At 35.8% G+C, this 115,343-nt stretch carries 81 protein-coding genes, 1 tRNA gene and 3 pseudogenes (1 of these 85 running past the window's edge); 51 read left to right on the forward strand and 34 right to left on the reverse strand.

Going from position 1 to position 115,343, the window contains the following annotated elements; genetic code table 11:
* Positions 1-678 precede the first annotated feature (678 nt).
* Both M0M44_RS11315 and M0M44_RS11320 read left to right on the forward strand, forming a co-directional pair.
* Positions 679-986 (forward strand): annotated as a pseudogene (locus M0M44_RS11315) (IS1595 family transposase); the annotation flags it as partial.
* A gap of 114 nt (positions 987-1,100) precedes the next feature.
* A complete protein-coding gene (locus M0M44_RS11320; RefSeq protein WP_248729853.1) occupies positions 1,101-1,307 on the forward strand; it encodes a hypothetical protein in 207 nt (68 codons plus the stop codon).
* Positions 1,308-2,345: 1,038 nt separating this feature from the next.
* Here M0M44_RS11320 and M0M44_RS23830 read toward each other — a convergent pair.
* The gene (locus tag M0M44_RS23830) at positions 2,346-2,453 is read right to left on the reverse strand and encodes a hypothetical protein (RefSeq protein WP_275981823.1); all 108 of its coding nucleotides are present in this window, start codon (positions 2,451-2,453) and stop codon (positions 2,346-2,348) included.
* Between the two features lie 137 nt (positions 2,454-2,590).
* Here M0M44_RS23830 and M0M44_RS23900 point away from each other — a divergent pair, with 137 nt between their 5' ends.
* From M0M44_RS23900 to M0M44_RS11340, 4 genes are all read left to right on the forward strand, one after another.
* Positions 2,591-2,983, forward strand: a complete 393-nt coding sequence (locus M0M44_RS23900) for an FISUMP domain-containing protein (RefSeq protein WP_420842767.1) — start codon at positions 2,591-2,593, stop codon at positions 2,981-2,983.
* Between the two features lie 1,103 nt (positions 2,984-4,086).
* Positions 4,087-4,350 (forward strand): DUF6515 family protein, encoded by a 264-nt coding sequence (locus M0M44_RS11330; protein WP_256469818.1) that lies wholly within the window; start codon positions 4,087-4,089, stop codon positions 4,348-4,350.
* Positions 4,351-5,114: 764 nt separating this feature from the next.
* On the forward strand, positions 5,115-7,163 hold the full coding sequence (locus M0M44_RS11335; RefSeq protein ID WP_248729854.1) for an FISUMP domain-containing protein: 2,049 nt from the start codon (positions 5,115-5,117) through the stop codon (positions 7,161-7,163).
* Between the two features lie 145 nt (positions 7,164-7,308).
* Complete coding sequence (locus M0M44_RS11340) at positions 7,309-7,773, forward strand: hypothetical protein (protein WP_248729855.1); 465 nt, start codon at positions 7,309-7,311, stop codon at positions 7,771-7,773.
* Between the two features lie 191 nt (positions 7,774-7,964).
* Here M0M44_RS11340 and M0M44_RS11345 read toward each other — a convergent pair whose 3' ends face one another.
* The 7 genes from M0M44_RS11345 to M0M44_RS11375 all read right to left on the reverse strand — a co-directional run bounded on the left by M0M44_RS11345 (position 7,965) and on the right by M0M44_RS11375 (position 13,353).
* Entirely contained in the window at positions 7,965-8,258 is a 294-nt protein-coding gene (locus M0M44_RS11345; RefSeq protein WP_248729856.1) for a hypothetical protein, read from the reverse strand.
* Between the two features lie 1,069 nt (positions 8,259-9,327).
* Positions 9,328-9,498, reverse strand: coding sequence for an SDR family oxidoreductase (locus tag M0M44_RS23905; RefSeq protein WP_420842783.1), 171 nt, complete (start codon positions 9,496-9,498; stop codon positions 9,328-9,330).
* 56 nt (positions 9,499-9,554) lie between these two features.
* A complete protein-coding gene (locus M0M44_RS11355; RefSeq protein WP_248729857.1) occupies positions 9,555-10,280 on the reverse strand; it encodes a DUF6577 family protein in 726 nt (241 codons plus the stop codon).
* Positions 10,281-10,830: 550 nt separating this feature from the next.
* Complete coding sequence (locus tag M0M44_RS11360; RefSeq protein ID WP_248729858.1) at positions 10,831-12,135, reverse strand: PcfJ domain-containing protein; 1,305 nt, start codon at positions 12,133-12,135, stop codon at positions 10,831-10,833.
* The gene (locus M0M44_RS11365; protein ID WP_248729859.1) at positions 12,132-12,542 is read right to left on the reverse strand and encodes a Cas9 inhibitor AcrIIA9 family protein; all 411 of its coding nucleotides are present in this window, start codon (positions 12,540-12,542) and stop codon (positions 12,132-12,134) included. Before M0M44_RS11365 ends, M0M44_RS11360 begins: the two co-directional genes overlap by 4 nt.
* A 26-nt stretch (positions 12,543-12,568) precedes the next feature.
* On the reverse strand, positions 12,569-12,928 hold the full coding sequence (locus M0M44_RS11370) for a DUF7222 domain-containing protein (RefSeq protein WP_248729860.1): 360 nt from the start codon (positions 12,926-12,928) through the stop codon (positions 12,569-12,571).
* A gap of 35 nt (positions 12,929-12,963) precedes the next feature.
* Positions 12,964-13,353 (reverse strand): single-stranded DNA-binding protein, encoded by a 390-nt coding sequence (locus M0M44_RS11375; RefSeq protein ID WP_248729861.1) that lies wholly within the window; start codon positions 13,351-13,353, stop codon positions 12,964-12,966.
* A 394-nt stretch (positions 13,354-13,747) separates the two neighbouring features.
* Here M0M44_RS11375 and M0M44_RS11380 point away from each other — a divergent pair, with 394 nt between their 5' ends.
* Positions 13,748-13,993 (forward strand): hypothetical protein, encoded by a 246-nt coding sequence (locus tag M0M44_RS11380; protein ID WP_248730000.1) that lies wholly within the window; start codon positions 13,748-13,750, stop codon positions 13,991-13,993.
* 140 nt (positions 13,994-14,133) lie between these two features.
* Here M0M44_RS11380 and M0M44_RS11385 read toward each other — a convergent pair whose 3' ends face one another.
* Genes M0M44_RS11385 through M0M44_RS11400 form a run of 4 tightly spaced genes read right to left on the reverse strand, consistent with a single transcriptional unit; the run spans position 14,134 to position 18,135 of the window.
* Positions 14,134-14,427: a DUF6965 family protein gene (locus M0M44_RS11385; protein ID WP_248729862.1), complete on the reverse strand. Its 294-nt coding sequence runs from the start codon at positions 14,425-14,427 to the stop codon at positions 14,134-14,136.
* Positions 14,428-14,486: 59 nt separating this feature from the next.
* Positions 14,487-16,475, reverse strand: coding sequence for a conjugal transfer protein MobC (gene mobC / locus M0M44_RS11390; protein ID WP_248729863.1), 1,989 nt, complete (start codon positions 16,473-16,475; stop codon positions 14,487-14,489).
* Between the two features lie 17 nt (positions 16,476-16,492).
* The gene (locus tag M0M44_RS11395; RefSeq protein ID WP_248729864.1) at positions 16,493-17,755 is read right to left on the reverse strand and encodes a relaxase/mobilization nuclease domain-containing protein; all 1,263 of its coding nucleotides are present in this window, start codon (positions 17,753-17,755) and stop codon (positions 16,493-16,495) included.
* Positions 17,740-18,135, reverse strand: coding sequence for a plasmid mobilization protein (locus M0M44_RS11400; RefSeq protein ID WP_248729865.1), 396 nt, complete (start codon positions 18,133-18,135; stop codon positions 17,740-17,742). The genes M0M44_RS11395 and M0M44_RS11400 overlap by 16 nt, the downstream gene beginning before the upstream one ends.
* Positions 18,136-18,422: 287 nt before the next feature.
* Between M0M44_RS11400 and M0M44_RS11405 the strand changes: the two genes are divergently transcribed.
* From M0M44_RS11405 to M0M44_RS11420, 4 genes are all read left to right on the forward strand, one after another.
* The gene (locus M0M44_RS11405; RefSeq protein ID WP_248729866.1) at positions 18,423-18,719 is read left to right on the forward strand and encodes a hypothetical protein; all 297 of its coding nucleotides are present in this window, start codon (positions 18,423-18,425) and stop codon (positions 18,717-18,719) included.
* A 125-nt stretch (positions 18,720-18,844) separates the two neighbouring features.
* Positions 18,845-19,300 (forward strand): MauE/DoxX family redox-associated membrane protein, encoded by a 456-nt coding sequence (locus M0M44_RS11410; protein ID WP_248729867.1) that lies wholly within the window; start codon positions 18,845-18,847, stop codon positions 19,298-19,300.
* Complete coding sequence (locus tag M0M44_RS11415) at positions 19,297-20,397, forward strand: hypothetical protein (protein ID WP_248729868.1); 1,101 nt, start codon at positions 19,297-19,299, stop codon at positions 20,395-20,397. The genes M0M44_RS11410 and M0M44_RS11415 overlap by 4 nt, the downstream gene beginning before the upstream one ends.
* A 49-nt stretch (positions 20,398-20,446) precedes the next feature.
* Positions 20,447-20,725 carry a hypothetical protein gene (locus M0M44_RS11420; protein ID WP_248729869.1) on the forward strand — a complete coding sequence of 93 codons (279 nt, stop codon included), beginning with the start codon at positions 20,447-20,449 and terminating at the stop codon, positions 20,723-20,725.
* A 32-nt stretch (positions 20,726-20,757) separates the two neighbouring features.
* On the opposite strand, the gene M0M44_RS11425 is transcribed toward M0M44_RS11420, so the two are convergent.
* The 3 genes from M0M44_RS11425 to M0M44_RS11435 are packed head-to-tail and all read right to left on the reverse strand — an operon-like array spanning position 20,758 to position 27,756.
* Complete coding sequence (locus M0M44_RS11425; protein WP_248729870.1) at positions 20,758-23,325, reverse strand: S9 family peptidase; 2,568 nt, start codon at positions 23,323-23,325, stop codon at positions 20,758-20,760.
* 16 nt (positions 23,326-23,341) lie between these two features.
* A complete protein-coding gene (locus M0M44_RS11430) occupies positions 23,342-24,742 on the reverse strand; it encodes a RagB/SusD family nutrient uptake outer membrane protein (protein WP_248729871.1) in 1,401 nt (466 codons plus the stop codon).
* Between the two features lie 11 nt (positions 24,743-24,753).
* Positions 24,754-27,756, reverse strand: coding sequence for a SusC/RagA family TonB-linked outer membrane protein (locus tag M0M44_RS11435; protein WP_248729872.1), 3,003 nt, complete (start codon positions 27,754-27,756; stop codon positions 24,754-24,756).
* Between the two features lie 1,154 nt (positions 27,757-28,910).
* On the opposite strand from M0M44_RS11435, the gene M0M44_RS11440 reads away from it, so the two are divergent.
* The 4 genes from M0M44_RS11440 to M0M44_RS11455 are packed head-to-tail and all read left to right on the forward strand — an operon-like array spanning position 28,911 to position 34,236.
* A complete protein-coding gene (locus tag M0M44_RS11440) occupies positions 28,911-30,347 on the forward strand; it encodes a class I SAM-dependent DNA methyltransferase (RefSeq protein WP_248729873.1) in 1,437 nt (478 codons plus the stop codon).
* The gene (locus tag M0M44_RS11445) at positions 30,344-31,891 is read left to right on the forward strand and encodes a restriction endonuclease subunit S (protein WP_248729874.1); all 1,548 of its coding nucleotides are present in this window, start codon (positions 30,344-30,346) and stop codon (positions 31,889-31,891) included. Before M0M44_RS11440 ends, M0M44_RS11445 begins: the two co-directional genes overlap by 4 nt.
* Positions 31,881-33,446: an ATP-binding protein gene (locus M0M44_RS11450; RefSeq protein WP_248729875.1), complete on the forward strand. Its 1,566-nt coding sequence runs from the start codon at positions 31,881-31,883 to the stop codon at positions 33,444-33,446. The genes M0M44_RS11445 and M0M44_RS11450 overlap by 11 nt, the downstream gene beginning before the upstream one ends.
* Positions 33,433-34,236 (forward strand): HNH endonuclease family protein, encoded by an 804-nt coding sequence (locus M0M44_RS11455; RefSeq protein WP_248729876.1) that lies wholly within the window; start codon positions 33,433-33,435, stop codon positions 34,234-34,236. The genes M0M44_RS11450 and M0M44_RS11455 overlap by 14 nt, the downstream gene beginning before the upstream one ends.
* Before the next feature lie 36 nt (positions 34,237-34,272).
* Here M0M44_RS11455 and M0M44_RS11460 read toward each other — a convergent pair whose 3' ends face one another.
* The gene (locus tag M0M44_RS11460) at positions 34,273-35,916 is read right to left on the reverse strand and encodes an AraC family transcriptional regulator (protein ID WP_248729877.1); all 1,644 of its coding nucleotides are present in this window, start codon (positions 35,914-35,916) and stop codon (positions 34,273-34,275) included.
* 20 nt (positions 35,917-35,936) lie between these two features.
* Between M0M44_RS11460 and M0M44_RS11465 the strand changes: the two genes are divergently transcribed.
* From M0M44_RS11465 to M0M44_RS11475, 3 genes are read left to right on the forward strand one after another with little or no spacing between them, the layout of a single operon-like run.
* Complete coding sequence (locus tag M0M44_RS11465; RefSeq protein WP_248729878.1) at positions 35,937-36,908, forward strand: hypothetical protein; 972 nt, start codon at positions 35,937-35,939, stop codon at positions 36,906-36,908.
* 8 nt (positions 36,909-36,916) lie between these two features.
* Positions 36,917-37,702 carry a helix-turn-helix domain-containing protein gene (locus tag M0M44_RS11470; protein ID WP_248729879.1) on the forward strand — a complete coding sequence of 262 codons (786 nt, stop codon included), beginning with the start codon at positions 36,917-36,919 and terminating at the stop codon, positions 37,700-37,702.
* Positions 37,699-38,892, forward strand: a complete 1,194-nt coding sequence (locus tag M0M44_RS11475; RefSeq protein ID WP_248729880.1) for a hypothetical protein — start codon at positions 37,699-37,701, stop codon at positions 38,890-38,892. The genes M0M44_RS11470 and M0M44_RS11475 overlap by 4 nt, the downstream gene beginning before the upstream one ends.
* A 168-nt stretch (positions 38,893-39,060) precedes the next feature.
* Here M0M44_RS11475 and M0M44_RS11480 read toward each other — a convergent pair whose 3' ends face one another.
* On the reverse strand, positions 39,061-39,756 hold the full coding sequence (locus M0M44_RS11480) for a hypothetical protein (protein WP_248729881.1): 696 nt from the start codon (positions 39,754-39,756) through the stop codon (positions 39,061-39,063).
* 251 nt (positions 39,757-40,007) lie between these two features.
* A complete protein-coding gene (locus tag M0M44_RS11485) occupies positions 40,008-40,502 on the reverse strand; it encodes a hypothetical protein (RefSeq protein WP_248729882.1) in 495 nt (164 codons plus the stop codon).
* Between the two features lie 230 nt (positions 40,503-40,732).
* On the opposite strand from M0M44_RS11485, the gene M0M44_RS11490 reads away from it, so the two are divergent.
* The 17 genes and pseudogenes from M0M44_RS11490 to M0M44_RS11575 all read left to right on the forward strand — a co-directional run bounded on the left by M0M44_RS11490 (position 40,733) and on the right by M0M44_RS11575 (position 54,380).
* Positions 40,733-41,218 (forward strand): hypothetical protein, encoded by a 486-nt coding sequence (locus M0M44_RS11490; protein WP_248729883.1) that lies wholly within the window; start codon positions 40,733-40,735, stop codon positions 41,216-41,218.
* 125 nt (positions 41,219-41,343) lie between these two features.
* On the forward strand, positions 41,344-41,682 hold the full coding sequence (locus tag M0M44_RS11495) for a DUF4134 domain-containing protein (protein WP_248730001.1): 339 nt from the start codon (positions 41,344-41,346) through the stop codon (positions 41,680-41,682).
* 12 nt (positions 41,683-41,694) lie between these two features.
* Entirely contained in the window at positions 41,695-42,003 is a 309-nt protein-coding gene (locus M0M44_RS11500) for a DUF4133 domain-containing protein (protein WP_248729884.1), read from the forward strand.
* Positions 42,004-42,034: 31 nt separating this feature from the next.
* On the forward strand, positions 42,035-42,685 hold the full coding sequence (locus tag M0M44_RS11505; RefSeq protein WP_248729885.1) for a DNA cytosine methyltransferase: 651 nt from the start codon (positions 42,035-42,037) through the stop codon (positions 42,683-42,685).
* Complete coding sequence (locus M0M44_RS11510) at positions 42,666-45,134, forward strand: TraG family conjugative transposon ATPase (RefSeq protein WP_248729886.1); 2,469 nt, start codon at positions 42,666-42,668, stop codon at positions 45,132-45,134. The genes M0M44_RS11505 and M0M44_RS11510 overlap by 20 nt, the downstream gene beginning before the upstream one ends.
* 12 nt (positions 45,135-45,146) lie before the next feature.
* On the forward strand, positions 45,147-45,836 hold the full coding sequence (locus M0M44_RS11515) for a conjugal transfer protein TraI (protein ID WP_248729887.1): 690 nt from the start codon (positions 45,147-45,149) through the stop codon (positions 45,834-45,836).
* Positions 45,837-45,851: 15 nt separating this feature from the next.
* On the forward strand, positions 45,852-46,478 hold the full coding sequence (locus M0M44_RS11520; RefSeq protein ID WP_248729888.1) for a hypothetical protein: 627 nt from the start codon (positions 45,852-45,854) through the stop codon (positions 46,476-46,478).
* 2 nt (positions 46,479-46,480) lie between these two features.
* Entirely contained in the window at positions 46,481-47,116 is a 636-nt protein-coding gene (locus M0M44_RS11525) for a TerB family tellurite resistance protein (RefSeq protein WP_248729889.1), read from the forward strand.
* A 10-nt stretch (positions 47,117-47,126) separates the two neighbouring features.
* Positions 47,127-48,320: pseudogene (gene traJ, locus M0M44_RS11535) on the forward strand (conjugative transposon protein TraJ).
* A gap of 12 nt (positions 48,321-48,332) precedes the next feature.
* A complete protein-coding gene (traK, locus tag M0M44_RS11540; RefSeq protein ID WP_248729892.1) occupies positions 48,333-48,956 on the forward strand; it encodes a conjugative transposon protein TraK in 624 nt (207 codons plus the stop codon).
* Positions 48,957-49,410: 454 nt separating this feature from the next.
* On the forward strand, positions 49,411-50,700 hold the full coding sequence (gene traM / locus M0M44_RS11545; RefSeq protein ID WP_248729893.1) for a conjugative transposon protein TraM: 1,290 nt from the start codon (positions 49,411-49,413) through the stop codon (positions 50,698-50,700).
* A gap of 16 nt (positions 50,701-50,716) precedes the next feature.
* Positions 50,717-51,547, forward strand: a complete 831-nt coding sequence (traN, locus tag M0M44_RS11550) for a conjugative transposon protein TraN (protein WP_248729894.1) — start codon at positions 50,717-50,719, stop codon at positions 51,545-51,547.
* A 28-nt stretch (positions 51,548-51,575) separates the two neighbouring features.
* Entirely contained in the window at positions 51,576-52,376 is an 801-nt protein-coding gene (locus M0M44_RS11555; protein ID WP_248729895.1) for a hypothetical protein, read from the forward strand.
* A gap of 123 nt (positions 52,377-52,499) precedes the next feature.
* Positions 52,500-53,438: a hypothetical protein gene (locus tag M0M44_RS11560; protein ID WP_248729896.1), complete on the forward strand. Its 939-nt coding sequence runs from the start codon at positions 52,500-52,502 to the stop codon at positions 53,436-53,438.
* A 22-nt stretch (positions 53,439-53,460) separates the two neighbouring features.
* Positions 53,461-53,748 carry a hypothetical protein gene (locus M0M44_RS11565; RefSeq protein WP_248729897.1) on the forward strand — a complete coding sequence of 96 codons (288 nt, stop codon included), beginning with the start codon at positions 53,461-53,463 and terminating at the stop codon, positions 53,746-53,748.
* Between the two features lie 49 nt (positions 53,749-53,797).
* A complete protein-coding gene (locus M0M44_RS11570; protein ID WP_248729898.1) occupies positions 53,798-54,073 on the forward strand; it encodes a helix-turn-helix domain-containing protein in 276 nt (91 codons plus the stop codon).
* On the forward strand, positions 54,060-54,380 hold the full coding sequence (locus tag M0M44_RS11575) for a hypothetical protein (protein ID WP_248729899.1): 321 nt from the start codon (positions 54,060-54,062) through the stop codon (positions 54,378-54,380). Before M0M44_RS11570 ends, M0M44_RS11575 begins: the two co-directional genes overlap by 14 nt.
* Before the next feature lie 41 nt (positions 54,381-54,421).
* Here the strand turns inward: M0M44_RS11575 and M0M44_RS11580 are convergent, their stop codons facing one another.
* From M0M44_RS11580 to M0M44_RS11600, 5 genes are all read right to left on the reverse strand, one after another.
* Entirely contained in the window at positions 54,422-55,729 is a 1,308-nt protein-coding gene (locus M0M44_RS11580; RefSeq protein WP_248729900.1) for a site-specific integrase, read from the reverse strand.
* An 897-nt stretch (positions 55,730-56,626) separates the two neighbouring features.
* The gene (locus M0M44_RS11585) at positions 56,627-57,346 is read right to left on the reverse strand and encodes a polysaccharide deacetylase family protein (RefSeq protein ID WP_248729901.1); all 720 of its coding nucleotides are present in this window, start codon (positions 57,344-57,346) and stop codon (positions 56,627-56,629) included.
* A gap of 137 nt (positions 57,347-57,483) precedes the next feature.
* The gene (locus M0M44_RS11590; protein ID WP_248729902.1) at positions 57,484-58,233 is read right to left on the reverse strand and encodes a glycosyltransferase family 2 protein; all 750 of its coding nucleotides are present in this window, start codon (positions 58,231-58,233) and stop codon (positions 57,484-57,486) included.
* A gap of 1,120 nt (positions 58,234-59,353) precedes the next feature.
* Positions 59,354-59,434, reverse strand: a tRNA-OTHER gene (locus M0M44_RS11595).
* 277 nt (positions 59,435-59,711) lie between these two features.
* Positions 59,712-61,013: a site-specific integrase gene (locus M0M44_RS11600; RefSeq protein WP_248729903.1), complete on the reverse strand. Its 1,302-nt coding sequence runs from the start codon at positions 61,011-61,013 to the stop codon at positions 59,712-59,714.
* 1,378 nt (positions 61,014-62,391) lie between these two features.
* Between M0M44_RS11600 and M0M44_RS23910 the strand changes: the two are divergent.
* A pseudogene (locus M0M44_RS23910) lies at positions 62,392-62,496 on the forward strand (hypothetical protein); the annotation flags it as partial.
* Between the two features lie 1,163 nt (positions 62,497-63,659).
* On the opposite strand, the gene M0M44_RS23915 reads toward M0M44_RS23910, so the two are convergent.
* The gene (locus tag M0M44_RS23915; protein WP_420842768.1) at positions 63,660-63,800 is read right to left on the reverse strand and encodes a DUF4372 domain-containing protein; all 141 of its coding nucleotides are present in this window, start codon (positions 63,798-63,800) and stop codon (positions 63,660-63,662) included.
* 433 nt (positions 63,801-64,233) lie between these two features.
* Between M0M44_RS23915 and M0M44_RS11605 the strand changes: the two genes are divergently transcribed.
* From M0M44_RS11605 to M0M44_RS11630, 6 genes are all read left to right on the forward strand, one after another.
* Positions 64,234-77,292, forward strand: a complete 13,059-nt coding sequence (locus M0M44_RS11605; protein ID WP_248729904.1) for a PKD domain-containing protein — start codon at positions 64,234-64,236, stop codon at positions 77,290-77,292.
* A 68-nt stretch (positions 77,293-77,360) separates the two neighbouring features.
* Entirely contained in the window at positions 77,361-78,266 is a 906-nt protein-coding gene (locus tag M0M44_RS11610; RefSeq protein WP_248729905.1) for a PorP/SprF family type IX secretion system membrane protein, read from the forward strand.
* Positions 78,267-78,280: 14 nt separating this feature from the next.
* Entirely contained in the window at positions 78,281-79,864 is a 1,584-nt protein-coding gene (locus tag M0M44_RS11615; protein WP_248729906.1) for an OmpA family protein, read from the forward strand.
* 1,179 nt (positions 79,865-81,043) lie between these two features.
* A complete protein-coding gene (locus tag M0M44_RS11620; RefSeq protein WP_248729907.1) occupies positions 81,044-89,440 on the forward strand; it encodes a T9SS type B sorting domain-containing protein in 8,397 nt (2,798 codons plus the stop codon).
* A 42-nt stretch (positions 89,441-89,482) separates the two neighbouring features.
* Entirely contained in the window at positions 89,483-90,394 is a 912-nt protein-coding gene (locus M0M44_RS11625) for a PorP/SprF family type IX secretion system membrane protein (protein ID WP_248729908.1), read from the forward strand.
* A gap of 172 nt (positions 90,395-90,566) precedes the next feature.
* On the forward strand, positions 90,567-92,546 hold the full coding sequence (locus tag M0M44_RS11630) for an OmpA family protein (protein ID WP_248729909.1): 1,980 nt from the start codon (positions 90,567-90,569) through the stop codon (positions 92,544-92,546).
* 167 nt (positions 92,547-92,713) lie between these two features.
* Here M0M44_RS11630 and M0M44_RS11635 read toward each other — a convergent pair whose 3' ends face one another.
* Complete coding sequence (locus M0M44_RS11635) at positions 92,714-92,902, reverse strand: IS3 family transposase (protein WP_248729910.1); 189 nt, start codon at positions 92,900-92,902, stop codon at positions 92,714-92,716.
* A 1,633-nt stretch (positions 92,903-94,535) separates the two neighbouring features.
* On the opposite strand from M0M44_RS11635, the gene M0M44_RS11640 reads away from it, so the two are divergent.
* Positions 94,536-95,756, forward strand: a complete 1,221-nt coding sequence (locus M0M44_RS11640) for a hypothetical protein (protein WP_248729911.1) — start codon at positions 94,536-94,538, stop codon at positions 95,754-95,756.
* Between the two features lie 741 nt (positions 95,757-96,497).
* Here the strand turns inward: M0M44_RS11640 and M0M44_RS11645 are convergent.
* Positions 96,498-96,701 carry a hypothetical protein gene (locus tag M0M44_RS11645; protein ID WP_248729912.1) on the reverse strand — a complete coding sequence of 68 codons (204 nt, stop codon included), beginning with the start codon at positions 96,699-96,701 and terminating at the stop codon, positions 96,498-96,500.
* A gap of 325 nt (positions 96,702-97,026) precedes the next feature.
* The gene (locus M0M44_RS11650; RefSeq protein ID WP_248729913.1) at positions 97,027-97,185 is read right to left on the reverse strand and encodes a hypothetical protein; all 159 of its coding nucleotides are present in this window, start codon (positions 97,183-97,185) and stop codon (positions 97,027-97,029) included.
* An 821-nt stretch (positions 97,186-98,006) separates the two neighbouring features.
* Between M0M44_RS11650 and M0M44_RS11655 the strand changes: the two genes are divergently transcribed.
* The 4 genes from M0M44_RS11655 to M0M44_RS11670 all read left to right on the forward strand — a co-directional run bounded on the left by M0M44_RS11655 (position 98,007) and on the right by M0M44_RS11670 (position 104,861).
* Positions 98,007-99,311, forward strand: coding sequence for an AAA family ATPase (locus tag M0M44_RS11655; RefSeq protein WP_248729914.1), 1,305 nt, complete (start codon positions 98,007-98,009; stop codon positions 99,309-99,311).
* Between the two features lie 3 nt (positions 99,312-99,314).
* Positions 99,315-100,214: an RloB family protein gene (locus tag M0M44_RS11660; RefSeq protein ID WP_248729915.1), complete on the forward strand. Its 900-nt coding sequence runs from the start codon at positions 99,315-99,317 to the stop codon at positions 100,212-100,214.
* 1,867 nt (positions 100,215-102,081) lie between these two features.
* The gene (locus M0M44_RS11665; protein WP_248729916.1) at positions 102,082-102,834 is read left to right on the forward strand and encodes a hypothetical protein; all 753 of its coding nucleotides are present in this window, start codon (positions 102,082-102,084) and stop codon (positions 102,832-102,834) included.
* On the forward strand, positions 102,831-104,861 hold the full coding sequence (locus M0M44_RS11670; protein WP_248729917.1) for a DEAD/DEAH box helicase: 2,031 nt from the start codon (positions 102,831-102,833) through the stop codon (positions 104,859-104,861). Before M0M44_RS11665 ends, M0M44_RS11670 begins: the two co-directional genes overlap by 4 nt.
* A 363-nt stretch (positions 104,862-105,224) precedes the next feature.
* Here the strand turns inward: M0M44_RS11670 and M0M44_RS11675 are convergent, their stop codons facing one another.
* Genes M0M44_RS11675 through M0M44_RS11690 form a run of 5 tightly spaced genes read right to left on the reverse strand, consistent with a single transcriptional unit; the run spans position 105,225 to position 107,632 of the window.
* Entirely contained in the window at positions 105,225-105,464 is a 240-nt protein-coding gene (locus M0M44_RS11675; RefSeq protein ID WP_248729918.1) for a DUF2188 domain-containing protein, read from the reverse strand.
* Positions 105,465-105,508: 44 nt separating this feature from the next.
* Complete coding sequence (locus tag M0M44_RS23920; RefSeq protein ID WP_420842769.1) at positions 105,509-105,811, reverse strand: ubiquitination-like system serine protease family protein; 303 nt, start codon at positions 105,809-105,811, stop codon at positions 105,509-105,511.
* Positions 105,789-106,526, reverse strand: a complete 738-nt coding sequence (locus tag M0M44_RS11680) for a ThiF family adenylyltransferase (RefSeq protein ID WP_248729919.1) — start codon at positions 106,524-106,526, stop codon at positions 105,789-105,791. Before M0M44_RS11680 ends, M0M44_RS23920 begins: the two co-directional genes overlap by 23 nt.
* Complete coding sequence (locus tag M0M44_RS11685) at positions 106,519-106,974, reverse strand: DUF6791 domain-containing protein (RefSeq protein WP_248729920.1); 456 nt, start codon at positions 106,972-106,974, stop codon at positions 106,519-106,521. Before M0M44_RS11685 ends, M0M44_RS11680 begins: the two co-directional genes overlap by 8 nt.
* A complete protein-coding gene (locus M0M44_RS11690; RefSeq protein ID WP_248729921.1) occupies positions 106,949-107,632 on the reverse strand; it encodes a multiubiquitin domain-containing protein in 684 nt (227 codons plus the stop codon). The genes M0M44_RS11685 and M0M44_RS11690 overlap by 26 nt, the downstream gene beginning before the upstream one ends.
* Positions 107,633-108,014: 382 nt before the next feature.
* On the opposite strand from M0M44_RS11690, the gene M0M44_RS11695 reads away from it, so the two are divergent.
* From M0M44_RS11695 to M0M44_RS11710, 4 genes are read left to right on the forward strand one after another with little or no spacing between them, the layout of a single operon-like run.
* Complete coding sequence (locus M0M44_RS11695) at positions 108,015-108,371, forward strand: helix-turn-helix transcriptional regulator (protein ID WP_248729922.1); 357 nt, start codon at positions 108,015-108,017, stop codon at positions 108,369-108,371.
* 3 nt (positions 108,372-108,374) lie between these two features.
* A complete protein-coding gene (locus M0M44_RS11700; protein ID WP_248729923.1) occupies positions 108,375-108,884 on the forward strand; it encodes an ImmA/IrrE family metallo-endopeptidase in 510 nt (169 codons plus the stop codon).
* A 20-nt stretch (positions 108,885-108,904) separates the two neighbouring features.
* A complete protein-coding gene (locus M0M44_RS11705; RefSeq protein WP_248729924.1) occupies positions 108,905-109,954 on the forward strand; it encodes a 3'-5' exonuclease in 1,050 nt (349 codons plus the stop codon).
* 5 nt (positions 109,955-109,959) lie between these two features.
* Positions 109,960-111,882 carry a hypothetical protein gene (locus tag M0M44_RS11710; protein WP_248729925.1) on the forward strand — a complete coding sequence of 641 codons (1,923 nt, stop codon included), beginning with the start codon at positions 109,960-109,962 and terminating at the stop codon, positions 111,880-111,882.
* 94 nt (positions 111,883-111,976) lie between these two features.
* On the opposite strand, the gene M0M44_RS11715 is transcribed toward M0M44_RS11710, so the two are convergent.
* Both M0M44_RS11715 and M0M44_RS23925 read right to left on the reverse strand, forming a co-directional pair.
* Positions 111,977-114,643, reverse strand: a complete 2,667-nt coding sequence (locus M0M44_RS11715) for a UvrD-helicase domain-containing protein (protein ID WP_248729926.1) — start codon at positions 114,641-114,643, stop codon at positions 111,977-111,979.
* 545 nt (positions 114,644-115,188) lie between these two features.
* Positions 115,189-115,343, reverse strand: partial view of an IS3 family transposase gene (locus M0M44_RS23925; RefSeq protein WP_420842770.1) — the 3' portion only. 151 nt of this gene lie beyond the right edge of the window; only the last 155 of its 306 coding nucleotides appear in the window; its start codon lies beyond the right edge, outside the window; its stop codon occupies positions 115,189-115,191.

Here is a 115,343-nt window from a genome sequence, read left to right on the forward strand (position 1 = left end):
AGATTAAATAAAAAGAAGTCTATATTTCTCACTTCGCTAAATGCTTTTATTTTTGCGTTGAAAGATTCAGCCGAAGCATTTCTGCTTCTGTTGTCAAAATAGTTTAAGGGGGAATTGGAATTAAAAGTTAGGGTTTTGAGTAATAAAACATTAAAAATTTTAAAGCTTACCCTCAATATTCCCGTACCAATGTGTTTTGTTATTGTAAACTCGTCGAAGTTGTTGATTTAGATTTATATGCTGTTTTTGTATCGGGATAATGCAAACTGCATTTATGCTCTTCCCTCTTTTATGCTGGGGCCGTTTTTTCACAAGATTGTGTAGCAGTTACTTACTTCTTGGTCGTAGCTGTTTAATAGATTTTCCGTTGGATAAAAGCTTAGGGATATTGTTTTGTTTTCTCTTTTTCCTGTAATATCAAGTGATTATCAGTATTCATAGCTTCCAATCGATGTTTGATTCTCATCTCTTGCAAGGTTTCCGGCGCTAACTTTTGACCATTTGCAATCCTGACGGCATTTGTACACCAAGATAGCTGTATTCCTGGTTCCTTGGATAATTGTGCTGTAGTTTAATTGGTTTAGCATATAAGCTTTTTTACTATCTTTCATTATTTATAGTTAAATATTATTTTAGGCATGTACGGTTTTTCCTGTATTTATTAAAAGAATATTATTTATGGAATCATTCAAAGGAGAAAGCATTATTGTTTTTTTGATATATTCAAAACAGATTTAGATTGTTTAAAAAATTTAGCGACGATAAAATGGAAAGGAGATTTTCGATGTTCAAAATGTTATCACAATAAATTTACGATTCGTAAACTAAATTTTGCTAGAAATTGTAATTTATGCCATCATGTTGAAAGTCCAACGGTTAATACTATTTTTTTACAAAGTAAAATTTGGCATTCGAAAAGCTTTTGGAATCGTCTTTGAAATGACTGCACTACAAAAAGCTTATCTTCATCTTCTTCACAAATGGCAAACGCTATTCGGAACTTGAAGCTAAATTGAAGTTATTGGAAAAACAAAAAACATTTCTGGAAGCAGGCGTATGTTGCTGATAAAAAAGCTATTATTTTCGATATGATGATTGATATGGCTGAAAAAGAATATCAAATTGACATCCGAAAAAAACTCACCACCCAAACAATCGACCATTTTAAAAAAGAACATCAACAAACAATAATGTTTGCCTGTGCTTTGTTTTGGAATAGACAGACAGGTTTATTATCGAAGAATAAAAAGAGCCAGCTCCAAACAGCGTGTGGCCTCAGAAGTTGTCGGCCTGGTTTTGAAAATTAGAAATGCAATGCCGAGAATTGGAGCAAAAAAAATTGTATTATCTTTTAAATGGGGAATTGAGTGAGCTTAAAATCGGCAGAGATAAATTTATCGACATACTTAGGGAAAATCTCATCTATTGATAATGCCAAAACGTTCTTATCACATAACAACAAACTCTCATCATAGGTTTAGAAAACACCAAAATCAAATGCTAGAACTGCGTATCCGCAGGCCGGATCATGTCTGGGTTATCTGACATAACCTATATTTGAAAAAGAGACAATCCATGCTACTTAAACCTAATAACAGAGGCCTGCTCTAAAAGGGTAATGGGTTTTAATGTAGCAGATAATATGAATCGCAGGTTTTAGGAAATTTCTAAATCTTCCGCTAATCCAGATTTTTTTCTATGATGGTAGATTTGGAGATTTCCGAAGCTTATTTGATTAGGGAATGTGTAATCATTTATAAAAGAAAGTAGTTAATTTATCTTATCAATTGCAAAAGCCTTATGCTTAAACTTGGATATATTATTTCGTATTAAAAATAAAGTACTTTATATTATCTAAACTAAAAGCTAATTGGCACGTGTTCTCTTTTTACTGATAAAGCAAAAAATGTGTTATCAAGGTTACTTTTCTTTTTTCAAAATCAGAGATGCAAGTGCTGTATTTTTGATGATCCTTTCCGGCTCACTTTGGATTATTTCCTGAATCTCAATTTTAATCCGCAGATAATTTTTCTGGACGATAACATTATCAATGCTTTGAATCATGGGGATTTCGTTATAAGCTGCTGTTTTTTTTTTATTCTTTCATGGTCGTTGATGATCTCGCAGTGATAGGTTTTAAGTTCCATGCGACAGTCTGGGTTATCGGCTGTCATGCCAGAAAATTTCCCTGAACTCAGCGTAGAAATCTTGGATGGCGGCACCGCGGATTCCAGTTGTCTTGAACGGCTGATTGAGGTGTCGTTGCTATTAATGGACAGGCTTTCGGGGTTCTGCATTATCTTTCCGAAACGCTCGGAGAGCTGTTTGGCCGTATCCCCGCTGACCTATCCTGATACAGTATTTTCAACAATGTTGACAATCACGTCAGCCTGCTCGAGGCCGTAGTCTTTAAGTAGCTGGCTGAAGTTCTGAATCTCCAGACAGGTGCTCACTCTGTTGCTTCTTGCCGTTGCAATAAGACGGTCATAAAGTTATTTAGAGTGTCTTGAAATTGACAGGCTCAAGACAAGCGATTCTGGAAATTATGATGTTGTGATCAGTGGTGATGCCATCTCTTCCATAATTTTGGTTGCAGTGCAGGTGCAGCGATTATTACAACAGTGCCGTAGGCGAACCTACAGCCAACGAAGGCCTATTGTGCCATTGGTCGGCGGCAATAAACGGCAGTACGGCAGCACGCGCTCAGGGAGTCTGCCTTTCAGGCTGGCATGTTCCTTCGGACTGCGAGTGGATGTTTTTGGAAAATACCTTGGGTATGACAGTAGCCAATCAAATAGCTACAGGAGAAAGATATTCTGGCTGCGTCAGAACAGATCTAAAAATTGGTGGTTCTTCCGGGGTTTCGGGTTTGAGGTCTGGAAATGGCAATTTTGTGCCGGCTTTCTTCGATCGTGGCAGTGTCGGTATCTTTTGGCCACCGTCGGTTCGTGGCTCTTATACGTTATATCGCTACTTGCCCTAGCCTGTTACTTCTGTTAATCGTTGCGCTTATGTCAAGGCGCTCAGTTTTTCTATTTGCTGTCTTAAAGATTGATTTATTTAGTTGTCATGTAGGATGGTAAGGCCGTCTGAATGAAAGTTGCTTCTTTATATATTATTAGTTCATTATAAAAAGAGAGCATGCCGTTTATCTGCAAATAAGTTTGGCTTGTCGAAACATTTGATCTAGTGAAAATTTTACTAGAATATTCAAGGTAATTTGTAGATGCATATTATAATGCTTAAAATAATAAGAATCTATTTATTAAGTATCGTTTTTTTTTTCTTTTTTGTTTTTCCGGTACTTATATGGCGCTGTTCGAGCTCTTTAGTGTCTATAATATTATTTAATTTTAATCTTTATAAATGCCTAAACTCTTTAGTGTCACAAATAGTATATTGACACGTCAACAGTTGATATGCTAATTCTGATTTTATAATACTTATAAGAGTTAGTTTGTTACGACAATATTTTTAGATTTATCAAATAGAAATTTGGTAAAAGATAAAATAAATAGCTTATTAATTCTGGATTTTGGGATTGAAATTTAATTATTGTGTTAGAGTTTCATGAAACATAATAAAAAATAAATTGTTGGATGTATTTCTGTATAGATTGTTTATTAGTGATTAGTATTACTGATTTTCTAAATTTATAGTAAATTAAATCAATTACCCTGTTATTTAATAATGAATAATAATAAATGTATAAAATATTGAAAATGAAAAATATAAGTTTTTTTTGAAAAAACATCGTTAATGTGCTTAAGGGGGGCATTTTTTTTGATTTCAATTGATAGCATAGTGCTGCACAGAGGAGTCTTTGGCGTACAGACAAGGCCAGCCAGATGTGCAACTCAATCAAGACCGTAAATAATAACAGAAACGCACCTACTTTAGCAGTAACAGCAATTGTAGTTAGTGTTGAAAGCACGCAATATCATTACGGCCAAGGGGTTGGTATACCGAAACAAGCGGAGGTTATAGAGCAGTACCTGCGCTGGTTGGAGGAACAGTAAATAATTATTTCTAAGTGGTGTTGAAACTATTAATACAGGAAGCGTTAATGATTATTATTACCGAGGAATCTATTATGAAAAAGATGGAAGGGCTTATAAAGCAGTCGCTCCGACCGCTGGAACTTTAGTAGATAAGCTGCCAGAAGGAGGTGAAGAAGTTACTAGAGGTGACGCCAAATACGTAAAACGTGGAGAAACGTACTGCCAATCTGTTCAAGTTACGGTAAAGACAAATACGAGGCTGTTGACATTGGGAAAGATAGTTGAAATTATGAAACGGTCTCCGCTTATGTGGGACCTAGAGGTTTATTTGTCTGTAAGTGGAACCTGATTTTCAAGCCCTGGAAGGTGTTTTTAATATTTTTAACAACGATAATTCTCAATCAAATAAGGATAGAATTTTTCAATTAGCTAAAATCGATAGTGTTTAGAATTAGTTATATTAGATTTCAAATTATTAAGATGTTGAAATACAATTAATATTAAAATAAGAAAGATGACTAGTAATGTTCATCTTTCTTATTTTAATATTACTTTGAAAGAAATAAAATGAATAAAAAGGCTACCTAGCATTCCAGAGTTAGTGATAATATCAATTGTCAAAGATGTAAAGATAAAAAGGCTATTAAAATGGGAGGACGAAAAACAACAAACAATAGTGCTATTGCAAAATCTGTTTTTACCGTTTTATAGAAAATTATACATGTCAAACCTATAAAACCAGATTAAATGGAGGGAATGTTTTTTTTGCGCCGCAATTCGGCAGTCGTAGGTTAAGTGACTGTTTTTGGTCATCTTCTAGCTCTTATTGGCAAGTTTTCTTTCGTCGCTTAAATGGTTTTGGGACTGCTGATATTTCTGTTTACCGACTTAGTGTTGGCAAAGCATACAGTTTTACTGTTCGTTGTCTTAAGGATTAATTTTTTTGACTATCTATATTAGCTGCAAACTGTATCGTTTGACCGGCATTATAGTTTGATTACTAAAAAAAGGATGTTTTGTTATTTTAAGAAAGTAATTGTTTTCTGTTGATATTATTGGCTTTTTTAACTCCATTAAAACCTATATAAAATAAAAAAAAGCATAATTATTTTTATGAGCCTGTTTTCTGTTTTTTGCTATTCTCAAAGTAGCGGTATTGGAACCCAAACGCCTGATGCATCTGCTGTTTTTGAAATTAAGTCTACTGTGGGGGGGGTTTTGCCTCCACGACTAACAGAGACACAACGAGATGCCATTGTTGCACCAGCGCCCGGTTTGATAATTTATAATAGTACTGTGAATTGTCTTGAATTTTGGAGCGGTACTGAATGGTTCAATACTTGTGTTGATGGAAAATTGGAACCTTCCACCAATGGTACTGCCAAAGCCAGTACTTATAATTGTGGAGGCAGTAGTACAGGTAATTTAAATGCTGGTATTACGGCTGTTGCAACACAGGATATACTTCTTACCGTGACCAAAAAAGGTTCTTATAATATAAGTACTAATGCTGTAAACGGCATTATTTTTACAGATTCAGGTTTTTTTAATGCTCCTGGTGATTATGTAGTTACATTAACGGCTTATGGCACTCCAGTTAGTGTTGGATCATTTACTTATACATTGAATACCACACCAGATTGTAGTTTTACAAAAAATGTTGCAAATGCTTCATTGATAACTATCAGTAGCCAGCCTGCTGCTCCTGCAGCAGGCTGTTCGGGTACAGGAATTGTCAACTTGTCGGTAACGGCTTCTGGCACAAGTGGGATAACTTATGTATGGAGACGTAATGGTACTGCACTAGTTAATGATGCTGTTATATCCGGAGCAACGAGCAATATTCTAAAATTGACAAATCCCAGAAGTGCAGATTCTGGAGATTATGATGTTGTAATAAGCGGTAATGCCACGATTCCTGTTACTTCTGTGGCTGTTTCTGTTGTGGTTTATTCAACTCCTACGGTGGTGACTGCTGAGCAAAAAATTTGTTCTCCTGCCACAGCGGATCTTACTTTGGCTGGTGTAACAGCTGGAAGTACATCAGGTTTAACTTATAGTTATTTTACAGATGCTGCAGGGACTATTCCTTATGCCACTCCAAGTGCTGCAGCTATAGGAACCTATTATATTAAAGGAACAAATAGCAATGGATGTTTTGCTATTGCACCTGTGGCAGTTAGTACAAGTAGTGTTGTTGTTGCAGGCATAGCAGGAGGAGCCTCCTCTGTTACAGTAGGTAATACCACGCCTGCTTTTACTGATAGTACGCCTGGTGGTACTTGGTCTATACAGAATGGCACTGGTAGTGCCACAATTGATGGTTCTGGTTTGGTTACGGGGGTGTCTGCTGGTACTGTAACGGTTGTTTATACAATAACTAATGCTGGTTGCATTAGCACAGCCACTAAATCATTGACTGTTGATAATGGCGGTGTTATTTCTGGGAACACGCTTTGCGCTTCAAAGGTCATTTCAAAAACAATTTGCAGCAGTGTGGTTGGCGCAATACGCAATGATGATGCTGCTACTGCAGATGGTGTTGAGTATGATTGGAGTACAGCAACAAGTAGTGTTTTAGGTGTTGGATTTGGAGCGACCACCGGGACTCGTGCATTGGTTGAAATTGGAGGACAATGTTGGGCGCGTTACAATATGGATGTGGTCAACAGTAATGACAAACCAGCAGTTAATGATGGTGTTGATAGAGGTTCTAGTGATTATTATAATAGTGCCGCAAGCGAGCTTGCCCCTAATGAAGGATTATTGTACCAGTGGTCAGGTGCTATGAATGGTGCTACAGCTGAGCGTTCTCAGGGTGTTTGTCCTGTAGGTTGGCATATTCCCTCAGATTGTGAATGGATGTATTTAGAGAATGCTTTAGGGATGACCATTGCAGATCAGGTTTTAACTGGCGATAGATTATCAGGTACTGTTGGCGCGAAATTGAGGACTGGCGGAAGCTCCGGATTTAATGGCTTGATTGGAGGTTATGGTTATAATGCACCAGTATTTCAAAATCGAGGCAGTTTTGGATATTTTTGGTCATCATCGCTCTCAAGTTCTAATGGGATCAATAGGTACTTGCCTGCTGCGGGTACGTATCTTGGTCGCTATCCTAATAAAGCAATTAGCGTTTCTGTTCGCTGTCTCAAGAATTAGTTTTGTTTTGGTTGCTATGTATATTCGCCGTAAGCGTTATGCTTGCGGCGGTATCATAATTTGGTCAGTAAAAAAGTTGCTTTTTTGTTTTGGGACGGTGAAAGCTTTCTGTTTATATTCTTAGTTTTTTTTACTCATAAAACTCATGGAAAATGAAAAAAAACATTATTATTTTAATGATCCTGTTTTCTTTTTTTCTTATTCTCAAAGCTCAGGCATTGGAACTTTAACGCCTGACACATCTGCCGTTTTTGAAATTAAGCCTACTGTTGGTGGGTTTTTGGCGCCAAGTCTTGCAGAGGTAAAGCGCGATGCTATTGATGCACCAGCACCTGGTTTGATGATTTATAATAGTACTGAGAATTGTCTTGAATTTTGGAACGCTATCGGATGGTTCAATACTTGTGTGGATGGAAAATTGGAACTTTCCGCCAATGGTACCGCCAAAGCCAGTACTTATAATTGTGGAGGCAGTGGTACAGGTCCTTTGAGTGCCGGCATCGATGCTGTTGCAGCACAGGATATATTTGTTACCGTGACCAAAAAGGCACTTATAACATACGTGCCATGCTGTAAACGGCATTGTTTTTACAGATTCTGTTTTTTTTAACGGGCGGCCTGGTATGAGCCATAGCCAATCAGGGCAATTATAAAAAGCCCTACGATGAGTTTATTCCTCACGGAAAACTCAATTATTTTAGTAAGCATAAGTTTGTTTTGTTAATCGTCGTTATAAAAAAATAAGGAATAGCAAAAACACGCGCCATTAGACGTGCAGGTTTTTAAGCGGATAAAAAACGATTAACAGTTCCTGGGCGGCTGCCAGATAGAGGAAAGGGAAATTGACGAATAGGAAAAAGTATAGGTATATAAATTTTGCTTTTTATACGTAAAACTCACTTTTTGTATTGTTTTGTATTCTTGTATTAAAGGATAGAATACAACAGAACTGATATTGGTGTGTGATTTAAAAGGCAGTTTCATATCCTTATCATAATCATCATATACATCTGGTCCCTGATAGTGAATGCAAAGAAACTCAAGAATAGTTAAGCCAGGATTTTGTTCTTTATGTTCCGCATAATGTTCTGCCATTATAGGCAGCTTTATGAGTTCGCCCAACTGAGTTATAGACAGCAGGTAAACCGATAAAAATAATATGGGAAAGTGTTTTTTCACAATTCAAATATAACTAATATTCTTATGATATTTTCAGCTAAATGGTTGTTTAGAAATGTTGTAAATAGTAAGTGCTGTCAGAATGGGCTTTAAATTTTTACCTGCAGAGAGATAAAAGGCCATTAAAAAGCAAAGGCTGGAGAAAGATACTGCTGGAAGTTTTTTCCTACTGAGCCGGATGGTTCTAAATGTTACATTTTATTGTTTTTTTTCTCCAATTCATGCTAAATTAGCCATTAAATAAAAGTATCTGTTAAAAAAACACTTTTTCATTTCTCTATCAGCCGTTAAATAGGATGCATCCCCCGATTGCAGATCACTTCCAATAAACTGTCTTATATAATGTAATTAGAAATATTATCGATGTATACTATAAATACGCATATGGCCATTTTAAATACAATTTAGATTCAAAAAAGTTAATTGTAAATATTAAATGGTTTAGACTTGATGCGTTAAGCAGTTTAAATTTACAGGCGCTTTCTTTTAATAAATCGGATCTTGAACTATATAAGGGTTTTATAGATAAAAAAACAGCATAATTTTCCCGATTCTGCTTTTGGAAATACACCAATTTTTTGCGTCAGTCGAGCAACAATTATATTAAAAAAATTAAGAGCAAGAAATTGAAATATTAAGAAATTTTAAATCATTTTACTTTTGCAATCGTACAGCCAGGTTTCAGAAGGTGCTTTTTCTGCTAAATTAAGTTATATTCTAGCTAGTGATGGTTCAATAATTAATTTGGGGTACGAGCCGCTTGTAGTGATAGGGTCATAAAGATATTTTTATCAACCCTCTAAATTGTATTGTTTAGATAATTTCGATCTTTAAGTTCAATTTTAAAACTATTTCAGAATTTGCCTTTTAAACAAGAAAATAAATGACACTTTTTTGATTTCTATTTTTTTTGGGGACGTAGTCTGGTTCTGTCGCATTATTAGAAGTCAATTTCGAGGAAAACTCGAAATTGACTTCTAAATTTTTACAAACAACGAATAGTTCCTCCGTCTACCCTCAACACCGCACCGCTGACATAATCTGCATATGTACTGCACAGATATAAAACTGCGCCGGCGATCTCTTCTGGATTTCCAAATCGTCCAGTATCATTTGGTATAAATTCCTGAACAGCCTTATACTTGATTTCTTCCAGATTATTGCCCCACCCGTTTCTTTATCTATCATAATTAATGTTTGGCAAAAAATAGGCTATTTTGCCGAAATTAAATTTAAAATCTTCGTGATTTCTTTTGCTCTATTTCGTCTTAGAGCATATCGTTTCATTTTTAAAATATTTACAGTGTATTTCTCTAAAGCGTTGAAAAAAATATCTTCCAATTCTCCCTGTTGAGCAGCAAAAATATCTTTGTCGATTATCATGTCAACTAATAATTTTTCAAGACTAGAAATTACAATCTTTTTTTGATACTCAACAGGAGCTTCTGATATGAGAGGTTTTATTATTATAACATCTTCGCTATTATATATGTAGTAGTTGAAGATGTTTGTATCAGGGTTCACGTAAACATTTTTAAACGCTTCGCTTATGGTATTAAAGGTTTGACTAATAGCATCTTTTTCTACCTCAATAATTAGATATTGTCTAAATGGTTGATGTCGCATGAGACTGTTTAACCAGCTTGTATCCCAAACGCAATAATTAATGTAAGGATATTCTCTATGGACTCTGTTGTACAATTTCTTTAACTTCAATGTAATTTCTGGATGGAATCCCTTTTTAATTTTTAATGTATATAAACCACGAGATGGACTTCTAAGCTTTCCTGTTTTTTTTAATTTTGAAATATAAACGGTAATCGTACTTTGTGTCCAAGAAGGATAGTCTTTCTTGATGGCGCAGATAAGTTCTACTCTAGTTATGGTAGGTTTATTTTCAAAGTATTTGCCTAGTTTATATTCAAGTTCTGTATTCACAACATTTAGTATTAATATTGTGAAGATAACAATAATTTACAAAAAATTAAACTTTGGCAAAAAAAATATCTTTTTGCCGAAAATTAATAAAAATGATGTCATTTGAAATTAAACAAAATTTCATTTCAAAATATTGCCAGTTTTAGCAAGCAATTTCAGAGAGTTTTAAATTGTTTACATGTTAAAAATATAATGCCGTTTATGATATTTTATTAAAGAACTAAATTTAAGTGAATGTAATTAAAAGAAAATAAAGTTTAATAGGTAAAATTACCTGTTTAATGTTGAAAATATAAAATGTAAAAAAAGATTCAATTAATTTGAATCAGAGTTGCCTGCGGATACAATGGCTCCGCGTAGATAATTGATTAAAGCGTATAATTTTTAAGTTATATTAATTTTCATTTTCAAAAAGTGTACTCTGATTCTAAGTGTGAATAGCTTTTTTTTTGAAATCTCCATGAAAAGCTTGTATTCCGAAAAGACTTACTGGCCTATAAGTGTCTGCTCCGCCAAAAAAAAGCCGGCTTATAGCCGGCTTTCAAAAGAACTAATTAACTGTCCTTTTCTTTACCCTTTCCTTAATTTTATACAAGTTTCTGTTCATAAGACTGATTATCTGCTTATGGTGTTTGGAAGCATTATTTTTAAAACCTCTGCATTGTATGATTTCCATGTTTTTAAGCGACAGCTCAATAGTTTCAACCGACTGGCTGTCTACTTTAGCCGATAATATAAGCGAGTTTTTCTTCTTGTAATACTCATTGGTAAACACGCAGTGGTGCAGGTTATCGCCTTCTTCCATGAAATCCTGTACATTTTCAATTACCGAGACGGTCAGGTTTTTTTCAGAGAAACAAAGCCCGAAAAAGTCCTTTTTTTCCTCGGCATAAACATTCTGAGCCTCGAGTATTTCCGAGCGCATCTCTATTAGATATTTTCTGCGCTGAATGACTCTTTTTTTAACGACAAGCCTGTCATGTGCTTCGCGCAGGTTGTCGGGACAGACGTAGAGAGGACAGCTGAGGTCTTTTTTAAACCATCGTAAAAGGTCTATGTAATCCTCCCAAATCTTGTAATCAGAAATAATATAGCTGTTTTTAAGGCAGGTTTTAACAGCCTGCCAATTCTGTTTCAGATGCTGCTCATGAGAAGTCAGGTAGTAGGTCAGCATAGAAATCTGTGAAGATTTCAAAAGGGTTTCAGCAAGTGAATCTCGCAATAATGCTGTAAAAAGCATCTGCGGTGCGATATTATGCAGTGACGTTTTAAACCCATTTCGTTTAAGGGAGCTGAGAACTTTCACTTTCGGATAGACCCTGTAAGGGGCAATGCGGTACTTTGGCGAGTTCTGAAAATCTTTTGGTCTAACTTCAAGGGGAGAATAATATTTCCATTGGTCGTAGGACTGAGAAAAAACATTAACTGAAAGCGACATTGTGCGCACTTCTCCTTTGGGATTAATCCAATGCTGCATAACCTCTTTATGAAAATAGGTCGGCGCAAAGCCTTTTTTCATCTGCTTGTGGGAGCAGATAATGCGCACCACCTGAAAATCTCCTGCCGTCTCCAAAAAGGCAGAGTATTCTATTTCCTTGAACTGCGTTTTGTTGCAGGGCTGCATTTTAAGTTTTCCCCTGCATCCTGCGCATTTAATGTAGTTCTGGCATTCAGCTTTGCTGCTGTCGGGTTTCCAAGCGTGAGAACAGTCAAGACAGTGAAATTTTCCCCTTGACAGCACGCCCCACTTTAAGAAAATGGATTTTTCCGCCCATGCCGTAACTGCAGGAGAAACAGTTGCTAGTGATGCACTCATGGCAGTAATCTTTTTTTCGATGATTGTTTTAGGTTTCATAGGTCAAAAAGTGTTAAGGCGGTCTGTATTTGTTTTTGGGGCTGCTGTAACGGGATTTCTTTTGCAGCAACAGCAGCGGCGGGAATTTTCTGCACGGCGTTTTCTGTATTAGCAGCGGGAGCGGAGAACAAATCAGCCTCTTTAGGCTGATTTGTCGTTACTCTGCATTTGATGTCGGGGAGGTTTCCGATAGTATCATCGGTATAATAGGCAACAGCCATATCAAAAATCTCGCTGTCGTCAAAAGCGCATTCGCCAGTTTTCTTTACTTCAGAGATGATGTATTTAAGGCAGCTGTCCACATTCTTTGAAGCCTTTTCAAGCATAGGGGCAAAAGCACAGTCCGACAGGGATTTCTCTTTTAGGAAATCCTCTATCCTTGTTTTGAATTTTTCTGATGGTTTCATAACGGAGTGGTTTAAGATTAAAGGCATTACTCAAAAGCGCTTCTGTAGATGTCAAAGCAGTACTCTTCGAAACAGAGCCAGCACATAAAAGTGTAGTGGGGCAGGCGGTGGCGGTTCTTTACAGCCTCTCCGAGAGACTGCTCGATTTCTTCGCGTATATTTTCCAAATCATCAAGATGGGCGATGTAGAACTTTTTACAGTCGGCATGGTAGATAAAATCGCCAATCATTCCGCTGATGCATCCCATTCTCTGCAAGTCTTCCAAAAAAGATCTAAGCTGTTCTTTTTTAGTCCCGTCATAAGATTCTATTTCTGAGAGAATCATTTTATTGAATACCCTGCTTACAGGGTACTGGGCATATATTGATTTTTCTAAGGCTTTCATAATTTATTTTTTAGGCTTATACAATTGATTTAATCTTAAAAAGGCAGGCCGTCGGGTTCTTTTCTGCTCTTTTGAGCATCCGCATCTGTGTTTTTTTCCGTCTCTGCACTATCATTGACAAAGGCAATAATTTTGATGTTTGAAGTGTGAAAGGTCAGGCTTCCATGCGCCTGCGAATCATTTCCGATATAGACATTCAGCCCGATTCGTCCGAAAAGCTCCACGGCAGTGCCTTTTTTAAGGTACTGTGCCACGCCTGTGGATAGCCAGTAGGAGCAGTCGATATAGGTTACAATTCGTTTAATCTCTGTGCTGTTTTTGGGTCTGTAGCTGTCATTTACGGCGATTGAGAAATTAACCACCTGTCTCTCAGCGCTGGCTTTAGCCACAACGGCGTCTCTTGTAAGTCTTCCAATGATTTCCATGATTTTAAAATTTAAGTGAGTACTGTTTTTTTAAGTTTCCTTTCCATTTCTCCCAAAAATTGTTTCCAAAAGAAAAAACGGGAAAAAAGAAAGCAAGAATAAAGTGTCAGGAAAGGAGACGGAGTGCTATAAGTCCCGAAGGGCGGTGAGGGACACCGAGCCGTTATGCGCATGCAGGGTCCGGCGGACACTATCTTGGCTGCCCTTTTACCCCGTTTTGAATTGGAAAAATCCTCTTAAAAATTATAATTACAGGACTGCAGCCCGCACAAAGCACTTAGGATTCTGAAAAGGAAGAGACGTCAGAATTTTAACAGTTCAAAGTGCGCAGGAAAAAGATTAAGCATTAAATTTGGGAAAGAAAAATAAAGCATCGACAAACAAATCTTTCACAATGCAAAAAGCTATACAATTAAAAGTGAGAAAAGATTTGGACCCCCGCCAGCATCTCACTGTCATTAAGTTAAAAGGAAGCCTGATATCGAAAGGATTTACTGAGATTATCCATATTTCAGACCATGATGAGGAATTTCATATCAACACTTTTGAAACTGATCCCGAAAGGAGAAATGATGTCCAGCAGTATATAGCGGCATTTATAAATTCTGAGAACCTTTCCGATACAGTCACAATAAAATAATCCGCGAATAATTTGCGCCGCTTTTTTGGAAAGGGAATATCGGAGCTGCCGTTTTTTGGGGATAATGAAAATGCCCCAAAAAAGTGAGACACTATCTGGGGCATTTTTTATCTTCCTTGCAGATTGCAGATGGACTGCAGTCAGACCGCTTCTTCTGTTTCCGAACCAGCCTGAAGGCCGGTTTCTTCAGAGGGCGCCTGCTGGCCAGTATGACCGTCAGATGGCTGCTGGGCCGTTTTTTTCATCAGGATGTAAAAATCCCTCAGATGCCACCATGCCGGACAGCGGTCCATAGTTCCGTTAAAGTTTCTTATCGTGGTATGGCAGCTCTTTAGGAATGCCTGGGTATCGGCAATCTTTGCCCAAGGAGTCCACTGCACTTCCTTGGGCGGAGGATGGTTCTCAAAATGCCGTTTTATGTCTTCGTAATTCATGCTGCAAAATTAAATAAAAAGCCGGTGCAGGCCAAGGAAAGATTAAGCGTATGAAGTTATTATTTCTTTTTTTCTATAACTAAATGAGAGAGTGCGGGATTATGCAGAAGGCGTTCCATTTCTGAATTTACAATCTCTGAAATGTCGTCTTTAATCTGCATATAATTGCGTTCCACCATCGAGCTGCTAATAGTCCGTACTGGATTTATCTGCTGATACGATTCTTGCTCTTTCTTAAGAGCTTCATGGTTATTAAGTATGGCAGAATGAAAAGTTTTAAGCTGTATCTTGCAGTCGGGATTGTCTGAAACAATACCTACAAATTCACCTGAACTAAGGGAAGAAATTTTTGATACCGGCACTGCATATTCCAGCTGTTTGGAACGGCTTACTGAAGTATCGGAACTGTTTATGGATAGGCTTTCACGGTCCTGCATAATTTTTCCGAAACGTTCAGAGAGCTGTTTGGCAGTGTCCCCATTCACTTGGCCGCTTATTATATTTCCGGTGATATTAAGTATGACTTCAGCCTGTTCGCGTCCGTAATCCTTCCGCAGCTGGCTGAAATCCTGAATCCCCAGGCATGTGCTTACCTTATTGCTTCTTGCAGTAGCTATAAGACTGTCTACATTGTTGAGAAATATGGTTGGAAATTCATCGAAAATAAGGCTGCTTTTTAATTTTCCTTTCTGATTCACCTGTTTTATAAGTCTGCTTATATAGAGCGAAAGCACAGCGCCATAGGTCTGTATTTTCAGAGGATTGTTTCCCATGCAGATTATTTTTGGATCATCAGGATTATTAAGGTCAAGAGTAAAGTCATTTCCTGACAGCACATAATAAAGCTGCGCGCTGGAGAGCCTGGCCATGGAAATCTTTGCGGAAGCTACCTGTCCCTCAAGCTGCTCCATGACATCTTGGAGGTAGGCACTGACAAATGGGTTGATCAAAACCTCTATTTCTTTTTCAGTTCTCAGCAGCGTGAAAAGGCTGTCGTAATCCATCTGCATGAGTTCAATTACGTGGGGAAGCGTGCAGAATTCCCCATCATTGTATTTGCGGAGATACCATATAACGGCGGTTAAAAAGTTTATCGGGGATTCCACAAAGAAATCACCCTGTTTTTTAATCCATTCCCTGTTTAAGCCCAGCAGTATGGTGCGCGCGGATTCTGCAGCATCGGTAATATCGTTCATGGATTTTGGGTCTAGAGGATTGCATCTGTGGGTGCGGCTGAGATCATCAAAATTGATTATAAAAAATTTAGGCTCCACAGTGTAAAGATGCTTATGCTTAAGCCAGGTATTCCAAGCTATGATGGTTAAGTCATAGAATTTGAAATCATAGACAAACATGGTGAACTGTTTACGAATGTGCTGGGTAATTACATGACGGATTACAAAGTAGGATTTGCCTGCTCCGGGTGTTCCGGGAACCAGAATTCCCCTGAATGGGTTTATGATATTTATCCAGCTTTTCCTGAACTTATTCTTCAGCTGGTACTGCGCCGGAAGGTTTACCGAGTATTCATTTTCAAGGAGCCTTTCTTCCTGCGGGAATGTTTCATTTTCGGTGTTGAAAATATCTTTGGAACTTAAATTTCTGCGTATGATTCTAGTAAGCATTGTGCCCCCCGAAAGCAGGAGCAGATACCCCAGAATAGTAAACAATATATAAAGAACCAGTTTTTTTTCCGGCGCAGTTAGAGCGATTAGAAAAAAGCAACCCAGAAAATAAAAAGAAAATCCTGCTGAAATATAATAAAGCGCTGTTCTGCATTTCAGCTTTTCGTTTTTTCTGCCTTTTGCTCCGAGCAGTGAGATGCATAGAAATCCTAAAGCAAACAGCTTGGATGTATGGAAATAATCAAAAATCCCTGTGCGGAAAATGTTCTGCATTAATTTATCCCCAAAACCGTTTGTTAGCCCCCACAGTTTAAAAACATGATAGCCATAATAATAGAAATGGAGGCAGAGCAGCATCATGCTGATAAGCCTTGTCATATCGAGAATTTTTCTAAGTGCCTGTTCATTTTCCCCCGTCTGCATTGTCTTAGCTTTTTAAATTAATAGCCGTTCTGGCCTTTTCTTCTTCTTTTATTTTTTCTTTTAAACTCTTTTGAAATGTAATCAGCAGCAAATTCAGGCTGCAGCACCGAATCAAATATTTTCTGAAGTTCGCTTCCAGTACTAAAAGATGGATGCTGCGTTTTGTTTTCAATGCTGTAACCATCAATTTTTCTAACTGCAGCTGCGCTGCTATTGAATCTTTTTAAGCCACATCTCTCTTCTATGCCTGAAGCGGCATACGGCTTTCCTAAACTGCTTCCGTTAAAGACACATTTGGTTTTATGATCGACATACGTTACGCCATAAAGAATTCCCTTTTCATTTCTTCGCTCGACAGCCTTTATTGCGTCATGCATAAGAATTTTATCAAGATCGGAAAGACACTTTATTCTGCTGTGCGTGAAGGCCAGGTCCACGGCATTTTTTATTCTTTTTAAATGAGCATTACGGGCTGATTTATTTGCCGTAAATAATATTTCAAGATTTTTTAAAGTGGGTTTAAAATAGAAGCTGCTGGCTTTGATTGGAACGCCGATTGGCTGCTTTTTATCATTAAGAATCTGGTAAGCCATGCCTTTATGAAGAAACATTCTCGAATCTTTTCCTCCCTGAACAGCGGTGACATTATAAAGGTTCAGCACAGCATTCAATTCTCCCACTGTGGTATATTTGTAATGGGGCACTACTGCGTTCAGCACACCGGCTATTGCTTTTTTAGTTTCAGCCGCGCCATATTCAACAACAATATTTTTTATTGGCTTTATATTGATTATGGTTTCTTTTTTCCGGCCCTGTGCAGGAACTAAATCAAATGACTTTTCAATTTCCCTGCGCGCGCTTTCGGACTGGTTTCTCCCGATGTTCTGCATGTCAATTCTTTTTCCGTCAGGCTTCACTTTGACCGTTACGATGTGGATATGCGGATGTCCTGCATCATGGTGCTGATAGACCAGATAAGGCTGGGAACCGAAGCCGATTTTCTGCATATATGCATTGGCGATTTCCATTAGTTTTTCTTTTGAAAGGCTATTTTCAGAAGGATCAAAATTGAGCGAGATATGTACGCTTCCGCGCTTTACATTTGCATTTAATTCGAGCTGTTTCAAGAGAAGTTTCAGCCTGAAGCCTCTGGAAAGTTCAGAGGCATCTGCAGGATAATTCCCTTCTCCGATCAGTTCTGCTTTATGCGCTTGTACTTTATTTTCATTGTAAATGAAAATGCTTCTGACTGATGATCCCGTATTTATGACTGCAACCATTTCTCGGCAAGATTCCGGATTATTATGTTAATTTCTCCAATAGAATTGAACAGCATTTTTTTATCTGTTTCGAAACTCAGAATCCATACTTTGAATTCAGAAACCTGAGACTGGGAATGCAGTTTTTTTACTACCTGATTGAAATTATTTCCAATAGAATTCAGCTCTGTCCTGAGTTTAATTAATTCAGCCATTAAATCATCAAGGGATGTATTGCGGTATTTCAAAACAAGCGGTTTTTTCAGCAGATTCAGTCGGGCAAAATCGCTGAGTCTTGGAGACAATGATTCTTCAAAATATTTCTGCAGAATTTTAAATTCTTCTTCGCTGAGACGCAGATGAAGCCATCTGTTTCTGTTTTTTTTCTCTTCTTTCATCATTTTTTCCTTTTCATTCAACATTATAAATCTTCCATTTTCACTGCCAGCGAGTTCCGAGCAGAGGGGCAGCAAGATAGCGGTTGTGATACAACCGGACATCTTGCAGATTGCAGCAAGGCGTGGCAATCTTAAAGAGTCTGAAAAAACTCAGGCCTCTTTCAAATATTCAGACGAAATTATGCAGTAAAATCCAATGCATCCCATCATAGGTAAATTTTGCTTATGATGGCTTGAGTCTGTATAACTATCTTTATCCCCTAATTTATTAATTTAAAAACACTAGATGTATGATGACAAACAATGAAGTGGCCCAGGTGTTTGATACGGTTCTCAGCAGTCCGGGCATGAATGAGCAGGTGAGGGTCGACGCAAGGATTTCGAGGAAAGCAATCCTTCTGCTGCACCAGATTATCGATGGCGGATCTGCCGGCAAAGACGTGCAGGAGGGAATGCCTTTCTCAGGACTTGTCTCTTATGCTACCCAGGAAGAACTTAAAGTTCTAGCAGCAGACTGCCTAAAGAAAGCAGGTCTTGAAGAGATAAACGAAAAGCTGCTCAAGCTGAGTGAGGCAGCAAAAAAATGACTTTAAAAGGATGCCTGAGGGCATCCTTTATTTTATCCTTTTTGTAAAGTTTCTGCACCTTTTTAAAAAGCCTTAGACGATATCAACTTACTAATTTAGCATTAACCAACTAATGCATTTTTTTAATGAAAATTTCAGCTAAAGTTTTATCGGTTGCAGAGGAGGCCATTTGTTTCAGCCTGATTGTACTTTTTGTATATGCTTCTTTGAGCAAGCTCCTTGATTATGAAAATTTCAGAACAGAGCTGGGGCAGTCCCCGGTGTTCACTGCATACGCAGGGGCTGCAGCTCCAACAGTTCTAACATTGGAACTTTTAACTGCTCTATTTCTGGGGTGGAAACCAGCCAGAAAATGGGCGCTGCTCTCATCATTTATTCTTATGGTAATGTTTACCGCCTATATATATATCATTTTGAATTTCAGTGATTATATTCCCTGTTCATGCGGAGGGGTGCTGCAGCGTTTGGGCTGGCGGGATCATATTATTTTTAATATAATATTTGTGATTATAGCCGGCGCAGGATTTTATATCGTCAGGTACAAAGAATACGAAGATTTCACTAAAACCTATAACTTATGAAGCCGAGATACATTTTACTTTGTCTTCTGGGAGCCTTTTTTGGGAGCGCTGGAATTGTCGTGATGCTTTTTTTATTTTCAGAAGCAGCTATGCAGAAGGATAATCCCTTTACAAGGAGGTTTATTCCAATGTCGGCAGAGATTTCAGCGGAATATAAACTTGATGGCTACGGTTATTATTTTGCAGGGTCCTATAAAGATAAAATATATCTGGCAAACCACAGAATGCCACTTTATGTAACAGAAATTGATACTTCCCTGCGTAAAATTTTGAAGCATAAGATTTCCCTTGACAGATATGATTATCCATTCCAGTCTGTAGAAGTCCGAATAGAATATCCGTATTTTTTCCTGTATGACGGAATGGTGCCAGTAATCTTTCGGGGCAAGGTCTCTGATTTTGCTGCCAGAGTTTTAATGGATAAGAAAATCTATTTTACAGATGCAGCGGTTATAGACAGCAGCAAGTTTGTAATAAGAGGGCAGAAGCCCCCAAGAGGTGAGCATTTAGCAGGACTGCTTCAGATGGATAAAGGAAATGAAGTGTTTTTTTTTCCGGATTTACTGATAAAACAGCAGGATGGCATCTTCGACACGGATGGGCAGTTTACTTTCGATAAAGCAGCAGGAAAAGTCATTTATGCCTACTATTACAGGAATGAGTTTGTCGTTGCTGACAGTATGATGAAGCTTACACTAAGAGGCAGGACAATCGATACGGTCTCGAAGGCAAAACTCAAGATTGTTACGATAAAAAGTTCGGGAGATACTAAGCTTGCAGCACCTCCTCTTATGGTTAACAGAAAGATAGAGGCAGAAGGCGGATTGCTTTTTGTACAGTCTATGCTGCGGGGCCAGCATGAATCCAAAAATGTGTGGGAGACAGCCAGTGCTGTTGATGTGTATGACTTAAAAAGCGGCCATTACCTGTCCAGCTTTTATGTGTATCATTCAAATAAAGAGCATCTAAAAGAGTTTACACTTACCAAGACCGCTTTTTACGGCATTTTGGGAAATACGATACAAAAATACAGCCTTGGAAAGCCTGTTAAAAAACACTTTAAAAATAAAGAAATTACCGGCCGGTATCAGGAGTAAGATCGAAAACCTGCAACAGAGTAGATCACTAATTTTAAATCCATATATTATGAAAACAACTGTGAAAATGCTTGCATTTCCAATGATTGGATTTGCATTAGCCAGTGCTGGGGCTGTAAGCACCAATACTGCAGAAAGAAGCAGAACGGCTTTACCGCTTATTACTGCTTATATCCACACTCTTGATGATCCTTGTGAGCCAGTACAGGTCGAGTGCAACAGAACCAATGGCGCTACCTGTACCTACGGGATTAATGAAGATAGAGCATGGGACAAAGACTCCCCAGATGCTCCTTGTAATGTCCCTCTTTTTAAGGATCAAAACTAATTTAAAAATGCAGCCTAAAGGCTGCATTTCTTTTACATGTTTTCTTTAATCCATCTTTCCGGCTTGGTCCCTTTGAGATAATGATCGAACCAATGTTTTACTCTCAAACAGAGGTCTCTCTGGGCTTCTTTTCTTGTAAGATTATGGTCTTCATCTTTATACTGAAGCAGCACTGCATTTTTTTTCAGTCTCCGCATCGCATAATATAATGCAACACTTTGGGAAGCAGGGACAGTAGCATCATCCTTACCGCACCAGATAAGGAGTGGAGTGTTTATTGTTTCCGCATGAAAAATGGGAGAGTTTTCATAGTAAGATTCTTTTGCATCATAAAATGAATTTCTCATACGCCACTGCTGGCCTTCAAAGCGCCATGCCTGACTGCCTTTGTATACGTTGTCTGTACTAAAATAACGCCCTGTCAGATCGCTGACTCCCGCTCCCGATACCCCTGCAGCAAAAGAAGAGGAGCGCGTCATAATGAAATTGACCTCATAGCCACCGAAAGAATGTCCAATCAGGCCGATCCGCCTTTCATCAACAATTCCCATCTGCTTAATTTTATTCACGGCAGCTTCGACAGATTCAGCCGCTGAGATGCCTGTCCTCCCGTAAACATACCCAATATCAGGCAACAGAACAAGATAGCCGTCAAGTGTATAGTTTACAGGATTGAATCCTGTTTCTTCATTTACAGAGGGTATCATGTACTCATGCTTTTGATAGGATAGTGACTGATATATTTTAATTATCATAGGATATTTTTTAGAGTGGTCATATCCTGCTGGATAAAGCACCGCCGCTTTTAAAAATCTGCCATCAGGTACTCTGTAGGTTATCAGTTCTGACCTGCCCCACCTGTATGATGAGTGCTGGGGATTGCTTTTTACAGCGGTATGCATCTGCTTGTCCAATCCATCTGTCCAGCATATTGAAGGAGGGAGATCAAAGCTCTGGACTTTTGCAAAATATCTTCCCCTCTCGGTGTGATGCAGCTGTCCTGCGTCAAAATCTCCGTAGAATAACTTTTGAGGCATTTTTCCATTTTGTAAAATAAAATAGCCTTTTTCTTTATTATTGCCTGAAGCAGAAAGAAAAAGATTTTCATTAAGCGCTACAGGAGTATCCTGAAGACTGGTGTAGGGATGAAAGACCCTGTTTCTGTTCAGCCAGAACCTGTCGATATAAAATTCAATATTACGTTCTTTTCCATTGGTTATGCGTTTGGCTGAAGTGCCATCCAAATTGACAAGCCAGAGGTCATTTTTATCCTGAAGAAGTACAGAGTGCCCATCTGCAGTCCATACCGGAGCGGCATAAATATCAGGCTGCGTTTTTGATTCAATTTTATCATCCCAATGTCCTTCTATCGAAGCGGTCAGAGAGATATGTTTTTCTGATCTCATATCATAGCACCACCATGCATCGTTGTAATAATAAACCATTTTGTCATCTGAAGGGCTTATGCTCAGACGACTTCTTTCAATCATGATGCCCTTAACTGCAAGATTTCTTTTTCCAGTTTCAAGAGATTCTATAAAAATGCTGTTTATGTGATACCTGTTTCCTTCCTGGCCATCGAGCCCTTCTTTAAAAAAAACTGCATAATTTTCTCCTCCGCTGAGTTTGGCTGTTTCTTTAGCTCTGCCGTATCTTTTAAAAGTTCCTTTTTCAGGATGCCATACTGAAAAAAAGTAGTTTTTATATGATTCCTCGGCTTTTTTAACCGGATATATCAATTTGTCATTGGTATGCCATATTTCAACACTCTGATCTTCTGCGGTATTTAAAGGTAAAGAATAAGTATCAAAGAATACCCTGTTTCCGGCATGGCTGATTTTAAGTTTTCTGTTCATGAAAATTTTAATGCTGTCTTCTTCTTTGAAAGTATAAGAATTATGAATACCTGAGCAAAGTTCTATAAGATGAACTGTTCCAGGTTGCGTTTTGCTTCCTGAAAAAAAAGCTAAATATCTATCTGTTTTCCCCCATATAATATTCACTATCTCCTTTTCAGATTCAAATACATCCTGAGACTTTGCTGTTGAAAGATTATAGTATTTCATTGAAAAGCGCAAGCCGTTTTTCTCTACAAATGCAATGTATCTGCGGTTATCTGAAATGACATGTTCGGTAACATTATATATTGAGTCCAATATTCTGCCTCTGTTATCAGTAATGACAATGTTTTTGAGTTTTTTAGAGTCCATAACAGTGATGATTCTAGTGTCTTCCGATCCTAAATCATAGCTGATGCATCGTCTGATTGAGAATGATTTGTTTGAATTTAAATCTAAAATTTTTAAAGTAGAATCTGGCATTATGCAGCTGAAAAAGCCTTTTGTAAAACGGCCTGATTTTCCTTCCGGGAAGTTATAAGTCAATGAGGATTTTATTTTGTTTATGAACAGAGTATCTGGAAGTCCGTCATATTTCTTTACATAAGATAGCCAGTTTCCGTCCTGTGAGACTCCTGTCAAATTTAATTTGTGCCAGAGTCTGAAGTTTTCTTCTGTAAGTGTACTTTTTTGAGGCGCCTGGCCCCAAAGGGGGCAGGCTGCCGCAAGGATACTAATTAAAAAACTAATTCTAAATAACATTGCAATGGATATTAAGTTAGTAACCTGTATTTTGTGGATTAAGTTTTGGGTTCGCGCTTAGCTCCTGGGCAGGAATAGGCCAGAGATTATCGGTGTTATTCCAGCCTGGTTTTATGCCAGTGAGCGCACCATTCAGCATTCCATATCTTTTTAAATCGAAGAAACGGTGTCCGAATTCTGCAAAAAATTCAGTCCTGCGTTCTCGCAGCACTGCTGATTTTATATCCTGCTCTGATACAGCAGAAGTGCCGTTAAGACCGGCTCTTGCCCGTATGACATTTAAGTCCTGGCTTGCGCCTATTAAATCACCCTGTTCAGAACGGGCTTCAGCTCTTATAAGATATTGTTCGGCCAGACGAAATATAATTGAATATTCCTTTGATGTTCCTGTAGCAGATCTCTCTTTATATTTAAAGGGGTGATACCATATCTCTGCACCTTTCGCAACAGACTTTATCCATTGCACTTTTCTCTGGTCTGCCGGCTCGAATGCATTGAGAAGAGAAGGTGTAAGTGCGACTTGCGGAGGCGGTCCGGCGGTAAAGATGAAGAGCTGGGCTTCAATTGTATTGTTCGCAGCACCATTAGGCTCGAACTGCCAGATGGTCTCTTTGCTTTCTTTAAGAAAGACTGAAGAAATTGGAGAAATACTGTACAGCTGGCTGTTGATAACTGCTGAGGCTGCATCTGCCGCCTCGTCCCATCGTTCTGCATAAAGCAAAACCCTTGAAAGCAACGCATAAGCAGTAAAGCGGTTCGGCCTTATCCGCTGAGGAGAATTATAGTCTGTACTGAGAAGCGTTTTTGCATGATCAAGATCCCGAATTATCAGCTCTGTCATTTCAGAAGGCGGTATCTTTTCTACCCTGCTGTTTATCTTATAATCGGTTGTATTGACGTAAGGTACGGCACCATAGAGATTCATAAGGTAAAAGTGTACAAGGGCTCTTAAAAAAAGCCCTTCTCCAGTAAGTCTGTCCTTTTCCTTCTGGCTGATCTTTGCAGATGTGGAAACTCCTTCTATGAGCGCATTGACTGAATAAAGCTGGGAATAGCTTTTGGTCCATGTGTCCAGGATGCCTGCTTCTGCATCAAAAAGAGAATTGTCATGGAAAAAATTGATCCCTGGTGCATAATTGTCCAATTCATCAGCATAAAGGCCAAGCTTATAGGTTACACCATTGAATGAGCCGTTGAAGAGACCTCCATCTCGCATGTTAATGTATATGCCGGATGCTGCGGCATCCGCTGTTTTGATATCTTCAAAAACCATTTTCTTTGAGAGCTGCGAAAGGGGAGGGTTTGTATCAACAAAATTATCACAGCCCTGAACCAGAGCAATTATAGGCAGAAATAGGATCCACGCCTTATTTATCTCCCAAGAGTATTTTTTTAATGCTGTCTGTATATTTTTCATGGCAATAAGTTTTAGAAATTTAACTGAATTCCGACTGAATAGATTTTCAATGGAGGCAGGAAGCCCGAAAACCTAAACTCGGGATCTCCTCCTTTATAAGACGTGAAAGTCAGCAGGTTCTGCCCTTGAAAATAAACTCTGCACTTTAGGGGATTATCATTCAAGGGAATATTGTAAGCCAAGGAGATGTTTTTAAGTCTGATGTATGATCCGTCTCCTATAACTCCGCTGCTCTGAGAAAATCTGCTGCCGGCCTGTACAGCGGCACTGGACGCTCCAGAGGTATAAAGCTGATAGGCACTCGAATATCCCGGCGAATTCCAGCGGTCTGTCCTCGATATTGGCTGATTGTTTAAAGTTCCTGGCAGCGGGAATACAAATTCAGCAGTCTGCTGTTTAACAAACTGAAAAAGAAAATCCAGTTCGAAACTTTTGTAATGCAGCTGATTCTGGATGCCTCCAAAATATTTTGGAGTAAGGTCAGTTATATGCTGCCTGTCAGGGTCAGATATAATAACGTCATTATTATAATCTTTAAACGTATATATGCCTGTCTGGCTGTCCACCCCAGTTAGTTGATAAAGTTTTGATATATTAATTGATCTGCCAATGACATAAGTATTGGTATAAGCAGAGCCTTCAAGTCCGGGAAAGGCAAGGAGCCTGTTTTCTGCAGCTGAAATATTAAAAGCTGTGCTCCATGTAAGACTTCCATCAGTGATGTTTTCACTTCTAAGAGTAAATTCCCATCCTGAATTTTGGACAGTAGCGTCAAGATTAGCATTTATGGAAGTAAACCCGGTCGTTCTTGGTAGCTGCACGCCAATGAGCTGGTTCGAGGATCTATTGCGGTAATAAGCTAGGGTAAAAAAAAGTCTGTCTTTAAAAAATCCCATCTCCAGAGCTGCTTCCAGTTTTTTATTTATTTCCCATCCAAAATTTGGATTATAGAGTCTTGAGGGATTAAGGCCTACAAGTCCATTATAGGATCGGCCCGCTGAGGAGTAGGTATCGGCATATTGATAGTCCCCAATCTGATCATTGCCTGAAGTACCGTAACTTGCCCTCAGCTTTCCGAAGCTTATAAAATTGCTTTTCTGAAGGGATTTCTCCTGCGAAAAGATCCATGCGGCACCGGCAGCCCCAAACCATGCAAAACGGTCGGCAGGACCAAACCGGCTCGAGCCGTCCCTTCGTCCTGTCAGATTCAAGATATATTTACCATCCCAATTAAGGTTTGCCCTTAAAAAGAAGGCCTGGTACTTGTATTCGGTCTCGTCGCTAACCGTTATATTTTTTGTTGTGGCTGAGGAGATGTTTTCAATTAGACTGTTGGTTGTGAAGCCTACTCCTGACTGCTGGAGTCTCCCATTAATGAGTCTTTGCGCAGTAGCGCCTCCAAGCAGATTTATTCCAGCTTTTCCTATGGTTTTATTCCAGCTGATCTGAGGCTCTATTATCCACGATTTTCGATCTACAAAGCTTGTAAAAAGTGAAGAGCTTTCACTGCCCATGCCGAAAAATGGATTATACGCCGTAGAAGGATCGGTGCGTTTTTCACTGCTTTGGAGACTGGTAAAACCAAAAGATGATTTTAGCTGAAGTTCCGGCAGCAAATTATATGTGAAGGAAGCGCTGGCCAAAAGGTCATTGACTTTAGCGGCTGATTTTGATTCAAGAGTTGCAAGAGGGTTTGCAAATGTGCCGCTCTCCCAGTTAATATTTCCCTCACTGTCATAGATCTCAGGGGCATTGGGGGCAAGTGTCCTTGAAATCCTAGTCAAATCTGTACCCGACTGAAGATTATCCTGAAAGGTGTATCCTCCGGAGAATGTCATCTTGAATTTTCTGTTATCGGATGTATGACTGCTGCTTATGTGGATTCCTGCCTTAGTGTAGCTGAAATCTCCTGGCTGCACGGTGGTTTCATCATGAAGCGATCCGCTGAGGAGAAACTGCGTAAGTTCTGAGCCACCCGAAACTGAGCCGGTATAGTTCCGTATTTGCGATGTGCCTCCAAGCAATTCTTTCTGCCAGTCCGTGTGTCTATTCTGGTCCCATCTCCCATTAATATCATAGGCGTTATTGGGATATTGTGCAATGCCATCGTTTGCAAAAGCTTCACGGCGCATCTCGAGATAAGAAGCAGTATCCATCAAATCAACAAAACGCGTTACTTTTCCAATTCCTGTTGAAGCAGAAAAGCTAACGGAAGTTTTACCTGCTTTTGCCCTGCGGGTTGTGACAAGAACAACTCCGTTGGCTCCTCTCGATCCGTAAATTGCCGTTGCATCGGCATCTTTCAGCACTTCGATACTTTCTATATCGGAAGGGTTTATATTAGTAAGAGGGCTTGCGGGTGCTGCCAGGGCTGTAGAGGTATTATTAGACCCTATGGTTTCGGTTGAATAAGGCACTCCATCAATTACATATAAAGGATCGTTTCCTGTTGCGCGAAGGCTGTTCTGTCCACGTATCTTAACACGAAAACCGCTTGTCGGGCTGCCGCTGTCCTGGATAATGTCCACGCCAGCCATACGTCCCTGCATTGCAGCCAGAACATTGACAACAGGCTGCGTTTCCAGATCTTTAGAGGTAATTCTGGCTATACTTCCTGTGCGCTCTTTGTCTTTTACGGAATAATATCCTGCATTTATTACTACTTCCTTAAGATTAGTTGCGTCTTCAGATAATACAATGTCTAATACACTGTTCTCTATTTTTTTCTCAACATTTGAGAATCCAATAAAGGAAAATATAAGAATATCCCCCTTAGATGCCTGAATGCTATACCTGCCGTCAAAATCGGTAGTTGTAATAATGGAAGTTCCTTTCACCTTGACGGTCACGCCAGGAAGAGGACCGTGGGTGTCGCTTACAGTCCCCGTAACAAAAGACTGAAAGCGAACTAAAAAAAGGCTGTTTCCGAGAGTATCGGCCTGCACCTCAGTAAAGTGCAGCGAAAGCCCTAAAATAAAGGCAAAAGAAGCCCTATTCAAAGAAATTATTTTCATAATTTTGAATTGTTAAATGAAACGATTGTTTTGTTTTTCTCAGGCCTTCTGCGGTACCGCCAAGTAGCAGCAGAGGGTCTTTTTTTTGTGCGTGCTTAATTTGTCATTTTTGGAATTGGTTTTATCTGGTTAGTTAATAAATAGGTTACATTTTTAGGAATTTCACAGAGTCTGCTCTGTAAATTCACCGCGCGGAAGCATGCCGGAGCCAAAGAGCAGCTACGGTTGGAAAAGAAACAAAAGAGTAATCTTACATGCATCCATTAGGAGTTAAAACCATGAGATACTGCACAGAAACAAAAGCTGAGAATTAAGCCGGGAAGAAAACAGAACTCCTTTAAAAGGAGGCGTGGGTTTAAACTCAGCTTATTACTCTCTAGGTACTGGTATACCGTACGCGCAATAAGTGAGCCCACGCCATATTGGGCGTGAGCATTTACACTTATCTTCCTGCGCGTTTTAAAATTACCAGTTTTAGAGAGCAGGTTCAAAGCGAATGCTTCAAATATTCTTATTAGAAGTATCGCAAAATTATATTATTGAAACAAATATAGCAAAAATATTATCAATGCGGGCGTTCGACCGCATTTTTTTATTGCTATTAATTTTAATTTGCTGAATGCTGAACAGTAACAAGATAATATGCACTTATATTTCAAAAGAATGGATTAGAGATTCCTCTAATCGTGCTTTTGCAAATGAGCATAATATAGACGAAAGTACTGTGAGAAAAATACAAGAACTGCACGAAGGTAAAATTGAGGATTATAGAATTCCAGTTATTACATTATTAAAAATATGTGAGTCAAGAGAGATTTCCCTGTCAGATTTCTTTAGAAAGGTTGGACTTTGATTTTTTAATATTTGATTCTATTATTTTGAAAAAAATAATTATTTAAATTCTACTTTAAAAATATTTCATTGTGAATCAAATTTTTATGCAAAAACTACTTTGTAAAAAACTGCCAGCTATGTTTTTAGATTAAAAAGTAGCTATTTTTTGTGAATAGTGTTTGGTATTTTGATTTACAGCTTCGCATAAATTACCATATATTTACAGAAAATATCCTTTCAGGATAAAATTTCTCTACGAAATTTTTAATAATCTGTAAGGTATATCGTGATATTTTTTTTATTTTTTCTACTTTACTATTATGAACATACCTAATATTTTAAAGAGCATTCAAAATATAATGTGGCAAGACATTGGTTTAAATGGTGATGCTCAGAGAATTGAACAATTGGGGTGGATGTTATTTTTAAAGGTTTTTTCGGATAAAGATAGACAGCGTCAATTAAATGACCCGAACTATAATTCTGATATTCCGAAAGATCTACAATGGATAGTAGAAGAGGGTAACTGGGCAGGCGATGAAAACGGAATGAATAGCGATGACCTAATCGAATTTATTGATAAAAAATTATTTCCATCATTAAAAAATATAAATATTGAATCCACAAGCCCACGGGCTAAAATTGTGAAGGAAGTTTTCGATGGAAATCATAATTATATGAAAAGTGGCCTTAATGTTCGAAAAGTATTAAATAAACTGAACGAAATTGATTTTAGTGTTGCTAAAGATCGCCATGCTTTCGGAGAATTATATGAGACTATTTTAAAAGATTTACAAAGTGCTGGAAAAAGTGGTGAATTTTATACTCCTCGCGCAATAACTTCATTTGTAACTGAAATGGTTTCTCCTCAAAGAGGTGAAAAAATTTTAGATCCAGCTTGCGGAACTGGTGGTTATTTAACTTCTGCGATAGATTATTTAAAAAGAAATTTAAGTGATGATACAATAGATAAAATTAATGAAGATAATATTAGAGGGTGGGAATATAAACCTTTACCATATTTATTAGCAACCACTAATTTAATCTTGCACGATATTGAGGTGCCAAACATTACATTAGGTGATGTTCTATCTAAACCCCTAGATCATTATAAAAAACAAGACAAAGTTGATGTAATCTTAGCTAATCCGCCATTTGGTGGAATTGTAGCCAATAATAACGAGAATAATTTTCCTAGTAAGTACCGTACTAAGGAAAGTGTAGATTTATTTTTATTGATAATTATAAATTTATTAAAAGATGGCGGAAGAGCAGGTCTTGTTTTACCTGATGGGTCGTTGACAGGTGATGGAGTAAAACAAAGAATTAGACAGAAATTGATCGAAGAATGCAATTTGCATACCATTATAAGGCTACCAAATTCAGTTTTTCAACCATATGCTTCGGTGTCTACTAACTTACTATTTTTCTCTAAAGGAGCACCAACAAAAGAAATTTGGTTTTATGAACTGCATTTACCCGAAGGACAAAAGGCTTATAATAAAACTAAACCCATACAGATTGAAGAATTTGACGAAATAAAAAAATGGTGGGATAATAGGGTTAATGGCGATTTTAGTTGGAAAGTTGATATTAATGAGATTAAAAATAGAAATTACGATTTAGATTTAAAAAATCCGTCTTATGCTTTTAAAAATCAAAATTATTATACAAGTAAAGAGTTAATTCATGAGTTAGAAAGTAGTATAGCTTATAGTGATAAGATTATATTAGAACTTAAAAAGTTTATTAAATGAGCTGGAGTATCACTAATCTGCGTAGCATTATCAAAAATTTTTCAGTCAAAGCTAAAAATCAAAATGATTTAGAAAACCTTATTTTTTTTGGTGTAAATAATGATTCTGGGATTATGCCAACAAAAAATGCTGCTACAGATAAAGCTTCTGAGTATAAGATTATTGAAAAAGGCTGTTTTGTGTATAACCCATATAGAATTAATGTTGGTTCAATTGGATATTATGAAGGCGAAGATGTAGGACTAGTAAGCCCAGCCTATGTCGTTTTTAAAATTATAGAAAACACAGTTTTACCCGAAATTTTATTAAGATTTTTAAAATCTCCGGAGGGTATTAGGCAAATTAATAAATTTGCTAGAGGTACGGTAAGAAAAGCATTAAGATTCGATGATCTAGTGAAAATAGAAATTCCTTTGCCACCAATAGCAGATCAGATAGATTTTTGGAGGGAATTAAACATTATTGAGCAAAAAAACATTGACCTAAAAAACGAGCTTGAAAATCAAAAAGGATTGATTGTCTTATTGCGAAGAAACTTAATAATGGATGCTCTTAAAGGTTCTTTGAAAAATGAAACAGTTGAGGATTTGGCAGGAGGTTTAGTTACAGAAGAAAATAATATATACTATAAAGAAGCAATTTCTTATAAGTCTAATTCTAATCAGATACCGTTTAAATTGCCAAACGGATGGAAGTGGTCAAAACTAAGAGATATAGCAATTTTTTTAAATGGTTATGCTTTCAAAAGTTCTTGGTTCAAATCCGATGGAATACCATTATTACGAAATATTAATATGGGAGTTAATGAAATAACATGGAATGACATCGCATATGTTAGTAAATCTATTGCAGAAGATTTTAAACAATACTGGCTAACTGATGGAGATATAGTTCTCTCACTAGATAGGCCGATTATTAAAGCTGGTTTAAAGGTGGCTCAAATAAGTGAAATAGATACGCCATGCTTACTAGTCCAACGTGTATTAAAAATAAGCCCAATTGATATGAATTCTGATTACTTATATGCATATCTAAATAGCGATTTATTTTTAAATTACATCGATCCTGGAAAAAGTATAGGAATTCCTCACATATCATCTACACAGGTAAGTTTAGCATTAATTCCTGTTCCTCCTAAGGAAGAACAAATAAAAATAGTTGATCAATTAAAAAATATTTTTTATTACTGTAATGATTTTGAAAAAGATTTAGAGAAAAAAATAAATTATGCGAATAGCATTTCTATAACTGTGCTATCAGAGTTTTTAGGTATCAAAGCGTTTCAAAGCTATGTACAGAGTAATGATAGTTTTGAAAGAATAGTACGTACACAAATAGAGGAATCAAATATGCAAATACTTGAAATTTTAGAGAAAAGAAAAGAACCTTTAACGTCATTAGATGTTTGGAAACAATCTGTTTACAGCGAAGACATTGAAAAATTTTATGCTGAACTTAAAAAATTAATTGATGTAAAGAAATTGGTTGTCGAGTACAAGGAAGGTAAGAAATCTTATTTAAAACTAGCTGAAAATGAGAATTAGTTATGTAAAAATAATCGATTTTAAAAATCTAAATAATTTTGAGGTAAAGTTAGATGATAATTATATGGAAACGGTGCTTCTTGGTCAGAACGCAAGTGGAAAATCTAATTTTATAGAATCATTAGTTTTAATATTCAAAAATCTGGATTTGGAAAGGGGCTCTGAATTTAATTATACTATAAATTATAATTGCCGTGGTAAAGATATTGAGATTGTATATGAAAACAACAAGTATGATTTTACTGTAGCAGATCAAAAGATATCTGTTACTGAATTTTTCAGAAGGAAAAATGAACTATTGCCTAAGTACGTGTTTACTTATTATTCAGGAATAAGCGACAGACTTAAAAATCATTTTGATCAACATCAAAAGAGATTTTATGATAAGATAATAAAGCCCAACATTGATCATAATGAGATTGATAATCTACGCCGATTATTTTATGTCCAATTAGTTCATTCGTACTTTGTATTGTTGGCTTATTTCTCATTCGATACAAATGAAAAGGAATCGATAGATTTTTTAAGAAATGTTCTTGGAATTGAGGATTTGGAATCGGTATTATTTATACTTCATAAACCTATATGGAAAAAGGGAGATGGAGATGAAAGATTTTGGGGAGCTAACGGTTTAGTAAAAGAATTTTTGCAAAAAGTTTGGGATCTTTCAATTGCTCCGATATATGAAACTGTAAAAGTTCCGCTTGATTTTAGAAAAAGTACGAAGCAAGAGAGACTTTATCTATATATTAGTTCAAAACATAAGCTTAAGAAACTGTCAAAAATTTATAAATCTAATACAGAATTTTTTAAAGCTTTAGAAAGTACCTACATCTCTGATTTAATTGAAGAAGTTAGGGTAAAAATTAAAAAGAAGAATGTAAAAGGAGAGATTAAATTTAAGGAATTGAGTGAAGGAGAACAACAGCTTTTGACAGTTATAGGATTGCTCAAATTTAGTAGAGATGAGGAATCTCTTATTTTACTTGACGAACCGGACACTCATTTGAATCCCCTTTGGAAATGGAAGTACCTAGAATACTTAAAGGATGTAGTAAATACAGAGAAAGACGCTACACAAATTATTTTAAATACTCACGATCCATTAGTTATAGGTAGTTTACGTAAAGAACAAGTTAGGGTTTTCCAGAACATTAATGGAAAAATTCAAGCAATTAAACCAGAAGTTGATCCGAAGGGGCTAGGTGTAGCCGGAATACTCACAAGTGAAATGTTCGGTTTAGCAACAACTTTGGATGAGGAAACACAAGAAGTTTTGAATAGGCGTAATGAATTAATTGTTAAGCAAGATAAAGTCAAATTGACACAAGCAGAGTCGCATGAATTAAATAATATTTTTCATGAACTTAATAGCTTAGGAATTAACACGACTGATAGGGATCCATTGTATCAAAAATTTATAATTGCAATTAATAGTAGGGATGACTTTAAAAAAATAAAATATACATCCGATGAGCTTAAAGAGCAAAATAGAATAGCATTAGATATTTTAGACGAACTACTTAAAGAGGAAAGTAAAAATGATATACATTAATTTTGATGAACTAGAACCTTCCAACGAATGGCTAGAGTTGGCAGAAAGTCTCACTAATCGACTTTTAGAAGCGGAAAGTGAAGAGGTAAGAAATCAGATTATTTCCGAAAATGAGTCTATGTGGGGAAATTTAAAAAAATCTTTTTCAGACCTAATGCACAGAAAGTGTTGGTATTCTGAATCTATTAATGATTTTACACACTGCCATGTAGATCACTTTAGACCAAAATTAAAAGCTATAGGTGAAGATAAAAAAGACTATGGTGGATATTGGTGGTTAGCTTTTGAATGGACCAATTATAGGTTTTCAGCTCCCGCAGGTAATGTACGAAAGAGAGATTATTTCCATGTTAATGCCAATAAAGCAAATGATTACAATGATTCAATTGAAGATGAAGATATCCGATTTTTAGACCCAACTGAACCTGGTGATCCTGACAAATTAAAATTTGACAATGAAGGGATAGTTAGTCCAAAAGAAATTGATACCTCTCGAAGAGACTTTGTAAGTGCAGAATATACAATTCGACGCCTCAATTTAAATATTGAAGGATTAGTGGAGGGGCGTCGTGATAGATATAGAATGGCTGCAAGAATAATTCGATCAATAGAAAGTTTGTTAGCTAAGCAAAATGCTAATTTTACTCCTGCAAGGCGTCAATTGATAAAATCAAAACAGAAGGAACTATTAAATTTAGCTAATCGATATTCACCTTATTCAGCTGCAGTGAAATGCTGTTTAAGGGAGAGTGGATTAGAGTGGGCTATTAATATTGCTATAGCTGCTTGATATATGTTATATTTTAATTCATCTTATTTAATATTACTATTCTAAATTTCTTAAAAAGTATGCAAATGGCATTCCCATTTTCTTTTTAAACACATCTGTAAACTGCTGTGCTGTTCCAAATCCTGCTTCTTCAGCAATTGCACCAAAGTTGTAATTACGAAGTTTTGAATCTTCTTCAAGTTTCTTCACTATATAATTAATTCTCAGATTACTGATATAATCCGGATAAGACATTCCTTTATGATAATTTACTACCTGAGAAAGGTATTTGTAATTTGTGCCGAAATTTGCCGCCAGCTTTTCGATTTTCAAATCCTTTTTGAGATAACCAAAAGCTGCTTCAAATCTTCCCAGTTTCTTTAACAGTTCCTGCTCCAAATCATCGGAAATATTTGGACGATGCATCCTGCTGGCTGTCTGAATTGGAGGAATAGTACTGTTCTTTTTGTACTGCTCAAAGTTTTTCTTATAACGTCGAAGCTGTACATTTCTATAGCCAAGATACGCTGCCAAAGGCACCATTAAAATTGAAACCACTAACAGTGCAATGCGCATGCCTCTTTCAACTCTTAGGTCATGTTTGATATCCTTATAGTTAGTGATCAGCTTTGCCGTATCGTACTCCTTGTTTATCCGTGAGGATAGATATTTATAATTCGTATGGAGAATTTTATCTGCCTGAAGAAGTTTGTTGGTATAAAACAGTTCCAGTTCACGATCTCCTTTACCTTTATAATGATCGATCAGCATCTCATAATTTTTCCTAAGATCTGGACGTATATATTTTTTGTCGGTAAAAATTTTGTCAACTTTTAAGAGGTAAGGAAAGGCAAGATTTTTTTTTCCCATGTCCCAGTAAGAAGAAGCAATGTAAAAATAGGAAACAGATAAATTTCCAAAATCTTTAACCTTCTTAAAATCACCTAAAGATTTTTTTAACTTACTTACCGCATTATTATACAATTTTCTATTGTAATCATTGACACCTTCAGCCTGATGAAGGTAAGAGATGATTGAAAAATCCTTAAGCCTGGCAGATTCCTTAAACGCATATTCAATTTTCTCATCAGATTCCTGAAAATTGCCAAGCCTTGTGTAACACTGGGCCAAGGACTGCAGACAGGTAAGATAAGCCCGGCTGTTTTCTTCTTTAAAATAATCTGCACATTTTAAGAATAGTGAGACTGCTTCGTTATAGAAGCCCAGATAGTATTTTTCCTGTGCAATATGATATTGTATTTTATATTTTAAATATTCATCGTCTCCTGTGGCAATAAGCAAGTTTGCCGCCAGATAGCTGTCGAGTGCCCTGTTGTGATCCCTGCCATTGTAATACACTATGCCTTTCGTCAAGAGAGCTGAACCGATCTTGTCATTGTTTTTTGTCAGCTTTGCTGCATATATCATGCTGTCAGCATAGACCAATTTTTGTCCGTACTCTACCTCATAAATATAATTCTGGTATCCATAGATAACTTCGTCCAGGTTTTCTTCTTTTTTAGCTTTTTCCAGAAAAGCTTCTAAATAGAGAAATACTTCCGGCTGGCCTTTATGCTTTTCAATTATCTCATCTAGCGCTTCATAACTCAATCTCCTTATTTCAGGTCTATTTTGAGCATACAAATCTAAGAGCAGTAAAGGGACAAGGATAAATATAAGTGATCGTATTTGCTTAATCATTAATAGGTTTTACGTTAATATTGATAAAAATTTATGGTAAGAAGAAGATTGCCGTCTGGAATAAATATAAAATTACGGAAACCTTTGAAAATACAAGGTTTTTCTTAGAAAAAATGTGCCTTGAATTTCCGGAATTTACCGTCAAACTTTCCGGAAGTCAGATAGTTACTGCTTGCAGGGGCTCTTTTGTGTCTCTAAGTTTGTTTCGAATTCAAGAGCAGGATTGCACTGTCAATCCAGGTTCACTAATCCGGGTTAATGGGCTGATGAGTAAATCATTAACGAAACCTATTAGCAAAATGAGAAGTTTATCCTATTTATTATTGCTTTTATTAATTACAGCCTGCAGCACGGATGCTGCTGAAGAAATTAAAACGCCCCATAATGAGATTGCAAAAAAGTCAATTCTTAATAGTGTTCAAGTTTCGAATACTGACAATCCTTATGACCAAAATGGAGAAGATTATCTGCTTTTGCTTGATAATTACGAGTCATACGAGCCAAAACCTTTAAATCCAGCCGGAGTGCTGGACGTGTTGGAAACAATTGGTGATGACCTGGGTATTATTCAGGCAGGATATGTCCCTGAAAATCTCCTAACAATAGAAAGTTTACAACAGCTGTCTTCCGGCAGTTTGTCTGATGCATTGTCACAGAGCGGCCTTAGCGTTCAAGCACAGACCAAGCTTGTTAGCTATTATAATGGCTTAATACTACTGAAACAGCAGGATGCAGCTTACGAAGATGTATATGTATATCTTGTAGGCCATGAAGCGACTGTACAGTCTTCAAACTTGCCGTCAGCAGAGAAGGAAGTTCTATTGTCTACCTTGTCAATCGTACGATATGACATTTACAACAGTAGTGAACGCAAAAGAAAAGACAGGGACTGGGAACTATCTACCCCGAATTTCGTGACCACCATTTTTGGAGCGATACAAAGTAACTCCAATGCCGTTATAAGAGCTGGAATCTCAAACATTGCTTATTAAAAAAAGAAATGGAAAGGGCTGAGGATTATATTAAATATACTTTAGTAAGAGAAAAATTTGAATTAATTCTCGGCCTTGTTCCAAATCTGGAACCCAACTTTATAGTATTGCTTTTTCCAGTAATCTTAACTAATTCTACTCATATTATACTTCTAAACAGCAGCCATACGCCCTCTTTGGAAAATCTGCTGAGCTTCAAAAGTTTTTATGATAAAGATCTTGTATATATGCTGTCGATCAATAAAACACCAGGATCATTTATACAGAATTTATTGCAACACTATCTAATTAAAGAGTTACTGATTGAATGCCAATATGAAGATAAGAAAATGATTGAAAAGCTTCTTAAAAAGCTATATCAGGCGGAAGTTAAGTTACAGAAAAGTCCAATGACGCAACTGTATCTCAAGATTCTGCTGCAGTATCTGCTTGAAATGCTGGACAGGGAAGAAGCATTTGACAACCGGGACATATTACTTGTCCGGGAATTCTATAAAATGCTAAACTACGACCAAATTCAAAACCGTCAGGTCAAGTTTTATGCAGACAAACTTTGCGTCAGCAGAAGATATCTTACCTGGGCAGTACATAAAATATCTGGAGACACCCCTAAGTCTTTTATTGATCATAATCTTGTTGAAAAAGCCAAACTGCTTCTTCATACAAAAAATTCAGTTTATATGATAGCAGAAGAGCTGCAATTCCAAAGCCATGCGTCCTTTACAACATTCTTTAGAAAGCATACAGGACTTTCGCCCAGCGTGTACCGTACAAACCTAAACCAAAAAAAATGATCCAGAACTATCCCCTAGAATGGCTGGATTCCCTGATTTCAATTACGCTAAATCCTTCCAAAATGTATTTGAGAGATCTTGGCAAAGAGGATATTCAGAATCTGTCGGAGAAGGCAGTAATTGAAGTGGTGCATATTCAGTCAGAATTAAAAAATCAGGTCTTTGCACTGCATAAAGAAAACCAGATAAGACTGCTGGTGCAAAAATACCACTCGGCATTAGTTATACTTCTTGATACTCTGGATAATTATCTTAAAGAGCCGGCCTTTAGTATGGAAGAGCATGGCAATATTGCCGGAACCCTGATCTCATGTCTTGATGAGCTGCTGTTTTTTATTGAAACGCGCTATCTTAATTATCTGACGCTTGAGGAAAGAGTACCTCCCACATACCTGAGTGTGTCGAGAAACGAGATGAAATTGAAATTAAACCGTCTACAAAAAAAACTAATTGCTGATGTTGCAGATCCTTCCTTTACATCAATAGTTCTGGATAACCTTTATCGTTTTGTACATTCAAAAAAAACAGAAAGTATAACTTTGCGGGAGCTCCTGTATCGTAAAGAGCTGATTCAGAAACTCGAACAGCATGGAAGTGAAGAAAAACGCACCACATTGTACAATAGCCTGCATGAGTTGCTTGTGTACATGAACTACAACAGCCGTGAATATATCTATTATTTTACCAAAAGTATTGCAGAGAAAATAAACGCATTAGAAACAAAAGCGGAGCGAATAGACAGCCTTCATTTCCATTACAAAGAGTTCAGCCAGATGCAGTCGCATCAGAGTTTTGTACTTTATCCAGAGCACGAAAATTTGAAATCAATATTGGACAACTGGTTTCATCAGGAAATTATTTACCTTGAAAAAACAATGCACCTGCCAGAGAATGTGCGTGAGATAAAGAAAGGAAACAGACAACCGTTGGCTGTGCAGGAAAAGATAAAGGTCAACCTTTCAGCAGACCAGCTCGCATTGATACTCCGTGCCTGTGATGAGGCCCAGCTGATGGTATCCCGTTCAATGAGCCAAGTATTCAAACAGATCATTCCATACGTTTCTACTCCATTGAAAGACCAGCTTTCTTATGACGCAGTTAGAAGCAAAGCTTACCATGCGGAGGATAGGGACAAAGAAATAGCCAAGAAAATATTAGAAAAACTAATCAGCAAGATTGACAGTTATTAAATTTGTCAACTTTTACTTTCTTCCTTTTCTTTATCTGATTTTCTGATGTTGATTGGTAGACCTATTTTAAATCCGACGTTTGTGTCAAGATCGGGATGAATTTTTAAATCTTCTCTTGCGACAAAAAGAAGTATACTAACCACATTTTTTTTTCCGAATTTACATTTATCATAATACCAGTTTCAAATGGCAGGGTTTCTTTCTTGGCTTGCGCTTCATTTTTACTGTATCCAAATTTTGCATATGCCCAATAACTTTTAAAGAGGCATAAAGCTCAGTGCTGTATTTCTGAAGGAATCCGTAAGCATATGGAGATCCGTCTTCTGTATAGTAGCCAGTTTTTTTCTTTTCCTCTACCATTGTCCCAGAACCTATTACTTCAGGATTATTGTTGTAAACAAAGTCTCTTTTATCAAAATCTCTAAAATTGGAAGCTCTTCCGAAATCAGCTAATGCCCTGAACATCAAAAAGGCACCATAATCTGTTGTAGCCACATGATTAAAACTTAATTTTAAGTCGTATAGGTCTCCTCTTGTATCTGTAAATCGATCACTGAATGTTTGTATAGTGCTGTCACTATTGTAAATATTAATACTTTCCCTTTCATAGTAAGTTGATAGCCCAAAATAAGTATTGTATTCGACAGTCCATATATCTTTAAATATTTTGATCTGCTTATCGTTAATTGTATCTTCGATATTCTGCACCTTGCTAAAAGCCTGATCGTAATCTTTAAATAGTTTTTCTAAGTTAAGTCCTGTGGGTACATGTATTGTGGTATCCTTTGTCTTTCCGTTTTGATGCATCTTTTTTCCTTTTATAATCAAACTAGTCAGACTGTCTCTTGTAATTTTCGTTATCATGTCATTATAGCCAGCAAATTTTAGTTTAGGATTTTTAGTCTTGTAATATTTATTAAGAACTTTAAAAAGATTGACGGTATCCTTAACTACTTGCGTAGAGTCTTCCTCAAATTTTTTTGCTTTTTTATTATCGTTCTGGCGCTCAAATTTGCGACTGAAAATTCGGTATTTCTTTTTGTCTATTGTAGACTTAGGTAGTTCTAAGTCCGTAAATATCTTACCAAGGGCATTTAAAGTATCTGTCGCTTTTTTTAAGCTATTCCCTTTTGCGCTATATAATTTAGATATCGTGCTCTGTGAGCTTTTTCCCTAACTTTGTCATCCTTTGCTGCGGGGTAAAATTTCCCATTGCCAAATGGTGCAGAAGCGAAAAGATTCAGATTTATGCTTCCTTTTTTACTGCCATCTCTATTGGCAAAAATAAATACACCATCATCCACAGAAAAGGATCTGTCAACTGTAGCAATAATATATCTGTTTCTCAATCTTGCCCCACTCAAAGACAATTCTGTTTTTTTCTCATCATATTCGTATGCGAAACCTTGTTTTGTATTATTGTCACCTAATACCATAAAATTCAAATCCTGCATAATATTTTTATGAAATGCGGTTTTGTTAAGAGGATCTTTTAAAGTATCCCTTAAGATAATCTTCTTTGGTGCAGGTTTGACAGTCTGGGCAAATGAATAAGCAACAGACAAAACGAAAAGAAAAGTGAAAAGATGTTTTATAGGTATGTTTTTCATAATGAGTGTTTTGATGTTTAAAAATAGGAAAAGACAAGTTAAAAGACATAGGTATAAACACGTGTTTTTTCTATGGGTTAGTTTTTGAGGCACAACTTGGGGCACAACTTTTAAGTTGTGCTTTTTTAGTCTTGCGCTATGCAATTACTTTGCAATGTAAAATAAACCATAATTGTTCTTCTTGGTTTATTCATAGTATGAGATGATGTTGAATGATAAATGAAAATGCTATGTTAAATTCTATTACATGGAACCGTTACATTGTAGCTGTTATTACTCTATTAATTTTATGGTATCTGTTTGTTGGATTGCGCTATTATTCTTTTGAAATAAAGGAAATTCTGCAAGGGAAAAAGAAAATTAATTTTTACCTCTTGCGAAAGAAGCCAATCAATGACCCATTCCAAACTTTCGATCAAGAACAGACTAACCAGACAAATCTTAATGAAGCATTTGAAGAATCATTTGCCACTCTTGATGAGGTTAAAGAACTGTCAGCCCGCTTGACAGCAGCAGTTTCAGAAAGTGCAGAATTAAAGCGCTCAAATGTTGAGTTCAAAAATTATATCCGATTAATTCTTTCCGATTATCCCTATGTAAAGATTTCTTCTTTACGCAGCAATGTAAACATTCTGCTTGCTCTTGATTCGGAAAAATATCCCCAACTGCTTCTTACTGCAAGTGAAGCAGATGAATTATGGGAAGAAAATAATTAAAAACAGCAGAGGAACTTTCCCCGTCCGCTCTAGTGCGGTATGGCAGATGTGACAAGGAGAATAGATGATGAGACGGCGCTGTTCCTCTGCTTTTGAATTAATATTAATCTTTAAAATGAGGTATGATGGTGAATGATGGAATAAAATTAAAGTGTTTTTTTAAAAGGAACAAGAACTTAGTAAGCTTAATTTTTCTGCTTTTAATTATTAATGGAAATACATATGCCCAGGATGGTGTGGCAGGAATAAATGAGGCGAACCAAAAGGTAAGGAGTTATTTTGATGCGGGCACAGAACTCATGTATGCCGTGGGAGCAATACTAGGACTTATAGGTGCTGTTAAAGTTTACCAGAAGTGGAATGCCGGAGACCCTGATACGGGCAAGGTTGCCGCCGCATGGTTTGGAAGCTGCGTGTTTCTTGTCGTCGTGGCTACGGTAATCAAATCTTTCTTTGGTGTATAGCCAGTCTCAACCATGAGCAGTGTCTATCAGATCAACAAAGGAATCAATCAGTCAATTGAATTTAAAGGCCTTAAAGCCCAGTACATATGGTATCTGGGAGGAGGTGTTGTCGGACTGATGATTGTTTTTGCAGTGCTTTTTATTATCGGAATTCCTTCACTGGTATGCGTTGTTTTAATTGGTGCAGCAGGAACGGTAATGGTAATTAAGATTTATCAGATGAGCAGGAAGTATGGAGAGCATGGCATGATGAAAGCTTTAGCTTCCAGACAAATTCCGAAATGTGTAAAAGTGCGCAGCAGGTCAGTTTTTTTAAAGTGATAGTCTTAGAACGTTAAACGGGTGTTAGTTTATGAAAATCTTAAATCTTTATGCAGGAATAGGAGGCAACAGAAAAAATTGGACTGATGTGTCTGTCACTGCTGTTGAACTTGATCCTCAGCTTGCTGCCATCTATTCAGAGAACTTTCCACAGGACATAGTGGTTGTTGGAGATGCGCATCAGTACCTTCTGGATCATTATAAAGAATTTGATTTTATCTGGTCTTCACCTCCGTGCCAGTCCCATTCGTCTTTCAGGCAGAATATATGCGTGAGATTCCGGGGAACTCCAGCAGTATTTCCCGATATGAGACTGTATCAGGAAGTCTTATTTTTAAGGCATAACGCTGAATGTTTATGGACAGTTGAAAATGTAAAGCCTTATTACAGACCGCTTATTGATCCCGATGCTGTTCTCAAGCGCCATTTATTCTGGTCAAATTTTGATATTTCCCAGCCTGATCTGCAGACATCAATAAAAATCAGGCATGCACAGATACCTGATCTTGAACAGGCTTTAGGTTTCAGTTTAAAGGAGTGCAGTATTTCAAACAAAAGGCAGGTGCTGCGAAACTGTGTGGATCCGAATTTAGGAGAGCATATTTTGAATGCAGCCAGAAGCCTCTGGCAGATAAAAGCAAAACTTAGTAAAGCAAGGAAAAATGGAAAAGGAGTTGGATGATGTTTTACCGATTATGGATGTGCAGCATGACTGCATTTTGTCAAAACAAGGTGATATAACGGTTGTGTTTAAAGCTGATCTGCCGGAGATTTTTACGCTGTCGGACCAGGAATATGAAGCCTTTCACCAGTCATGGATTAAAGCTGTGAAAATACTTCCCAAGTTTACTGTTTTTCACAAGCAGGACTGGTTTTTAGAAAGCAGCTACAAAGCGGATTTTGACAATGAAGACAGCAGTTTTCTCACAAGAAGCAGCGAGCGTTTCTTTAATGAAAGGCCATTTTTGGACCATTCCTGCTTTATTATGATTACAAAAAAGCCGGAAGGGCGAAAAAATTCCAGTTCGCTTTTTTCTAATCTCATAAGGAATAGCATTGCACCTCAGGAAGTGACTCAATCCCAGTTTCTTCAGGATTTCATTGACAGTACAGGCCAGTTTAAAAGGATTATGGAGGACAGCGGATTTATCCGTATGAGAAGACTAAGAAATAATGAACTCAAGAGCCAGAGCAGAAAAATAGGGCTCATTGAAAAATATTATTTTTTATCTGAAAATGAAAATTCATTTGTTTACAGCGATCTTAAGTTTTCAGAAGGTATGCAGATAGGAGATAAGCACAGCCAGCTTTTTACCCTTGGAGATGCTGCGGATCTGCCCTCGCTATGCGGGTCAAGAATCAATTTTGACCGGTATTCAACCGATAAGACAAAGTTCAGTGTCGGTTTTGCATCCACGTTGGGACAGCTGCTTTCATGCAACCATATATACAGCCAGTATATTTTTATTGAAGATGCGCAGAAAACCATCCAAAAGCTGGAAAGCAAAAGATTAAGACTCCAGTCATTATCTGCTTACAGCCGTGAGAATCTGATTGCAAGGGATGCTGCAAATGATTTTCTCAATGAAGCCATAGCACAGCAGCGGCTTCCGGTTAAAGCACATTTTAATGTCCTGGCATGGACCTCAGAAAAAGAAGAACTGAAAGACATTAAAAACAAGATTTCATCAGCCCTGGCGCAGATGGATGCAGCCGCCAAACAGGAAACTGTGGGAGCGCCGCAGATCTACTGGGCCGGCATTCCCGGAAATGCTGCCGATTTTCCAATGAATGATGCTTTTGACACTTTTACCGAGCAGGCTGTCTGTTTTCTGAATATGGAAACAGACTACCGCTCCTCGCTGAGTCCCTGCGGCATCCGTCTGGGTGACCGCCTGACGGGCAAGCCTGTCCATGTTGATATCAGTGATGAGCCGGTAAAGAAAGGCATCTGCACCAACCGGAATAAGTTTATACTCGGTCCCTCGGGAAGCGGCAAGTCCTTTTTCACTAATCATATGGTGAGAAGCTATTACGAGCAGGGAACGCATATTGTGCTGGTGGATGTTGGGCACAGCTATAAAGGGCTCTGTGATATGGTCAACGGGTACTATTTCACTTATGATGAGAAGAACCCTATCCGTTTCAATCCTTTTTACATCAGTGAGGGCAACAGTCTGGATACCGAAAAAAAAGAAAGCATTAAAACGCTTCTGCTGGCCTTGTGGAAGAAAGATGATGAAACGTTCAACAGAAGCGAGTATGTGGCGCTGTCCAATGCACTGCAGCTCTATTATGAAAATCTTGAAAAGGATAAAAACATCTTTCCCTGTTTCAATACCTTCTATGAGTTTCTGAAGGAGCAGTTTGTATCAATCCTTCAGGGAGATAAAGTCAAAGAGAAGGACTTTGATGTCAATAATTTTCTCTATGTGCTCCGTCCTTATTACAGCGGAGGTGAGTTTGATTACCTTCTGAATGCCACAGAGAATCTAGATCTTCTCAAAGAGCGCTTTATTGTATTTGAGCTGGATAATATTAAAGACCATCCCATTTTGTTTCCAGTGGTGACCATTATTATTATGGAGGTATTTATAAGCAAGATGAGAAAACTTAAGGGCATACGTAAAATGATTTTAATTGAAGAGGCATGGAAAGCCATTGCAAGGGAGGGCATGGCGGAATATCTGCGGTATCTTTTTAAGACTGTTCGCAAGTTCTTTGGCGAGGCAATAGTGGTGACCCAGGAGGTGGAGGATATTATTTCCTCACCAGTTGTCAAGCAGGCCATTATCAACAACAGCGACTGTAAAATCCTGCTGGACCAGAGCAAATACCAGAACAAGTTCGACCAGATTCAGGAGCTGCTCGGGCTGACCGAAAAGGAGAAAGCTTTGGTGCTTTCTGTAAACAAAGCCAACGATCCCGATAAGAAGTACAAGGAAGTTTTCATATCTCTTGGAGGGATGCTTTCAAAGGTCTACAGAACTGAAGTGTCTTTGGAGGAATACCTTGCCTATACCACCGAAGAAAGTGAGAAAGTCAGAATGAATGCTTTTGCAAAGCAGTTTGGCGGGGACATCAAAAAAGGGATTGCCGCAATGGCGCAGGAAATTAGAAATGGGAATTAAAAATTAAGTCAAATGAAAACGAAAATTAGAATAACTGCATGTCTCATGTGTTTTATGTTAATCAGCACGCCTGCAAGACCAGCAGAAAAGACAGCAGCCCTCCCGATTCTGGAGATAGTGAAAGCGGTAACAAAGAAAGTAATCAAAGCTATCGATCTTGGAATCCAAAGGCTGCAGAACAAAACCATCGGGCTTCAGAACGCACAGAAGCAGATTGAAAACACACTTTCCAAACTGAAGCTGGATGAGATTTCAGATTGGACAAAAAAACAGCGGGATATTTATAAAGACTATTATGAAGAGCTGCAGAAAGTTAAGTCTATTATTATCTACTACCAGAGAATTAAGGAAATTTCTTCGAAGCAGACCCGTCTGATTGAAGAATACGAAAGAGCATGGAACCTTTTTAAAAAGGATCAGAGTTTCAAAGTCTCCGAACTGGAATATATGGAAAAGGTCTATGACGGAATACTGGAAGAGAGCATTAAAAACATCGACCAGATATTTCTAATCATAAATTCATTTAGCACTCAGATGAGTGATCTGAAAAGACTGAAAATCATAAATAAAGCGGCGGATCAGATTGATACCAATTACAACGATCTCAGGCTTTTCAACCAGCAGAATGTGCTGCTGAGTCTTCAGAGGGCAAAAACAGATGCCGATGCAAAAAAAGTGAAACAATTTTACGGAATTCCGTAAACGGTATTGAAAAAGATGAAAAAGACAATATTACTATGCATAATAACAGCAATGCTTACCAGCGGCCTTCAGGCGCAGCAGGCTAAACAGAAGAGAATGCTCCTTCTTCAGATTGCAGCGCTGGGCACTTATGCGGATTATGCTGCAAAAGGATATAAGGCAGTTAAAAACGGACTGAATTTTATTTCAGATGCTAAGAAAGGCGAATTGAACCTGCACAGTGATTATTTTACATCATTGCTGGCAGTTAATCCAAAGGTTAAGAATTATAAGAGAGCTGCCGAAATAATCTCGCTTCAGTTCCAGATTTTAAAGACATATAAAAGGACTTTTGAGAACCTCCAGAAGGATGATCTTTTTCAGGGCAGTGAACTGGATTATATCCGGAGGACATTCAAACGACTGCTTGAAAGCTGTGATGAAAGTATTGACACGCTGCTTCTTGTTGCGACAAGCACCAAACTTGAAATGAAGGACAACGAAAGAATCGAGCGTATTGATAAACTTTATGAGGCAGCAAGTGAAGACTACGCTTTCTGCGAGAAATTCAGCGGAGAAATCAAAGTTTTGGCAATATCGAAAGCTAAAGAGCGAACTGATATCAGGCAGGCAGGGCAATTGCATGACCTTAAAATAAATTGATGATGAGAAAAATATTTCTAATTTTTACAATGTCTTTTCTGCTTTGTACTCCTTATTCGGCTGGAGCGCAGTCTGCTGAAATCCAGCAGCTGATTTTAAATATCGAAAAACTCTCGCAGTTTAAAAAGATATTGAGTGATATGAAGAAAGGCTATGATATGCTGAACGGCGGATATAAAGCCGTAAAGGATATGTCTGAAGGAAATTTTTCACTGCATAAGACTTTTCTTGATGCTTTGATGCAGGTAAGCCCCGTTGTGAAAAATTACAAAAGGGTGGGAGATATAGTGGAATATCAGTTTACGCTGATCAGGGAAAGCCGTAAAGGAATTGACAGGATTCTTAAAAATGAACAATTCAGTCCGAAGGAAATACAATATTTTGAAAAAGTGTATTCGAATCTAAGCAGGGAAAGTCTTAGGAATATAGATGAATTGACATCTGTAATCGCAGCGGACAAACTCAGAATGACTGATGATGAAAGACTTGAAGCGATTGACAGGATATATGACGACATGCAGCAGAAGATTCTGTTTCTGCGCGATTTTAACGGATCATCATCAATATTGGCTCTACAGCGTTCTAAGGAATCTAATGATGCTAAAGCAGTCCGCAGCAGCTATCATTTTAAAGATTAAGCAGCATATCATGATAAAGATCTTAAAAAAAACTTTTCTGTTTTTCCTGTTTCCCGCAGCAGTTTCTGCTCAGGGACTTGGAGATGATATCGGCAGCCTGCATGCTGTTCTGGAACAGCTGTATGATGAGATGATGCCGCTCTGCAGCAATCTTATGGGAGTGGGGCAGGGCATAGCGGGATTTGCAGCCGTCTTCTATATTGCCTCAAGGGTCTGGCGCCATATTGCCAATGCTGAGGCAATTGATTTTTACCCGCTTTTCAGACCGTTTGTGATCGGTTTCTGCATTATGATTTTTCCTTCTGTGCTGACACTCATAAACGGAGTCATGAAACCAACCGTCACTGCTACCGCTTCTATGGTTGCGGGATAAAACAAAGCAATTGAAGTGCTTCTCCGAGAAAAAGAAAAAGCAGTTAAAGAAAGTGCTCCATGGAAAATGTACGTCGGCGTTCTTGGAACAGGCGATCGTGAAAGATGGTATAAATATACCCATGAAGGTACGGATCCTTCTGATGAGGGAATGATGGAAGGAATAGGAAATGATGTAAAGTTTGCTATGGAGAAAGCTTCTTACAGTTTCAGGAATTCGGTCAAGGAATGGGTAAGCGAGGTGCTGCGAATTCTCTTCGAGGCCTCTTCATTGTGTATCGATACCCTGCGGACTTTTCAGCTGGTGGTGCTTTCCGTTTTAGGGCCTCTGGTATTTGGGATCGCAGTATTTGACGGATTCCAGCATACTCTTACGGTCTGGCTTGCCAGGTATATCAATATCTATCTGTGGCTTCCTGTTGCCAATATTTTTGGAGGGATTATAGGAAAAATTCAGGAGCAGATGCTGCGGCTGGATATCTCTCAGATCAATACATCAGGCGATACGTTTTTCAGCAGGACCGATATCGGATACTTGATTTTTATGATTATAGGCATTGTCGGATATTTTACTGTGCCCTCTGTTGCCAACTATATAGTGCATGCATCGGGAGGAAGCGCACTGGGACAGAAAGTAACCAGTTTATTTGGCGGTTCGACTTCATCTGTAATCGGAGGTGCTGCAACGGGAGCAGGAATGGTAATGGATACGATGGGAAATGCGGCAGGAAAAATGAGCCAGAGCATGACTTCTTCTTCAATGTCTTCGCCCTATTTTGAAGATAAAGGAAGTTACATGAGCGAAAGGCTCAAAGGAAATTCAAAAAATTAAAAGCACGCGGTTATGTTTAGCAAGATGAAAAATATAGATACAGCTTTCCGCCACGTCAGGAGTTTTACAATGCTGGTAATAGCAGGCAGTGCGGTCATTACGTGTTATGCACTTTATAAAAGTTTCAGCTCTGTCGCATCCATGCAGGATAAGGTTTATATCCTTGCCAACGGAAAAGTGCTGGAAGCTTACTCTTCAGACCGCAAAGATAATGTGCCGGTTGAAGCCAGGGATCATGTTAGGACGTTTCACCAGTATTTCTTCAGCCTTGATCCAGATGATAAAGTAATTAAAGCCAATGTAACAAAGGCACTTTATCTGGCCGATAATTCAGTTAAGCGCATCTACGATGATTTAAAAGAAAACGGGTATTATGCGGGAATTATATCAGGAAATATAAGCCAGACAGTTTTTATAGACAGCGTTACGATTGATATTAATGAATATCCCTACCGCTTTAAATGCTTTGCCCGGCAGAATATCATAAGAACCACAAGCATAATGAATAGAAACCTGATTACACAGGGAACGCTGCGGAATGTTTCAAGGAGCGATAATAATCCCCACGGTTTTCTAATAGAACGCTTTAATACTCTTGAGAACAAAGATCTTGGCACTTCAAGCAGAAAGCCATGAGAAGCTTATTTAGAAAACCTAGAAGCATCAATAAGCATTCACGGATTTACCTTATGATCAGATTCTGGTGGGTGGTTAAAATGGATAGGATAACTAAAAACCTTTCCAAATCACAGCTTGGGTAATCTCTTGCAGTTTTCATGATGACCGGAACAGTTCTTTGTTTTTATAAAATAATCAGCGGTGTTTTGCTGGACAGTCCTGAATCAATCAGTATTGAGGGAATATCAGCTGTAAAACCTTTTTATTCTGAAAAAAATGAAACGCTGCATTTCTTGAATATATCTCTTAAAAAAAGTGAAAAGCAATCCGATATCGGCAGATGCATAGACAGCGTAATAAATGTTTCTGGTACAATCGATTTAGAAAAAAAATATAATTCCAACGGCGCGGGCTTTTAAAATGCTCTAAAAGTCTGCGGAATTCAATACAGGTAACTATAATAATTGAAATTATGGAAAATAAAACACTTTCGGCAAAAGACAGAAAGGACCGTAAAATGATGCTGGTTCTTCCATTGCTTATACTGCCATTTATAACAATGCTTTTCTGGGTTTTTGGAGGCGGTAAAGGAAAAGAAACCGTGTTTTCAGCAGAAAAGAAATCAGGTTTTAACATGCTGCTTCCAAACCCAAAGCTAAAGGAAGACTCTGCATTAGATAAAATGAGCTACTATGATCAGGCATCAGCTGATTCCATAAAATTGGAGGAACAGAAGAAAAAGGATCCTAATTATTCGATAAGTAAGGCAGATGAAACTAATCTTGAATCTGACGGCTTTTTGGATTCGGATGCAGCTTCAATAAGAAGCCGGAAAGGCGGGCTAAATACAGGTTTTTTAAAGCTGGAAAATGAGCAGAAGATGTACCAGAAACTTCATGCTCTCCAAAAGGCAATTGCAGAGCCTGCTAAAGTAAATGGATACGATCAGGACATGAGAGAGTTTCAATATCAAAAAACACCTTACGGTGAATCAGCAGAAATGAGAAACTTGGAACAGCTGATGGCGGCAATGAGTGCACCGACTGAACCTGATCCAGAACTGGCGCAGCTGGGAGGGATGCTGGAAAATATCTTGGATATACAGCACCCGGAAAGGGTTCAGGAAAAGTTGAGGCAGAATTCAAAGATTCACAAAGGAAAAATATTTTCAGTGAGAAGGAAAGATGATGCTCAGGTCGCAAGTTCTCTTCAGAATACATCAAATTCAGCAGTAAAACAAGGAACGAATTCTTTTTATTCCCTGGATGAAGAAATGGGCAATGAAGAAATTCAGAATGCGGTTGAGGCAGTGATTCATCAAACGCAGACCATCGTAAACGGTTCAATTGTTAAAATAAGGCTTTTAAATGATGTTTTTATCAACGGCGTACTCATTCCAAGAAACAGTTTCGTATTTGGAACTGCATCTCTGAAAGGAGAAAGACTGGAAATAAAGATAAACACCATAAAATACCTAAACGCCATTTTTCCTGTAGAGCTTTCAGTTTTTGATATAGACGGTATAAAAGGCATCTATATTCCAGGTACAATTAACAGGGATGTTGCAAAAGCCTCAGCAGATAGATCGATGCAGAGTATCGGACTTACGGGAGTAAGTGATTCATGGGGAGCACAGGCTGCCGGAATGGGAGTGGAAGCAGCAAAAACGCTTTTAAGTAAAAAAGTCAAACTTATTAAAGTGGCAGTAAAAGCTGGCTATAAAGTGCTGCTTTATGATGAGAAGGATAAGAATGAGAAATAATTTTAAACTAATCAATATGAGAAACTTAAAAATATCAATTATTATATGCATTTTCTTGACAGTTATTTCGGGATATGCACAATATAATTCAAAAGCTGAATATAATAATATACAGCTCAGCTATTCAAAAACTACCAGCATCTTATTTCCGTATGCTGTCAAAAGTCTAGATATCGGCAGCCGTGATGTGCTGGTGCAGAAAGCTAAAGGAGTTGAAAATATACTGCTGCTGAAAGCAGGAAAACAGAATTTTCTGCAGACCAACCTTACTGTAGTCACATCAGACGGAAAGCTTTACAGCTTCATATTAAATTTTGATGATTTGTGTCCGACTTTACATATTGATGCCGGACTGCGAAATGCGGATGACAGACAGCTTTTGTTCTCACTGGAGAATGAAAACCAGAAGGAAATAAAGGATTATGCGATGCTCGCATTATCTAAGAAAAATAAGGTAAGCGGACTTAATTCAAGAAGATCAGAAATTGAGATAAGAGTTGACGGCATTTTTATTCATCAGGATATAATGTATTTCAGGGTCTCTCTGGGAAATTATTCTAAAATTAATTATGATGTTGACCAGCTTCGTTTTTTTATTCGTGACCAGAGAAAATCAAAGCGTACCGCATCACAGGAAATAGAGGTTATACCGTTTTTCAGTACTGGTGATTTCAGCCGGATTTATGATAAATCTGAAGTTATAACTGTATTTGCCCTGCCTAAATTTACAATACCGGAAAAGAAAAAGTTTACCATGCAGGTCTTTGAGAAAAATGGAGGCAGGCATCTGGAGCTGGATATAAAAAATAGGAACCTGGTAAATCTTGAAATACTGGGTAACTTATAATTAGTACTAATTTTAAATGTAAAAGATCATGAACCAGAAAAATTTAGATTACCTTAAAGATCAGTTGAAATATACTGGATTTGGGGAAACTTTTGAAGCAGAGCTGAAGGCAAATATGCTGAAAGGCGAAAAAGATTTTAAAATTGTTCGCACAGGCATTATGAACAACGGTGTTCCTAACAAAGACAGCGTGACAGTTGAATTAAACTTTAAAAAGTCCGAACAGAACGATATGTATTTTTTTAATTCCTACCATGTTAACCTGCAAAAGGAGGAAAACAAACCGGGATTGGAACAAACCTTTTACATCAACAAAGAGGGGAGCATTACAATGAAAGAAGCCTATAATTTAATGGAAGGACGATCTGTCAATAAAAATCTTCAAAGTAAGGACGGCGAAGCCTATAATGCTTGGATTTCTTTGAATTTCAAGGAAACCGATAGCAGCGGGAACTTTAAGCTGAATCAGTATCACCAGAATTACGGCTATGATCTGGAAGCTTCGCTGGAGAAGCATTCGATAAAAGAACTGCTTACTCCGCAGTATAAAGAAGATTTAATTAATTCTCTAAAAAAAGGAAATCTGCAGTCCGTAACTTTTGTTGTGGGTGGAGAAGAACGAAAACAGTTTGTGGAAGCAAATCCGCAGTTTAAAACGGTAAAGGTTTATGATTCTTCAATGCAGAGAATCAATGATCGTGAAAGTAAAGGTGAGAAACAGTCTCGATCAAAAGAAAAGAATACCGTCCAGAGTAATAATGATGATGCGCCGCCACAGAAAGAACAGAATAATAAGTCACGTTCAAAAAAAGCAGGCAGATCCGTGTAGCCTCAGAAATCCAATTAAAGATTCATCATTATGCCGTCTGAAAATAATAGAGTAGAGAATGAGATAAAACTCTGGTTATCGAAGGAAGAAAAATTAAAATCTCTTTTTAAAAGCAGCCCTGCAATGGAACGTTCTTTTGGAATAGAGAAATTAAAGTTCTTTAGAATGCTGCTTTTTAAATATAAAAGAACTAAAGCGATAGATGAAATTTTAACATTAAGGTTTCTTAAGCATGAATATAAAAATTTGAGGCAAAATTTATATCCAAATATCTTCAGCCGACTTTTAAATGAAGCTGTTAATGCTGTTGCTTTTGAAAGGATTGATAAGCGGGAATATCTAAAAGATCAGGAATTAAACAGAACATCATTGCAAGAACAGTTAAAAAACAGCGGTTTTACAGATGTTTACCCTAAGACATTAGAGCAAATGCAGGAACAGCAGTTAAGCTTCTCTGTTCCTGTTTCATATCATATTTCTGAAAATGAAAGACTTGAGCATTCTTTATTATTTCAAAAGAATGCACAGGGAGCTTATCAATTTGATGGATTCAGTTCAATTCTTTACACAGACTCTTCACCATCTGGGCAGAGTTCACACTATTTTAAAAATGGCAAATCTGAAAATTTTAACGCTTCGGAGGCATACAATCTGCTGGCTGGAAGGGCAGTACTTAAAAACGGAACTTGGAAGCAGTTTAACTTTTATGATAAAGATCTTAGAGATAATTACCGCATGAATGAATTTCCAGAGACCTATGGCTATAATGTAAGCAATGTTCTAAGAACTCTTCCACTTAAAAATGAAGATTATCAAGAATTTGAATCTTTGTCTGATTCTTTAAAAAGAGGAAAAAGGGAAGAGGCTTCCCTAATGATTCAGAATAGAGAAATCAAGGTTTTTATCGAAGCAAATCCTCGCTTTAAAACGCTTACTTTTTATAATGACAGAATGCAGAAGATAAGTTTGAGGGAACTGCAAAGCGGATGCAAGGTACAGCAGGTGAAAAAGCATGAGATGCCTATGGAGTCGGTTTCAAGAAAGATGTCGCCGAAATTTTGAGAAATAAAAACCTATGAAAATTATGGATAATCTTAAAATCTTAACCAGATTTTTCAAGGCAATTGAAGATGATTTTAGAATTGGAACTACCCATATAGCTATTTTTGCAGCTCTACTCCAGTTTCGTGCTTCTAAAGATTACATCAATCCAGTATTAGCGTACAGCATCGAAATTCAAAGCATTGCAAAGGTAATGTCTCCAAAAACTTACCATAGATGTATGCGTGATCTTGATAATTACGGCTATCTAGTTTATGTTCCGACGAAGAATAAAAATAAGAGAAGCAGTATCTATTTTCATTTGGAATAATATTTCAGATGATAATCTAACAATAATAAAATTTAAATTTTACAATGAGATGGAGGAACTTGTAACTAAAGATGATTTAAGACAATTTGGGCTTATGTTAACCAATGTTATGCGTACACTTATTGTGCAATCTGCCGAGGTTCAGAATATTGGATCGGAATCTCAATGGGTTAAAACTAAAGCTGTTCGCAAAATGCTTGACATATCAGCAGGTTCAGTCCAGAATCTTAGAATATCCCAGAAAGTACGTTTTAAAAAGGTATTAGGAGCCTATTATTATAATAGAGAAGATCTTCAAAAATTATTTGATGATGAAAAAAAATAATATTTTTAGGGAAAAAGACATTATGCATTATCTCTCAAGGTACTGTGATGATCCAAAACTAAATGTCTGGCATCTATCAATTTTGACAGCAATACTGGCATTAGGCTATAGACAAGGGGAGAGAAGAAGGATTAAAGTCAGCCGCAGTAAAATTATGCAGCTATCGCATGTGCACACCTTGCCAACTTATCATAAGTATTTTAAACATCTTCAGGATTTAGGATACATTAAGTACACCCCATCTTATGATCCAGGATATAAAAGCGAAGTTAAGTTATGTAAAAAGAGGCTATCTCAAAATATTTGAGATAGCCTCTTTGATTTTAAATGATTATCTGAAATTAAATATCATGAAGTTATATTGTATTTCTTTTTGATTGCCTGGATTTCTTTTTCGAGCCTGCTGAGAACCGCCAAATCAGGCTTAGACATTTTGGACCCAGTTTTATTGAGTTTTTTATTGACAATAGACATTTCACGTCCGATTGTGGCCTGCTCAGTTATAGCATATGCCTCAGTCTGTTTTACCGATGCATGACCCAGCAGTTCTTTAACTACATTAATAGGGACGTTGTTATTTAATGTGACAGTGCTTCCGAAAGTACGGCGGGCCATATGCGTGTTTAATGTAAGAGGAAAGCCGCACAAGACTGCCAACTCTTTCAGGTACTCATTCATTTTCTGGTTGGATGAAACAGGAAGCACGGTTCCACGCTGGATACACAGCGGGTGCTCTTTATATTTTTCAACTATTTTCAGTGCTTGGGGAAGAAGAGGGACATTAAATGATGAGTTTGTTTTCTGCCTTTCGGACATAATCCACAGGTTTCTGTCAATACCTTTTTTGATATCAGTCTTTTTTAATTGGTATGCGTCTATGTAAGCCAGGCCAGTGTAGCATTGGAAGACAAATACATCCCTTACGACATTGAGCCTGTCAGTTGTGAAATAATGACTTTCCAGTTCGTACAGTTCCTGCGCGGTGAGCGGTTTTTTTACCAGTTTTGTTTTACGTCCCTTAAAGTTCTTAAATGGATCCTTTGTGATTATTTCCTTATCGATGGTGCGGATTACAATCTTTTTGAAATTTGCAATATACTTTAGGGTGTTGTTGCTGCTGCAGTCGCGTACAGTTCTAAGGTAAAACTCGAAATCCTTTACAAACTCAAGATTCAAATCCGCAAATTCAAGATCGTGCTTTTTAACCTTGAATTTTATAAACGCAGTCAAATGGTTTTTAGTAATGGTAAACCGGTCAAGGGTGCCTTTTGCATAGCCTTTTCCAAGAAGCGCCTCCATTTCATCGTTATGCTTTTGAAATTCTTCCAGCACCTTAATCTTTGGGGCTGTCCTTCCCTGAACCTTGTCCATAATTTTTTCAGCGGTTATGATTTTGCCGCTGTACATCATTTCGGTTTTGATTTCATTGATTTTTAAAGTCAGCGAATCCAAAAAGAAGTTCAGTGACTTTGCATTTTCCTTTGAGCCGACCGCTCTTTCGAACCTTTGATCCCATCGTGTATTATCCCATTTTTTCTTAGTTGAGCTTTCCTTACGGATACCGTCAACAGTTATTCTGAAATACATAATCCATTCCCTGCTTTCTATTTTGGGTCTTTTTAAAAAGAATCCCAAACCAAAACTGCTTTCCAACATAATCCTACTTTTTAAATTAATAAATGTAGAATAATATCACTGTCAAATCAAGTCGTTAACCCCTGTAATATAAGGGATTTTTGCTGTTTCTGGTGCACTTTTCTGCGCGCCCGAAAGTGCACCGATTCTGGACCTTTAATTTTGTGAGCATTTATAAATATTGAAAACAGCCCATAAAGCAAAAAAGCCAGTAAATCATCGGATTTACTGGCTTTAAGACATTTTTTAAGGCTTTTTAAAAAGATTGAAAACTTTAAGTTTTCCGGCTTTTCGGCCTTTCCGTGGGGAGAGCAGGACTCGAACTTATGAGGTGTCAATTTACCAGAATAAATTAGGAATTAATTCTTCGTTTGTTATATATTGATTATTTTTTTTGAAGTTTTTCAAAAGTGGTGAAATCTTCTTGAAAACCTTAGATGTTTGCAGATTGAGTTTTGGCTTAGTGCAGATATTTCTCTTTTAGAGTAGCTTGAACATTTCCTTTATCACATATTACATTTAATGAAATGTATTTTAAAAATTCTGCGGATTGCATATGTACTGTGGATGAATGTAAAAACCGTGTAAAAGAGCATTTTTTTTTAAAAGGTTCAATTATTTTCTGATTAGAAGAAAAAGTGATAGTACATTCTTATGTTTAAGAGAAACAGAAGGATCTTTGTATTTCTTAAGAATATTGATAGCCTTTAGAAGAGATACCCTTGTAGTAGAATTTGTTTTCTGTTACTTAAATGAAACTCCCAAAGAATAGAACAATTTAAATATATAAAAATATTTTTAGAATTATGATTTGATCATTGATGTCTAAGTTATAAAATTAAAATCAAGAACCATATTATATAACCATTTGCGAGAAATTACAATATAGATATAAGCATTCTTTAGCAACGAACAAATTTAGAACAAATTTAATTTACCAAATCTTATTTTTAATTTAAAAATCAGTAAACTATCTTGACCTTTAATATCTATTCTTTTTATCTCGTAATCATCTTTAAAAGGAAAGCGATTTGGACGATTGCCGATTCTTAATCCCAATTTTATTCTATTGCTAATTAGTATTTGTTTAAAATTTTCTTTCCTATTCCCTGCCTTAGGGTAGTTGCCATAGGGATACGCCAAGACTGGATATATTTTTAATCCATTATCCTCAATTATCTTTTCACATTTTAGAAAATCATTTTGTATTTCTATTGCAGATAATAAACTATATTTTTTATGTTCATATGAATGATATCCTAATTCTATCCTATTGCTATTTAGACCTTTTAACTGCTCAATTGTCATGATCTTTTTTTTAGAAAATCCATAACCATTTATCCATAAATCTGTTTTTCCTATATAAAAAAAAGGAATAAAAAAACTGGCCTTAAAATTAAATTTTTCCAGTAATGGGATAGCAAAAATCAGTTGATTTTCAGTAGCATCGTCAAAAGTGAGTACAATGCTTTTTTTGGGTATAGATTTCATTCTTTGTAATTCGGAAAAATGAAACGTTGTATAATTGTTGTTTTTTAAATATTGAAGCTGTTGCTCTAAGTTTTGCACAGAAACAGTTAATTTATTACTTTCAGTATCACAAATGTTATGATACATTAAAATAGGGAGTATAGCCATTTTATATATTAAAGATTATAAAAATAAAAAACTAATCTAACTTGAATTTTAAAATATTTAGACAATTGAAACGATTATGATCTCACATTTTCTTATGAATCAAATTATTTTAGAAAAAAATAAAACCTCAATAATTTTTATATTTTCTGTTTTTGTATTTTCAAAAGTTTTGCGTATTTCATATAACAGAAGAAACTCTGAATTAGTGCAAATGATAGCCCGTCTATTCCATTAAAAATACCTTTCTTAAAAAAATAGCAACGAATAAAAGCGACTATTCCATTTAGAATAGGTTTGTAAAATTTTACTCTCACATTTTTATCAAAAAGCTGTTGGGATTGCCAAGTAGTATATAGGTTTTTTTTTAAAATAATATGATCTAAAGACTTCCAAGCATAATGTAAAATATGCACAGGTACTTTTTTAGCATTTTGTGCAATTATTCTTTGATGAACTATTGAATCTGATGGATGGGCTGTTTTTTTATTAAAAAGCCGGACTGTATAATCTGGATACCAACCTGAAAAATTTATAAGTTTATCATCTAAAAAATTTTTTATTCTAAAGCTAAAAGCATCATAATTGCCTTCTAAATATTCTTTTGTAAAAATAAAATTTTCCGCATCTTTATCTAGAAATTCATCTGCATCCAGATTAAGAATCCAATCATTTTTGCAGTATTGAAGACCATAAGAGCGTTGCGGACCATCTCCCAGAAAAGACTGTTTTATAATAATTGCTCCTTTTTCTTTGGCTATTTTAGCTGTTTTGTCATTACTGAATGAATCTACAACAACTATTTCGTCACAAATTCTAAATAAAGAATCAATACATTTACCAATATTTTTTTCTTCATTCAAAGTAATAATTAAACCACTAATTTTCATATTCTTTATATATTTAGACATGATTCTTGTATTGCTTTATATTTTAGATCTTAAAAAAAACTTAATTAGCGTTTATAGGTGTAGCTCTTTATTTGAGTCAATATTAATTTTGTTACTGACAAGATGGGAAAGAGAATTTTGGTATCTTTATAAAAAAACAAAAAAAAATGTTTTTCTATGTTTAATTTTGACTATCGTCTACTCTAATTTTATAATAAATCATTTTAAATATGTTTTTTTTTAACTCAAAAAAAAATGAATTTTCCATTTAGATTATTTGAAACTTAGATCGTGGAGATAATCGAAATAATTAAAAAAAAAGAAAAAAACAAATCTTAGAAGATTAATTGACAAATGTAAATTCTAATCTTAGATATAATTGTAAACTTGTAATATGTATGCCGGAATAAGTAACAATTGGCATGAAGGAAATAAAAATTTCGAAATTGTTTAGTGTTGAAATAGTTTATTTAGGTAATGACAAAAAAGTGAAAATAAGGACAAAGAATAAAATCAGTTCCAGTTAGCTGGTAATAGTCGAAAATACAGGAAAATATAAATGTAAGTCCAAATTGTGATCTTGAGGCATACTGTTATAAATATTTATGACAAAGATTTTGAGGCTTTAGGATTTTTTTAAGTTTCTTTAAATATTAATGACCCCCAAATAGGTCCATAGTAAGACAAAGGTTATATCATATGATGATTAGTTAATTAATATTTTGTTTTCTGAGGGTAAAGACGAGGGTAATGCAAACTGTTAGCTGTAAAGAAAAAGTTGGGTATAATAGTCTATCCTGATTGCCACTATCTTCAATGTAACAGAAAATTTATTCAAAATGATAATTATTTGAACAAATAAGTAAATTGAATCATTATTAAGTAAGTTTGTGATTGTTGGTAACGTAAAGTCGAATTATATGAAAATAAATTAATAGTTTTAAGAAAAGTTTTTTCTGCTATTGCTGATAAAGTAATATTTGTGATAAACCTAACAAATTTTAACTGTGCCATAATGTGCCGTCAATTTTTTGAATGTTTTTATAGAAATTTAAATAGGGTATAATAAGAAAAACCCTGAAAATTATTTAATTTTCAGGGTTTGCCGCCTTAACCTTTTCGGAGGAAGAAGGAATTTGAACCCGTACCTCTTACAGTCAGCAGTTTTCGATGCGGCATTCGACAGCTCTGCCATTCCTCCAATTTGATGCATACTATAGTTTGTTGAAGGTGCGAAATATAGAATGTTTTTTCGATTGTATTTTTTTTTTTTTTTTTTTTTTTGAAACTACATATAAGGAGAATTATATTTGTGTGCTAGTGTAAAAACAATCTTCAATAATTAATGGTTGGGGGGTATTTTAAATGCAATCTTTTTTACATCATTTTAAAGGTGTTAATGCCAAGTAAAAAGAGGTGTCTCACAAATTTTAAGCTGACCTCTTTTAGTTTTAAATGCGATATTTAAATAAACAGGTCTAAATGTGATACTTCTTTTTTATCATCTGGATTTCTTTTTCTAATCTGCCCAATGCATCCAAGTCCTCAGGGGATATTTTAGCTTTATTTTTGTCGAGCTTCTCGTTAAGTATTGACATTTCCCTTCCGATGGTTGCCTGCTCAGTAATTGCGTAAGCTTCTGTCTGCTTAACAGAGGAATGCCCAAGCAGTTCTTTTACCACGTTGATTGGAACATTATTGTTTAATGTGACGGTGCTTCCAAATGTACGGCGTGCCATATGGGTATTCAGAGTAAATGGAAAGCCGCATAGCGCTGCAATTTCTTTAAGGTACCCATTCATCTTCTGATTGGAATAAACAGGCAGCAGAGTCCCTCGTTTGATGCAGAGAGGATGATCTTTATATTTTTCAAGAATTCTGGCAGCATGGGGAAGAAGCGGAATCTTTGCAGTTGAATTAGTTTTCTGTCTCTCAGAGATAATCCATGGCTTCCCGTCCACACCATCTTTGATATCTGACCTGGTAAGCTGGTATGCATCAATATATGCAAGTCCGGTGTAGCATTGGAATACAAAAATGTCGCGTCCTACACTGAGTCTTTCTATTGAAAACTGATATGCTTCCAGTTCTGCCAATTCTTTTGCAGAGATAGGCTTCTTTACAATTTTTGTTTTTTTGCCTTTAAAGCTCTTAAATGGATCTTTTTCGATAACTTCTTTGTCAATGGCACGTATTACAATTTTTTTGAAGTTGGCAATGTATTTAAGGGCTGTATTATTGCTGCACTTGCGGACAGATCGAAGGTAAAACTCAAAATCTTTTACGAATTCAAGATCTAAATCGGCAAATTCAAAATCATCAGCATTATACTTGAATTTTATAAATGTGGACACATGATTTTTGGTTATGTTAAACCTCTCTAGGGTTGCGCCGGTATAGCCATTGCCAATCAGTGCCTCCAATTCATTATTATGTTTTTGAAATTCTTCAAGAACTTTTACCCTTGGAGAATTTCTTCCCATGACATGATCCATTATTTTCTGAGAGGTTATTGGTTTTCCGCTGTATAGGATCTCTGTTTTGATGTCATGGATTTTCGTGGTAAGTGAGTCCAAGAAAAAGTTGAGGGATTTTGCATCTTCTTTTGTGCCTATTGCTCTCTCTGTTCTTTTATTCCAGCGTTCAATGTCCCATTGGCGTCTGGTAGATGCTTCTTTTGGGATACCGTCTACGGTAATCCTAAAATAAACGGTTCTAATGTTACTTGCATGGCGGGGTACTTTCAAAAAGAAAATTAGCCCAAAGCTGTTCTCTAGCATAATTCAACTTATTAGATTAGTAAATGTAGAATTATAACCTTATTTAAACAAGATGTAAACGTGCTTAACCCCTTTGATATCGGGACTTAAGGTGGAATTTTGTGGCACACTTTTAAAATCTTAGCCTGTGCCACGAATGCGCCACGAAGATTTTGTTTGTTTTTGAAAATATTGAAAAGCGGTATAAAAGAAGAAACCCTGCAAATCGTCTGATTTGCAGGGTTTTCCGTGAATTTTAGCCTTTTTTGTAAACTTTGAAAAGTCTCATTTTAAGCTCTCAGCGGAGAAAGAGGTTCCTCCTCGATGTATTAAACCCCTAGTAAATACTAGGCTTCGTATGCTATTTAAGAGTCGGCACAGTAAAAAAGTGTACCTCGAAATCTTAACCAATTTCTCAAGTCAAATATAGGTTAAAAACAGCATAAATATACAAAAAAATTATGGAATTTCCAGAGCTTTCAAAATTTAAAATTGATATTTATTTGTCAATTGATGTATTTTGAAGGTATCTTTAGAACATTATTATGGGGGTTTTTGCGTAATTAGAGTTTTGATGATTTCAATCTATTTCAAAATTTTTATTTTATGATTCATGGGAATTCTTTGTGAATGCAAAATATTTTGTTAAGCAAAAAAATAGATTTCAATTTATTATAATATTCTTTTCTGATTCTCCATTATATGCTTATATATCCAGATTTATCTTCTCATAAAAAACCATGAAAAAATATATTCGATTGAAAAGATGTGCAGAGTCTTAAAAGCCAGCCCAAGCAGCTGCCATAATTGGAAGCTGCAGGTTCCATCAGAAAAGACAGAGGAGAACTGCTCTGATAAAAGAAGGAACTGCTTCAATATACTTAATGCTAAAAAGCGGTATGGAAGCCCAAGAATTATCCTTGAACTGCAAAGCCAAGGATATCAGATATCCAGAAAGCTTTAGCTACATACATGAAGCAGTTAGGGCTGCACAGCAAATTGAGCAAAAAATTCAAGGCAGCGGCCAATTCAAAACACAATTATTTTACTGTTCGATATATCCTAAAAAGGGAACCTGAAAAGGCTCGGGTTTTCAGAGATCACCTGTATACAAACAAAGGATGGATTTTTATACCTGCCCATTATTTTAGATGCATTTGACAGAAAGACAGCTGGCTGGAGTTCAAGCAATGGACTAAGCACTAAACAAACTGTATTGAAGGCTTGGGAAAGGCAACCAAGAACAGGACAATTGCAGATGAATTAATATTCCATTCTGACCGAGGGAACAATATTCCAATAAAAAATTTGCAGATCCACTGGACTCTTATAAAATATCACAAGAAGCAGAAGCCGTAAAGGAGACTTCTGAGATAATGATGCCACTGAAAGTTTTTTCAAACCTTTCAAAACGGAATTGGTTGATGGAAGCAAATTGCTTTCTAGAGAACAGATGAAACTTGAAATTTTTGACTCGAGCGTAAGAGAACAGGCGAAGCAATAAATCGAAAATTTGTCACAATAAAAAAAAAGGCATTCGGCTTTGAACCATAAAACAATTGAAGAATTTAATAAACTAACTAATTATAAAAATGCAGCTTAGCCTTTTCTCCAGTTTTTTTTTGCATATCCAATACATTCTTCTATTGCATATAGAACACCAAACGAAATGGAATTATTACACCAGCAAATGAAAAATTAGTAGCGTAAAAAGTCTCCACTTTTTAGTTGCAATTTCAATAGGAATCCAAGCTAAGTTAGAACATCCATTACGCATTTATATGTTTTTTTTTATTAGTTATAATTCCTATCTTATTGTTAATTTTATTTCGTTAAATAACTAATTATAAGCATTTCTATAATTTATTAACTAAGGAAATTTTATGGACTTTGTCCTTAAAAGATTCTAAAATAATTATTGGACTCTGATATAAGCTTTTGTGAAAAAAATAATATCAATGCAAAATTATTTATTTATTTGCTATGCACATTAAGTTTTCGACAGAAAGCAACTGATAGCTGTAGGTCGAAAATATAAGATGTTAAGCTTAATTTAAATGGTCTAATTCAAGCAAATTAATTATTAATAGTCACAGTATATATTTGATGAAATTATATGAAAAGGTGGGTGATGATTTCAGTGACTTTGGGTATTGTTGAGATAATAGCCTGAATTAAGTAAAAATGTTTGCATTAGTGAGAAGATCCCACTAGAGTAAAATAAACTTATATTAGGAAATTTAGTTGCAAAAGGAGAGAAAATTAATCGGAAATATATAACCTGAAGGTATAGATTATTGCGTATGTAAGGAAATTTCTTAACTGAGGACAAAAGTAGTTAAAAGGTTTATATATTATAAAACTAAATAATATCCGCAATATGTCAAAAGTTTGAAGTCGTATTTCTTGTTGTTTTTTAAATGAGCATCGTAAAATGCATTCAAAAACAAGTCGATAGTTGAAGAGTCAAATTCGTAAACATTGTTTTTTATTTTACAACTGTTGTTGCTGTTTTTTCTTTGTGAATAAATATTAAATGGTTGGTAAAGTCTTTTAAATATTTTATAAGTTCTATTTTAAATTGACTTTAGCAGTGTTCCCGTGTTAGATTTCCCCAAATCCTAAGTGATGCGATTTTTATTGATGCGCTTCGATAACAGTTATTGATTATCTCAAGTTTTTACGAGATGATAATTGACCAAAAAGCATACATTGACGTTGTTTCTTACAAGTAAAATATTTAACACTTTTATTGCCGAAATATTTTGTTATAAGCCTTTCAAAAATGCTTTTTGCTAGAAAAATCAAACAATTGATAGGTACAGATTTTTTTGAAATTTTTGTAAAGTTAATTTAGGGCTAGAGCAGTTAAATGCAAATTGGTATGCCCAAAAATGAGGTATAAAATGCATATCTTAAATATTTAGGAATAAAAAAAATATACGGCATTTGAGCACCGTATCGTTTTTTTTTTTTTTTTGCATAAAAATGATTTATAAAAACGGCTGCTTGCCTTCCATGAGTTTTGTTTTGAATACAGGATAGAGGTTGTTTTTTATTGTTGGTTACCCTTTATTACTGCTGATAAATAGTTTGCTTACTGGTCGGGGAAGTTAACAGAGCTCTCCATTGCCTTTTTTACTATAGTATTTATATCTGTTTTAAATGAATTTTTTAGAGAATTAATTAAAGAAGATTTAAAAGTAAAACTTTTATAAAAGAATATTATTTAGGATTATTTATGGAAAAAAACTATTCGTATAAACAAAAAAAAAGTAATTTTAGTAATTTGTTTTTAAGCTTTTTAGTATTAGTAGCTGTTCTTTTTTCTAATGAAAGTACTTATGGGCAGGATTGTTCTTTAAATGCTGGAATACCTATTACAATTTGTGAAAATAGTCCACTGCTTTTAAGTGGTGTAGTGGGAGGCAATATGGTAAGCCATAAGTGGACTCAAATAGCAGGCCCATCGGTGCTTATTCAAGATCCCAATAGTGCTGTAACGTCAGTTTTAGGTGCTGTTGGAGGTAATGTCTACAGATTCCGTTTATCTGGAGTGTGTTCGATAGGAACAACTTCTCAAGATGTTACAATCACGGTCAATCCAATAACAATAGCCAAAGCGGGAACAAATATAGAAGGCTGCCCCGGTACCTATCCGCTGTCAGCGAATTCTCCTTTGAATCCCGGAGAAACAGGAATATGGGTAAAAAATGGCTCAGATAATGCTGGTGTAACAATAAATAATCCAACTTCGCCTAATGCAACAATAACATTATCTTCAAGTGCTGCAGGAAGTACACAATTAAGCTGGAAAATTAGTTCTTCTTCTTGTTCATCATCGTCATCAATAACAGTAACAAATTATGGGGGTGAAGTAATTGCAAATGCGGGTCCTGATCAAACTTTATCAGAATGCTACACCAATACACAGTCTACAATTTTAAATGCATCAATAGGAGGAAATGGAACAGGAAAACAAGAAGGGACATGGTCGTTTGTGTCAGGCCCTGCTGTGCCAACAATTACAAATCCCAATAGTGAAAATGCAGCGGTTTCTGATCTAATAGAAGGTCCTTATGTTTTTAGATGGGCAGTTCAAGGTCCGTGTGTGCTTGGCTCTGACACCGTAACTATTAATGTGCCGCCAGCGACACAAGATGTTACAGATGCAGAAGGAATAAATAGAACTCAATCATTTTGCGATAAGTCAATAACTTCAACAGTTTTACAAGGAAACATTCCCCTGTATGCTGGAGAAACGGTTGAGTGGAGTACAAATTCAGGAGCAACTATAGTTTCTCCAAATAGTTCAACTACACTTATCACAGGATTAGATTTTAACACTAAGGGCACTTATACTTTTATTTACAAAATTAAAGGCAATAGTGAAGTCAATCCAAAATGTGAAACTCAGTCGACTTTTACGGTGCAGTATGTTAGTAGTCCAACTGCGCTTATCTTAAACAATGGTGTTAGTACTGTTGTTCTGCCAGTAAACGTTACTTCCGGAAGCATACCAATGAGTTCTACAGGCGGTAATGACAATCAATATATATATTTGAAAGGCCCGGATGATGTTATGCCTTCTTTAAATTTTGATGAAGGTAATCTTAATTTTTCTAATTTAACAAAAGCGGGAACCTATACTTTCAGAGTTAGAAGATACACAAGTGGCAGTTTTGCTATTGGCTGTTTAGAAGCATTTGCTGATATAAGTATAGTTGTTTCATTAAGTCCTGAACCGTCAAATGCGGGTACAAAAGTTGCTTTACTTTGCGGCGTTACCACAACTCAATTATCAGGTAATAATCCAACCTTGATGACTACGTCAGGCTTGTCTGGTTACTGGTCGCAAGTAAGTGGTCCCAATGTGGCAAGTTTTGATGATATAAAAAAAAATAATCCTAATATAAGTAATTTGATTTCAGGTGTATATGTTTTTAGATGGAATATATCTGGGGGAATAAATGCAATTGACACTTTCAGTGAAACATCAATAACAGTATCGCAGCCGCCTTTTTCAAATGCAGGAGAAACACCTGTTACAGCATGCGCAGGCAGTTATTTTCTTGATGCTGCTCCGTTAATAGAGGGGCAAACTGGACATTGGACGCAGCTTGGGGGGGCTCCAATTGTTACAATTGTAAATCCAGCAAGTCCGCAAACATATATAAATGGAATGTTGCCAGGCGGTACATATACTTTTAGATGGACTGTGACAGCTGCTGGTATAAATTGTACTCCTTCATGGAGTGATGTTGTTGTTAACACTATAGCTACATTTTCGCCGTCTCCTGCTGTGGCAGGATCTGATTTTTGTCTGCCTTCGGGAACAACTAGAACAACATTATCTGCTGCTAATGCTGTTAATGGCACTGGTACTTGGGCCCAAATAGCAGGATCTTCAGTTTCTATTGTAAATCCTAATTCTGCTGATGCAGCAATTGAAGGTTTAACTGATGGTATTTATAAGTTTCAATGGACTACCGCAGCTGATCCACTCAATTCCTCACTTTGCACTAGCTTTTCTGACACTATAACCATAACGGTAGCTGCCGAACCAAAATCTATAGGCGGAACGGATCAAGACGTTTGCGGAAATATAGTTATTATGAATGCAAATGTCCTTACAACAGGTTTAGTAGGAACATGGGTTCAGGTTTCAGGAGATAGTTCCTGGTCTGTTGATGATATAAATAATCCAAAAGCAGTGTTTAGTAATTTAGCAGCTGGAAATTATGTTTTTAAATGGGTAGTTAGAAGAGGAACTTGTGACTCTGATTCCTCTGAGGTAAGTTTTAAAGTAAGTTTACCCCCTACTGTTGCAACGGTATCAACTGGGTCTGTGGATGTATGTGATACAAAGATAAATTTAAACGGAAACACTATAACTTCCGGAGCAGGAACCTGGCAGGTAGTTTCAGGCCCTAATAATCCGGTATTTGCTAATGCAAATATTGGCAATACTGCAGTTTCAGGGCTTACAACAGGAACTTATTTATTAAGATGGTCTAGTACAAATGGTCCAGGTTGCGCAACATCAACAGCAGATTTAACATTAAATGTAAATGCTCCTGCAGACGCCGGACCAGATCAGGTACTTTGTAATGCAACTGAAATTATGTTACAAGGCACAAAAGGATCTACAGGCATCTGGACTGTAAATTCCGGAAATGGTGCAACAATTACACCACTTTCTTCTTCTACAGCAAGAGCAACAATTGTACCCGGAAATAATTATGCGTTTCAATATAGTATATCAAGTGCAGATGCCGGAAGTTGTGGAGCGAGTAGTGATATAATGACAGTAACAAATAGCGCTTTACCTACAACACCTAATGCAGGAATTGACCAGGAAATTTGTTTATCGGAAGGAAATTCAATTACATTAAGTGGTAATTCAATCACTTCAGGAAGTGGTATATGGAGTAAAGTGAGCGGTCCTGTTGGCGGAACAATATCCTCAAATAATTCAAATAGTACAACAGTTATAGGATTAACAGAAGGTTTGTACATTTTTAAATGGACAGCAGGGTATGACAGTTGTAATAATTTAAGTGATGTAATTAGAGTAAATGTGTATGGGCCTCCAAGTGCAGCTGATGCCGGAGCAGATCAAAGTGCTTGTCAGTTAGGCGCCCAGCTTGATGCTGCAGCACCTACAAGTGGCATTGGAACTTGGACGTTAACAGCAGGTCCATCTCTAGATGGAATTATTATCGACAGCCCAAATGATCCAAAATCGACATTATCCTTTTCTAACCCATATTTATTGCCAGTAGGTACTTACACTTTTACATGGACAGTAAAAAATGGTACTATTTGTGCTGTAAGTACAGATACTGTAAATATTACATTTACAGGAGCACCTCCAACACCTGCAAATGCAGGTCCTGACCAGAATTTATGTAATGCTACTACAGCAGTAATGAATGCTAATCCTGTTAACCCGGGAACGGGAACATGGACTCAGGTTTCGGGGCCAACAACAGCTATTTTCTCTAATAGATTTAGCGCACATTCCACTGTATCAGCTTTGACAAATGGAACTTATGAATTTAAATGGTCGAGTTCTAATGGCGCAGGATGTAATCTGGAAGATACGATTCTTGTTACAATTAATCCAGCTATCGCAGCTGTGAATGCAGGTCCGGACCAAATATTAGCAGAATATAGTACTGTGACTATGGCGGCGACTGATCCTGCGCCAAATACAGGCTCATGGTCATTTGTATCAGGACCAAATACTCCATTTATTTTAGATGTTAATAGTCCTACTACACAAATTGCAGGAACTATTCCTGGTAAATATGTTTTTAAATATACCGTTTCAAATAGCTCATGTGCTGTTGATGCTGATACTGTCGAAATTACATTAATCGGTCAGACAGATTTAAGTTTAGCTAAAATAGCTGATATTGCATCTCCTAGAGTGGGAGACATAGTAACTTTTACAGTTGCTGTTACAAACAATGGGAATCGCGATGCAACAGGAATTGCAGTAAGAGATAATTTACCGGCTGGTTTTACTTTAATTACAGGAAGTGTTTCTAATCAGGGGAATTATAATGCCGGAGGAAATGCAATAAACTGGTCTGGATTATCAGTTGTAAACGGAGCTACGTTAAATTTAACTTACAAAGCTAGAGTAAATGCTGCTACAGGAACAGCTAATGAATATACCAACACAGCTCAAATAACGGCTAGTGATCAGGTTGATCCAAATTCAACACCAAATAATGATATTCCAACAGAGGATGATCAGGATTCTCTAACGCTTACACCAATTCCAAATGTTGATTTAGCGATAACAAAAAGAATAAGTAATGCTACGCCAGATGTGGGATCTACAGTTCAATTTACAATTGAAGTTGTAAACAACGGACCTAGTAACGCTACTTCAGTAGTAGCAACTGATGCTTTGCCAACAGGTTATACTTTTGTTAGTGCTACTGCAGGAACAGGTACTTATAATAGTACAAATGGGCGATGGAATATAGGAAATTTGGCAAATGGATCAAGAACTACCTTAACAATTACTGCGAGGGTAAATGCAACAGGAAATTATACCAATACAGCAACTGTAACCAGAGCTGAGATTGATACAAATGCGACTAACAATACCAGCAGTGTTTCCAGTACCCCAAGAGCGATTGCAGATTTAAGTTTAACAAAAACGGTAAGTGCAGGACCATATAATGTGGGGAGTAATGTTACTTTTACAGTAACGGTTACTAACGCCGGACCAAGTGCAGCAACTTCTGTAAGTGTACTTGATTATTTACCTTCAGGTTATACGTATGTGAGTCATACAAGTGCAGGAACAACATATTCTAATGCTTCAGGTTTCTGGAATATAGGGAATTTAGCAAATGGTGCTTCAGCAGTGTTGACTGTTGTTGCCAGAATTAATGCAACAGGTGATTATAGAAATGTTGCCGAAGTAGTACATTCTAATGAATTTGATCCTGATTCAACACCCGGAAATAACAATCCAGCAGAAGATGATCAACAGCAGGTTGTTATTGTACCAGTTCAGTTAGCTGACTTAGAAGTTACTAAAACTGTAGATGTTACAACTCCAAGAGTAGGCGATAATATTAAGTTTAGAATTACATTAAGAAATGTTGGGCCAAGTGATGCAACAGGAGTGACTGTAAATGACTTATTACCTACTGGTTATACTTTTGTAAGCTATACTTCGACCAATGGAGCTTATAATGCAACTAATGGAAATTGGACAATTTCAGGAAGTGTTGCAAATGGAAAAACAGAATATTTAGATATTACAGCTAAAGTAAATCCTATAACAGGAACAGCTAATGAATTTAGAAATACTGCAAGTGTAACAGCAAGTAATCAAACGGATCCAGTCCCTGCGAATAATACTTCAACGGTAACTACTGTTCCAACAGCTTTAATTAATTTAGCACTAACTAAATCGGTAAATAATATTAGTCCGTTAGCAGGATCAAATGTGGTGTTTACCGTAAGAGTTTCAAATGCGGGACCAAGTAATGCGACAGGAGTGCAGGTTAGAGATTTACTTCCTAACGGATATACTTATGTTAGTTCGACAGTTTCAAACGGAACTTATGCCAATGGAACTGGATTATGGACTATTGGAACTATTATAAATGGAGCTTCAGCAGTTTTAAATGTTACGGCTACAGTCAATGCAACAGGAAATTATACCAATGTTGCCGAAGTTATCAGTGCGAATGAAACAGATGTAAATTCGACACCAAATAATAATGTTTTAACAGAAGACGATCAAGATGAAATCGCAATATCTCGTGGTTCATTAGTAGATTTAAGCTTAGTTAAAACAGTTAATAATAATACGCCTAATGTTAATGATATTGTAACCTTCAGGATTACGGTAAACAATGCTGGGCCAAGTGATGCAAAAGGAGTTGTAGTTACAGATAAATTGCCTTCAGGATATTTATTTGTTAGTGCTGCTCCATCTGCCGGAAGTTATAATAATACACCAGGTTCATGGACAGTTGGAACTCTTGCAAACGGAGCAACAGCTACTTTAGATATTCAGGCTCGGGTATTGCCAACTGGTAATTATAATAACGTGGCAGAAGTTACAGGAGCTGATGAAGTAGATAGCAATTCTACTCCGGGGAATAATGACGATACAGAGAATGATCAAAGCGAAGTTATTGTAACTCCTGTACAAATTGCTGATTTATCTGTGAATAAAATTGTTGATGTAACTGTTCCAAAAGTGGGCGATAATGTAGTGTTTACAATTGCAGTTTCAAATGCAGGACCAAGCAATGCTACTGGTGTTGTTATTAGAGATTTGTTGCCTTCTGGTTATGAGTTCGTAAGTGCAGTTCCAACTGCAGGGATGTATAACAGAACAACAGGAGACTGGACAGTTTCAAGACCAATTATTGCAAATACTTCTGAAACTATTCAGATAACTGCTAAAGTTCTGAAAAATGGCAGTTATGTAAATAATGCTGAGGTAATTGCAAGCGATCAGCAGGATCCGGATTCTACACCAAATGATGGAACCGGAGATGATTTTTCAACAGTAACAACGACACCTTCTGCATTAGTAAATCTTGCAGTTGTGAAAAGAATAAATAATGCAGCTCCAGATGTAGGATCTACAGTGGTATTTACAATTGATGTTGTAAATAATGGGCCAAGTGATGCTACAACTGTGGTTGTAAATGATAGATTACCTACTGGTTACGCTTTTGTAAGCGACGATGCAACAGGAAACTACGACAATGTCTCAGGAAACTGGATAATAGGTAACCTGGCAAGCGGAATAAAAAGAACTTTAAACATTACTGCTGCTGTAAACCCAAAAGGTAATTACCTTAATACGGCTACAGCAACCAGTACTGAAACGGATGGAAATCCTGGGGATAATACATGTGAAGTTTCCAGTACTCCAAGAGCGATTTCTGATTTGAGCTTGTTAAAAACAGTTGCAAATGCCTCTCCAAATGTTGGCGAAAATGCAGTATTTACTATTGTGGTAACCAATAATGGTCCAAGTAATGCGACAGGAGTCGTAGTTACAGATCAATTACCATCAGGATATTCGTTTGTGAGTGCAACGCCTTCAGTAGGAACATTTGATAGTAATTCCGGAGGCTGGTCAGTAGGCAGTTTAGCAAACAGTGCTAGTGCTAGTTTAACTATTATTGCGAGAGTTTTAGCTACAGGAAATTATAACAATGTTGCTGAAGTAACAGGTGCTGATCAATTTGATCCGAACTCAATACCTGGAAATAATAATCCATTAGAAAATGATCAGAGTACTGTAGTGGTTACTCCGGTTAATGTATCAGATTTAGTTACAGTAAAAACAGTTTCGGCTGTCACTGTTGCAGGTATTTCTGCGTCAAGACCAAATGAAGGTGATACTATTAGATACAGTATTGTGGTTACAAATAACGGTGGTCCTACTAGTGCTACAGGTGTTAGTTTAACAGATATTCTTCCTGCAGGTTTAACTTATGAAAGCCATACAGTAACTGCTGGAACTTATAACTATGCGTCTGGAGTATGGACTATTGGAAACCTGGCAGTTAATGGTACAGCTGCTTTAGAAATTACAGCAAAAGTAAATGCGGGTACTAAAGGTTTAACTATTATCAATAGAACAACTGCGGCTAAAGGAGATCAAACAGATCCTACGACAGCTGGAGATGATTTAGAGGAAACAATTGTGGTTAGTTTACCACCAATTGCTGCAAATGATATTAGTAATGGTAATACAACAAATCAGCCTTCAACTCCATTAAATATTCTAACAAATGATAGATTAGGAGATGGAACTTTAGCAACTCCTGCCAATACTATTGTTGATTTAAACCCTAATACACCAGGAGTAGAAACAACAATTATAGTACCAGGAGAAGGAACTTGGAATTATGATCCAGCAACTGGTTTAATTGTATTTACACCAGAGGCAGGATTTACATCAGACCCAACGCCATTAGTTTATAAATTAACAGAAACACAAACGGGCTTAAGTGACACTGCGACTATAACAGTTACTTATGTGGCTCAGGCACCAATAGCCTATAATGATTTAAGCAGTGGAAATCCTGTAAATACAGCAGTAACAGTAAATCCATTAGCAAACAAAGGTTCTGGAAAAGATGCAGACCCGGATGGAACTATAGATCCTTCAACGGTTCGTTTGTTGAGTCCATCAGGAGCAACAGCTATCGTAACAGATTCAAAAGGAATTACAAGTTTTGATGTTGCGAATGAAGGAAAATGGAGTGTTAACCCGGTAACTGGTGCAATTACGTTTACGCCATTGCCAACGTTCCATAAAGATCCAACGCCTATTCAATATAATGTAAAAGATAATGATGGCAATGTATCTAATAATGCAACAGTAACTATAGATTATGTGCCAGTTGCAGCAAATGACAGAAATACGACACCGGGAACACCAGGTTTACCAGTGACAATAAATGTTTCTGGAAACGATACAGCAGGAGATACAGTTAATGTATCGACAGTAGTATTAAATGCGTCAAGTGTTTTTGGAGGAATTCAGGTATCTCCTCAAGAAGTTTCTGTAGCAGGAGTTGGTAACTGGATAGCTGATGCTCTTGGAAATGTAACATTTACTCCGGAAGCAGGATACACAATTGACCCTCCGGTAATTAGCTATACAATAAGAGATAATCAAGGGAATAGTTCAAATACAGCTACTATCACAATAGATTATGCTCCAATCACTTCGCCTGATTTATCAATTGGAAATCCAATTAATACGCCGGTAGTTGTTGATGTTACAGCTAATGATACGACAGGAGATTTAGTTGATCCAACGACAGTAAGTTTGGTTAATCCTGGAAATGGAACCAACATTGTACAGGATCCAACGGGAGATATTACCAGCATCACAATTCCTGAAGAAGGAAGATGGAATTTAGATCCTGTTACTGGAAAAGTAACATTTACTCCAAATCCTGGTTTTATTACAAATCCTACACCAATTAATTATAATGTTAGAGATCATCAGGGTAATCAATCTAACAACAGCTTGATAACTATCAGAGTGATACCTCAGGCTGATATGGTTGTTACTAAAACTAATCATACAGACAAATATATTCCAGGAACAAATAGTGTTTATACTATTACGGTTAAAAATAATGGTCCGGCGGCAGCGACAAATGTAGTAGTGCTGGATGATATAGCTGACCCAGTACTTAAGGCAGTAACGACATGGTCAGTTGTTGGAACTGGAGGCACAATATTGCCCTATGCAAGTGGAGCTGGAGGTCTTAATTTTAATAACGCAACAATTAGGAGTATAAATACAGCGGAAACGGTTACCTATACAGTAACAATTGCAGTTCCAAGCAGCTATACCGGTAAGATTGTAAATACAGCAATTGCAACATCTGCTGTTCAGGACCCTAATGTTAGCAATAATGCTCAAACAGATATTGATACTGCAAACCCATTAGCCGAGATAGTGCTTACAAAAACAATTTTAACTGCAGCTCCTCATAGAATTGGAGATAATGTTGAGTTTTTAATTACAGCAGTAAATAATGGCCCAAGTGATGCTACGGGAATAAACATTGTAGATAAACTGCCAAGCGGTTATACTTTTGTTAGTGCAAGACCAAGCAATGGAACTTATAATGCATCGAGTGGTTTATGGAATTTAGGAGGTTTAACCAATACTTCTAATGCTACATTAACTGTAATTGCAAGAATTAATGCGACGGGAAATTATACAAATGTTGCTGAGGTTACTAAAGTAGATCAATTAGATCCAAATGGAGTTATCCACGGGAATAACACGCCTAACGAAATTGATCAGTCAGATGTGACGATTGTTCCGGTTAAAATAGTTGATTTGGTTACCACAAAAACAGTTGATAAATCAAATCCAAATAAAGGAGACATTGTACAGTATACAATAACTGTTGTAAACAATGGTCCGAGCACAGCGACTGGAGTAAATCTAACAGATAATTTACCTGCAGGATTAGTTTATGTATCGCATGTAGCAGCGGGAGGAACGATAAATATGTATGCTGGTGGAGTTTGGAATATTGGAAACATAAACATTGGATCTTCTGCTGCATTATTAATCAATGCAAGAGTTACTGCAGCAGGAACGGTTAGTCAAACGCCTATTGTAAATACAGTTACATCTGCAGCTGGAAATGAATCCGATCCAACAACTGCTGGAGACGATTTAACAGAATCAATTATTGTAACAAGTTCAGACTTAGTAACTGAAAAAACAGTAAGTAAATCAAATCCTAGCGAAGGGGAAACGATTAATTACAGCATTAGGGTTACGAATAACGGTCCAAGTGATGCAACGGGAGTTCGTTTAACCGATATTCTTCCAATTGGAGTTACTTACGTGAGTAACAATCAGGGAGCTGACTATAATTATGGCTCTGGTATCTGGACTATAGGAGATCTTGCAAACGGAGCGACCAAAGTTTTAGATATTAATGTGTTAATTAATTCTGGCTCAGCAGGAAAAACGATTGTCAATACAACGACTGCTGCCAAAGGAGATCAGTCAGACCCATCAGCTGTTGGAGATGATTTAACAGAAACAATCATTGTTCAGAACGGTGCTGATGTTGTATTGAAGAAAGTAGTGAATAATAGTACACCTAACATTGGAGAAACGGTAACTTATACTGTGACGGTAACCAATAAAGGAACAACATTAGTAACAAACTTGGTAGTAAAAGATGATCTGCCAGCTGGTTTAACGTTTGTTTCAGCTACTCCAGGAAAAGGGGTATGGACAACTCCAAACTGGACAGTAGGTACATTACAGCCAGGTGAAGAAGGATCTATCGAGATTAAAGCACTTGTTGGTTTAGATCAGGGAGGGAATGTATTAACCAATACAGTATCTAATACGCAGGATCAGTTTGATGCCAACAGAACTCCTGATTATCCTACTGAGACTATAACAGTTACGAACTTAGATTTAGCCGTTGTTAAAACAGTAAATAACGCGACACCAAATGAAGGTGAGGTTATTAGATATACTATCAGAGTAACAAACAATGGTGCTAATGATGCAACCAATGTAAGTTTAGTAGATAAATTACCTGTAGGAGTTACTTATGTAAGCGATGCACTTTCAGCAGGAAATTATAACAATGGCTCAGGATTATGGACAATTGGTAATTTAGTAAATGGTGCGGTTGCAACCCTTACAATTGATGCAAGAGTTAATGCAGGAACTTATGGTACAACGATAACCAATACAACAAGTGCAGTAAAAGCGGATCAGGCAGATTCTAATCCGGCAAATAATATTGCTAGTGTTGCCATTGTGCCAACAGCATACATAGACTTGAGTTTAACGAAAGATATTGTTGGAAATATTATCAATCCAGCTGTAGGCGATGTAATCACTTTTGAAATAAGAGTGATGAACGATGGGCCTACAAAAGCAACGGGAGTAGAGGTAGTAGATTTAGTACCTTCCGGGTATAAATTTATCAACTATAGTTCAACTATTGGTACTTACAGTCCTTCAACAGGTCTTTGGAAAGTAGGTTTTGTAGAACCAGGAAATACGGCAGTTTTATTAGTTGATGTAAGAGTTCTAGATACTGGAGACTATATGAACTGTGCAGAAATTACCAAAGTAAATGAGCCGGATATCGATTCTACTCCAGGTAATGGTAATGTTTCAGAAGATGATTATGCTTGTGCATCTGCATCGCCTAATCAATCTTTAGGCTTGGCAGTTGTTAAGACTATCTTGAAAAATGTTACAAATCCAAAAGTAAATTCGCAGATTTCATTCGAGATTCAGTTAACAAACAATGGAGATATAGACGCAACAGGTGTTGTGGTATCAGATTTACTTCCTTCTGGCTATAGGTTCGTAAATTATAGTTCTACTAGAGGAGTTTATGATTATGTAACGGGAGACTGGATAGTAGGTAAGATATTAAACGGAGAAACGGAGATTTTGATTGTTGATGTTATTGTTAACGAATCTGGAAACTATCAAAATTGTGCAAGTATAAAAGCAATGCACCAGACAGATATTGATCCATCAAACAATCAAAGTTGTATTACGGCATCTCCAATAGCTCTAATAGATTTAGAATTGACTAAAGAAGCTGATATCTTAAAACCAATTGCTGAAACTAATGTTGAATTTACCATAACATTATCAAACAAAGGACCTAGTAAAGCAACAGGTGTTGAGGTAAAAGATTTACTTCCGTCAGGCTTCAAATTCGTAAGTGCTGTTACAGCTATCGGAACTTATGATGCAGTTACTGGAATATGGAAAGTAGGAACTATTGATACCAATGCCTTACAAATATTAAAAGTAACAGCTAATGTACTGCCGACAGGTGATTTTACAAATGTTGCAGAAGTTATGGCAGCAAATGAAGATGATGTAGATTCTGCTCCTGGAAATAATAAACTGCAGGAAGATGATCAGGATGCAGTATCATTAGAACCACAGGTTTCTTTAATGATTCCAGAAGGATTTACGCCTAACGGAGATGGTATAAATGATGTTTTTGAAATAGAACATTTACAAGTATTATATCCAAACTTTAGTATAGAGATTGTAAATCGATACGGAAACCTTGTGTATAAGTACAAACATAATGGAGACAAGTTTACAACGCCATTATGGTGGGATGGTTATTCAACAGGAAGACTTAATGTCTCTGGAGGTATGCTTCCGGCAGGAACTTATTTCTATACTATTCACTTCAACAACAACGAAAGAAATCCGCAGACAGGCTGGTTACATTTAAAAAAATAAAAGTATTCTTTAAGAAGAGAAGATAGTAAAAAACCTTTTCTCTCCTTTCAAAAATTAAACTCGTTTTTATGAAAAAAATTGAAATACTAATTGGATTTTTTGTTTTGATATTTTCCACCACTACTCTTTCTGCTCAACAAGATCCGCAATATACTCAATACATGTATAACATGAATGTTATAAATCCGGCTTATGCCGGTTCAAAAGGATTTACCACTATAGGCATCTTAGGAAGAACACAATGGGTAGGAGTACAAGGTGCACCAAAAACAGCAACATTATCTATAAATGGTCCTGTTGGAAAAAATGTGGGATTAGGATTTTCTGTTATCCACGATGAAATCGGACCTGTTAAAGAAGATAACACATATGTTGATTTCTCATATACTTTAAATCTTTCTGAAGAAGATAAGTTCGCATTTGGTATTAAAGCAGGAGCAACATTTTTGAATATAAGAGAATTTACCACAGTAGATCCAGACCCATTAAATGCACCAATAAGTCAAGTTGCACCTAATTTTGGTGTTGGTGTAATGTATTATAATGATCGTTTTTATGCCGGTTTATCTGTACCAAATTTTATCGAATCAAGATATCTTGACAAGAAAAACGGAATTTATTCTTCGGCTTCAGAAAAAGCACATTTTTTCCTTACTTCCGGATATATTTTTGATCTAAATGAAGACTTAAATTTAAAGCCTTCTACCATGTTTAAAGCAGCGGCAGGAGCACCTCTTTCAGTTGATTTGTCTTTAAACTTATTAGTGCAGGAAAAAGTAGAATTTGGACTCTCACTGAGATTAGATGACTCTGTAAGCGCTATGGTGGGTTACAATATAAGTCAGGATATGAGAATTGGATATGCTTACGATTACACTACTTCTAATTATGGTGTGTTTAATTCAGGCTCTCATGAGATTATGATATTATTTGACTTGTATAAGAAAAAAATAAAAAGTCCTCGATTCTTCTAGATAAAAAATAAGATATGAAAAAAATTACTTTAATTATAGTATTGTTATTTGGAGCTGGAGTTTATTCTCAAAATTACAATATCAAAAATATAGATGCCAATACTAAATACTCTGATTTTGGTGTGAGTTATTATGGTGAAAACATTGCAATATATGCTTCATCAAAAAAGACCAAACAATCGATAAATAAAAAATGGTATTTAAACAATCAGCCATTTTTAGATTTATATAAAGCAACTGTAACCAATACAGGTGAATTTGCAGAATCTGAATTGTTTTCAAAAGACCTGAATACTAAGATGCATGAATCTAATGTAACCTTTACAAAAGATTTAAAATCAGTATATTTTTCCAGAGATAACTACAATAGTAAAAAGTATAAGACAGACGATAAAGGCTGGGTTTTAATACAATTATATAGAGCCGATGTTGACGCTGATGGAAATTGGAAAAATATAGCAAAACTGCCATTCAATAGTGATCAGTTTGATACAGGGCATCCTTCATTAAATGCTGACGATTCCAAGTTGTATTTTACTTCAAACAGGCCAGGTTCGATGGGACTTACTGATATTTGGGCCGTAGATATAAATAAAGATGGCAGTTATGGGGAACCTTATAATTTAGGACCAGAAGTGAATACAGTAAAAAACGAAATGTTTCCTTATATTGACGCAGATAATGTACTTTATTATTCTTCGGATGGTAAAAAGGATGGAAACGGCGGTTTAGATATCTATGCTCTAAAAATTCAGGATAAAAAAGGGGTAGGAGAAGCAGTTAACTTAGGTTTTCCAATAAACAGTGCCAAAGATGATTTCTCTTTAGTTTTTCAAAATGGCAAAAAAACAGGTCACTTTTCTTCTAACAGAGATAGCGGAAAAGGAGATGATGATATCTACTTTTTCGAAGAATTAGTTAGCCCGATTGCTGCAAAATGTAAGCAGTTCGTTCAGGGGACTGTTCGTGAAAAAGAATCAGGAGCGCTTTTACCAGGAGCTTTGGTAACATTATATAATGCAAAAGGAGATAAAGTAGAAAGCACAATTGCCGATAAATTTGCTATTTTTAATTTTAAAGTAAATTGTGATGCTTCATACAAAGTAACCGCTGTAAAGGATTATTATGATATGGACGAAAAGACTTTTGCTTCAACAAACGAAGCAAATTTGGAGCTTGCCCTTAATCTGGATTTAACTTCGGGTGAATTTGTTTATGTAAGAGGTAAACTAATGGTGAAAATTAATCCAGTATATTTTGATCTGGATAAGTCGTTTATTCGGACTGATGCACAGCTGGAACTTGAGCGGGTAGTTAGAATTATGCAGAAATACCCAAAACTGAAAATCAATTTAGTCTCACATACCGATAGTAGAGCTCGCGATTCGTATAACTGGTCTTTGTCTAATAGAAGGGCGAAATCGTCTAAAAACTGGATTGTTAGACAGGGAATTGATCCGGCTAGAATCAAAGCTGATGGTTTTGGTGAAACAGAATTGGTCAATAAATGTTCAAACGGCGTTATTTGCTCCGAAGCAGACCATCAATTAAACAGGAGAACTGAATTTATAATTACGAATCCCGAAGTAATCAGATAAAAATAGGCAGTGTAAATCCATTGCATGAAAAGCCATAACATAAAGCGCATTAGTTAGTAAATCAATTAATAGGAATTGCAGTTTTAAGTTGGGTTTGCAAAACTAAGTATAGAAAAAGTTAAGCTGCATTTTGTAATTAAATTAAGCTGCTGTTTATTGATTTATTTAATTGCTTTCCAAAGACAAAAAATGGAAATTTTTGAAAAAAAAATCTAATGTGACAGCATATAGTTCTTGAAAACATTTTTTTATATCCCTATATTGTTAGTTCTACTTTTTTACTCATTTTAACTTTGGATGTGCTAATTTAGCATGGAGTTCAAGTTGAGAACTAAACCTTAACTTTAGAGCATGAAAGGGAACCGCAAGATTTATGGCCGCAATTTTAAAGAGAAAGCTGCCCAATTAAGCTGCCGCAGAATTACCAAGAATCTGGAATAGGAAATTTTCCCGGAAAAGGAAAATTAAAGCTTGGCCCCAGTCAGGAAAAAGGCCATGAGCTAGAAAAAAAACACAGAATTCGAGCGTGATATTCTAAAAAAGCTTTAGGCATCTTTTCCAAGGGAGGCCGATAATTTATCTTTTCATAAAAGGCCATAAAAACACTCATTCGATCGAAAAGATGTGCAGAGCTTTAAAATCCAGGCCAAGCAGCGGCCATAAATCAATGCATCAAAATTTGGCATAGCAAAAGAAGGCATTGGGCTTTGAATCACAAAACAATTGACGAATTCAATAGACTAATTACAAAAATGCAGCTTAACTTTTTCTCCAGTTTTTTTGCATATGCAGTTTGATATTAGTCTTTTTTTTTGCTGCATAGCAGTTAGTATTGTTTTTTGTCAAAAATGTTTTTTTGGTACTAACTAAGTGCTGTAATACTTGCTTTAATCGGCGTTATAAGGGTATTTTTGCAATTTAAAATTATGCGTTTAAAGTAGTTGTATTTGCATTGACTTATTTCTTTATTGCTTTTGGTTTGTTTAATGAATTATGGCTTTTAAAACAGATTTTTTTCGCTTTTCACTAAAAATATATTGACTTTTTAAATACTTAAAATATAAAAAAAACTGTAGACTAATTAAGGCCCTACTGTTTTTTATATTTTAAATTATTATTGACGTTGTTTTTGTTAACGATTTGCGTGGTTAACTTTTTTTAATTAATTATATCAAAAAAATGAGTAGTTTTTTTAAATTTATTTTAAGTTTCTTTTTTTTCTTATTAGCTACTTTTACAAGTGTATTTGCTCAATGTTCAACAGCTTCCTTTACAGTTGCAAAAACTAACGGAACTTGCTTTGCGAATGGATCTATTTCGGTTAATGTTCCAGCATCAGTAAATTGCAATGGTTGGCGTGCGGAATTGAGAAAAGTTTCCGATGGAAGTGTGGTGGTGCAATCAGTTCCAGTTTTAGGAGGTGTTGTTGTTTTTAATTCGTTGCAGCCAGATAATTATAATGTTGCTTTAACAAATGGTTTGTCAACTATTTTGTATTCTGGGAATCCTGTCATTATAACTTCTTCTTATGTTCCAGTTGTTATTACATCTAGTAGTAAAGCTCCAACTTGTAGTAAACTTGGAACTTTATATAGTCCTGATGGAACTCTTACTGTAAACGTAGCTAATGGTATTGGACCTTTTAGATATGACGTGATTTCTGTTTTAGGCTCTCAATCTTTTCTTTCACAAGGCGCTACAGCTGCAGATAGAACTCACACTTTTTTAGGAATGGATGCTGGCGAAACAGTCTCTATCTCTGTTACTGATTTGGGTAATGGTCAGTCTGGATGTTCATATACCGTGAAGCAATCTCAAGTGATTGCTTCTAATAATGCTACTCCATTGTCTTTTGGAGGTAGGTCTTTTAATTTTATAAGAGATTGTAGTTCTGGAAAATGTGATGAACCGATTTTGTATGTTAATTTGTCTAATTATACTCCGGCTGGTCTTACAACTTTGAAACAACCAGGTAATTCAACTATAACTATTGGTGGTGTTTCATATGATTTGAGCTATGATGCTAATAATAGGGTTTTTTACGATTCAAGTATTTCAGGTCGGCCTAAGTTGGTTAATGGCTTAGATGTAAAAGTTAGTTTTAATGACGGTTGTAATGTTATTACTAAAACTTCTAAAGTGGCAATGAATAATAATTATTTGATTACTGGATTTGCGACAGTTCCCGATTTGTCAAGTTGTTCTGTAAGGTATCAGATTCAGGTTTTGGGATATGAGGATTTGGATGGAAATAGAAATATTTATTATTGTAATAAGAATAGTCTGGTTTTTGAAAGAAGAATTTCAACAAATCCAGATGTTTGGCATGTTTTAGATAATACTGAAGTTTTGCCTGGAGGAGTTTATCCTGCTGATAACCCTTTGAATGTGACCGGCGAGCTTACTTCTGCGCTCGCCAATTCAAACACGTTATGGACTGTTGCTAGTCCGGGACTATATAGAATTACGGCTTCCGATAATTGTCATACAGTTACTAGGCTAATGAGTGTCACTTCTACTGGGAACGCTTTTGATGGATTTTCTGTCAGCGAAGGCACTTCTGTAATAGAGGGTACTTCGTCTATAAGAATTCAACAGCCAAACGCAGCTTTTCAGAACCCTGTGTCAATAAAAATTTCTCGTCTTGATGGTCAGTCAAGTGTTGTTGTTAATGCAAGTCAGCCTGGTTCGCTTTCTGCATCTTATAATGTTGATTTTCCAATTGTAAGATCATATAATTCTGTTAATGGTAATATTACGGTAATAAGTGATTTGCCTATCGGTGATTATATTGTCGAGATAAGTGATGGGTGTACGGTTGTTAATGGTTTGAGTAAGACATTTAATATAAAATTGAGTAAGCCTACTCATTATAATCCTACATTTACAGTTATTGACGGTTGCATTAATTCAAGTAATATAGATTATAATTTAAATCCGTCTAATATTGGTTTTCCTGTTAATGTAGCCTTGTATAAAAAAAATGCTTCAGGCGGTCTTGGCGCTTTGGTTGCAAATAGTGCTTCTTCTGGTACAGTTAATTTTTTTAAAGGTAGTTTCTCAAATTTGTCTTCTGGGGATTATTTGATAAGATTTACTAATGTTCAGGCCATCGGCGGTGTTCAATCTTATTCTGCTTGTTTGAAAAAATCAGGACCTTTTGAATACTTGTATCCTGTTACGGTAAAACCTTATGTAGCTCCTTCTGCTAAGGTTTCAACAGTGCTTTGTGATTCCACTGGAGGTATTGCTATAGTTACTTTATCTTCCGGTACTGTTGTCTATCCATTAACTATTAGTTTGTATAGTAATTCAAATCCTGCGACTCCTTTGCAAGGACCATTTAACATCCTTAGTCCTCAAAACTCTTATACATTTTCTAATATTCCTTTGGGAAGCTATTTTGCTAGAATTAGTGATAGCTGTATTTCTTTTGATCAATCTTTCGAATTGACGAATGTGGCTAGTCTTCCTAGTGCAAATGCATCTAGGTCTATAGTTTGTCCAAATAGTCCTATATCTTTAAATTTCATAGACGGTTCCGCAAGCTTATATGATGTTACATGGAAAGATGATAAGGGAAACATAGTCGGCAGTGGTTCGCCTATCTCTGTTAGTCCTGCGGTGACAACGGTATATACTGCTGATTTTTCCCTTAAGCCTAGTTTAGGTTGCGGAAATAAGGATCATTACAGTTCTAGTGTTACAGTTGAAGTAATTCCTGATCCAATTTTAACATTAAAAGTATCAAATATTGATTTATGCGATCCTAATTCTAATAAAAGCATTACTATATTTAATACTCAAGATAGCAGGTTTCTTTATGAAATTCTTTCTAGTTCTGGTAGCTCATTTATCCCTCGCTTAATTGCTAATGGGAATGGAGGAGATTTAGTTATTGATTTGCCTAGTTCATTAATTTTAAATAAAGGTGATTTATTTAGAGTGAAGGTTATTGGAGGAGATGAATCTTGTAGTGGGTTATTATTAAATAATGTAAATGTTTTAAAAGGCACTTTCCCTGCGGGTGTGGTTTGTCCGACTTTTGTTAGTAATAAAGTCAGCTGTTTTGCAGAAATTCCTAATAAAAATAAAATAACTAAGCAAGAATTTCTGGCTTTAGGTAATGGTGATGGTAGATTAGATTTTACAACTTGTGGTATTATTGAAATTTCAGCCAGTAATTCCACTCTTCCTAATAGTTGTTCGGGTTCTGTAACTAGAACATATACCTTGAATGAGTATGATGATACAAATGGAAATGGGATTCGTGATTCTAATGAAAATGTAATACTTAATACTGTTAATTGTTATGAAAATTTTCAAGTTGAAGATAAAATTGCTCCTGTTTTTGTAGAGGCATTACCGACTGATGTAGTTGTAGATTGTGATGCAGTTCCAACAGCAGTAACACTAACGGCTACGGATAATTGTGGTACAGCTCTAGTAACGTACAATGAAGTAAAAACAGTAGGACGTTGTACTGGTTTTTACATTTTATATAGAACCTGGACAGCGACCGATGAATGTGGAAATGCTTCCACGCATACCCAAATTATCTATGTAGGGGATAACACTAAACCTGTTTTTGTGGAGTCATTACCGAGTAATGTAACAGTAGAGTGTAGTGCTATTCCGATTGCAGTCACACTAACGGCTACGGATAATTGCGGTACTGCTACAGTGGCTTACAATGAAGTTAAAACAGCTGGAAGCTGTTCTGGTTCCTACACCCTTGACAGAACTTGGACGGCAACCGATGAGTGCGGAAATTCAACTGCGCATACCCAAACCATCACGGTTCAAGATACCACTAAACCTGTTTTTGTAGAGGCATTGCCTGCTGATGTAACAGTGGAGTGTAGTGCTATTCCAACAGCAGCGACACTAACGGCAACGGATAATTGTGGTATTGCTACAGTGGCTTATAATGAAGTAAAAAGAGCTAGTTCTTGTCCAGGTAGGTATGTACTAGAGAGAACATGGGTAGCAACGGATCAATGTGGGCAATTTAGGGATTATACCCAAACGATCACCGTTGTGGACTTCACCAAACCTGTTTTTGTAGAGTCATTACCTGCTGATGTAACAGTGGAGTGTACTATTCCAACAGCAGCGACACTAACGGCAACGGATAATTGCGGTACTGCTACAGTGGGTTACAATGAAGTTAAAACAGCGGGAAGCTGTGCGGGTAATTACACCTTGGATAGAACTTGGACAGCAACGGATGAGTGCGGAAATTCAACTGCGCATACCCAAACCATCACGGTTCAAGATACCACTAAACCTGTTTTTGTAGAGGCATTGCCTGCTGATGTAACAGTGGAGTGTAGTGCTATTCCAACAGCAGCGACACTAACGGCAACGGATAATTGTGGTATTGCTACAGTGGCTTATAATGAAGTAAAAAGAGCTAGTTCTTGTCCAGGTAGGTATGTACTAGAGAGAACATGGGTAGCAACGGATCAATGTGGGCAATTTAGGGATTATACCCAAACGATCACCGTTGTGGACTTCACCAAACCTGTTTTTGTAGAGTCATTACCTGCTGATGTAACAGTGGAGTGTACTATTCCAACAGCAGCGACACTAACGGCAACGGATAATTGCGGTACTGCTACAGTGGGTTACAATGAAGTTAAAACAGCGGGAAGCTGTGCGGGTAATTACACCTTGGATAGAACTTGGACGGCAACCGATGAGTGCGGAAATTCAACTGCGCATACCCAAACGATCACGGTTCAAGATACCACTAAACCTGTTTTTGTAGAGGCACTGCCTTCTGATGTAACAGTGGAGTGTAGTGCTATTCCAACAGCAGCGACACTAACGGCAACGGATAATTGTGGTATTGCTACAGTGGCTTATAATGAAGTAAAAAGAGCTATTTCTTGTCCAGGTAGGTATGTACTAGAGAGAACATGGGTAGCAACGGATCAATGTGGGCAATTTAGGGATTATACCCAAACGATCACCGTTGAGGACTTCACCAAACCTGTTTTTGTAGAGTCATTACCTGCTGATGTAACAGTGGAGTGTAGTGCTATTCCAACAGCAGCGACACTAACGGCAACGGATAATTGCGGTACTGCTACAGTGGGTTACAATGAAGTTAAAACAGCGGGAAGCTGTGCGGGTAATTACACCTTGGATAGAACTTGGACGGCAACCGATGAGTGCGGAAATTCAACTGCGCATACCCAAACGATCACGGTTCAAGATACCACTAAACCTGTTTTTGTAGAGGCACTGCCTTCTGATGTAACAGTGGAGTGTAGTGCTATTCCAACAGCAGCGACACTAACGGCTACGGATAATTGCGGTACTGCTACAGTGGGTTACAATGAAGTTAAAACAGCGGGAAGCTGTGCGGGTAATTACACCTTGGATAGAACTTGGACAGCAACGGATGAGTGCGGAAATTCAACTGCGCATACCCAAACGATCACGGTTCAAGATACGACCAAACCTGTTTTTGTAGAGTCATTACCTGCTGATGCAACAGTGGAGTGTAGTGCTATTCCAACAGCAGCGACACTAACGGCAACGGATAATTGCGGTACTGCTACAGTGGGTTACAATGAAGTTAAAACAGCGGGAAGCTGTGCGGGTAATTACACCTTGGATAGAACTTGGACAGCAACGGATGAGTGCGGAAATTCAACTGCGCATACCCAAACCATCACGGTTCAAGATACCACTAAACCTGTTTTTGTAGAGGCACTGCCTTCTGATGCAACAGTGGAGTGCAGCGCTATTCCAACAGCAGCGACACTAACGGCAACGGATAATTGCGGTACTGCTACAGTGGGTTACAATGAAGTTAAAACAGCGGGAAGCTGTGCGGGTAATTACACCTTGGATAGAACTTGGACAGCAACGGATGAGTGCGGAAATTCAACTGCGCATACCCAAACCATCACGGTTCAAGATACCACTAAACCTGTTTTTGTAGAGGCACTGCCTTCTGATGCAACAGTGGAGTGCAGCGCTATTCCAACAGCAGCGACACTAACGGCAACGGATAATTGCGGTACTGCTACAGTGGGTTACAATGAAGTTAAAACAGCGGGAAGCTGTGCGGGTAATTACACCTTGGATAGAACTTGGACAGCAACGGATGAGTGCGGAAATTCAACTGCGCATACCCAAACGATCACGGTTCAAGATACCACTAAACCTGTTTTTGTAGAGGCACTGCCTTCTGATGTAACAGTGGAGTGTAGTGCTATTCCAACAGCAGCGACACTAACGGCTACGGATAATTGCGGTACTGCTACAGTGGGTTACAATGAAGTTAAAACAGCGGGAAGCTGTGCGGGTAATTACACCTTGGATAGAACTTGGACAGCAACGGATGAGTGTGGAAATTCAACTGCGCATACCCAAACGATCACGGTTCAAGATACGACCAAACCTGTTTTTGTTGAGTCATTACCTGCTGATGTAACAGTGGAGTGCAGTGCTATTCCAACAGCAGCGACACTAACGGCAACGGATAATTGCGGTACTGCTACAGTGGGTTACAATGAAGTTAAAACAGCGGGAAGCTGTGCGGGTAATTACACCTTGGATAGAACTTGGACGGCAACCGATGAGTGTGGAAATTCAACTGCGCATACCCAAACGATCACGGTTCAAGATACCACTAAACCTGTTTTTGTAGAGGCATTGCCTTCTGATCTAACAGTGGAGTGCAGCGCTATTCCAGCAGCAGCGACACTGACGGCAACGGACAGCTGCGGTACAGCCACAGTGGCTTACAATGAAGTTAAAACAGCTGGAAGCTGTTCTGGTTCCTACACCCTTGACAGAACTTGGACGGCAACCGATGAGTGCGGAAATTCAACTGCGCATACCCAAACGATCACGGTTCAAGATACCACTAAACCTGTTTTTGTAGAGGCACTGCCTTCTGATGCAACAGTGGAGTGTAGTGCTATTCCAACAGCAGCGACACTAACGGCAACGGATAATTGCGGTACTGCTACAGTGGGTTACAATGAAGTTAAAACAGCGGGAAGCTGTGCGGGTAATTACACCTTGGATAGAACTTGGACAGCAACGGATGAGTGCGGAAATTCAACTTCTCATACCCAAACGATCACGGTTCAAGATACGGCCAAACCTGTTTTTGTAGAGGCACTGCCTTCTGATGTAACAGTGGAGTGTAGTGCTATTCCAACAGCAGCGACACTAACGGCAACGGATAATTGCGGTACTGCTACAGTGGGTTACAATGAAGTTAAAACAGCGGGAAGCTGTGCGGGTAATTACACCTTGGATAGAACTTGGACAGCAACGGATGAGTGCGGAAATTCAACTGCGCATACCCAAACCATCACGGTTCAAGATACGGCCAAACCTGTCATATTGCAAACTGTAGGTGAGTTAGATGTGGTATTAAAATGTGCTGATAAAGAAGGTCTTACAAAAGCATTAAAATTAATTCCTACTGCAATTGATAATTGTTCTACAAACTTAAATTTACATTTATTAGAGGACAATACAATAAATATTAATGGTAATTGTGATTATATAAGGGAACGTAAATGGAATGTAAGTGATGATTGTGGTAACGTAAGTTCAGATTTTATTCAAACAATTACAATTGAAAATGAATCATTGCCTGTCGCACCAATTATTCTTGCTACTGATGATTATGTTGATTCTATTGATGGCATTAATGGTGTTAGAGATGTTATCAATGTTCTAAGTAATGACTTTATTGACTCGGTTAGTGCTAATGCAGAAAATGTAAAAATTAAAGTGATTATACCCGATGAAACTGGAAGTATTTCATTAAATAACGATGGTTCTGTAGATTTAAATGCTGGAACTCCAGTCGGCAAGTATACATTGGTATATGAAATATGCGCATCAGAGTCTACATCAGTTTGTGATCAAGCTATTTTAACGGTTAATGTTATTGCTCCGAAAATTGTGGCAACTAATGATAATTTCGTTAATGATCCTATTGATTCATCAAAGGGAGCTGTTTTGGATGTTTTATCGAATGATATAATTAATAATGGATTAGCTAATAGTTCACAACTAAACTTATCTATTGTGTATTCTGATGGATTGAAGGGGCTTGTAGTTGATTCGTCGGGTAAAATTATTATTCCAATAGGTAGTCCTGTAGGAAATTATAATTTGAAGTATACTATCTGTGATGTTGTAAATATAAACAACTGTTCGACGGCTACAGTTTCTATTGTAATTAAAGACCCATGTGATTTTAGTGATATTTCTTCTTCATGTGATATTTTAGTTCATAACGCCTTTTCACCTAATAGTGATGGTATCAATGATTCTTTTATAATTGATAGAATAGAAGATTATCCAGATAATAAGGTTGAAATTTATAATCGTTGGGGAGTGTTAGTTTTTGAAATTTCCGGTTATAACAATAGCTCAAAAGTTTTTGTAGGATTATCTCAAGGGCGTGTAACTATTAATAGAAATGAATTACTGCCAAATGGAACGTACTATTATGTTATTAAATACAAAAATAATAGTAGCAGTGGAACTGTCAAAGAGAAATCAGGATTCTTATATATATCAAGATAATTATTATATAGGCTGATTAGTATGATCACCAATTTAAAAAAAATGAAAACAAAAATATTCTCTGTTATAGCGATAATAGTATCACTTGTTACGTATAGTCAACAAGATTCACAATTTACTCAGTATATGTATAATACTATTAATATTAATCCGGCATATGCTGGTAGTCGAGGAGTAATGAGTGTTTTGGCGCTGTATCGCTCTCAGTGGGTAGGGCTAGATGGCGCTCCTAAGACCAATTGTTTTTCAGTAAATTCCCCAATAAATTATAGTAATTTAGGTGTTGGTATTTCGGTTATAAATGATAAAATTGGCCCTTCTAATGAAAGTAGCATCTCTGGCGATTTATCTTATACTATATCCACTTCATTAGATTCTAAACTTTCGTTTGGTGTTAAGGCAACTGCAAATATATTTAATTTGGATGTAAGTAAGCTTAATCCTGCAGATCAGTCGGATCCCCAATTCCAAAATTTAGATAATGTTTTTTCCCCAAATATTGGGGCTGGAGTTTATTATCATTCAGATAATTTATATTTAGGATTATCTGTGCCAAATTTTATAGAAAATAATCACTATAATACAAATGATATCGCAATTTATAAGGAAAGGATTAATTATTATTTTATTGGAGGTTATATATACGATTTGTCTAGTAGTCTTAAATTTAAGCCTGCCTTTTTGGCTAAATTCGTGCAGGGTGCCCCCTTACAGATTGATTTATCGGGTAACTTTATGTTTCTTGAAAAGTTTGTATTTGGACTGTCATATCGTTGGAGTGCTTCCTTGAGCGGTATGGCAGGTTTTCAAATCAAAGACAATGTATATATAGGATATGGTTATGATTTGGATACAACAAATTTAGCAAACTATAATTCAGGTTCACATGAAATATTTTTGCGGTATGAAATCTTTCAGCGTACAAGTAAAGTTATATCACCAAGATTTTTTTAACAATTTGAGCATAAGAAATATTGCTTATCTATTTTATTTATTAGTTTGAATCTAATTTTAAACTTTTAACATTTTTAATCATATTTAGTTAATTATTTTGACTCTTGTGAACTTATAAATGTAGAGTAAGATTAATATTAGATTCTTATAATTATTATTTACCCAAAGTATTATGGTTATTAAGATGCTAAAATTTGCATTTAGATTGTTTATTGTTTTTGCTTTACAAGCTAATGCGCAGCATAAAAAAACGGAAAAAGCAGATAATTATTATGATAACTTTGCCTTTATTGAGGCGATAAAATCCTATAAAAAAGAATTAAAAACAGGAAATAATTCGATAGAACTTTATACTAAACTAGGTAATTCTTATTATTTTAATGGTAACTATGCTGAAGCTATGAATTGTTATTCAAAAGCGATAGATATGGAGCCTAATATAATTCCTGAATATTATTTGAGATATGCTCAATGTTTGGATAATGCAAAAAAGTATCAGGAAGCTAAACATGTAATAAATATATATTATTCAAAAGTAGGAAAGATAGGTTTAACTGAAAATTGGAGTGAATTTAATTTATTCAATGGCATTCAAAAATATTCTGGTCGTTATACTATAAATCCAATTGAAATAAACAGCTCTTCGTCAGATTTTGGAAGTGCATTATATAATGGTAATAAACTAATATACGCTTCAGCACGTGATACAAGTGCCTTCATAAAGCGGCAACACAGTTGGAATGAAAAATCATTTTTAAAGTTGTACGTTGCCAATATTGCAGATGACGGAAGTTTGAGTAATCAAGTAATTTTAAAAGGAGATGTTAATACAAAATATCATCAAAGCAGTCCAACGGTGACAAAGGATGGCAAAAAAATGTTTTTTACTAGAAATAATTATATAGAAGGTAAACTTCTTGAGGACAAAAATGGTATTTCTAGATTAAAAATTTATTCAGCTGAGAATATTGGTGGGGAATGGAAAAATGTTAAAGAGTTGCCTTACCCTATTAATAGTGATGGTTTCTCGTCCGGACATCCCGCGTTAAATGCTGACGAAACTGAATTGTATTTTTCTTCTGACAGGTATAATTCGTTTGGTAATTCAGATCTATATGTTGTAAGTCTTTCAAAAGAAGGTTTTGTAGGAACTGAAGTCACTAAACTTCCTGATGAAATTAACACCTTAGGGAGAGAAACATATCCATTTGTTGATGATTCAGGAGTTCTATATTTTTCGTCAGACGGACACGCTGGTTTTGGAGGTCTTGACGTGTTTGCTGCTCAAAAAGATGATAAAGGCGTTTATCATTTATTAAATGTGGGAGATGGTGTAAATTCAAATCATGATGATTTTGCTTATATAATTCAAAATAGCACTAAAGAAGGTTTTTTTTCTTCAAACCGAACAGGGAATGATGATATTTATAGATTTATTGAAAACAAACCTTTAGTTTTTGACTTTGATATTAATCCAATTGTCTTTGGTACGTTAAAGTATCATGGAACTGAAAAACCAATTGAAGGTATCTCAATTGAAGTATTTAATGCTGTAAATGAACGATTAAAAACAATATATAGTGATAAAAATGGTAAATATTCAATAAGCTTAAACCCTTATAAAGATTATAAATTTATTTACAAAAAAGCTGGCCTTACCGAATTACATGAAGATGTTAAATCATTAAAGCCAGCCGAAAAAAGAGAATGTTCCAAGCTATTCCTTAATGAAATGGAAGTCTTGGTGGATGATAAGAAATTGACAATTGAACAAGGTTCTGATTTAAATAATCTTTTAAAGCTTGATCCGATTTATTTTGATTATAATGGATATGAAATTAGAGAATCTTCCAAAGCATGTTTAAATAAAATTGTTAAGGTAATGATGGAGAGGCCAAACCTTTCTTTAGAAGTGAATTCATATACGGATAGCAGGGGACGTGATGATTTAAATATGAAATTATCAGAAAACAGAGCGGAATCAACTGTAGATTATCTTGTGGCACATGGCATTAATAAGGAACGCCTTAAAGGAAAAGGTTATGGTGAAACTCGTTTGATTAATAATTGTTTCAATAATGTAATGTGTAGTAAAGGACAGCATCAATTAAACAGACGCTCAGAATTTATAGTACATCTTATTAAAAATTAATAATGTATTACAAATGTTTTAATTTGAAATAATACTCTGGATATGCAAACAAAAACTGTAGAAAAAGTTGAGCTGCATTTTTGTAATTAGCCAGTTTATTAAATTCTTCAATTGTTTTATGGTTCAAAGCCGAATGCCTTTTTTTTTTATTGTGACAAATTTTCGATTTATTGCTTCGCCTGTTCTCTTACGCTCGAGTCAAAAATTTCAAGTTTCATCTGTTCTCTAGAAAGCAATTTGCTTCCATCAACCAATTCCGTTTTTAAAGGCTTGAAAAAACTTTCAGCAGCCGCATTATCCCAGCAGTCTCCTTTACGGCTTCTGCTTCTTGTGATATTTTTATAAGAGTCCGACATATCAGCAAATTTTTATTGGCATGTTGGGACCTCGGTCAGAATTGAATATTAATTCGTCTGCAATTGTCCTGTTCTTTGCTGCCATTTTCAAGCCTTCAATACAGTTTGTTTACTGTTTAGTCTGTTGCTTGAACTCCAGCCGGCTGTCTTTCTGTCAAATACATCTAAAATGATGGTCAGATATAAAAATCCATCCTTTGTCTGATGTCTGAAAACCAAGCTTCTGCTGGTTCTGCTGCTGCAAATTCCCTTTTTAGGATATTTGCAACAGCAAAATAATTGTGTTTTGAATTGGCCGCTGCCTTGAATTTTTTGCTCAATTTGCTGTGCAGCCCTAACCGCCTCATGTATGTAGCTAAAGCTTTCTGGATATCTGATATCCTTGGCTTTGCAGTTCAAGGATAATTCTTGGGCTTCCATACCGCTGTTTAGCATTAAGTATATTGAAGCAGTTCCTTCTTTTATCAGAGCAGTTTTCCTCTGTCTTTTCTGATAGAACCTGTAGCTTCCAATTATGGCTGCTGCTTGGGCTGGCTTTTAAAGCTCTGCACATCTTTTCAATCGAATGAGTGTTTTTATGGCCTTTTATGAAAAGATAAGACTTCGGCTTCCCTTGGAAAAGATGCCTATAGCTTTTTTAGAATATCACGCTCAAATTCTGTTTCTTTTAATTTTTTTTCAAGCTGATGGATTTTTTCCTGCTCGGGGCCAAGCTTTAATTTTCCTTTCCCAAGGAAAACTTCCTGTTCCAGATTCTTTGCAATCCTGACGCCATTTATACGGCATAGGATTTGTTATTAAAGGTTTCTGATTGTTGGATATTGTCTCTTTGGCAGCTTAATTGGACAGCTTTCTCTTAGAAATTGCGGCCATAAGTCTTGCGGTTTCCTTTCATGCTCTAAAGTTAGGATTTAGTTCTCAACTGGAACTCCATGCTAAGTTATCACAGCCATCAGTAGGATATCAATGTTTATAGCTCGCTATGAATTGATAGATTTCCCGTCGATTTTGGAAAAGATGTAAACGGCCTTTTTTAATATCTCAAGCTCTAATTTTTTTCCTTAAGAACTTTTCGAAGTTGTTTGACTTCTAAAGAATCTGTTTCTGTTTTTTTTAGAAATAATTGGTTTTGTATTAGTAAATGTTTTTTCAGAGGATCTCCATTTATAAATACGCTATATCTCGCTTCCTAGTTCATTTGCTAATTATTTGATGTTTACCCGCTAATAACTTAATCTTACTGCTGATGATTTAAAATCAGCACTGTACACTCGTTTTTATAATTCTAAGATATTTATTTTTATTTAAACAGTCTTAAAAATTTATGTCCTAGTGAATGCAGCAACTCCAGAAAGAGATTTAATCGAATCAAAGAACAAAGCATTCTGTACTCGATTTTTTAAGTCTAATTTTATAAATGTTTTTGTAAATAAATCTAAAAACTGAAAAAGTGTTTTTTTATGGAGTGAGTACTTAGGCAATGCCAAACTCATTCCCATCTTTTAAAAGTAGGCAAAATCAGTTTGCTACATTTGGTAAAAAAATCCTTTTTAATAGAAAATAGCAAGATTAATAATGTAGCTTATTTCTACTTTTGCCCAAAAAATCAAACTGTATATTAATTAAATTAGATATGAAAAAAACAACATTGATATGTTTTATAATGTTATCCTCTTTTTGTTATTCGAAAAATTCAGGTATTGGTACTGATAATCCCAATTTATCTTCTAAACTTGAAATTGTTTCCAGTGATAAAGGTATTCTTATTCCACGAGTTTCTCTTATTAATTCGTTAGATACAACTACTATTTCAAATGGAAATGTTAACAGTTTATTGATTTTTAACACATCGTCTCTATCAGATGTTACTCCTGGTTTTTACTTTTGGTACGGTAGTAAATGGAATAAATTAATTACAGATAGTTCACTAGCTGTTAGCTCAGTGACAGGATCGGCTCCTATTGATGTTGCAAACACAACTGGAAATGCGATTGTATCGTTAAAAAATTTAGGGGTTCAAAATAGCCATTTGGCTGATAATGCTGTATCAAGCGCAAAGATACTTGATTCAAGTATTGCAAATAATGATTTAGCATCAGGTGTTGGGGGATTTTACAAAGGTTCTGGGTCTTTAAGTAATTCAACTGTCGTAACACAAGGCAATAATACTCTGTCTTTTGTGTCATCTGCTGTAAATGGTTTTTCTGTTGATGGCGCTACATTGTCTATTGATGCTGCGAATAATAGAGTTGGTATAGGGACAAGTAATCCTTATGCGGCATTAACTGTGAATGGTGATGTCGTAATTAAAGATGTAAAAACAACATCGGAAGTTTTACCTAATAACCAAAATTTATTGTTGATTAATTCAGATACTGATAGGATTGAAAAAGTTTCTTCTAATAAATTTCTAGAAGTGCAATCTGTTCCCTCTTTATATCTAGCAGCTTTTGATTCTAAAAATCAAATTCTTCCAACTAATAATACTTTTAATAATATAAAATTTTATGGTATGATTAAAGGGGTTTTATCTAATGATTCTGATTATACTTTTGCGGAATCAGGTAATTATCAGGTTTTGTTATCTGTGGATTATGAAAATTCAAATAATAAAAATAATGATTTTTTTCTTAATACTCGGCTGGATGTAAGTAAAGATAATGGATTGACTTGGGTTACAGTTTCATATGACGCAGATGATTTTGTTAATCATAATGTTCGTTTTATGTCGCAAAGGTTATTTTATCTGCGAAATTTTAATGTAGGTGATAAAATCAGAATACAAATGAATTGTAACTCAAGTACAACTATAAAAGTTGTAAATTCAAATTTTACAGTTACTAAATTTCCTTAATTTTTAACTTTTAATTTGATGTTAACATACTCCAACTTATTAACTAAAGTTAGAGTATGTTAACTAGTTCTAGAATAGCGATACAGGATTAATAATAGTAAAAATGCTTTTTTTAGGCGGAAGTAGCTTCGAAGTTACTTTTGTTTTTTTGTTTATAAGTTTTCATTTTAATAGTGCTTTCCGAATGCATTTGATAAGGAGTTTGCATTGTAAGTCTTCAAACTAATTTGGACTTTTTCTAAAGGAATGTTTGTTTAATTATTTCAAAGATGAACTTAATTTTTGATTGGTTTTGTTTTTAAAAATTGGGTATTCATTTCTACGGGTTTCATAGGCTTGTTTTTTGAGTTTTTTTTCGTTCTTTTAGAATGGCTTCTCCACGTCCAAAACACATATCTGCTACGGTTAAGCTGTTTAATGATTCATGATGCCGTCGATTGCTGTATCGTTAGACAAAGCTTTCTCCAATTCTTCGGGATCGAAGTAATTATTGAGCTTTGCCGCGTTTTTCATGGTTCTGTGATAACGTTCAATCTTGCCTTGTGTGTGCTGATGATTAGGCCTGCCGTGAACCTAAGGCATCTGGTTATTGTCTTTCAGATAGGCTTCCAATTCCGAGGCGATATAGCACGAACCGTTATCAGACAATAATCTGGGCTTTGGCTTGGTAATCAGCCCACATTTTACAATGGCTCTGTCAACGGTTCTTTTTACGTCTTCGGCTTTCATGGTGGCACAAAGCTACCTATGAACGATATGACGGCTGCAGTAATCTAAAACCGTATTAAGGCAATGCAAGCCCCAACCTGGAATTTTAAAGCAGTTAAAATCGTTTTGCCACATCTGATGAAAAAGACCTTTTTTGTTGGCAAATTCATTACCTGCACTTGGGAAAATATGGGCTGGAGCTGTAATCAGCCCTCTTGCCTTTAAAATTCGGTACATACTGGATTCGGAAATGGATACTTGCTGCTCATCGGTTATCTTATAGGCCAGTTCCCTTGAAGATAGCTCTAGATTATCCAAAGCAATATCCACCACCAGATTCTTCTGCTATTTGGGGATGCTGTTCCATTGCCTGTTTGATACTCGTCTTTTCGGCATCAATCCTTGAATTGCTATAGTTGCGGCACCAGCTACAAAAGTCGCTTTTGCTATAATCCACTCTCCTGACGCGTGCTGTTCACGCAAATCTCGGAACGCACCAACATGTGGATAATTTCCTGTTTCTCGGATACGGTAAGCCGCATATACTTTTTGAATTTACCCGTTACTCCAAAATGTCCAATGTTTTTTTTACGATGCCGCAGCGCAGACCAAATCCGCAGCAATCTCCTTTAAACGTTGTTTTTTTGAGAAGTTCTGCTGCTTCATCGCTGGCATCTTCTCGCGTGGTATCGCCTGACAAACGTTTCTTTCCAAATAGCATTTGATTTTTGGCGATTGTAAAAAAAAAGGAAAATAATTTAAGTACTTGTTTTTTTAATTTTTTAGGTTTTTAAAGATTTCTTTTTGAAACTCCCTTAAGCGGAGGAAGAGGTTCCGCTTTAATTTGTTATTATCCTAGCACGAATGAGGCTTTATATTTTATTTGAAAGCAGGCTCAAAAAAAAGTGTACCTCGAGTTTCAATCAATTTCGTTGAGCAAATATATGTGAAAGCGGTAAAAACATACAAATATTAAATTTGGTTTTCATAGAAATAAAAATCAAAAAATTAATGTTCTTAAGTTAATTGATATATTTTAGAGTATAACTTAAAACATTACTATGAATGTTTTCGTGTAATTATATTTGTTTTGATATCATTCATTCAGAACTTTAATATAAATTTTTGGAGAATGTTTTATGAATGTTAAAGGATTGGATTTTTAAAGTTTTAATCAAATTGTTTGATAAGTTTTACAACTTTTTATAGTTGCATTTTAAATTTTTGAATTCTATTAAGGACGACAGTTAATTCGACTGTAGTTGTTTTACCTGTCATTGGAAAAATATTATAAGGACAGAACCTTAATACCTTTTCGCAAGTTATAAGCTTCAAAGACGACAGTATCGCTGTTTCCAGAAAGTTTTTTCCAAAAGCTAAACCCTGCGCTGTGATTAAATTTTGTTTTTTTTGTAAGATTTTACTTTTATACTAAAAAGTAAAGTTATTTTTTTTTTGTATAGAACAGATAGGTTATGTAAGTTTTACTATGCCTATTTTCTTGTTTTTTGTATATTTGTTTCAAATTTTGAATTGATTGTTATGATAATAGATTTTTCATGCACTAATTTCAGGTCCTTTAAGGACAAAGCAGAATTTACTATGAAAGCTGATGCTTTAAAGTCAAAAGTTGACAATACATTTGAGGCAGATCTTGTTTTAGGTAATTCTGTTTCTCTGCTAAAAACTGCTGTTGTATATGGTGCTAACGCCAGCGGAAAAAGTAATTTTATAAAAGCTTTTCTTGCCTTTACATGGCTAATTAAAAACTCTCACAAATTTGAGCTTGATAAACCAAAGATTAACTGTTACGAACCTTTTGAACTGGATGTTAATACTCAGAAATTTCCTGTAAATTTTAAAATTTCTTTTATTATAGATCATATAAAATATGATTATGAAGTTTCCTTTGACGCGAAAGTAGTGGTTCATGAGAAACTGGACTTTTCCCCTAAAGGGCAGATATCCAATATGTTTGAAAGAAAACTTACTGAAACTCAAGATTATGATGTAATCCAACTTGGAAAAAACTTAACTGACAAAAGAATTCCAAAAAAAGTATTCAAGAACCAGCTTTATCTCTCAAAATTTGGTATAGATATTCCTCATCAGCAGCTAACTCCAGTTTTTAGATATCTTTCAAATATTAACGTGTGGAATGCTTATGATAAGTTTAGTATTTCTGAATTAGCAAATGAAATATCAGTTTTAATTTCTCAAAAGGAAAATGAGAATTTGAAGAACAGATTAAGTAAACTGATTCGAATTTCAGATACTAAAATTGAAAGCATTGCTTCTAAGGAATTAAAAAGAGAAGACTTCAGACTTCCAAATGTAATTCCAGATGAAATTGCTAATGAATTTTTTGAAAACAACAAGGTCAAGACATTTTCCTATCATAAGTTGTTTGACGGTAAAAAGGAAGTCGGCATCAAAGAATTTGATTTCAACAAAAAAGCTTCTACAGGTACGAAAGTGCTTTTTGCCCTAGGCGGAAAAATTTTGCAGACCTTGGATAGCGGTGGAGTAATTGTCTTTGATGAGCTTGATAACAGCTTGCACCCAAAACTATGTAAATTCCTAGTTCGATTGTTTAACAGTAAAATTTCAAATCCCAGAAATGCGCAGCTTATATTTGCCACACATGAAGTTACGCTCTTGGATAAAGATGTGTTCAGAAAAGATCAGATATGGTTTGCACAGAAAAATAATTTTGGAAGTTCTGAGATGTATTGTGCCAATGAATTTGAAGGACTCAGAGATGACACCAATTTTGAGCTATGGTATAGGTCAGGCAAGTTCGGCGGAAACCCGAAAATAAAGGAAATTGAATTTATCTACGAATAAACTATGGCAAAAAAAAGAAAGCCTCAGACCACTATCTTTATCGCTTGCGAAGGAAGCAATACTGAACCGCTGTATTTTGAAAAGCTTAAGGAGATAATGGAAGAAGACGATCATTACCCATTTGCACTTACTATATATCCTGATAAGATGGTACACAAAAAGCCAAAAACAGATGCTGTTGGTCTGGTAAATGAAGCCATTACTAACCAGGGAAGCTTCGATGAATTATGGGTTGTTTTCGATAAAGACGGCTACACCAAACATGAAGAGGCATTCAAGTTAGCAAAAGACAATAAGGTCAATATTGCTTTTTCCAGCATTTCCTTTGAATCATGGGTGCTTCTGCATTTTGAAAGAAATAGTACCGCATTTTCAAAGTCCGCAGATATCATTAGTCAGAAATTTTTAGCCAACACTGCATATTTAGCGGATTATGATAAGTCATCCGACTATAACCTTTATCCGAGAATCGAGGATAAAACCAAAATGGCATTTGCAAATGCTTCTTGGCTAAGAAATTGGTTGGAAAGGAATAATCCAGGTAATACGATATATCAGTCGAATCCTTATACAGATGTAGACAGCCTAGTAAAAAAATTGGTGCTGGATGATAAAGTTTACGAATATAGAAAATTAGGATATAGCCTAACTTTTGATAAAGTTGAAATTACGTTAAACGATATCGGAGGAAATTATGAAGCGGAAATCAAAAATGTGGGTAACGCAAGCGTGATCTGGAATGAATTTGCCTTTTATGATAATAGAAGAAATAAGATAGCTGTGGTCAATTCAATTGTGCTTTCAGGAGAAATTTCCCAAAAAGTTATAACTCGGATTGCTACAAGTCCCGAAATATATATTGAATTCAGAAATTTGAAACTGGAGGTAGACAGTACCCCATAATCCGCCTCTTCTTCTCACTCAATAATCATTAGAGTGTATGAAAGTCAATTACGAAAGATAAAATAAGCAGTTTGGACTAGACGCCCCACATATTAAACTCGCTACATTATTTTTTCCGACTGATTTTCATTTTCTTAAATGTTAGGGTTACAGCCATACTATAGGAAGGCAAAAAATAATGAATGTATTTTTTTAATAACCTTTTTATTCGTTGGGTTAAAAATTCATCTTAACTTCTTGTGTGTGTGTGTGAAAAAGTATGAAGTCCAAGTGTTACTTGTTTATAACTTGGTTCATAAGTATCTATGAGTATTATAAAGAATAAGATTCACCATATCTATCTTTGTATAGTTAATTTGTTTGGGCAAAATAACTCGATTCAAATGGTTTGGTTAGAAACTTCAGCATTTGTATTTAAATCTGCTACTGAAAGGGGACTATACACAGCAGGGCTATGGCACTAAGGTATGAGTAGTATGTATAGGAGGTTGATTAATAACCTGAGAGTTGATACCAATCTGAAGAGCATTAATCGTACTGCTTCAGACACGTGATGGGGAGGATGGCTCCGGAAGGAAGTTAACTTTAACCTTGACTGTGAGTGATAACCTAATCGGGTAGCCGGTTTGGGGAAACTCACTATGCACATTCCAAAGAGAATTCTCCATAAGGAATTTAGATATTATATAGAGAATATATAAATAAAAAAGGTCGAAAAAATAAAAAAATCCCCAAAATTTTAAAAAAATTAAGGTGGCTTAAAGCCGGATAACTAACAAAGTTGTCATGTCGAATTTATTTATTTTTTGCGCAAATTCTAGGTGGTAGGTTTTGGTTGCATAAAACCGAAAGCGATCAAAAACAAACAATTAGTATATAAAAACCTCGTCCTGCTGGCGAGGTTTTTTTGTCATGTACGGTACAAAACGAAATATTTTTAATGTTTAATGAAGAAAACGGAAATCTTCAGGCACTTTAGAAACTCCATTTTTTTGAAGATTTGATGTCACAGCTTATCTAAAATAATCGAACGTAATTTGCAAAAATCATTAAAACAAAATGTTTAGCAAAATATTTTTTTGGGTATCGTCTTTCATCTATAGCCGAACAAATACCTTGCAATCGTGAAGGCTTCAAAAAATTACGTTCATTTAATGTTGAAAAACTTGATGTAAAAAAGCTTTTTTTTAAACAACTTTTTTGAGATATGGAAATATTTGTATGCAAACAAAATATCATGAACACAATATTATTAGCATTATTATTTGTTTTAGTCTTCAATGTTGTGATGACAATCATCTTAAATTTTGTAGAAAAAGATAGAATATCTCTGATGGCAAATTTTTTTGAAAAGGTGCTTCCAAAATTACCATTTAGCAAAATGTTCTTGGAACGCAGAAAGAAATGAGTTTAGTTTTTTATTAATATGACAAATTTTATTCTATCATTACGAATTCCGCGATGCGTGGATTTAAATTTAATTATATTTTATTGATTACTAGATGTATATGTGGATTTTGTTTGTCCAGATATAAACAATGCTTTTGATAGGAGTAATAGTCTCTAGATTGTTTTTTGGTAGATTTCTTTGATATCTATTAAAATAAGCTAGATATTCTAGTCAAGATATGGTTGTGTCGTTGTTCTTTCGAAATTGCTCTTCGACAAAATGATATAGTATCCTTTATTTTAATAATAATTATAATTGATACTTTACGGTTTTCCTCATTTTAACTAAAACAAAAATTAATACTTTAGCACTTACATATTTTTAATTATATCATAGTTAATGTCATTTACAGTTTCAAATAAATCCACTAGCAAGTGCGGAAAATATTTCTTTTCCATATTCACTCATACTTTGAGCATGGAAAATTTAGACAAATATATTCTAGATATCATGTACGATGAAGCTAAGTTGAATTATCTTTTTCAAAAAGATATACCATGCACTAAGAAAATGAGAATCCTGCAGTTGTGTAGATTTGTAGACAATGAATTTATTAATAGGGAATCAGAAGTAGACGAAAGTGAAATAAAGAAAGTAATAAAGGATAATGCTGACCTTCAGTCGTACTATACTTTCTTTGCAGAAGCATTGTTGGCAAGGTTAAATATAGATTATGTTGACACTGAGCTTGTGAGCGGAGTTATTTCTGTGAAGGACAATGCCAAGAAAGTCAGCACTGGAGCTGATGTTTGCATGTTTTCAGATGCCAGTCTGGTAATGGGAGAAGCTAAATTCTACGGTAAACTTTACGGAGGAACTTACAATATTATTAAAGATAACTCATTTAAAAGTAAACTTGAGGATTATATTAAAAACCTGCTGAGCTCCGATACGGAAATAATTCTAAAAGGAATTACTGGCGATATATGTGAGAAAACGTCAGATGAGATAAAAAAACTTCCACTAATACTTTCGGGTTTTGTGCTTCATACCAAAGAAGAGGATAAACACTATACAAAATCATATAATACGGTAGATAAGATAAAAATTGCTGGTTTTCCAAGCAATTATAAAGTTCATTTGTACCATTTGCCTGTAGAATCCAAGGAACAGTTAATTTATAAAGCACAAAGGACTGCGCTGGATCTGATAATTAAACTAAGATCATGATAAATCAAAACAACAGAGAAGATATCATTAAACTGCTTGATAGCAATGCAGATGAGGTAAGTATAAAAGATCTTTTTCTTTATGATTTATCGCCTTATTATAAGGAGAAAAAAGACGAATCTTTTTTTTCAAAGCAGATGGAGTTTATCCTTGAGAAAAATGTAATCAATCACGGCAACAGGAGAATTTCATTTACTGACGAGCAGAAAACGCTTTATGACCAAATTGTGCAGAACAAAAGAGTTGTAATTTCAGCTCCGACCAGTTTCGGAAAAACGATGCTTATAAAGGAATATATTTTTAACGAGCAGCCTGATTGTATAGTGTTTCTTGTACCAACCAATTCGCTTGCCGACGAATTGCTGGAAGATTTTAATTCTATTTTCAGGCCATGCGGATACACGATATTTGATACTCTAAAGAGCGAAAGCGTCATTGCGAAAAAAAGCATTTTTATTGGAACCCAAGAGAAATATTACCAAATCTATGACGAATACAAGGTGGAAATCGACCTTTTTGTAATTGATGAGGCATACAAACTCAGTGATAAGATCAATAGCAGTAGGGAAGTAATCCTCAACAGGGCTTTTATCGATACACTCAGTGTTTCTAAAAAAGTAGTTCTTCTCCTGCCCCTTGTGAACAAAATCAATGGTCTAGAGGCTTTTGAATTCAAGATCTGTAAGTCAGAATATGCCCCAGTTGCTAAGAATTTCATAGCTGAAGCGGACTTCTTGGGCATAGTCCTGGAAAAAGTGCATAACAGTAAGGAAAGCAATCTAATTTATTTTAATTCGCCAAATGATGCAGAAAAATTCTTTGAGACTAACCTAAAGAAAAGCACGGTTTTTTCGGTACTGCCGAACTCATGGGTGCAAAGGGTCGAGTCAGATTTCCATCCAGAGTGGATTCCTATAAAGGCGCTGAAAGCAGGCTTTGGAATCCACTATGGTCCTATGCCCAAGTTTATGCAGAAAAAAGTCATTGACCTTTTTAATAATGGATTGATAAAGAACCTTTTAGCAACTTCATCGGTTATAGAAGGTGTAAACACGCCAACTAAAAATATTTTTATCACCACTGCCAAAGATATAATGGGCGGCAAGAACATTATTAAATTCAAGAATCTGATCGGAAGGGCTGGAAGGCTTGGCATTCATAAGGTGGGTAATGTGTTTTACAAAGCTAAACACCAATCATATTTTGATCTTTGTAATCTTCCTTACAGTGCTCTGAGCTTAGATTTTTTAATCAAGGACGAAGCGCAAGTTATTGAGATTAACCGTGAAGAGGAATATAAAAGCGTATATCTCAACGGATCAGTTTCAGGTGATTCCGAACAATCCTATAAAGAGAAAACCAAAAGCTACTTGGACGATTCCTTTAATGGTAAAATTCCTCTGGAAGTCATCAGTTCACTGTTGAACAAGTATGGCTTCACCATCACGCAGTATACAGACTTGCTAGAATTTGTCAGAGGACCGGGTACTAATCTTTTCAGTATTCTAGCTAAACTAAAAAGCCTAGATACAACAAATGTCAACAATAATAGTTTGAGTACTATTCTGAGCTCCGGACATCCCACAATACCGGATATTGTGAAAGTATTGATAACCAATAAACACTTTTCGAAAATGGAAATTTCACACGTTGTTTCTATTGTAATTAAAATGATCTATAATGTAATTCCCTATAAAGTTATTCCTGCGATAGAATTTATTATTGAACTGGATGACATTTATGTGCATTACAATAACAGAAGACTTATTAACCCAAAGGTTAAAGCCGAAGCAAATAAAAATAAGGTAATGTTTCTAAATAAGTTCATAGGTGACAATAATGTTAATGTTGAAGAGTCTAAAAAAGTTATGACTAAACTTTTTGAATATGGAATTCCCTATTTTAGGGTGCGTAAGCATATAAACGATATAGTAGAGAGAGTGTCTGAGAATTTCTCGGCTTATGATATTAAAAATGTAATTTTAGAGACAAAATCAATGAGTGACTTAAGAATTTATTTTGAATAATGCCTTGAAAAAAGACTTTATAAATCTGCAATATATGTAAATTAAGCACTTGTATTTTTCTATATTTACGACGATCTTAAAATATTTACAGAAGTTCTGATTAAAGTTAAGTTTTTTTTGCCCTTTATCGAAATATATACTAATCGACGGTTTTTATAACTTTTAATGAGGTTTTACCGTTATATATAAACCGCCTTGGTAGTGAGTATATTTAATTTGTGCGATTTTGTCAATGGTTGAGCAAATAAAAAACAGGAATGTCTTTAAAGTAAAATTCAATTATAATTTTGTTATCGATTATTGCAGAAAAAGAAAAATTCATATTAAAATGCGAAGACCTTCAAAATTTGAAGGCCTTCATTTTTAACCTGGGCTCTGGGATGGGTCACTACTTCTTGGATAAGTTCGCTCCTCTTGAAATTTGCCGTCCTGTTTATGGATGATTACATTTGAATTTCCATTATGATTTTTAGCGTACTCAATTGTTTTTTGCATTACTTCGGCTTTAGTGCTTCCTGTTGTTGACGCTCTCTGGCCTCCTTCAACTTTTCCTTCCCAGCCTTCTTCTGTTTTCGTGACGTGATACGTCTTTCTTTTAGTCATTTTATAATATTTTAGTAGTTAAAATTTGTTGATACGATGACTCATTAATCCCCAAAGTCCATTTTTTCCTCTGACCAGTACGATGCGGGTATGATTTGATTCTGTCTGATCCAGTAATGGGACTTACACTCAAAACTACGATTTCCTATGGATGGGAAAAGAGTAATTGATTTACCATTAAACGTCAATTCCCAAAAATTTGGATTTATAGGAGTTATTACCTTGCTACCGCATCCGCATGCGCATAGATGAACCGCAGTTTTATATTGAAGTGTAATATAAAGCACACCCTCTTCTAGTTCCAATGGAATGGATTCTACAAAACTATAGATCAGCGAAGTCTTCATTTATAATTTTTCCTGTATTAATAAAGTAGAGATTGTTATATTCTCCTTTTAGATCTTGATAGAATCCAAAAATCTTTTTCCAGCGTATAACAGCTAATGTGGCATTTAAACAATTCAGTTCAGCAATCTGTATATTTGTAGAATATTGGTTTTCAATTATTTCTTCTGCGCCTATACGGTTTTTAAGATGCGTATTGTTTTGATATGTTCCAACTGTAACTCGTATCGTTCCCAGAAGTTTGTTTTCATGGCGTTGCATACCCATTCCAACATCTATAAATGGGATTTTTAACTCAAGCAATGATTTCGTAATAAAGTCTCGTGCTGTATTTTTATCGACACTGATGAAAACAAAGTTATATTTTGAAAATTCATGAATATTGTTTTCAGTTACAAACGTCGGATGTGTGACTATTCCATGACGCATTTTGGAATATATTTTGGAATAATACTCAACTTTCAAAACATTACTGGTCGTTCCAAATTCGTCTGAACCTGCTGCACCTGGGGCTCTAAAAGCATTGTGAACCTGAAATTCATCTCCGTCATATAAGTGAATTTCCATTATATTAGTTTTAGATATAAGGTCAAGAATGTATGAACCGGTTCCTCCCAAGCCTATAATTGCTATTTTTTGTCCTTCAAACTTTGTGTTTAAATCAGTGATGCCGGCTCTAGATGAGTTAGTATCTGGGTATTTAAAAATATCATTCATTTGTTTTTCTGTTTATTGGTTTGCTAGTTACCGAAATATCTATTGCCATTGCTTGAGAGCATAAAATTTCTGAATAAGTCCTTACTTTTTCATAATAATCGGGATAGTTTCCACTAATAGGTTTGCTGGAAAAGTAATGATTAACTGTTATTTTGTTTGTAAGATCATGATTGCTTGAATTATTTATAACACCCCTTAATACTACACCATTATTGTCGCATGGAGTTTCACCAATAAAATAGATAGTATGATCAGGAGGCAATCCTACTCGGAAAGGAGTTGCTAGCGTAAGTACGCACACTAATGTGCCGTATTTAACTTCCTTGATAGAATTTACATATGGGATTTGGTGAACCAGCAGATGCTGGTCACCTATAATCTCAATATCGTAACCTGACTCCCATAATTTCAGGAGATCAGGACTATGACTGACAAGTTGCGGTAGCATGGAAAATCATTTTATTTTTAACAAATACAGAAGAGTCTTTAATCATTGAACCCTCAATGTTTTGTTTAGGTCCATCTTCGTAGGCTACAGTGTATACCATTGTAGGGCTGTCGTTATAATTTCCATAAGCAAGAACAATAACCTCTTCAAAAGTTATTTTTGGTTTTTTCCATGAGTGATTAACTCCGGCAACGTTGATAATCACTTCAAAATTTATCTCGACAGTGTAAAAACGCTCGATTGAAGGGCGTGCTAGATCAACTTGCTCATCATCCTCAATTAGGTTATCTAAATATGGTTTCTTATTGTCTAAATAAATTTTGTCATCAGCATCAATACCTGCTATTTCGCGAATCTGCTTGCCGTTTATAAACTGCTCTGGCCAATCAAATAGTTTTCCATTAACGGTAAATTTAAGTTTCTCTGCAGTGTAGAAATCTTCAATACCTTGCCTTGCTAAATTGACTCTGGTATCTTCAAAAATCAATTCGTCCTCCCATGGTTCAGTGATTTGTAAATAAAGTTTGTCATCACTTTTGATTCCTGCAATTTTTCGGATTTGCTCACCTGTAATATACTGATCAAACCATTCGTAACTCTTTTTATTGACTACGAAATTCAGTGCCGGTTTACCGGCGTTTTCTTTGTTGTGCTGCATAGCAATACGATTTTAAGTTTAAAATTAGTGACCCACACTAAGTATGTAGGTATTGTATAATATTATTTCGTATTGCTACTTGCGTAGTTCGATGAGAATTACTACTTTTGCAGTACAAAATACATAGGGATTTGAGATGAGAAGTCTCAAAATAAAATGCTTCGACACATTACCCTCTAGAAACCGCCTAATTAATTATTCCACTAATTAATTGGGCTTTTTTTTTTCTTTTCTCGGCTTTCTTTTTTTTTTGTAAAGGTACAATTAAATTTATATCGCACAAGTTTTTCTATACTTTTTTTTTATGTATAGATTTATAAAACTTTTGTATAGATTTATAAAATTTTTTATATCTTTGCGGAAAAATTAAATTTAATTCACTATGGCTTTTTCAGAAATAGATGCGTTTTATAATGAATTAGGATTGAGGATTAAAACACAAAGACTTGCCCTAAATATAACTCAAGAAGCGCTCGCGCAAGAATTAGAATTAACGAGAGCGTCTATTATTAACCTAGAAAATGGACGACATAAACCTTCTATTTATCAAATTGTATTAATTGCAAAGTATTTTAATATTGATTATACGATGTTAGTCCCTATGCCTTCGGAATTAGTTGTAGAAAAGGAGAAAAAAACTGTTCCTGACCTAAGTAATATGGTCAGCGATCAGGAAGAGATAGATAGTCCTTCTAAGCAAGCTATTCTTGATTTTTTGTCGTCTGTTAAAAACAAATAACATATGAATGTTAAACTTATAAATAGTAAAGTAAATGCAATTTTAAGATCATATTCTGTATTAGAACTGCCAATTGATATCGAAGCTATTGCTAGAGCTCGTGGTCTTAAAATAATAGGATATTCTTTAGGTGATGATGTATCTGGATTGTTATCAATCGAAAATGGGGTTGGAACGATTGGATATAATCATGATGAAACAAATATTCCAAGAAGAAGGTTTACTATTGCTCATGAATTAGGACATTTTGAGTTACACAAAGATAAGTCTGATCTATTTGTTGATAAGCAATTTATTTATAGAAGTCATAGCTCAGGAGATACACCTATAAAAAAAGAAATGGAACATGAGGCCAATATGTTCGCATCAAATATTTTAATGCCTACATCTCTCTTGCGGAGAGAAATTGAAAAATACGATATTAGTGAAGAAGGAATAAAACAGCTGGCGGAAATTTTCAATGTAAGTACAACTGCAATGTCAATACGTATTTCCAGTCTAGGTCTAATTTAACTTAAGTAATTTAAAATTTTATGCCAAAGGAAAAGTGGTTAATTGATCCTGCAGAGTTAGACGAATTTCAACGTGATATTCTTGGTCTTGGACTGAACGATAGCTATGCAGTTAAAGGTTGTGCGGGCAGCGGAAAGACAATTTTGGCATTATATAAGGCAAATGATATCAGGATTGAAACTATTGCAGAGGATGAAAATGCAATACCTAGTTTTACGATGATTGTATATACAAAAGCTCTTAGAGAATTTATACGATCGGGTATAATCGAGTTAGGAATCTCAATTAAACAAGTGATACATTGGGAAAAATGGGATGGAGATATGGTTGATCATATTATTGTAGACGAAGCTCAGGATTTTACCAAAGGAAGAATAGATGTTTTTAATGATTCAAAGTTAAAATCACTGATGCTTTATGGTGATACACAGCAAAAACTTTATCCGGGAGGTATGTCTATTGAAGATACAGCCTTATATCTCGATATACCCCAAAAAGAGTTGCTGAAAAATTATAGATTGCCGAAGTCTATTGCATCAATTGCCTCTTATTTAGGTGATGATAAACAGTTAGAAGATAAATGTGTTAAAACTGTAATTGAAAAACCTCGTTTGAAAAAATTTGAGTCCTGGCAAAAAGAATTGGATTTTATAATAAATGAAATTAAAACCCGAAATCTAACTGACGTAGCAATTTTAGTTCCTTTTAATATAGTAAAAAGAGCGAAAAGTAATAACGAGCATCGTAATGTAGAAACAATTAAGCAGTATTTTGATAGTGTTGGGTTTCGTCACGAAGTTAAAATGAGTGAAGATGAATCTAGTGCATTTGAATTAGATTTTGATTCAGAAAACCCTAAAGTTATGACATTTCACAGTTCAAAAGGTTTGCAGTTTGAGACAGTTTTTATCCCATTCTGTGACTATCCTAATCATGATGAGTGGTTTGACAGAAATTTTGGAAATCCATTTTATGTTGCTGTTACAAGAACTTACAAAAATCTTTATTTTACACATTCTGAGAGGTTATCCCTCTTTCTTAAAAATGTACCATCAAATAAATTTGATTAATTAGAATGCATTATTACTACCCCCTTTCATCAAAAGATTTTACGTTTGAAAATATTTTTTCAAGTGAGTCAATTTCACCTCCATTTTTTTATAAGAATAGAGGTTTTGGTATTGATTATTTTTATGTAATTCCTATAATTAATCATAATAATGCAATAATATTATTTAGTAACCCTCCTATTTACGAGTTAACTGATAATTATAAAATTATTCTACAGATTGATGAAAATTCTCTTGATCTAGACAATCTTATTTTTTTGCAAGAAGGAGTCTTTGCTTATCAAAAAACAATTTATCTTGATAAATCTAATTTTATATTGAACTTCTTTTCTGAAAAAGACAGACGTGTTTCAATTTTAAAAGCGGCTACTTCTTTGCCAACTAAAAATGTTGAGAAATTTTTAAATAACTTTAAAGTAATAGATGAAGAATCTTGTATTAGTTTTGATTTTAAAAGTGAATTATACAATTTAGAGACTTCTAGTAGTAAAATAATACTTCAAGAAGATAAAAAGTTTAATCAATTTAAAGGCTTGGTGTATGGTATCACAACAGGTCTATATAATTACCAGCCAGAGGGCGAAAAACTTTTCAGGAGACTTTTAAAAGAAATAGTCAACTCTTTTGCTGAACTTAAAAGCAGATTTGCTGATGGAAATGCTTCATATTCGAAAAATAAAGATAAGAACAAAGAGAATGATAATTATTTTTATACAAAACAACTTCTTGATTTAATTGATCTTGCAAAAGAAACTTATTATAATGTTTATGGTGAGTTAAATTTTAACGAGGATGTATTAGCTGAAATTTTGTACGAGAAATTGGAGAGCGTTTCATCATTAGAAGAAGCTAAGCAATTTATTAAATTTATTAAGATAAGAGATGAAGCTTTTGATACTTTAGAATTTCAAGACTTAAAGAAGAAGTTTTCGAATTACTCCAATTACCAGCAAAATGAAAGTCCGATTAATAGGCTAGGTATTTTAATTAACCAATTTGTCAATAAATCTATAAATAACACAAAAAATAAATACGATTTAACTGAATTAAATGACAATATTAAAATTCTTATTTACGAAATTGATCAATATGCAGCAAACTCCTTGAGAGGTAATTCTCATCATGAAAATTTTTCAATTGATAGTTTGGAATATGATTTTAATAAGAATGAAATCAATATTAAAAATAAATTTCATGGATTATCAGATAATGAATTATTTGATATGGTTTCAATAAATAATATTATTTTAAAATTCTCTGATAAAAATGATAAAATACTAAGAAAAGATGCCATTTTACATATTGTAAAGGAAGTTGGGGATTTTTTCAGTAAAGGAAATAAAGAGACATTGCTTTACCAATATTTAAATAATGAGATTGATACTTATGCATTTGAAAAAATTACAAATAGTGTCATGAAGAATTTTGTAGCGTTTATTTTTAATATAGAGAGCCTTGAAAAACTTGAAAATTTTATAGGTAAAAAGAATATTGAAAAAGATTGGATGGCATATTCTTTTTGGGGGTCATTTAACGGATTTGCAAATCTGAGTGGGAATTTCACTAAAACATTATTTAGTACAGAAGGAGAAAATGTTCAACTGTATCTTGATCAGTATTTAAAAAAATATGTAGAAATTCTAAAGAATTTTAAAGTAGATCAGACTTTGAGACTACCAGCCTCTAAGAATGAAATTAATAATAATGAAGAATATTTTTCAAACAGTTCAATAAGTAATTTCTACGTAAAAGTAGTATTTGGAAATTATGATATATCAAAGGAAGGTTTAATATATTTAATGTCAATAAAGGATAAAGAAGAATTTTGCAAAGAGGCCAAATTAAAATTTAAAATGGGTAAAAAAAAGGCCGAAAAACTTTTTGCTACAGTAAAGCAAAATTTTGACTCGCCATTATTATTTAACTAATAGTCACATCTTATAGCGTTATATTTGTGAATAAAATAATGCAAGTTTTTTTTAAAATAATAATTATTTGGAATCTGTATGTTGAGTTAATTACTTATTGGCAATTAATTTTACAACTGCATCTGGGATAATTAGTACATCCTAGAAAATCTCCGTAAATCCCATTTCTTTTTACCATAAATCCGCTCTCGCATCGGGGACAAAGAAAGTCATTATCTAGTATCTCCAGATTTCTATATGTCTGATTACATTGTGGAAAATGTGAACATCCCAAGAATTGGGAAGCAGTTAGCGAGTTGGTTCTAATCATCAGTTTTCCTGTCTGACAGTAGGGACAGTTTGTAATGTTGATTTTACCATTATGTGAGGTCAGTAGGTAATTATGCTCTTTTAATAATTCTTCCCCAAAAACGGAAGCTTCAGATGGAATAAGTAGAATTGCTTCGTTTTTTGTACGTGTTAAAGCTACATAAAAGAGTCTTCTTTCTTCGGCAAACTGGTACTCTTCCTGATCGCTGAGAAGCAGTGATACAATGGGATCATCGGTCATTTTATTGGGGAAGCCTAATAGGTTGTTTCTCAGGTTAAGGATAATGACATTATCGGCTTCCGTTCCTTTGGATTTATGAACGGTCATGAACTGGATGTCCATGTGTTCAAAACCTGTAACTTGCAGCTTTCCGCTGGCTTCAAAGTATTTTATCCTACTATACGGGGTCAGCCTTATAAGATCGTCTATATCAAAACTGTGCCTGCCCAAGACCAGAATTGATTTATTTCCATATCTGCTGGCTAAGTATTGTAGCTCTGTTATGAAAGTATCCTGAACTTTCTCGGAAGTGAAGTGGACAATTTTAACCGGATCGTCCAGATTTTCCTTTTTTGACTTCGGTTTTTTGATAATCTGCTTTGGATTTTTCTGTACAAATTTTGAAGATATATCTATTACAGATTGCGAATTTCTGTACGTCTGCTCGATAAACAGTTGCTCGTATTGGCCGACATGTTTACCGAAATTACTAAACAAGGATATATCGCTTCCCGCAAATCGATAAATAGACTGCCAGTCATCTCCCACACAGATCAGCCTTGCGCCAGAGATTTCTCTTATTTGGTTTATCAGATTAAATCTGGAAAAAGAAATGTCCTGATACTCATCTATGATAATGTATTTGTAATTGTAAAGAGGTTTATGGGTTATAACTTCATCAGCAGCTTTATTGATCATATCATTAAAATCAATCTCATTGCTTTTTAATAAAGTTTTGTCGTATTTCTCAAGAATGGGGAGTATAAATTTCAGAAACGTAAGCTGACGCTCGTATATAAAATTGTTTTGGGTTTTGTTTCTTTCTGAAAATAGTTCTATAAGCGAATTTGAGTCAAGACGTCTTGACTTGCTGAGATTGATAAAGCTTTCAATCAGCTTTATAATTTCCCTGCCGAAATTTTTACCGTCCTGTGATACAATTTCATAAATTTCACTGGTGTCTCGGGGCTTCAAGGCTACATTTTTCTCTAATAGAATCTGCTCAAGTTTTTCGAGTAAAATATGATCACGGTTGTAATAGGAATAAGTCTCAAGCAAGGTTGTTTTGTGGGTTTTGTGCCTTTCTCTTTTGAGCTGCATCTCCTCGACATACTTTTTTTCAAAGAACGGCGTCAGCCAGCCGGCCTGATTATTTTCATCTACTCCAAAATGCTCTAGATAAAGGTCATACTCGTTCAGATAGAAGTCAGGACAATACAGGATTTCTCCGTGAGGATATGCTTTTTCATATTGATACTCGATTCCGTTCAGATAAAGGAAATTAGCAATAATAAGCTCTTCCACACTTTTTACCCTTTCACCCTGAATGGAATTAAGATTAGCTTTTTCAATTTTATTCAAGGGCTCGCACTTAGCTTTTAGGGTTTGAAAATCAATACCTTTTTCAGTATCTACCTTTTCGCCCAGTGAATTGGAATTATCCAGTTTATCGGGAATATTCATGTAACATGCTACATACTGCACATATGCCTGCATAGCTTCAGGATGGTCAAAAATATCTTTCTGAAGATATTCTCTGATTACCCTTGCCAGCGTATTTTCATTTGCCAGTGCCGGTTTTTGGTTATAGTGTTCCTTGATTATATCGTAGCCAAGCTTATGAAAGGTTGTTGCCTCAACTTCCGGCACAATTTTCAGCAGTCTCTCATTTAATTCAGCTACCGTTTTTTTTGTAAATGACAGTAATAAAATATCCTGTGGCGAAATCTTTTTTTGTTCGGTCAGGTACTGTACTTTGCTTAAAATAGTCAGGGTTTTGCCCGATCCTGCACCTGCAATAATCAAATTGGAATACTCATCTGTTATAACGGCTGTTCGCTGCTGGTCATCGAGTTTTTTTCCTTCTATATTGTCGAAATACGCAGACAGTTTTTCTTTCTGGGTTTTCACGTAATTCTGGTTATACCTGACGGTAAAAGCGTCCAGTTCGCTGTAGAGCTCATTAAATTCCTTTACGATATTCTCTTTACTATAGAAGGCCGTTTTGTTTTTAAAGAACTTCCAGGTGGCTGAATACTGTGCTTTGATGTAGTCACGCTCTACCCAGGTCAGGTAATCATCCAAGTTTTTCGTACGTCCAAGAAATTCGCAAGCCAGTTTAAGATTACTTAAATAATCGGGATGCTGATACTTTTTCTTATTTAAGAAATACTGCCAGACTAACGCTGTAATTAATATTATAATTAAGCTGATACTAATAGTGGGAATCATACTTGCAGCTTGTTTTTTACCTTAAAAAGGTGTGTTTTGCATTCAATTTTCCTTACTTCTTTCGGTTTTTACATGCCGATTTATTAAAGCCAAGATAAAAATTTCTTACAAAAAATAAAATTTTTAATAAGTGAAAAATTAGCAGTTTATGCATATATAAAAAGACAGTCTCTAATAGGAATTTTGCAGTCGCGGATACAATGGTTCCGCTTTGAATTATTGATACTAGTAGTAAATACTAGGTTTGACATGTTGCTTAAATGCTGGCACAGAAAAAAGTGTACCTCGAAATTTTAACATTTTTTTTAAGCAGATTTTATTTAGTTAGTTTTTTACGATGATTGTTTTACCTTTTTTAGCTGGTGGAAAGGGGAGTTGGCTAGAAAGTAAAAGTTTTTTTAATTTGATTTGCAGAGAAAGAGGAAAAATCATCTTTTGTCTGTATATAAGTGATGTCTGAAACCCAAGCCTCTGCTGGTTCTGCTGCTGTAAATTCCCTTTTTGGAATATTTGGAACAACAAAATGATTATGTTTTGAATTGGCGTTACTTTGAATTTTTACTCAATTTGCTGTACAGTCCTAACTGCTTCATGCATTTAGCCACAGTTATTCTGGATGTCTGATATCCTTGGCTTTGAAGTTCCAAAGTAATTCTTGGGCTTCCATACCGCTGTTTAGCATTAAAGTATATTGAAGCAG

Origin of the sequence: Flavobacterium humidisoli, from assembly GCF_023272795.1 — a bacterium.
Taxonomy (GTDB): domain Bacteria; phylum Bacteroidota; class Bacteroidia; order Flavobacteriales; family Flavobacteriaceae; genus Flavobacterium; species Flavobacterium humidisoli.

What these genes read in the sequence shown, in the direction of transcription:
- M0M44_RS11320 (WP_248729853.1), top strand. Translation starts at nt 1,101, where the DNA reads ATGGCTGAAAAAGAATATCAAATTGACATCCGAAAAAAACTCACCACC.
- M0M44_RS11335 (WP_248729854.1), top strand. Translation starts at nt 5,115, where the DNA reads ATGAGCCTGTTTTCTGTTTTTTGCTATTCTCAAAGTAGCGGTATTGGA.
- M0M44_RS11340 (WP_248729855.1), top strand. Translation starts at nt 7,309, where the DNA reads ATGGAAAATGAAAAAAAACATTATTATTTTAATGATCCTGTTTTCTTT.
- M0M44_RS11345 (WP_248729856.1), bottom strand. Translation starts at nt 8,258, where the DNA reads ATGGCAGAACATTATGCGGAACATAAAGAACAAAATCCTGGCTTAACT.
- M0M44_RS11360 (WP_248729858.1), bottom strand. Translation starts at nt 12,135, where the DNA reads ATGAAACCTAAAACAATCATCGAAAAAAAGATTACTGCCATGAGTGCA.
- M0M44_RS11365 (WP_248729859.1), bottom strand. Translation starts at nt 12,542, where the DNA reads ATGAAACCATCAGAAAAATTCAAAACAAGGATAGAGGATTTCCTAAAA.
- M0M44_RS11370 (WP_248729860.1), bottom strand. Translation starts at nt 12,928, where the DNA reads ATGAAAGCCTTAGAAAAATCAATATATGCCCAGTACCCTGTAAGCAGG.
- M0M44_RS11375 (WP_248729861.1), bottom strand. Translation starts at nt 13,353, where the DNA reads ATGGAAATCATTGGAAGACTTACAAGAGACGCCGTTGTGGCTAAAGCC.
- M0M44_RS11380 (WP_248730000.1), top strand. Translation starts at nt 13,748, where the DNA reads ATGCAAAAAGCTATACAATTAAAAGTGAGAAAAGATTTGGACCCCCGC.
- M0M44_RS11385 (WP_248729862.1), bottom strand. Translation starts at nt 14,427, where the DNA reads ATGAATTACGAAGACATAAAACGGCATTTTGAGAACCATCCTCCGCCC.
- mobC (WP_248729863.1), bottom strand. Translation starts at nt 16,475, where the DNA reads ATGCAGACGGGGGAAAATGAACAGGCACTTAGAAAAATTCTCGATATG.
- M0M44_RS11395 (WP_248729864.1), bottom strand. Translation starts at nt 17,755, where the DNA reads ATGGTTGCAGTCATAAATACGGGATCATCAGTCAGAAGCATTTTCATT.
- M0M44_RS11400 (WP_248729865.1), bottom strand. Translation starts at nt 18,135, where the DNA reads ATGATGAAAGAAGAGAAAAAAAACAGAAACAGATGGCTTCATCTGCGT.
- M0M44_RS11405 (WP_248729866.1), top strand. Translation starts at nt 18,423, where the DNA reads ATGATGACAAACAATGAAGTGGCCCAGGTGTTTGATACGGTTCTCAGC.
- M0M44_RS11410 (WP_248729867.1), top strand. Translation starts at nt 18,845, where the DNA reads ATGAAAATTTCAGCTAAAGTTTTATCGGTTGCAGAGGAGGCCATTTGT.
- M0M44_RS11415 (WP_248729868.1), top strand. Translation starts at nt 19,297, where the DNA reads ATGAAGCCGAGATACATTTTACTTTGTCTTCTGGGAGCCTTTTTTGGG.
- M0M44_RS11420 (WP_248729869.1), top strand. Translation starts at nt 20,447, where the DNA reads ATGAAAACAACTGTGAAAATGCTTGCATTTCCAATGATTGGATTTGCA.
- M0M44_RS11425 (WP_248729870.1), bottom strand. Translation starts at nt 23,325, where the DNA reads ATGTTATTTAGAATTAGTTTTTTAATTAGTATCCTTGCGGCAGCCTGC.
- M0M44_RS11430 (WP_248729871.1), bottom strand. Translation starts at nt 24,742, where the DNA reads ATGAAAAATATACAGACAGCATTAAAAAAATACTCTTGGGAGATAAAT.
- M0M44_RS11435 (WP_248729872.1), bottom strand. Translation starts at nt 27,756, where the DNA reads ATGAAAATAATTTCTTTGAATAGGGCTTCTTTTGCCTTTATTTTAGGG.
- M0M44_RS11440 (WP_248729873.1), top strand. Translation starts at nt 28,911, where the DNA reads ATGAACATACCTAATATTTTAAAGAGCATTCAAAATATAATGTGGCAA.
- M0M44_RS11445 (WP_248729874.1), top strand. Translation starts at nt 30,344, where the DNA reads ATGAGCTGGAGTATCACTAATCTGCGTAGCATTATCAAAAATTTTTCA.
- M0M44_RS11450 (WP_248729875.1), top strand. Translation starts at nt 31,881, where the DNA reads ATGAGAATTAGTTATGTAAAAATAATCGATTTTAAAAATCTAAATAAT.
- M0M44_RS11455 (WP_248729876.1), top strand. Translation starts at nt 33,433, where the DNA reads ATGATATACATTAATTTTGATGAACTAGAACCTTCCAACGAATGGCTA.
- M0M44_RS11460 (WP_248729877.1), bottom strand. Translation starts at nt 35,916, where the DNA reads ATGATTAAGCAAATACGATCACTTATATTTATCCTTGTCCCTTTACTG.
- M0M44_RS11470 (WP_248729879.1), top strand. Translation starts at nt 36,917, where the DNA reads ATGGAAAGGGCTGAGGATTATATTAAATATACTTTAGTAAGAGAAAAA.
- M0M44_RS11475 (WP_248729880.1), top strand. Translation starts at nt 37,699, where the DNA reads ATGATCCAGAACTATCCCCTAGAATGGCTGGATTCCCTGATTTCAATT.
- M0M44_RS11480 (WP_248729881.1), bottom strand. Translation starts at nt 39,756, where the DNA reads ATGATAACGAAAATTACAAGAGACAGTCTGACTAGTTTGATTATAAAA.
- M0M44_RS11485 (WP_248729882.1), bottom strand. Translation starts at nt 40,502, where the DNA reads ATGAAAAACATACCTATAAAACATCTTTTCACTTTTCTTTTCGTTTTG.
- M0M44_RS11490 (WP_248729883.1), top strand. Translation starts at nt 40,733, where the DNA reads ATGTTAAATTCTATTACATGGAACCGTTACATTGTAGCTGTTATTACT.
- M0M44_RS11495 (WP_248730001.1), top strand. Translation starts at nt 41,344, where the DNA reads ATGGTGAATGATGGAATAAAATTAAAGTGTTTTTTTAAAAGGAACAAG.
- M0M44_RS11500 (WP_248729884.1), top strand. Translation starts at nt 41,695, where the DNA reads ATGAGCAGTGTCTATCAGATCAACAAAGGAATCAATCAGTCAATTGAA.
- M0M44_RS11505 (WP_248729885.1), top strand. Translation starts at nt 42,035, where the DNA reads ATGAAAATCTTAAATCTTTATGCAGGAATAGGAGGCAACAGAAAAAAT.
- M0M44_RS11510 (WP_248729886.1), top strand. Translation starts at nt 42,666, where the DNA reads ATGGAAAAGGAGTTGGATGATGTTTTACCGATTATGGATGTGCAGCAT.
- M0M44_RS11515 (WP_248729887.1), top strand. Translation starts at nt 45,147, where the DNA reads ATGAAAACGAAAATTAGAATAACTGCATGTCTCATGTGTTTTATGTTA.
- M0M44_RS11520 (WP_248729888.1), top strand. Translation starts at nt 45,852, where the DNA reads ATGAAAAAGACAATATTACTATGCATAATAACAGCAATGCTTACCAGC.
- M0M44_RS11525 (WP_248729889.1), top strand. Translation starts at nt 46,481, where the DNA reads ATGAGAAAAATATTTCTAATTTTTACAATGTCTTTTCTGCTTTGTACT.
- traK (WP_248729892.1), top strand. Translation starts at nt 48,333, where the DNA reads ATGTTTAGCAAGATGAAAAATATAGATACAGCTTTCCGCCACGTCAGG.
- traM (WP_248729893.1), top strand. Translation starts at nt 49,411, where the DNA reads ATGGAAAATAAAACACTTTCGGCAAAAGACAGAAAGGACCGTAAAATG.
- traN (WP_248729894.1), top strand. Translation starts at nt 50,717, where the DNA reads ATGAGAAACTTAAAAATATCAATTATTATATGCATTTTCTTGACAGTT.
- M0M44_RS11555 (WP_248729895.1), top strand. Translation starts at nt 51,576, where the DNA reads ATGAACCAGAAAAATTTAGATTACCTTAAAGATCAGTTGAAATATACT.
- M0M44_RS11560 (WP_248729896.1), top strand. Translation starts at nt 52,500, where the DNA reads ATGGAACGTTCTTTTGGAATAGAGAAATTAAAGTTCTTTAGAATGCTG.
- M0M44_RS11565 (WP_248729897.1), top strand. Translation starts at nt 53,461, where the DNA reads ATGGATAATCTTAAAATCTTAACCAGATTTTTCAAGGCAATTGAAGAT.
- M0M44_RS11570 (WP_248729898.1), top strand. Translation starts at nt 53,798, where the DNA reads ATGGAGGAACTTGTAACTAAAGATGATTTAAGACAATTTGGGCTTATG.
- M0M44_RS11575 (WP_248729899.1), top strand. Translation starts at nt 54,060, where the DNA reads ATGAAAAAAAATAATATTTTTAGGGAAAAAGACATTATGCATTATCTC.
- M0M44_RS11580 (WP_248729900.1), bottom strand. Translation starts at nt 55,729, where the DNA reads ATGTTGGAAAGCAGTTTTGGTTTGGGATTCTTTTTAAAAAGACCCAAA.
- M0M44_RS11585 (WP_248729901.1), bottom strand. Translation starts at nt 57,346, where the DNA reads ATGGCTATACTCCCTATTTTAATGTATCATAACATTTGTGATACTGAA.
- M0M44_RS11590 (WP_248729902.1), bottom strand. Translation starts at nt 58,233, where the DNA reads ATGAAAATTAGTGGTTTAATTATTACTTTGAATGAAGAAAAAAATATT.
- M0M44_RS11600 (WP_248729903.1), bottom strand. Translation starts at nt 61,013, where the DNA reads ATGCTAGAGAACAGCTTTGGGCTAATTTTCTTTTTGAAAGTACCCCGC.
- M0M44_RS11605 (WP_248729904.1), top strand. Translation starts at nt 64,234, where the DNA reads ATGGAAAAAAACTATTCGTATAAACAAAAAAAAAGTAATTTTAGTAAT.
- M0M44_RS11610 (WP_248729905.1), top strand. Translation starts at nt 77,361, where the DNA reads ATGAAAAAAATTGAAATACTAATTGGATTTTTTGTTTTGATATTTTCC.
- M0M44_RS11615 (WP_248729906.1), top strand. Translation starts at nt 78,281, where the DNA reads ATGAAAAAAATTACTTTAATTATAGTATTGTTATTTGGAGCTGGAGTT.
- M0M44_RS11620 (WP_248729907.1), top strand. Translation starts at nt 81,044, where the DNA reads ATGAGTAGTTTTTTTAAATTTATTTTAAGTTTCTTTTTTTTCTTATTA.
- M0M44_RS11625 (WP_248729908.1), top strand. Translation starts at nt 89,483, where the DNA reads ATGAAAACAAAAATATTCTCTGTTATAGCGATAATAGTATCACTTGTT.
- M0M44_RS11630 (WP_248729909.1), top strand. Translation starts at nt 90,567, where the DNA reads ATGGTTATTAAGATGCTAAAATTTGCATTTAGATTGTTTATTGTTTTT.
- M0M44_RS11635 (WP_248729910.1), bottom strand. Translation starts at nt 92,902, where the DNA reads ATGTCGGACTCTTATAAAAATATCACAAGAAGCAGAAGCCGTAAAGGA.
- M0M44_RS11640 (WP_248729911.1), top strand. Translation starts at nt 94,536, where the DNA reads ATGAAAAAAACAACATTGATATGTTTTATAATGTTATCCTCTTTTTGT.
- M0M44_RS11645 (WP_248729912.1), bottom strand. Translation starts at nt 96,701, where the DNA reads ATGTACCGAATTTTAAAGGCAAGAGGGCTGATTACAGCTCCAGCCCAT.
- M0M44_RS11650 (WP_248729913.1), bottom strand. Translation starts at nt 97,185, where the DNA reads ATGCTATTTGGAAAGAAACGTTTGTCAGGCGATACCACGCGAGAAGAT.
- M0M44_RS11655 (WP_248729914.1), top strand. Translation starts at nt 98,007, where the DNA reads ATGATAATAGATTTTTCATGCACTAATTTCAGGTCCTTTAAGGACAAA.
- M0M44_RS11660 (WP_248729915.1), top strand. Translation starts at nt 99,315, where the DNA reads ATGGCAAAAAAAAGAAAGCCTCAGACCACTATCTTTATCGCTTGCGAA.
- M0M44_RS11665 (WP_248729916.1), top strand. Translation starts at nt 102,082, where the DNA reads ATGGAAAATTTAGACAAATATATTCTAGATATCATGTACGATGAAGCT.
- M0M44_RS11670 (WP_248729917.1), top strand. Translation starts at nt 102,831, where the DNA reads ATGATAAATCAAAACAACAGAGAAGATATCATTAAACTGCTTGATAGC.
- M0M44_RS11675 (WP_248729918.1), bottom strand. Translation starts at nt 105,464, where the DNA reads ATGACTAAAAGAAAGACGTATCACGTCACGAAAACAGAAGAAGGCTGG.
- M0M44_RS23920 (WP_420842769.1), bottom strand. Translation starts at nt 105,811, where the DNA reads ATGAAGACTTCGCTGATCTATAGTTTTGTAGAATCCATTCCATTGGAA.
- M0M44_RS11680 (WP_248729919.1), bottom strand. Translation starts at nt 106,526, where the DNA reads ATGAATGATATTTTTAAATACCCAGATACTAACTCATCTAGAGCCGGC.
- M0M44_RS11685 (WP_248729920.1), bottom strand. Translation starts at nt 106,974, where the DNA reads ATGCTACCGCAACTTGTCAGTCATAGTCCTGATCTCCTGAAATTATGG.
- M0M44_RS11690 (WP_248729921.1), bottom strand. Translation starts at nt 107,632, where the DNA reads ATGCAGCACAACAAAGAAAACGCCGGTAAACCGGCACTGAATTTCGTA.
- M0M44_RS11695 (WP_248729922.1), top strand. Translation starts at nt 108,015, where the DNA reads ATGGCTTTTTCAGAAATAGATGCGTTTTATAATGAATTAGGATTGAGG.
- M0M44_RS11700 (WP_248729923.1), top strand. Translation starts at nt 108,375, where the DNA reads ATGAATGTTAAACTTATAAATAGTAAAGTAAATGCAATTTTAAGATCA.
- M0M44_RS11705 (WP_248729924.1), top strand. Translation starts at nt 108,905, where the DNA reads ATGCCAAAGGAAAAGTGGTTAATTGATCCTGCAGAGTTAGACGAATTT.
- M0M44_RS11710 (WP_248729925.1), top strand. Translation starts at nt 109,960, where the DNA reads ATGCATTATTACTACCCCCTTTCATCAAAAGATTTTACGTTTGAAAAT.
- M0M44_RS11715 (WP_248729926.1), bottom strand. Translation starts at nt 114,643, where the DNA reads ATGATTCCCACTATTAGTATCAGCTTAATTATAATATTAATTACAGCG.